Origin of the sequence: Pseudomonas sp. NFACC25 (genome assembly GCF_900100935.1) — a bacterium.
Taxonomy (GTDB): Bacteria; Pseudomonadota; Gammaproteobacteria; order Pseudomonadales; family Pseudomonadaceae; genus Aquipseudomonas; species Aquipseudomonas marginalis.
This window is the reverse complement of sequence record NZ_FMUC01000003.1, coordinates 169,292-284,634: the sequence shown is the minus strand read 5'-3', so window position 1 is coordinate 284,634 and position 115,343 is coordinate 169,292. Positions and strand designations below refer to the sequence as shown.

General features: G+C 62.6%; 98 protein-coding genes and 1 pseudogene (2 of these 99 running past the window's edge). 44 read left to right on the top strand and 55 right to left on the bottom strand.

What is annotated here, in order from left to right; genetic code table 11:
* The 3 genes in view from BLQ09_RS08940 to BLQ09_RS08930 are tightly spaced (at most 32 nt apart) and all read right to left on the bottom strand, a layout consistent with a single transcriptional unit that may run on beyond the window.
* Window positions 1-159 carry the start of a GNAT family N-acetyltransferase gene (locus BLQ09_RS08940; protein WP_027604618.1) on the bottom strand. 348 nt of this gene lie to the left of the window's left edge, so 159 of the gene's 507 nt are visible here — the first part of the coding sequence; it begins with the start codon at window positions 157-159; its stop codon lies off the left edge, out of view.
* 5 nt (window positions 160-164) lie between these two features.
* On the bottom strand, window positions 165-578 hold the full coding sequence (locus BLQ09_RS08935; protein ID WP_027604619.1) for an NUDIX hydrolase: 414 nt from the start codon (window positions 576-578) through the stop codon (window positions 165-167).
* 32 nt (window positions 579-610) lie between these two features.
* Window positions 611-1,927, bottom strand: a complete 1,317-nt coding sequence (locus BLQ09_RS08930) for a response regulator c-di-GMP phosphodiesterase, NosR family (protein ID WP_092356312.1) — start codon at window positions 1,925-1,927, stop codon at window positions 611-613.
* Window positions 1,928-2,146: 219 nt separating this feature from the next.
* Here BLQ09_RS08930 and BLQ09_RS08925 point away from each other — a divergent pair, with 219 nt between their 5' ends.
* The 10 genes from BLQ09_RS08925 (at window position 2,147) to BLQ09_RS08880 (ending at window position 22,149) form a co-directional block, all read left to right on the top strand.
* Window positions 2,147-4,021 carry a putative bifunctional diguanylate cyclase/phosphodiesterase gene (locus BLQ09_RS08925; protein ID WP_027604621.1) on the top strand — a complete coding sequence of 625 codons (1,875 nt, stop codon included), beginning with the start codon at window positions 2,147-2,149 and terminating at the stop codon, window positions 4,019-4,021.
* A 25-nt stretch (window positions 4,022-4,046) separates the two neighbouring features.
* Window positions 4,047-5,015: a cytochrome-c peroxidase gene (locus BLQ09_RS08920; protein WP_092356309.1), complete on the top strand. Its 969-nt coding sequence runs from the start codon at window positions 4,047-4,049 to the stop codon at window positions 5,013-5,015.
* Window positions 5,016-5,025: 10 nt separating this feature from the next.
* Window positions 5,026-6,840 (top strand): DAHL domain-containing protein, encoded by a 1,815-nt coding sequence (locus BLQ09_RS08915; protein ID WP_027604623.1) that lies wholly within the window; start codon window positions 5,026-5,028, stop codon window positions 6,838-6,840.
* The gene (locus BLQ09_RS08910; RefSeq protein WP_027604624.1) at window positions 6,837-8,216 is read left to right on the top strand and encodes an ATP-binding protein; all 1,380 of its coding nucleotides are present in this window, start codon (window positions 6,837-6,839) and stop codon (window positions 8,214-8,216) included. The genes BLQ09_RS08915 and BLQ09_RS08910 overlap by 4 nt, the downstream gene beginning before the upstream one ends.
* Before the next feature lie 208 nt (window positions 8,217-8,424).
* Entirely contained in the window at window positions 8,425-10,005 is a 1,581-nt protein-coding gene (locus tag BLQ09_RS08905; protein ID WP_256568690.1) for an OpgD/OpgG family glucan biosynthesis protein, read from the top strand.
* The gene (locus BLQ09_RS08900; RefSeq protein ID WP_092356303.1) at window positions 10,002-12,266 is read left to right on the top strand and encodes a glycoside hydrolase family 3 N-terminal domain-containing protein; all 2,265 of its coding nucleotides are present in this window, start codon (window positions 10,002-10,004) and stop codon (window positions 12,264-12,266) included. The genes BLQ09_RS08905 and BLQ09_RS08900 overlap by 4 nt, the downstream gene beginning before the upstream one ends.
* 81 nt (window positions 12,267-12,347) lie before the next feature.
* The gene (locus BLQ09_RS08895) at window positions 12,348-13,967 is read left to right on the top strand and encodes an FMN-binding glutamate synthase family protein (RefSeq protein WP_092356300.1); all 1,620 of its coding nucleotides are present in this window, start codon (window positions 12,348-12,350) and stop codon (window positions 13,965-13,967) included.
* 64 nt (window positions 13,968-14,031) lie between these two features.
* Entirely contained in the window at window positions 14,032-14,328 is a 297-nt protein-coding gene (locus BLQ09_RS08890) for a cupin domain-containing protein (RefSeq protein WP_027604626.1), read from the top strand.
* 132 nt (window positions 14,329-14,460) lie between these two features.
* On the top strand, window positions 14,461-15,594 hold the full coding sequence (locus tag BLQ09_RS08885; protein ID WP_092356297.1) for an OpgC family protein: 1,134 nt from the start codon (window positions 14,461-14,463) through the stop codon (window positions 15,592-15,594).
* 66 nt (window positions 15,595-15,660) lie between these two features.
* Complete coding sequence (locus BLQ09_RS08880; RefSeq protein WP_092356294.1) at window positions 15,661-22,149, top strand: NEL-type E3 ubiquitin ligase domain-containing protein; 6,489 nt, start codon at window positions 15,661-15,663, stop codon at window positions 22,147-22,149.
* A gap of 50 nt (window positions 22,150-22,199) precedes the next feature.
* Here BLQ09_RS08880 and BLQ09_RS08875 read toward each other — a convergent pair whose 3' ends face one another.
* Complete coding sequence (locus BLQ09_RS08875) at window positions 22,200-23,618, bottom strand: amino acid permease (protein WP_092356291.1); 1,419 nt, start codon at window positions 23,616-23,618, stop codon at window positions 22,200-22,202.
* 457 nt (window positions 23,619-24,075) lie between these two features.
* On the opposite strand from BLQ09_RS08875, the gene BLQ09_RS08870 reads away from it, so the two are divergent.
* A complete protein-coding gene (locus tag BLQ09_RS08870) occupies window positions 24,076-27,186 on the top strand; it encodes a transglycosylase domain-containing protein (RefSeq protein WP_092356288.1) in 3,111 nt (1,036 codons plus the stop codon).
* On the opposite strand, the gene BLQ09_RS08865 is transcribed toward BLQ09_RS08870, so the two are convergent.
* From BLQ09_RS08865 to BLQ09_RS08835, 7 genes are all read right to left on the bottom strand, one after another.
* Window positions 27,183-27,923 (bottom strand): pilus assembly protein, encoded by a 741-nt coding sequence (locus BLQ09_RS08865; RefSeq protein ID WP_092356285.1) that lies wholly within the window; start codon window positions 27,921-27,923, stop codon window positions 27,183-27,185. The two genes, BLQ09_RS08870 and BLQ09_RS08865, sit on opposite strands and share 4 nt — an antisense overlap.
* 20 nt (window positions 27,924-27,943) lie before the next feature.
* Window positions 27,944-28,474 carry a CS1 type fimbrial major subunit gene (locus BLQ09_RS08860; protein ID WP_223841661.1) on the bottom strand — a complete coding sequence of 177 codons (531 nt, stop codon included), beginning with the start codon at window positions 28,472-28,474 and terminating at the stop codon, window positions 27,944-27,946.
* Window positions 28,474-29,214: a pilus assembly protein gene (locus BLQ09_RS08855; RefSeq protein ID WP_092356282.1), complete on the bottom strand. Its 741-nt coding sequence runs from the start codon at window positions 29,212-29,214 to the stop codon at window positions 28,474-28,476. Before BLQ09_RS08855 ends, BLQ09_RS08860 begins: the two co-directional genes overlap by 1 nt.
* 15 nt (window positions 29,215-29,229) lie before the next feature.
* Window positions 29,230-30,192, bottom strand: a complete 963-nt coding sequence (locus BLQ09_RS08850) for a hypothetical protein (RefSeq protein ID WP_223841662.1) — start codon at window positions 30,190-30,192, stop codon at window positions 29,230-29,232.
* Between the two features lie 325 nt (window positions 30,193-30,517).
* Complete coding sequence (locus BLQ09_RS08845; RefSeq protein WP_092356276.1) at window positions 30,518-31,756, bottom strand: hypothetical protein; 1,239 nt, start codon at window positions 31,754-31,756, stop codon at window positions 30,518-30,520.
* A gap of 26 nt (window positions 31,757-31,782) precedes the next feature.
* Complete coding sequence (locus BLQ09_RS08840; RefSeq protein ID WP_092356273.1) at window positions 31,783-34,308, bottom strand: CS1-pili formation C-terminal domain-containing protein; 2,526 nt, start codon at window positions 34,306-34,308, stop codon at window positions 31,783-31,785.
* A gap of 122 nt (window positions 34,309-34,430) precedes the next feature.
* On the bottom strand, window positions 34,431-34,922 hold the full coding sequence (locus BLQ09_RS08835) for a CS1 type fimbrial major subunit (protein ID WP_027604636.1): 492 nt from the start codon (window positions 34,920-34,922) through the stop codon (window positions 34,431-34,433).
* Between the two features lie 520 nt (window positions 34,923-35,442).
* Between BLQ09_RS08835 and BLQ09_RS08830 the strand changes: the two genes are divergently transcribed.
* Window positions 35,443-35,991, top strand: a complete 549-nt coding sequence (locus BLQ09_RS08830) for a PadR family transcriptional regulator (protein WP_027604637.1) — start codon at window positions 35,443-35,445, stop codon at window positions 35,989-35,991.
* On the top strand, window positions 35,988-36,755 hold the full coding sequence (locus BLQ09_RS08825) for a siderophore-interacting protein (protein ID WP_092356270.1): 768 nt from the start codon (window positions 35,988-35,990) through the stop codon (window positions 36,753-36,755). Before BLQ09_RS08830 ends, BLQ09_RS08825 begins: the two co-directional genes overlap by 4 nt.
* Before the next feature lie 40 nt (window positions 36,756-36,795).
* On the opposite strand, the pseudogene BLQ09_RS31485 reads toward BLQ09_RS08825, so the two are convergent.
* From BLQ09_RS31485 to BLQ09_RS08815, 3 genes and pseudogenes are all read right to left on the bottom strand, one after another.
* Window positions 36,796-36,977: pseudogene (locus tag BLQ09_RS31485) on the bottom strand (fimbrial protein); the annotation flags it as partial.
* The gene (locus BLQ09_RS08820; protein WP_027604639.1) at window positions 36,977-37,603 is read right to left on the bottom strand and encodes a Pr6Pr family membrane protein; all 627 of its coding nucleotides are present in this window, start codon (window positions 37,601-37,603) and stop codon (window positions 36,977-36,979) included. The gene BLQ09_RS08820 and the pseudogene BLQ09_RS31485, both read right to left, overlap by 1 nt.
* 4 nt (window positions 37,604-37,607) lie before the next feature.
* Window positions 37,608-37,841 carry a VF530 family protein gene (locus BLQ09_RS08815; protein WP_027604640.1) on the bottom strand — a complete coding sequence of 78 codons (234 nt, stop codon included), beginning with the start codon at window positions 37,839-37,841 and terminating at the stop codon, window positions 37,608-37,610.
* Between the two features lie 149 nt (window positions 37,842-37,990).
* Between BLQ09_RS08815 and BLQ09_RS08810 the strand changes: the two genes are divergently transcribed.
* Together BLQ09_RS08810 and BLQ09_RS08805 are read left to right on the top strand one after the other, a co-directional pair.
* On the top strand, window positions 37,991-40,009 hold the full coding sequence (locus BLQ09_RS08810) for a TonB-dependent receptor (RefSeq protein ID WP_092356267.1): 2,019 nt from the start codon (window positions 37,991-37,993) through the stop codon (window positions 40,007-40,009).
* 380 nt (window positions 40,010-40,389) lie between these two features.
* A complete protein-coding gene (locus BLQ09_RS08805) occupies window positions 40,390-42,807 on the top strand; it encodes a glucose/quinate/shikimate family membrane-bound PQQ-dependent dehydrogenase (protein WP_092356264.1) in 2,418 nt (805 codons plus the stop codon).
* Window positions 42,808-42,912: 105 nt separating this feature from the next.
* On the opposite strand, the gene BLQ09_RS08800 is transcribed toward BLQ09_RS08805, so the two are convergent.
* The 9 genes from BLQ09_RS08800 to BLQ09_RS08760 all read right to left on the bottom strand — a co-directional run bounded on the left by BLQ09_RS08800 (window position 42,913) and on the right by BLQ09_RS08760 (window position 53,115).
* Complete coding sequence (locus BLQ09_RS08800; protein WP_092356261.1) at window positions 42,913-45,249, bottom strand: putative bifunctional diguanylate cyclase/phosphodiesterase; 2,337 nt, start codon at window positions 45,247-45,249, stop codon at window positions 42,913-42,915.
* A 213-nt stretch (window positions 45,250-45,462) separates the two neighbouring features.
* Window positions 45,463-46,635 (bottom strand): ABC transporter substrate-binding protein, encoded by a 1,173-nt coding sequence (locus BLQ09_RS08795; protein WP_065926582.1) that lies wholly within the window; start codon window positions 46,633-46,635, stop codon window positions 45,463-45,465.
* Entirely contained in the window at window positions 46,632-47,606 is a 975-nt protein-coding gene (locus tag BLQ09_RS08790; RefSeq protein WP_092356258.1) for a CobW family GTP-binding protein, read from the bottom strand. The genes BLQ09_RS08795 and BLQ09_RS08790 overlap by 4 nt, the downstream gene beginning before the upstream one ends.
* Window positions 47,603-47,902, bottom strand: coding sequence for a hypothetical protein (locus tag BLQ09_RS08785; protein WP_092356256.1), 300 nt, complete (start codon window positions 47,900-47,902; stop codon window positions 47,603-47,605). Before BLQ09_RS08785 ends, BLQ09_RS08790 begins: the two co-directional genes overlap by 4 nt.
* 13 nt (window positions 47,903-47,915) lie before the next feature.
* Complete coding sequence (locus tag BLQ09_RS08780; protein ID WP_027604647.1) at window positions 47,916-48,665, bottom strand: SDR family NAD(P)-dependent oxidoreductase; 750 nt, start codon at window positions 48,663-48,665, stop codon at window positions 47,916-47,918.
* Between the two features lie 77 nt (window positions 48,666-48,742).
* Window positions 48,743-49,504 (bottom strand): SDR family NAD(P)-dependent oxidoreductase, encoded by a 762-nt coding sequence (locus BLQ09_RS08775; RefSeq protein ID WP_027604648.1) that lies wholly within the window; start codon window positions 49,502-49,504, stop codon window positions 48,743-48,745.
* Between the two features lie 10 nt (window positions 49,505-49,514).
* Complete coding sequence (locus BLQ09_RS08770) at window positions 49,515-50,855, bottom strand: MFS transporter (protein WP_027604649.1); 1,341 nt, start codon at window positions 50,853-50,855, stop codon at window positions 49,515-49,517.
* Between the two features lie 38 nt (window positions 50,856-50,893).
* Window positions 50,894-51,772: a polysaccharide deacetylase family protein gene (locus BLQ09_RS08765; protein WP_010212857.1), complete on the bottom strand. Its 879-nt coding sequence runs from the start codon at window positions 51,770-51,772 to the stop codon at window positions 50,894-50,896.
* An 11-nt stretch (window positions 51,773-51,783) separates the two neighbouring features.
* Entirely contained in the window at window positions 51,784-53,115 is a 1,332-nt protein-coding gene (locus BLQ09_RS08760) for an amidase (RefSeq protein ID WP_092356253.1), read from the bottom strand.
* A gap of 337 nt (window positions 53,116-53,452) precedes the next feature.
* Between BLQ09_RS08760 and BLQ09_RS08755 the strand changes: the two genes are divergently transcribed.
* The 6 genes from BLQ09_RS08755 to cmoB all read left to right on the top strand — a co-directional run bounded on the left by BLQ09_RS08755 (window position 53,453) and on the right by cmoB (window position 59,947).
* Window positions 53,453-54,442 carry a GntR family transcriptional regulator gene (locus BLQ09_RS08755; protein WP_027604651.1) on the top strand — a complete coding sequence of 330 codons (990 nt, stop codon included), beginning with the start codon at window positions 53,453-53,455 and terminating at the stop codon, window positions 54,440-54,442.
* A gap of 119 nt (window positions 54,443-54,561) precedes the next feature.
* Entirely contained in the window at window positions 54,562-56,982 is a 2,421-nt protein-coding gene (gene lon, locus BLQ09_RS08750; RefSeq protein ID WP_027604652.1) for an endopeptidase La, read from the top strand.
* Between the two features lie 185 nt (window positions 56,983-57,167).
* Window positions 57,168-57,557, top strand: a complete 390-nt coding sequence (locus tag BLQ09_RS08745) for a protease inhibitor I42 family protein (RefSeq protein WP_092356250.1) — start codon at window positions 57,168-57,170, stop codon at window positions 57,555-57,557.
* Between the two features lies 1 nt (window position 57,558).
* A complete protein-coding gene (locus BLQ09_RS08740) occupies window positions 57,559-58,215 on the top strand; it encodes a lysoplasmalogenase (protein ID WP_092356247.1) in 657 nt (218 codons plus the stop codon).
* Between the two features lie 35 nt (window positions 58,216-58,250).
* Window positions 58,251-58,994, top strand: a complete 744-nt coding sequence (cmoA, locus tag BLQ09_RS08735) for a carboxy-S-adenosyl-L-methionine synthase CmoA (RefSeq protein ID WP_027604655.1) — start codon at window positions 58,251-58,253, stop codon at window positions 58,992-58,994.
* Window positions 58,991-59,947 carry a tRNA 5-methoxyuridine(34)/uridine 5-oxyacetic acid(34) synthase CmoB gene (cmoB, locus tag BLQ09_RS08730; RefSeq protein WP_027604656.1) on the top strand — a complete coding sequence of 319 codons (957 nt, stop codon included), beginning with the start codon at window positions 58,991-58,993 and terminating at the stop codon, window positions 59,945-59,947. Before cmoA ends, cmoB begins: the two co-directional genes overlap by 4 nt.
* Window positions 59,948-59,980: 33 nt before the next feature.
* On the opposite strand, the gene tadA is transcribed toward cmoB, so the two are convergent.
* From tadA to lptF, 10 genes are all read right to left on the bottom strand, one after another.
* Window positions 59,981-60,478 (bottom strand): tRNA adenosine(34) deaminase TadA, encoded by a 498-nt coding sequence (gene tadA, locus BLQ09_RS08725; RefSeq protein WP_053133694.1) that lies wholly within the window; start codon window positions 60,476-60,478, stop codon window positions 59,981-59,983.
* On the bottom strand, window positions 60,478-61,860 hold the full coding sequence (locus BLQ09_RS08720) for a multicopper oxidase family protein (protein ID WP_027604658.1): 1,383 nt from the start codon (window positions 61,858-61,860) through the stop codon (window positions 60,478-60,480). Before BLQ09_RS08720 ends, tadA begins: the two co-directional genes overlap by 1 nt.
* 103 nt (window positions 61,861-61,963) lie before the next feature.
* On the bottom strand, window positions 61,964-62,707 hold the full coding sequence (pdxJ, locus tag BLQ09_RS08715; RefSeq protein WP_027604659.1) for a pyridoxine 5'-phosphate synthase: 744 nt from the start codon (window positions 62,705-62,707) through the stop codon (window positions 61,964-61,966).
* A 52-nt stretch (window positions 62,708-62,759) separates the two neighbouring features.
* A complete protein-coding gene (recO, locus tag BLQ09_RS08710; RefSeq protein ID WP_092356244.1) occupies window positions 62,760-63,449 on the bottom strand; it encodes a DNA repair protein RecO in 690 nt (229 codons plus the stop codon).
* 142 nt (window positions 63,450-63,591) lie between these two features.
* Window positions 63,592-64,494: a GTPase Era gene (era, locus tag BLQ09_RS08705; RefSeq protein ID WP_027604661.1), complete on the bottom strand. Its 903-nt coding sequence runs from the start codon at window positions 64,492-64,494 to the stop codon at window positions 63,592-63,594.
* On the bottom strand, window positions 64,487-65,176 hold the full coding sequence (gene rnc, locus BLQ09_RS08700; RefSeq protein WP_027604662.1) for a ribonuclease III: 690 nt from the start codon (window positions 65,174-65,176) through the stop codon (window positions 64,487-64,489). Before rnc ends, era begins: the two co-directional genes overlap by 8 nt.
* 147 nt (window positions 65,177-65,323) lie before the next feature.
* A complete protein-coding gene (lepB, locus tag BLQ09_RS08695) occupies window positions 65,324-66,178 on the bottom strand; it encodes a signal peptidase I (RefSeq protein ID WP_027604663.1) in 855 nt (284 codons plus the stop codon).
* Window positions 66,179-66,183: 5 nt separating this feature from the next.
* Window positions 66,184-67,983 (bottom strand): translation elongation factor 4, encoded by a 1,800-nt coding sequence (gene lepA, locus BLQ09_RS08690; protein WP_027604664.1) that lies wholly within the window; start codon window positions 67,981-67,983, stop codon window positions 66,184-66,186.
* 151 nt (window positions 67,984-68,134) lie between these two features.
* Window positions 68,135-69,214, bottom strand: coding sequence for an LPS export ABC transporter permease LptG (lptG, locus tag BLQ09_RS08685; RefSeq protein WP_065924180.1), 1,080 nt, complete (start codon window positions 69,212-69,214; stop codon window positions 68,135-68,137).
* Window positions 69,207-70,325 carry an LPS export ABC transporter permease LptF gene (gene lptF / locus BLQ09_RS08680; RefSeq protein WP_027604666.1) on the bottom strand — a complete coding sequence of 373 codons (1,119 nt, stop codon included), beginning with the start codon at window positions 70,323-70,325 and terminating at the stop codon, window positions 69,207-69,209. Before lptF ends, lptG begins: the two co-directional genes overlap by 8 nt.
* A 274-nt stretch (window positions 70,326-70,599) precedes the next feature.
* Here lptF and BLQ09_RS08675 point away from each other — a divergent pair, with 274 nt between their 5' ends.
* The 5 genes from BLQ09_RS08675 (at window position 70,600) to rlmF (ending at window position 77,221) form a co-directional block, all read left to right on the top strand.
* Entirely contained in the window at window positions 70,600-72,090 is a 1,491-nt protein-coding gene (locus tag BLQ09_RS08675; protein ID WP_027604667.1) for a leucyl aminopeptidase, read from the top strand.
* 51 nt (window positions 72,091-72,141) lie between these two features.
* The gene (locus BLQ09_RS08670) at window positions 72,142-72,570 is read left to right on the top strand and encodes a DNA polymerase III subunit chi (protein WP_092356241.1); all 429 of its coding nucleotides are present in this window, start codon (window positions 72,142-72,144) and stop codon (window positions 72,568-72,570) included.
* Window positions 72,571-72,577: 7 nt separating this feature from the next.
* On the top strand, window positions 72,578-72,970 hold the full coding sequence (locus BLQ09_RS08665) for a DNA polymerase III subunit chi (RefSeq protein ID WP_065924183.1): 393 nt from the start codon (window positions 72,578-72,580) through the stop codon (window positions 72,968-72,970).
* Between the two features lie 149 nt (window positions 72,971-73,119).
* Entirely contained in the window at window positions 73,120-75,966 is a 2,847-nt protein-coding gene (locus BLQ09_RS08660) for a valine--tRNA ligase (RefSeq protein ID WP_027604670.1), read from the top strand.
* Window positions 75,967-76,204: 238 nt separating this feature from the next.
* A complete protein-coding gene (rlmF, locus tag BLQ09_RS08655; RefSeq protein ID WP_027604671.1) occupies window positions 76,205-77,221 on the top strand; it encodes a 23S rRNA (adenine(1618)-N(6))-methyltransferase RlmF in 1,017 nt (338 codons plus the stop codon).
* Window positions 77,222-77,289: 68 nt separating this feature from the next.
* Here rlmF and BLQ09_RS08650 read toward each other — a convergent pair whose 3' ends face one another.
* On the bottom strand, window positions 77,290-77,571 hold the full coding sequence (locus tag BLQ09_RS08650) for an HU family DNA-binding protein (RefSeq protein WP_003188840.1): 282 nt from the start codon (window positions 77,569-77,571) through the stop codon (window positions 77,290-77,292).
* 396 nt (window positions 77,572-77,967) lie between these two features.
* Between BLQ09_RS08650 and yejK the strand changes: the two genes are divergently transcribed.
* The gene (gene yejK / locus BLQ09_RS08645; protein ID WP_012722392.1) at window positions 77,968-78,972 is read left to right on the top strand and encodes a nucleoid-associated protein YejK; all 1,005 of its coding nucleotides are present in this window, start codon (window positions 77,968-77,970) and stop codon (window positions 78,970-78,972) included.
* Window positions 78,972-79,322: a glutaredoxin family protein gene (locus tag BLQ09_RS08640; protein WP_027604672.1), complete on the top strand. Its 351-nt coding sequence runs from the start codon at window positions 78,972-78,974 to the stop codon at window positions 79,320-79,322. Before yejK ends, BLQ09_RS08640 begins: the two co-directional genes overlap by 1 nt.
* On the opposite strand, the gene BLQ09_RS08635 is transcribed toward BLQ09_RS08640, so the two are convergent.
* Genes BLQ09_RS08635 through BLQ09_RS08615 form a run of 5 tightly spaced genes read right to left on the bottom strand, consistent with a single transcriptional unit; the run spans window position 79,323 to window position 83,085 of the window.
* Window positions 79,323-80,300 carry a FecR family protein gene (locus tag BLQ09_RS08635; RefSeq protein ID WP_092356238.1) on the bottom strand — a complete coding sequence of 326 codons (978 nt, stop codon included), beginning with the start codon at window positions 80,298-80,300 and terminating at the stop codon, window positions 79,323-79,325.
* Window positions 80,297-80,875 carry an RNA polymerase sigma factor gene (locus BLQ09_RS08630; RefSeq protein WP_027604674.1) on the bottom strand — a complete coding sequence of 193 codons (579 nt, stop codon included), beginning with the start codon at window positions 80,873-80,875 and terminating at the stop codon, window positions 80,297-80,299. The genes BLQ09_RS08635 and BLQ09_RS08630 overlap by 4 nt, the downstream gene beginning before the upstream one ends.
* A 9-nt stretch (window positions 80,876-80,884) precedes the next feature.
* Window positions 80,885-81,211 carry a DUF3325 domain-containing protein gene (locus BLQ09_RS08625; RefSeq protein ID WP_027604675.1) on the bottom strand — a complete coding sequence of 109 codons (327 nt, stop codon included), beginning with the start codon at window positions 81,209-81,211 and terminating at the stop codon, window positions 80,885-80,887.
* Complete coding sequence (locus BLQ09_RS08620) at window positions 81,212-82,786, bottom strand: PepSY-associated TM helix domain-containing protein (RefSeq protein ID WP_027604676.1); 1,575 nt, start codon at window positions 82,784-82,786, stop codon at window positions 81,212-81,214.
* Window positions 82,783-83,085, bottom strand: a complete 303-nt coding sequence (locus BLQ09_RS08615; RefSeq protein WP_027604677.1) for a DUF3649 domain-containing protein — start codon at window positions 83,083-83,085, stop codon at window positions 82,783-82,785. The genes BLQ09_RS08620 and BLQ09_RS08615 overlap by 4 nt, the downstream gene beginning before the upstream one ends.
* Window positions 83,086-83,269: 184 nt before the next feature.
* On the opposite strand from BLQ09_RS08615, the gene BLQ09_RS08610 reads away from it, so the two are divergent.
* From BLQ09_RS08610 to fecA, 3 genes are all read left to right on the top strand, one after another.
* Window positions 83,270-83,758, top strand: coding sequence for a sigma-70 family RNA polymerase sigma factor (locus BLQ09_RS08610; protein WP_027604678.1), 489 nt, complete (start codon window positions 83,270-83,272; stop codon window positions 83,756-83,758).
* Window positions 83,755-84,696 (top strand): FecR domain-containing protein, encoded by a 942-nt coding sequence (locus tag BLQ09_RS08605; protein ID WP_092356235.1) that lies wholly within the window; start codon window positions 83,755-83,757, stop codon window positions 84,694-84,696. The genes BLQ09_RS08610 and BLQ09_RS08605 overlap by 4 nt, the downstream gene beginning before the upstream one ends.
* 90 nt (window positions 84,697-84,786) lie before the next feature.
* The gene (gene fecA, locus BLQ09_RS08600) at window positions 84,787-87,132 is read left to right on the top strand and encodes a TonB-dependent Fe(3+) dicitrate receptor FecA (RefSeq protein WP_027604680.1); all 2,346 of its coding nucleotides are present in this window, start codon (window positions 84,787-84,789) and stop codon (window positions 87,130-87,132) included.
* Here fecA and BLQ09_RS08595 read toward each other — a convergent pair.
* Window positions 87,129-88,001 carry a LysR family transcriptional regulator gene (locus BLQ09_RS08595; protein WP_027604681.1) on the bottom strand — a complete coding sequence of 291 codons (873 nt, stop codon included), beginning with the start codon at window positions 87,999-88,001 and terminating at the stop codon, window positions 87,129-87,131. The genes fecA and BLQ09_RS08595 overlap by 4 nt on opposite strands.
* Window positions 88,002-88,106: 105 nt before the next feature.
* Between BLQ09_RS08595 and BLQ09_RS08590 the strand changes: the two genes are divergently transcribed.
* Window positions 88,107-89,618 carry an MFS transporter gene (locus BLQ09_RS08590; RefSeq protein ID WP_092356232.1) on the top strand — a complete coding sequence of 504 codons (1,512 nt, stop codon included), beginning with the start codon at window positions 88,107-88,109 and terminating at the stop codon, window positions 89,616-89,618.
* 51 nt (window positions 89,619-89,669) lie between these two features.
* Here BLQ09_RS08590 and BLQ09_RS08585 read toward each other — a convergent pair whose 3' ends face one another.
* Window positions 89,670-90,080 (bottom strand): HPF/RaiA family ribosome-associated protein, encoded by a 411-nt coding sequence (locus tag BLQ09_RS08585; RefSeq protein WP_027604683.1) that lies wholly within the window; start codon window positions 90,078-90,080, stop codon window positions 89,670-89,672.
* Between the two features lie 213 nt (window positions 90,081-90,293).
* Window positions 90,294-91,241, bottom strand: a complete 948-nt coding sequence (locus tag BLQ09_RS08580; RefSeq protein ID WP_027604684.1) for a LysR substrate-binding domain-containing protein — start codon at window positions 91,239-91,241, stop codon at window positions 90,294-90,296.
* Between the two features lie 137 nt (window positions 91,242-91,378).
* Here BLQ09_RS08580 and BLQ09_RS08575 point away from each other — a divergent pair, with 137 nt between their 5' ends.
* The 3 genes from BLQ09_RS08575 (at window position 91,379) to BLQ09_RS08565 (ending at window position 94,720) form a co-directional block, all read left to right on the top strand.
* Window positions 91,379-92,755 carry an L-serine ammonia-lyase gene (locus BLQ09_RS08575; RefSeq protein ID WP_092356229.1) on the top strand — a complete coding sequence of 459 codons (1,377 nt, stop codon included), beginning with the start codon at window positions 91,379-91,381 and terminating at the stop codon, window positions 92,753-92,755.
* A 61-nt stretch (window positions 92,756-92,816) separates the two neighbouring features.
* Window positions 92,817-94,103, top strand: coding sequence for a serine/threonine transporter (locus BLQ09_RS08570; protein WP_092356226.1), 1,287 nt, complete (start codon window positions 92,817-92,819; stop codon window positions 94,101-94,103).
* A gap of 299 nt (window positions 94,104-94,402) precedes the next feature.
* The gene (locus tag BLQ09_RS08565; protein WP_027604687.1) at window positions 94,403-94,720 is read left to right on the top strand and encodes a DUF3509 domain-containing protein; all 318 of its coding nucleotides are present in this window, start codon (window positions 94,403-94,405) and stop codon (window positions 94,718-94,720) included.
* On the opposite strand, the gene BLQ09_RS08560 is transcribed toward BLQ09_RS08565, so the two are convergent.
* Window positions 94,717-95,205, bottom strand: a complete 489-nt coding sequence (locus BLQ09_RS08560; RefSeq protein WP_027604688.1) for a phosphate-starvation-inducible protein PsiE — start codon at window positions 95,203-95,205, stop codon at window positions 94,717-94,719. The genes BLQ09_RS08565 and BLQ09_RS08560 overlap by 4 nt on opposite strands.
* Before the next feature lie 248 nt (window positions 95,206-95,453).
* Here BLQ09_RS08560 and BLQ09_RS08555 point away from each other — a divergent pair, with 248 nt between their 5' ends.
* A complete protein-coding gene (locus tag BLQ09_RS08555) occupies window positions 95,454-95,714 on the top strand; it encodes a YebG family protein (protein ID WP_012722374.1) in 261 nt (86 codons plus the stop codon).
* A 49-nt stretch (window positions 95,715-95,763) separates the two neighbouring features.
* Here BLQ09_RS08555 and BLQ09_RS08550 read toward each other — a convergent pair whose 3' ends face one another.
* The gene (locus BLQ09_RS08550) at window positions 95,764-96,783 is read right to left on the bottom strand and encodes a Leu/Phe/Val dehydrogenase (RefSeq protein ID WP_027604689.1); all 1,020 of its coding nucleotides are present in this window, start codon (window positions 96,781-96,783) and stop codon (window positions 95,764-95,766) included.
* A 185-nt stretch (window positions 96,784-96,968) separates the two neighbouring features.
* Between BLQ09_RS08550 and BLQ09_RS08545 the strand changes: the two genes are divergently transcribed.
* Entirely contained in the window at window positions 96,969-97,772 is an 804-nt protein-coding gene (locus tag BLQ09_RS08545; protein ID WP_027604690.1) for a SirB1 family protein, read from the top strand.
* Between the two features lie 79 nt (window positions 97,773-97,851).
* Here the strand turns inward: BLQ09_RS08545 and BLQ09_RS08540 are convergent, their stop codons facing one another.
* The 4 genes from BLQ09_RS08540 to hmgA are packed head-to-tail and all read right to left on the bottom strand — an operon-like array spanning window position 97,852 to window position 102,496.
* Complete coding sequence (locus BLQ09_RS08540) at window positions 97,852-99,222, bottom strand: MFS transporter (protein ID WP_027604691.1); 1,371 nt, start codon at window positions 99,220-99,222, stop codon at window positions 97,852-97,854.
* A 49-nt stretch (window positions 99,223-99,271) separates the two neighbouring features.
* On the bottom strand, window positions 99,272-99,910 hold the full coding sequence (gene maiA / locus BLQ09_RS08535) for a maleylacetoacetate isomerase (protein ID WP_027604692.1): 639 nt from the start codon (window positions 99,908-99,910) through the stop codon (window positions 99,272-99,274).
* Window positions 99,911-99,922: 12 nt separating this feature from the next.
* Window positions 99,923-101,209, bottom strand: a complete 1,287-nt coding sequence (gene fahA / locus BLQ09_RS08530; protein WP_027604693.1) for a fumarylacetoacetase — start codon at window positions 101,207-101,209, stop codon at window positions 99,923-99,925.
* Window positions 101,210-101,212: 3 nt separating this feature from the next.
* Window positions 101,213-102,496, bottom strand: coding sequence for a homogentisate 1,2-dioxygenase (hmgA, locus tag BLQ09_RS08525; protein ID WP_027604694.1), 1,284 nt, complete (start codon window positions 102,494-102,496; stop codon window positions 101,213-101,215).
* Between the two features lie 120 nt (window positions 102,497-102,616).
* Here hmgA and BLQ09_RS08520 point away from each other — a divergent pair, with 120 nt between their 5' ends.
* Window positions 102,617-103,396: an IclR family transcriptional regulator gene (locus BLQ09_RS08520; RefSeq protein ID WP_027604695.1), complete on the top strand. Its 780-nt coding sequence runs from the start codon at window positions 102,617-102,619 to the stop codon at window positions 103,394-103,396.
* Between the two features lies 1 nt (window position 103,397).
* Here BLQ09_RS08520 and dacB read toward each other — a convergent pair whose 3' ends face one another.
* From dacB to BLQ09_RS08485, 7 genes are all read right to left on the bottom strand, one after another.
* Window positions 103,398-104,843: a D-alanyl-D-alanine carboxypeptidase/D-alanyl-D-alanine endopeptidase gene (gene dacB / locus BLQ09_RS08515; protein ID WP_027604696.1), complete on the bottom strand. Its 1,446-nt coding sequence runs from the start codon at window positions 104,841-104,843 to the stop codon at window positions 103,398-103,400.
* Between the two features lie 332 nt (window positions 104,844-105,175).
* Window positions 105,176-107,593, bottom strand: coding sequence for a TonB-dependent siderophore receptor (locus BLQ09_RS08510; protein ID WP_027604697.1), 2,418 nt, complete (start codon window positions 107,591-107,593; stop codon window positions 105,176-105,178).
* 109 nt (window positions 107,594-107,702) lie between these two features.
* On the bottom strand, window positions 107,703-108,638 hold the full coding sequence (locus BLQ09_RS08505) for a glutathione S-transferase family protein (RefSeq protein WP_092356223.1): 936 nt from the start codon (window positions 108,636-108,638) through the stop codon (window positions 107,703-107,705).
* A gap of 75 nt (window positions 108,639-108,713) precedes the next feature.
* On the bottom strand, window positions 108,714-108,989 hold the full coding sequence (locus tag BLQ09_RS08500; protein WP_027604699.1) for a GIY-YIG nuclease family protein: 276 nt from the start codon (window positions 108,987-108,989) through the stop codon (window positions 108,714-108,716).
* A 36-nt stretch (window positions 108,990-109,025) separates the two neighbouring features.
* Entirely contained in the window at window positions 109,026-109,496 is a 471-nt protein-coding gene (locus BLQ09_RS08495) for a nuclear transport factor 2 family protein (RefSeq protein ID WP_027604700.1), read from the bottom strand.
* 96 nt (window positions 109,497-109,592) lie between these two features.
* Complete coding sequence (locus BLQ09_RS08490; protein WP_027604701.1) at window positions 109,593-110,228, bottom strand: response regulator; 636 nt, start codon at window positions 110,226-110,228, stop codon at window positions 109,593-109,595.
* Window positions 110,229-110,436: 208 nt separating this feature from the next.
* On the bottom strand, window positions 110,437-110,862 hold the full coding sequence (locus BLQ09_RS08485) for a hypothetical protein (protein ID WP_133822123.1): 426 nt from the start codon (window positions 110,860-110,862) through the stop codon (window positions 110,437-110,439).
* Between the two features lie 454 nt (window positions 110,863-111,316).
* On the opposite strand from BLQ09_RS08485, the gene BLQ09_RS08480 reads away from it, so the two are divergent.
* The 6 genes from BLQ09_RS08480 to BLQ09_RS08455 form a co-directional block, all read left to right on the top strand.
* Window positions 111,317-111,940 (top strand): DUF1120 domain-containing protein, encoded by a 624-nt coding sequence (locus BLQ09_RS08480; protein WP_027604702.1) that lies wholly within the window; start codon window positions 111,317-111,319, stop codon window positions 111,938-111,940.
* A 46-nt stretch (window positions 111,941-111,986) separates the two neighbouring features.
* Window positions 111,987-112,601 carry a DUF1120 domain-containing protein gene (locus BLQ09_RS08475; protein ID WP_027604703.1) on the top strand — a complete coding sequence of 205 codons (615 nt, stop codon included), beginning with the start codon at window positions 111,987-111,989 and terminating at the stop codon, window positions 112,599-112,601.
* A gap of 29 nt (window positions 112,602-112,630) precedes the next feature.
* Complete coding sequence (locus BLQ09_RS08470) at window positions 112,631-113,251, top strand: DUF1120 domain-containing protein (protein WP_027604704.1); 621 nt, start codon at window positions 112,631-112,633, stop codon at window positions 113,249-113,251.
* Between the two features lie 80 nt (window positions 113,252-113,331).
* Window positions 113,332-113,955: a DUF1120 domain-containing protein gene (locus BLQ09_RS08465; protein WP_027604705.1), complete on the top strand. Its 624-nt coding sequence runs from the start codon at window positions 113,332-113,334 to the stop codon at window positions 113,953-113,955.
* Between the two features lie 29 nt (window positions 113,956-113,984).
* Window positions 113,985-114,680 carry a fimbria/pilus chaperone family protein gene (locus BLQ09_RS08460; RefSeq protein WP_092356220.1) on the top strand — a complete coding sequence of 232 codons (696 nt, stop codon included), beginning with the start codon at window positions 113,985-113,987 and terminating at the stop codon, window positions 114,678-114,680.
* An 80-nt stretch (window positions 114,681-114,760) separates the two neighbouring features.
* On the top strand, window positions 114,761-115,343 hold the 5' portion of the coding sequence (locus tag BLQ09_RS08455; RefSeq protein ID WP_092356217.1) for a fimbria/pilus outer membrane usher protein. The gene runs 1,850 nt beyond the window's last position; only the first 583 of its 2,433 coding nucleotides appear in the window; the start codon lies at window positions 114,761-114,763; its stop codon lies beyond the right edge, outside the window.

The following is a 115,343-nucleotide window of genomic DNA, read 5'->3' as shown; positions in this document are numbered from 1 at the left end:
ATCCAGCGGACTCTCCAGGCGTTTTTCCCACCAGCTCAACGGCATCGCCCCACGCTCGGCCACACTGGAAGTGAACGCCTGGGGATAGGCGCCGTAAGCTTCCAGCATCAACGCCCGATAAGCCTCGGCATCGCTGGCCCCCAGCGCACGCACGCTCATTCGCGTCAGGCCGGCGTGGTCAGTGACGCGCGGTAAAACGGCAGGATCAGGTCACGGGTCAAGGGCGCCAGCACCAGGCCGCCATCACCGGCCGGGTCGATCCAGCGCACCTCTTCGATTTCAGCGGCCGGGCTGACCGGAACATCGATCTGCACCTGGAACAATTCAGCGTCCACGGTAAACCCCGGTTCGTTGGCCGCGGGGGCCGAGAAGTGACCCAGGTAGACCGCGTCGCCGGGCTCGATGCGCAGGTTCAGCTCTTCGTACAGCTCGCGGGCCAGCGCCTCGACGGGCTGCTCACCGGCGTCGATCTTGCCACCGGGTTGCATAAAGGCCTGGGTGCCGCGCTTGCGCACCAGCAAGGTGTGGCCGTCGCTGCCGATCAGCAGGGCAGCGGCGATACGGATAGTGCTAGGCATGAACTGAAAACCTTGAACTCAAACAATGAAAATTAATGGAGCACCCCTTCGCTCTCGTCCGGCTCCTTGATGAACACGCTGTACTTGGCGCCTTCCATCGCCTCGAACGCAATCAGCTTGTCCACCAGCGGCAGGTTCAGCACCTTGCCGGCATTGAGCAGCAACATGCCGTTATCGGCGTTGAGGTTACGCGCCAGGACCATGCCGTCTTCCAGCTCACGGGTGGTGAGCACCTTGACGGTCGGATCGCCCAGGGTCACGTCACTGAGAAACGCAGCGCACGCCAGGATGAAGTCCTCGACCAGGTCCGGATCGTAGAGGCGCCCGGCATACTTGCGGATATACAACAGCGCTTCATCGCTGTTCAGGTGCCGCTCAAGGATCAGGCCTTTCTGCAACTCGATGAAGTCCACCGCCAGTTTCAACAGGCGTGAACCGAACGGAATCGCATCGCCCTTGAGGTGGTCGGGAAAACCACTGCCGTCCCAGCGTTCCTGGTGATGACGGATGATCCGCGCCGCATCCTTCATCGGCTCCAGGGTCATCAGCAGTGATTCGCTCTGGGCCGGATAGCCACGGTAGCGCTCGCGATCGGTACTGTGCAGCTTGTCGGCGGGCTCGATCAACATGCTGTCGCTCCAGCTCAGCTTGCCGATGTTGTACAGCGCGGCGGCCATGGCCATGTCGCGGGCGCTGGCTTCGTCTATGGACTGGGCGGTGCAGTACACCCGCACCAGTTCGATCAGTGCACGGTTGGTCTGTTTGTTCTTGGGCAGGCGCAGGTTGGCCAGCAACGAAAACACTTCGGTGCCGGTCACGTAGCTGCGCTTGAGCTCGTCGTAGGCCAGGTCGAGCATGTCGGCGGTCTGTTGCAACTCACTGGTGCGTGCTGCCACGCGCTTTTCCAGGGTCGCGTTCAACAGCTTGAGCTGGTCGTTCTGCTGATGGGCCAGGCGTTCCAGCCGCTGAAATTCCAGGGCCTGCTGCAGGATTAGCTTCAGTTCGTCGTCGTTCCAGGGTTTGCCGATATAGCGGTGGATCGCCCCTTCGTTGATCGCCTTGATGATCGTCGGCAGGTCGGCGTAGCCGGTGAGCAGGATGCGACTGGTGGCGGGATAAAGGCGATGAACCTCGGCCAGCAGCTGCGCGCCGTCCATGCCGGGCATGCGCGCATCGCTCATCACCAGGTCGATGGGCTGGGCGGCCATGATCTCCAGGGCCTGGGCGCCGCTGCCCGCGAGCACGACATCAAAGGGTTGGCCGCGCAACAGGCGACGCAAGCTGTTGAGAATCGACTCTTCATCGTCGACCAGCAAAATAGTGGGTTTCGTCGCAAGTTGTTCATCCATGCCTGCTGCGCCTTCACATTGAACTGAATTGAGCTGATTTGAAACCGTGTGCCAAGCCATCTTCCCTCGCTTAAGGCGCGGAGTTGATTTGACGCCAACTGGCCGCCGAATTCAAGGGACCTCGACTACACTGTCACGGCAGGTCTGCGCCCCGCTCAGCCATGGAACCAAGGAAGGAATGGTTATGCCGTCGAACCGTTTGCAGATAAGGCGCGCACTATGAACCCGAACGCAGGGCGGGCCAACCGTCGCATCCTGATCGTCGATGATGTCACGTCCATCCACCTGGACTTTCGCAAGATCCTCTGCGCCGACGCCGACGCCGAGCCCTCCCTGGATACCCTTGAGCAAACCCTGTTCGGCACCCCCACCGTCCCTCGCCAGGCGTTTATCCTGGATTCCGCCTATCAGGGCCAGGAAGCCCTGGAGCTGGTGAATCGGGCCCTGGCAACCAACGCCCCCTACGCCATGGCGTTCATCGACATGCGCATGCCGCCCGGCTGGGACGGCCTGCAAACCATCGAGCAGTTGTGGAACGTCGATCCCAACCTGCAGATCGCCCTGTGCACCGCCTATTCCGACTATTCCTTTGAAGCGATCGAGGCGCGATTGAAGTACAACGACCAGTTGCTGATCCTGAAGAAGCCCTTCGACCACCTGGAAATCCGCCAGATGGCCAGCGCCCTTACGTGGAAATGGCAGCTCGCCCAGGATGCCGCCCTCAAGGTGATCGGGCTCGAACGCACGATTGAGGAACGCGTGCAGGAGTTGCTGAAAGTCTCGCACCTGCTGCAATACGACGCGCTCACGGAGCTGCCCAACAGCACGCTGCTGGGCGACCGCCTGACCCAGGCCATTGCCCTGGGCCGGCGCCATGACACGCAACTGGCGGTGATGTTTATCGGCCTCGACCGCTTCAAGCGCATCAACAACGCCCTGGGTTATCCGGTGGGGGATGAGGTGCTTCAGCAGGTCAGCCAAAGCCTGGTGGCGGCCGTGCGTGAGTCGGACTCGGTGTTTCGCTATGGTTCGGACGAGTTTGTGATCCTGCTCAATGATGTCCAGCATCCCCAGCAAACCCAGCACATCGCCCAGAAGGTGCTCCAGGCCATCAGCGTTACCCGGCATGTCGCGGGGCACGACCTGAGCGTTACCGCCAGCCTCGGAATCAGCATCTACCCGAACGACAGCAGCACTGCGGTGGAACTGATCAAGCACGCCGAAACCGCCATGCACACCACCAAGGAGCGTGGCCCCGACGACCTGAGTTTCTACACCGAAGACATGAACCTGCGCGCCCGGCACCAGCAGAACCTGGAAAGCGCGATCCGCCAGGCCCTGGAGCACGATGAGTTTGCGCTGCACTACCAGCCCAAGCTGGACCTGGAAACCGGGCGGATCCTCGGCGCAGAGGCGCTGATCCGCTGGTTTCAACCGCGCTCGGGCTGGGTCCACCCGGCCGACTTCATTCCGGTGGCCGAAGACAGCGGGCTGATCGTGCCCTTGACCCAGTGGGTGCTGCGCCACGCCTGCGAACAGGCACAGGCCTGGCGCACCATGGGCCTGGCGCCGCTGCGCATCTCGGTGAACATCTCGGCCATCGACTTCCGCCAGCGGGAGTTTGTCGACAACCTGGCCGCCATCCTCAAGCAGACCGGCCTGCCGCCCAACCAGCTGGAGCTGGAAATCACCGAAAGCGTGCTGATGCAGAATGTCGACGAGACGGTCGATATCCTGAACCGGATCAAGGCCATGGGCGTGCGCCTGGCCCTGGATGATTTCGGCACCGGCTACTCCAGCCTCAGCTACCTGCGACGCTTTCCCATCGATGTGCTGAAGATCGACCAATCATTCGTGCGCGGGCTGCACGAAAATAGCCAGGACGCGCAGCTGATCAGCGCTATCATCGGCATGGGCAAGAGCCTGGAGCTGAACATCATCGCCGAAGGGGTGGAGACCCTCGAACAGCTGAACTTCCTGAGAGCCCAGCACTGTGAAGAAGGCCAGGGCTTTCTGTTCAGCAAGGCCGTGCCTGCGAAGGATTTCGCCCAGTTGCTGCAGGTGGGCAGCCCCACACTGATGCCCGACCAATAGCCCTATGCCTGCAAGGAGTGCTCGCTTGAGCGACGTTTCAACCTACCGTTTCGGCTCCATCCTCGCGTTGGGGCTGTGCCTGGGGACGACCGTGACGGCCGCGCCGCTGGACGAAGCGCTCAAGCCCCTGCCGCCGGTGCCGCACCTCGATGCGGCCAAGGTCGAACTGGGCCGCCAGCTGTTCAATGAGCCGCGCCTGTCAGTGAACAACACGCTGTCGTGCGCCAGTTGCCATCACCTCGAATCCGGGGGCGCCGACACCAGGCCCTTCTCCCTGGGTTTCGACGGCAAACCCGTGGAGATCAATACACCGTCGGTCTTCAACGCCAGCCTGAACTTCAAACAGTTCTGGAATGGCCGGGTGGACACCCTGGAAGCGCAGGTCGAGCAAGTGGTCATCAGCCCGGTGGAAATGGGCAGCGACTGGAACACGGTGGTGCAGAACCTGACCGCCCTGCCCGCCTACCAGGCGGCGTTCAAGCAGGCCTACCCCGATGGCGTCACCGCCGCCAATGTGCAAAACGCCCTGGCCACCTATGAACGCACGCTGCTGACGCCCAACTCACGGTTTGACCAGTACCTGCTGGGCAACACGGAAATCCTCACGATCCAGGAAAAGTACGGCTACCAGCGCTTCAAGGATTACGGTTGCATCGCCTGTCACCAGGGCATCAACATCGGCGGCAACATGTTCCAGAAATTCGGCGTGATGGGCGACTACTTCAAGGCCCGCGGCAACCCCGTCGAGTCGGACCTGGGGCGCTACCTGCTGACCAAGGATGAGGAAGACCGGCACGTGTTCAAGGTCCCCAGCCTGCGTAACGTCGCGGTCACGGCCCCGTATTTTCACGATGCCTCGGCCAAGACCCTGGAAGAAGCCGTCGACGTGATGTTCAAGTTCCAACTGGGGCGCAATCCTTCACAGGAGGATAAAGACCTGATCATCCAGTTTCTCAAGACCCTGACCGGCGAATGGAAAGGCAAGCCTTTATGAGCAGACCGTCATGACCCTTTCTCGCCGCCGCACCAGCCAGTTGGCCTTGGGGTTGATCACCCTGTTGCTGGCCTCGACCCTGATTTTTCTGTACATCAAGTCGTCCAGCGACCAGGCGTCTTCCTACACCCACTCCCGGGACCTGATCCGGCAGTTGCAGCAACTCAATGCCCAGTGGGACAGCGAAGTCCTCAAGGCCAGGATAGCCATCACCCACAACTACGACCCCCTGGTGACGCCCCTGACGGAAATGACCCGGTTGTGGGCCGAACTGGAAGCACGCGACTCGTACCACAGCCCGCAAGACCTGCCCGCCTGGCAAGCCAGCCAACAGGCTTATCAGGCGGCCATCCAGGAAAAGGCCCGGCGCGTCGACCAGTTCAAGTCCCATAACGCGGTATTGCGCAATTCCCTGGCCTTCCTGCCGACTGCCGAAGACGATATCCAGGCGCAGTTCAACCAGGTGAACGACGATACAAAACCGCAACTGCAAAGCGTGGCCACCGACACCTACGACTTGCTGCTCAGCAGCCTTGAATTCGCCCAGGTCACCAGCGACGAGCGCGCCGCCGACATTCTCGTCGGCCTGGGCAAGCTGGCCGTCAACCAGGAACTGCTGCCCAGCGAATTCCGCGGCCCGGTGGAGATCCTGAGCAATCACATCGAACTGATCCTGCGCGAGCAGCCGGTGGTGAACACGTTGCTCGAACAGATCGCCGCCATTCCGGTAGCCGAACGCCTGGATGACCTGACCACCCACCTCAACCAGGACCAACAGGCCCTCGACCTGGTCGAGCAGCAATACCACCGTTACCTGCTGGTGTTCTCGACCCTGCTGGTGGCCCTGCTGCTGTTCCTGACGGTTCGCCTGCTGCGTAGTTTCGCCGAGATCAACCGCGTCAACCGCGCCTTGCAGGCGGTGAACGAAACCCTGGAACAGCGTGTGGAACGACGTACCCGACAGCTCAAGGATGCCCAGAGCGAGCTGATGGACAGCGCGCGCCAGGCCGGCATGGCGGAGATCGCCACCAACGTGCTGCACAACGTCGGCAATGTGCTTAACAGCGTGAACATCTCCGCCGACCTGGTCACCCGCAAACTGCGCAGCAGCAAGGCAATGGGCCTGGGCAAGGCCATGCAGTTGATCAACGAACGCCAGGGCGACCTGGGCACTTTTATCACCGAAGATGAGAAGGGCAAGTTGCTGCCCGGCTACTTGAACCAGTTGGTGGACGCCATTGCCGTCGAGCAACAAGGCCTGATCGAGGAACTGGGGCAATTGAGCAAAAGCGTGGACCATATCAAGGACATTGTCTCCACCCAACAATCCTATGCGGGCGCGCCCTCGCTCAAGGAGCCGGTGCAGATCAGCACCTTGATGGAAGACGCCCTGCGCATGAACGCGGGGGCCCTGAGCCGGCACAATGTCACAGTGGTCAAGCACTACGGGCAGGTGCCGGAAGTCCTCGGGGACAAACACCGCTTGCTGCTGATCATGGTCAACCTGATCAGCAACGCCAAGTACGCCATGTCCAACCTCACCGACCGGCCACGGCAGATGACCCTTACGGTCCAGTCGCTGGAGGACAACAGGTTGCAGATCAGCGTGAAGGACGAAGGCGAAGGCATACCGGCCGAGAACATGACCCGGATATTTACCCATGGTTTTACCACCCGCAAGGAAGGCCACGGTTTCGGGCTGCACAGCTGCGCCCTGGCCGCTGTCGAAATGGACGGCCACCTCAGCGCCCACAGCGACGGGCCGGGCCTGGGCGCGCTATTCACCCTGACGATCCCCCTCATTCCTGCCGGAAGCCTCGTATGAACCAGCCTCCCAACCGGCGCATCCTGTTGATTGATGACACACCGTCGATTCATGAGGATTTCCGCAAGATCCTGATGCCGCCCACTGAATCCAACCAGGAGCTGGATGACATGGAGTCGGCACTGTTCGGCGAAACCAGCAAACCCACGGCCCCCCCTTTCGACCTGCACTCGGCCTACGGCGGCGAAGAAGGCCTGCAGTTGCTCATCACCGCCATGGCGCACCAGCAGCCCTATGCCCTGGCGTTTGTCGACATGCGCATGCCCCAGGGCTGGGACGGCGCGAGGACCATAGAAGAGCTCTGGAAAGTCGCCCCCGACCTGCAAGTGGTGGTGTGCACCGCCTACTCGGACTATTCCTGGGAGGACCTGCTCGACCGCCTGCAAGGCCATGATCGCTTGCTGATCCTGAAAAAACCGTTCGATAACATCGAAGTCCAACAGATGGCCAACACCCTGGCCAATAAATGGGACATGGCCCGTCGCGCCACCCTGCAAACCACTCATCTGGAACGGCTGGTGGAACAACGCACCCACGCGCTGCAGCTGGAAATCGAAGAGCGCAAGCACCTGGAAAGCCAGCTGGTGCAGTCGGAAAAACTCGCCTCCCTGGGGCAACTCGCTGCGGGCGTGGCCCATGAGATCAATAACCCGGTAGGCTTTATCTCGTCCAACCTCAGCACCCTCGACGGCTACTTCACCCAGTTGCAACAGATGCTGGAGGCTTACCGGCAGGCCGAAGAAAGCCTCGCCACGGGTGAACAGCACGAGCAGCTCAAGGCCTTGCGCACCCGCCTGGAACTGGAGTTTCTACAGGAAGACATTCCGGTGTTGATCCACGAGTCCAAGGAGGGCATCGGCCGCGTGGTGCAGATCGTCAAGGACCTGAAAAACTTCTCGCGGGTGGACAACGACCAGACCTGGCAATTCGCAAACCTGCAACAGGGCATCGATTCGACGCTGAACATCGTTGCCAGCGAACTCAAGTACAAGGCCGATGTGGTCAAGCACTACGCACCGCTGCCAGAGATCGAATGCCTGGCCTCCCAGCTCAACCAGGTGGTGATGAACCTGGTGATCAATGCGGCGCAGGCCATGGGGCCGGAGCGCGGCATCATCACCATCAGCAACGGTGTGGAAGGCGAGAACGTGTGGCTGGAAGTGGCGGACAACGGCTGTGGGATTGCCCCCGAGGCGGTGCAGAAAATCTTCGACCCGTTTTTCACCACCAAGCCGGTGGGCGAAGGCACTGGCTTAGGGCTGTCACTCTCCTACGGCATCATCAAGAAACACCATGGCGATATCTCTGTCAGCAGCGAACTGGGCAAGGGCACGAAGTTTCGCGTGGTATTACCGATTCGGCAGACGGCGGCGTAGGACACGCCGCCGAATCATCCGCCCCTGCGCAACCTGTTATTTCTGACAGTAGACAGACCCTTTTCCCGACTCGAGACTCCACACAAGCAACACGATTGCATGCCGGTGGCGTGCTGAACGTGAGGCCTGGGCTCTCATCGTCGAAGGAAAGGACACCATGTCTACGCGCCGCGAGTTCCTCACATACGCGTCACTGGGCGCCTTGCTCATGCCACTGGGCAGGGGCGCCCTGGCGGCCGATACAGCCGACCCGGCCAGTACTTTTTCCTTCGAAGGCTTGATCGAACAGGCACAGGCCGATGCCTTGAAACCCTACACCTACCCCAGCACCGCATCGGCCGCGCTGCTGGCGCGACTCGACTACGCCGCCCATGGCCAGATCCGCTTCAAACCCGAGCACGCCCTGTTCGCCAAAGGCCCCGGCAAGTTCCCTGTGACATTCTTTCACCTGGGGTCGTTTTTTCGCACGCCCGTCAGGCTGTATGTGCTGGACAACGGCATCGCCCGCGAGATCGTCTACGACCCGGCGCACTTTGATATGCCGGGCGACAGCCCGGCCCATGCCCTGCCCCGTAACAGCGGGTTCGCCGGCTTTCGTATCCAGGAAAGCCGCCTGGGCGACCAGGCCAGGCTGGCGTGGCAACAAAACGACTGGGTGGCCTTTCTTGGCGCGTCGTACTTCCGGGCCATCGGCGAGTTGTACCAGTACGGCCTGTCGGCACGGGCGATTGCTCTGGATGTGGCACAAGCCGGCAAGGCCGAAGAATTCCCCGACTTCACCCATATCTGGCTCGAGCCGCCAAAGAACCAGCACACAAACGCCATGACCCTCTACGCGCGGCTCGACGGCCCCAGTATCTGCGGCGTCTACCGTTTCGTGATCCACCGCACACAGGGCGTGGTCATGGACATCGACTGCACGTTTTTCCTGCGCAAGAACGTCGGCCGGCTGGGCATTGCGCCGCTGACCTCGATGTTCTGGTTCAGTGAAACCGCCAAGCGCACCGCCGCCGACTGGCGCCCCGAGGTCCACGACAGTGACGGCCTGGCGCTGTGGACCGGCAACGGAGAACGCATTTGGCGGCCCTTGAACAACCCGCCACGCACCCTGGTTTCGGCGTTCAGCGACCGGCAACCGAAGGGCTTCGGCCTGTTACAGCGCGACCGTGATTTCGACCACTACCTCGATGGCGTGAATTACCAGCGGCGCCCCAGCCTGTGGGTCGAGCCATTGGGCGATTGGGGCGAAGGCAGCGTGCAACTGATGGAAAACGGCACCGACGACGAGATCCACGACAACATCGTCGCAATGTGGGTGCCCTCGGCCCCGGCGGAAGCGGGCAACCGTTATGCGCTGCGGTATCGCCTGCACTGGCTGGCCCGGGAGCCCTACGTTTCGCCACTGGCGGTGTGCGTGGCCACTCGCCTGGGCAAAGGCGGCTCACCGGGCGAGCCGCGCCCGCTGGGGGTACGTAAATTCGTGGTGGAATTCCAGGGCGCCCCCTTGAAAAAACTCGCACCGGGGGTCAAGCCCGAGGCCGTGATCAGTGGCTCCAGGGGCGCGCTCAGCCGGGTCTTTACCGAAGCGGTGCCGGACGGCGTCGCCGGCCATTGGCGGGCACAGTTCGACCTGAGCGTCGACGGCAAGGACCCGGTGGAATTGCGCCTGTTCCTACGCCTGGACGGCCAGCCGCTGTCAGAGACCTGGCTGTATCAGTACCACCCCTTCCATTCGGAATCGACGGCAATCGGTACCCCTTCAACGGCTGACACCGGCAATAGTCCATGAGGCTCGGCGGTCAATGGGCGCTGCTCTGCCTGGCCCTCAATGCCAGCGGCAACGCTCTCCAGGCCGGCGAGCAGGCCCCGGTAGAGGCCTTGTTGCAGCAGATGACGCTGGAAGAAAAAGTCGATCAACTCAGCCAGCTCGGCGTCCAGGACACACCTACCGGCCCGGTCATTGACCCAGGCGAGCTGGCGCAACGGCCCATGAGCACCGTGGGCTCGGTCCTTGGCGCCTACGGCGTCGAACAGACCCGCCGGTTACAGGAACACGCCGTCACCCGTTCGCGCCTGCCTATACCGTTGTTGTTTGCCTTTGATGTGATCCACGGGTTTCGCACCGTATTTCCCGTGCCGTTGGCAGAAGCTGCGGCCTGGGACGTTGACCTGGCACAACGGACCGCTCGCGCGGCGGCCGTTGAAGCGACGGCCAGCGGCATACACTGGACCTTCGCGCCCATGGTCGACATTGCCCGCGACCCGCGCTGGGGCCGTGTGGTGGAAAGCACCGGCGAAGATCCATTCCTGGGCGCAGCGCTGGCCAGCGCCAAGGTGCGGGGGTTCCACGGTGCCGGGCCTGCCGACCCGTCATTTATGCTGGCGACCGCGAAACACTTCGTGACCTACGGCGCGGCAGAAGGCGGGCGCGACTACAACGTCGCCGACGTGTCGGAACGCACCTTGCGGGAGGTGTACTTGCCACCTTTCCAGGCGGCCGTGGCGGCTGGCGTCGATGGGATCATGCCCTCGTTCAACGAACTGGCCGGGACGCCCCTGCACAGCAACACCGCGCTGTTGACCGGTGTGCTGCGCAATCAGTGGCGGTTCCGTGGCCTCATTGTCAGTGACTTCAACGCCCTCTGGGAGCTGAGCCAGCACGGCATCGCCGGCGGTCCGACCGACCGGGCACGGCTGGCGTTCAACGCCGGCGTGGACATCGACATGGTCAGCCAGACGTACCGCCAATACCTGCCCACCCTGGTGCGCACTGGCCAGGTTTCCCTGACCGCCGTGGATAATGCGGTGCGCCGTGTACTCCAGGCCAAGCAGCGCCTGGGACTGCTTGACGATCCCTACCGCTACAGCGACGAGGCGCGGCAGCGGGCCAATGTCCTGACCCCGCAGCACCGGGCACTGGCACGCGAGGCCGCGCAGAAGTCCATCGTATTGTTGAAAAACACCGACGCCCTGCTGCCGCTGCCCAAGCACCTGCGCAACATGCTGGTGGTCGGCAGCCTGGCCACGGACGCCGAGGCCACGCTCGGCCCCTGGGCCTTGGCGGCTCATCCCCAAGATTCGATCACGGTCTTGCAGGGCATACGCCGTGCCGTCGCGCCTGGCACCGAGGTGGTTTACCTGCCCGGCGCTTCGCCCATCAGCACCGAGACGCAGAACCTCAACGAGGTCCGGCAGGCCGCCCGCCGCGCCGAGGTAGTGGTCGCCGTGCTCGGCGAGCGCGCCGATCAGAGCGGCGAAGCCCGCAGTCGCGCGGACCTGGGCCTGCCGGGTGCCCAGGAGGCGCTGTTGCGTGCCCTGCTGGACAGCGGCAAACCCGTGGTCATCCTGTTGATGAATGGCCGCCCGCTGGTGCTCTCGCAGAACGTGCGCCAGGCGCCGGCGCTGCTGGAAACCTGGTTCCTGGGCAGTGAGATGGGCCATGCCGTGGCCGATATCCTGTTCGGTGACGTCAACCCCAGCGGCAAACTGCCGATCACGTTCCCCCGCAACGTGGGGCAGATCCCCCTCTACTACGCGCACAAAAGCACCGGGCGTCCGCCCAGCGGCGATGAAAGGTATACCTCCGGCTATATCGATGAACACTGGACGCCGCTGTATCCCTTCGGCTTCGGCCTGAGCTATACCTCGTTCAGTTACTCCGCACCGCGGCTCAGCACACAGCGGCTGGCGTCCACCCAAGTGCTAGCTGTAAAGGTCACCGTCACCAATACCGGAGCGCGCCCAGGCGAAGACATCGTGCAGTTGTACCTGCGCGATGACGTCGCCAGCGTGACCCGCCCGGTTCGCCAATTACGCGGTTTCCGCAAAGTGCAACTGGCGCCCGGCGAGGCTCGGGACTTGACCTTCACCCTTGACCAGGCGGACTTTGCCCTGCTGGACAGCAACTTTTCGCCGGTGATTGAGGCCGGCACGTTCACCGTCTTCGTCGGGGCAGATTCGACCACCGAAAACCAGGCCCGGTTTGAACTGACCGATGGCCGCGCCTTGTCTATTTCGGGCCAGTCCGTCCCATCACCGGGATCAAACTGAGTCCACCTGCAGGTTGTCTGGCGTTTCGTTACTGGCGCAGAATGCCGGATCGACCTGAGAGTCCGAACCCAAGGAAACCGTATGAGCCTGTCCTTGCTAAGCCGCTACGCCTTCTTTGCCGTGTGCGTCATTTTCACCCTCGCCAGCCTGCCCTTTATCCAACACGAATGGCTGTGGCCCATCACCCTGGTCACCGGCGTGTTGAGCCTGATCGGTATTTTCGACCTGTTGCAAAGCCCCCACGCCGTACGCCGCAACTACCCGATCCTGGGCAATATCCGTTACCTGGTGGAAGCCATCCGCCCGGAAATCCGCCAGTACCTGCTGGAGTCCGACAGCGACGCCCTGCCCTTCTCGCGCTCGCAACGATCCCTGGTGTACTCGCGAGCCAAGAACGAAACCGCCGACAAACCCTTCGGCACCCTGATCGATGTGTACCAGCTGGGTTTCGAATTTATCGGCCACTCCATGCGCCCCGCGCCCCTGAGCGACCCCAGCGCCTTTCGCGTGATGGTCGGCGGCCCGCAATGCACCCAGCCGTATTCGGCGTCGGTGTTCAATATCTCGGCGATGAGCTTTGGCTCGTTGAGCGCCAATGCGATCCGCGCGCTCAACCAGGGCGCCAAGCTCGGCAATTTTGCCCATGACACCGGCGAAGGCAGCATCAGCCCCTATCACCGCGAAAACGGCGGCGACCTGACCTGGGAACTGGGCAGCGGCTACTTCGGCTGCCGCACCAGCGACGGCCGCTTCGACCCGGAGCGCTTTGCCGCGCAGGCGCAGAACCCGCAGGTGCGCATGATCGAAATCAAGATGAGCCAGGGCGCCAAACCCGGCCACGGCGGCATCCTGCCCAAGCACAAGGTGACTCAAGAGATTGCCGAAACCCGCGGGATCCTGATGGGCGAAGACTGCATCTCGCCGTCGCGTCACAGCGCGTTCTCCACGCCCATTGAGCTGATGCAATTCATCGCCCAATTGCGCGAACTGTCCGGCGGCAAGCCGGTGGGCTTCAAGTTCTGCCTGGGTCACCCCTGGGAATTCATGGGCATTGCCAAGGCCATGCTCGAAACCGGCATCCTCCCGGACTTTATCGTCGTCGACGGCAAGGAAGGCGGCACCGGCGCCGCGCCCGTGGAGTTCACCGACCATATCGGCGTGCCGCTGCGCGAAGGCCTGCTGTTCGTGCACAACACCCTGGTGGGCCTGAACCTGCGCGACAAGATCAAGCTCGGTGCCAGCGGCAAGATCGTCAGCGCCTTCGACATCGCCAGCGTGCTCGCCATCGGCGCCGACTGGGCCAACTCGGCGCGCGGCTTCATGTTCGCCATCGGTTGCATCCAGTCCCAAAGCTGCCACACCAACAAATGCCCGACCGGCGTCGCCACCCAGGACCCGTTGCGCCAACGTGCCCTGGTGGTACCGGACAAGGCCCAGCGCGTGTTCAACTTCCACCGCAACACCCTCAAGGCCCTGGCCGAAATGCTCGCGGCGGCAGGCCTGGACCACCCGTCGCAGCTGTCGGCCAAGCATCTGGTACGACGTATGTCGGCCACCGAGATCAAGCTGTTCTCGCAGTTGCATGTGTTCCTCAAGCCTGGCGAGCTGCTCAGCGGCGAAGTGAATGGCGAGTTCTATTCGCGCATGTGGCAGATGGCGCGGGCGGACAGTTTTGAACCCCATGAGGTGGTGGCTGCATAACCTGTAAACACCCTTTCCTGCTGAACCGGACCACCGACGGCATCGTAGAAACAAGGAGATTCACATGCCGTTACTGGACTTCGCTGCACTCGCCGGGCAACTGCCTGACAGCTGGAAATCGATACGCCTGGGCCAGGTCGGCCCGGCGCGGATCAAGATGCTGCGCATGGATGAGCAGGCTTACGAAGCAGAAGTGCACGACTACAACGAAGGGCTACTGGTGATCAGCGGCCATTTGCGCCTGAGCATCGCTGATGAAGAGATCCACGTAGAGACCGGCCAGATGTACCTCGTGGAAGCGGGCACCGCTCATGCCGTACTTCCAGGTAGCCAGGGCACCCTGGTGATCATTGACGTCTAGAGACATTCAGTAATACCCAACCTTTGCAATTGCTTACAAATACCGCCAACCTGCGCCCGCCCGACGTGCGGCGTACGACAACCTGCGCGCTCGCCGGTCATTACTAAACCTTTTGTTCAAGAGCCCGCTGCCATGCTGAACGGACGCGACCCACGCATCGATTTTTTTCGGGGCCTGGCGTTGATCTTCATTTTCTGGGATCACGTCCCCCACAATCCTCTCGGCCAGATCACCCTGCGCAATTTTGGTTTCAGCGATGCGGCCGAGGTCTTCGTATTCCTCGCCGGTTACGCCGCGGTGCTGGCCTACGGCAAGATCCTGCAACGCGACGGCTACTGGATTGCCTCGCTGAAAATCCTGCGTCGCGCCTGGGTGTTGTACGTGGTGCATATCTTTTTGCTGGCGATGCTGATGGGCATCGTGTTCTTCGCCAACAGCCATGTGGAAACCCGCGACCTGGTCGAAGAGATGGGCCTGACGCACTTCGTCACCCACCCGCAACAGGCCCTCACCGACGAGCTGCTGCTACGCTTCAAACCCAACCTGATGGACCCGCTGCCGCTGTATATCGTGCTGCTGGCGGGGTTGCCGCTGGTGTTGCCGCTGCTGCTGCGCAGCACCTGGCTGGTGGTGGCCGCGTCGGCGGCGGTGTATCTGCTGGCGCCGTGGATGGGCTGGAACCTGCGGGCGATTGCCGACGGCGTGTGGTACTTCAACCCGGTGACCTGGCAGTTCCTGTTTATCCTCGGTGGCGCGGCGGCACTGCAGGCCAGTCAAGGGCGACCGCCGGAACAACGCCCACTCAAGCGCCAGCCGTTGTTCATGGCGGCGGCGGTGTACACCGTGGTGGCGTGTGTGCTGACCCTGTCATGGCGCTGGCCCGAGGTGCATGACGCGTTGATGCCGTCGTGGCTCAGCGACCTGATCTACCCCATCAGCAAGACCGACCTGTCGCCGCTACGCCTGCTGCACTTCCTGGCCCTGGCCTATGTCACCGCCAAGCTGTTGCCGGGTCGTGGCTGGACGCAAACCTGGTGGGCGCAACAAAGCTGTCGCATGGGCCGCTACTCCCTGGAGGTGTTCTGCCTCGGCGTGCTGCTGGCACCGCTGGCGGACATGCTCAACGCCCAGGTCGAGGATGCCTGGCCGATGCAGGTTTTCAGTGCATTGCTGGGGCTGGCGCTGATGGCCGGGCTGGCGGCGTGGCTGGAGTTCAACAAGCGCCTGGACCTGGCCCTGCGCGGCGAGGCGCCGGCCTTTAAATAGATAGCCCCAGCGCCGGTATGCGTGATGCTTCCATCTGCCTTCCACTTATCGTGAAAGGTAGAGCGCATGCCGACTCATCAATTACTCAACGGCCTGTCCGGCAATCTGCAATCGAGCACCACCTGGGCCCAGCAACAGGCGCTGGAGCTGATCCAGCGCAATATCCTGCAAGCCCTGGAAGGGCTGGACGCCGAGGAAAAAACCCGCTTCCTGCGCCTGCAACGCAACGCCCTGGCGGCCATGGCGGCGGTTGAAGCCGAAAAGGAACGGGTGGTCCGCAGCTTCAAGGCAGATGGCCTGGCGCAGTTGCGCGACCGGATCGGAGGGCGCGATCCGGAGCAGTATCGCTTCGAAACCACCTACCTGGAAAAGATCGAGCAACCGCTGCCCTGGGACCGGCAGCCGGGCAGTCACGTGCGGGTACCGCGGCGCTCCGACAAGGATCTGCGCTTTATCGAACACATCAAAAGCCTCTCGCTGTGGGAGGCCGCCTGCCTGAATTTCGGCTTCACCGCCTCGGTCCGCCAGGACTCCGGCTACAGCCTGGTGGACGCCAGCCGTGTGGTCGGGCCCGGTGACGATCGCAGCCTCACGGCGCAGGCGTTCATCGCCATTGCCCGCGAGCTGGACCTGGGCCACCAGTTACAGGTGAAGATCAAGGCCAGCCTCGATGAAAACGGCACGCTGCGCCGCTTGATGGGCGAGGCGGCGCTGGCACTGCTGCAGTTCGATGTGCTTGACGCCTGGCGCAATCGCGCCCGCAACGGCCTCACCCGCGAGATGTATGACAGCCTCACCGCATCGATCGACGGCAGCGGGTCGCAACTGCCGGTCGACCGCCTGAGTCTGACCTCGGGCGTCACCCCTGTCATCGCCGTGCCCTTCGTCACCTGGGAGAGTGCCATTCCCGTACCGCTGCTGCTGATCAGGGTCGCCAGCCTCGGGGTGCTGTCCTATTTTCCGTTCCGCCCCGGCGGCGCGCTGCGTTACCACAGCGATGCGCGCGCGGCAGAGGTGGATTTTCGCCAGCAGCTGCTGGACAGCCACCAACAAGGCGACCTGGGCTGGTTTTCCCGGCAACTGCCCCTGGTGGGGTTGTCGGTGTTCCAGTCGTTGCTGACCCGGCAACCCCGCCCCGAGGGCATGAGCTGGCTGGCCGAGCGGCTTTACGATGGCTTTCACGCGGCCTTCCCGGAGCGCACCCTCAACGACATTCGCTTCTCCACCGACCCGCACGCCGGCCCCGCCGTAACCCTGGTGCAAGCCTTGACTTACCGGCAGATCCAACGCTGCCAGGCCGACCTCGACACCCTGGCCAACAGCCGTTCCGAAGCCGACTGGCAGGCGGTCCAGGACGCCACCGCCGCCGTTGCCGCCGAAGTCTTGCAAGTGCTGCTCACGCCCTTGCCCGGCGGGGTCACGGGGATGAACCGGGTGATGCAGCTGGCCGTGCTGGGCAGCATGACCTACAGCGTCAGCGTGGGCCTGAATGAAGCGGTCAAGGGCGAGGCCAGCAGCTTCGCCTCGACCCTCAGCGATGTCGCCGACCTGGCCATCAGCGGCCGCTTGATCAGCGTCGCCGGCAGCGCCCATCGCCAGCGCATGCTCGGGCACCTGCAACGGCTGGGCAACCCGCGCAAAGTCACGCGTCCCGACGGGGTGGAAGAGCTGTGGAAACCCGACGCACGTCCCTACGCCCATCGCCAGCAGTACCTGCTCGAGGGTCAACGCGCCGACGCCCTGTGCGTGTTCACCGTGCAAGGCCAGCAATACGTCAAGCTGCACCATGACAGCCAGACCCTGGTGGCCGAGGTCGCCCACGACCAGGCCACCCAGCGCTACGTCCTCAAGAACGGCAGCAGCCCCTATAAGCCACCGATTGTCTTCAACCCGGCGCTGCAAGCCTGGACCTTCGACCTGCACAACACCCAGGCCCTGTCGGATGCCCAGTTGCTGCAACAGATGCTGCCCGATGGCTCATCGCTGATCGCGCGAGCCGACCTGGAGCGGATGCTGCGCAGTACAGCCACCTCCCGCGCCACCCTGGAGGACGTGTGGCGCGGCGAACCGGCCCCGTTGAACCTGATCGAAGGCGTGCGCCGCCTGCAAGCCGACCAGGTGATCGAGCACATCATCAACCGCTTTCATGAAGCCGGCTATCTGCCCCCCTATGGCGACAGCGTGGTGTTATGCCTGCTGACCCAACTGCCCGATTGGCCCGCCGCCACCTTGCTGAGCATCAACGACCTGCAACGCAGCGTGATCGAAACCTTCGGCAAGACCGAGCCGACGGTGCCGCGCCCGACAACGATCACCCTCGTGCGCGGCGCCGACCACCGCTACCAGGCCGAAGGCGACGGCGGCCTGCCGCCTTACCGGGCCGACCCCTTGCTGGGCCTGGTCATCAGCCTGCAACCGAGCACCTCGCTGCTGGGGCTCACGGATCAACTCGACGCCACGCTCGAACAGCGGATCCTGGCAGTACGGCGCGACGTCGCCGCCCTGGCGCGGCGCGAACGCCTGGCCCTGTTCGCGGCCCTGGTGAACTACGCCGGCTATGAAAAACATGAGCTATTGCCGCCCGCCAATGTGCGGCGTTTCCTGCCGGTCAAGGCGTCGATGCCCTTGGTGGCGGTTACGCCACTGCTGAAAAAACTGCGCGACCTCAACAGCCCGCTGTCACCGGCCTTGCTGGAGCGCCTGCTGGCGCAGCATCCCCTCACCCCTCGCCAGCAGCAGGCCTATCTGCGTGAAGGCGGGCTGCCCACGGCCTTTGCCGAACTGTTGGACAACCACCGCACCGCCCTGCGCATCGACGCTGCAATCGATGCGCTGTACCACCCGCGCCAGTTCAACAACGATGCCGATCAATGGGCGCGGGAGTTCGCCTCGGCGTTGATACGCCGAAGCCTCAAGCGCGATTTCCTCATCACCGAAGTGGTCGCGGGACGCATCGCCAAACCCTATCGCTCCAGCGGCCCCGAGGACCTCACCGTGGAGCTGCGTCACTACGGCGAGGGCGTCTATGAAGCCTATGACATGCGCAATGCCGGCACGATTGCGGTGACGCCGGCGGTGGACAGTTTCTACCTGGCCATCGGTTCGGTACTGCAACCCCATGAGCGGCAACAATTGGGCATGCGCAGTGCCACCGACGCCAGGGGCCTGCGCATCACCCTGGGCGACTACATGAGCAACCAGCGCGGCCCGGAAGGCTTCGTCAGGCTGGCCGACGGTTCGCTGGCCCAGTACGAGCACACCCTGGCGCTGCCGACCAGCCTGCGGCCGGATGCCGAGGGTATTTTCCCTCTCGCCGGCGACCACTATCTGCCGCTGTTCGGTTCCTGGTACCGGATCGTCTATGACAAACGGCTGTTCAAGTGGCGGCTCAAACACCCGCAGAAGATCGGTGTCGACACCCCGACCCTGGAGCACAACGGCGAGGGCGCGTGGCGCCTGTCCAGCGAGAACCCCATGGGCTGGGACGACCACAGCCTGCTCTATCGCCTCGGGGGCGACCATTACACATTCCCCCAGGACACCGCCCGCAGCATTCTCGCCCTGACCGACACCCCGCCCCACGTGCTGCGCCAGATACACCGCAGCGGTCGGGCGTCGCCACCGTTGTTGGCCGATACCTGCAAGCGCTTGCGCATCGATCAGGAAATCAACCACTTCATCGAAGCGATGTATGAGCTCCCCAATAATTCCGCCACCGCTCCAGACCCGAACCTGCAACTGCTGGTGGTCTCCAGCCTGCCCGGCTGGCCCGACAGCCACGTGCTGGAGATTGTCGACCGGGATGCCCCGCTCAGATACCCCGCCCGTCATCGGACCGATGCCAAGGTGGTGAGCGCCACCGATAAAGACCTCGAGTCGGCCGGGCTGCTGGAAAAATTCATCGCTGACGATGACCTGACCCGGGCGCTGCTTGGCACGCTGCCGCAGACCGAGGAACAGCGCCTGTTCCAGCTGATCACCCGGATCGTTGGATACACCGACCGCGAGCGTTCGCAAATCCTCGACTCCTTGTACATGCGCAGCGAGACTGCGGGCAGCGAGCCGGAGCGCCGCTTCAAGACCAAGCACCCGGACCTGTCCACCAGCACGGTCAAGGCGATTCTCGGCCAGGCCTCCAAGCGCGAGCTCAAACAGCTGCATGAACATGACCGCCTGAGCCTGCGCCTGGCCGAACAGGCGCGCCTGAGCGGCCACGAATTACGCTTGAACCGGGCGTTCGAAGGCCTGTATGTGGATGCCTGCGCCAACGCCGACAGTGACCGGATCACCCTGTACCTGCTGCACAACCTGCCCGCCTGGCCGAAGACCCTGCGCATCGATGTGCGTGAACGGGACAATCAGGGGCGCCTGCTGGAAACCGCCGGCCATCGGCAGGGCTCCTCGCGCCGGACCGTGGCCAGGACCAATCGCGGTTACCAGGCCTACACCCCGCAGGGCGAGCCGCTGGGCCAGCCCTCGAACCGATTGCTGCGGGTGATTCTCAGCAGCTTGTCCGCCGACGAGCAGGCCTTGCTCGAGGTGGACAGCGAAAGCGGTATCGCCCAACTGCGCACCCAACTGGCCGAACTGGCCTTCGCACGCCGCGTGGAAATCAAGGGCCTGCTGGATATCCCCCATCTGCAACCCTGGATGCAACCGGCCATGGGGGTGGATCGTTCGTTCCTGGTGTATCCGTTCTGGCAGCGTATCTGGCCGTTTCGCGGCCCACGGCCGCCGGATCTGGTGGCCAAGGTCCAGGAGCTTTACCCGCACTTCAACAATGACGATGCACGGCGGATGCTCCAGTCCCTGAACATGACCGACCCGGAAAAACTCATCGAGCTGGAGCGCCGCCAGGCCGAGTACCAGGCCATGGATGTGGAACTGTCACGCTGGAGCGAAACCCTGCTGCCGGCCGACAACGAACTCAATGACCCGCTGGGCATGAACCGTGGCCGACGTCGCCATATCGCCTACCAACTGCGGGGCGCATGGCGGCGCGAAAACGCGACGTTCTATATCGCCGGCCTGTTCAACGTACCGTCACTGGAGTTGCAGCTGGACGACGAAGGCCTGCCGCCCGGCTCGTTCCTGACCGGCACCAGCGGCTTCAGCCACATCGAGTACCTGCGGATTTCCGGGAACGCCTTCCCCGCCACGGGGGCAGAGTTCCTGGGCAAATTCACCCAGCTCAAGGCCCTACGTATCGACTGTCGCCTCACCGACTTGCCCAGCGCGATCACCGACATGACCTGGCTCACCCACCTTGACTTGAACGACAACGACCTGCGCTTGACCGAAGAGTCGGTACAGCGCCTGGCCACTATGGTCAACCTGCAGAAACTCGACCTGAACGACAACCCGGACCTGAACCTCACCCCGGATGTCAGCCGGATGCTGCAGCTCAATACCCTGCGCCTGGCCAACACCGGGATCACCCAATGGCCCATCGGCGCCAGCGCGCTGCCGGTGCTGACCGAGCTGCACTTGCAGTCCAACGGGATCAGCACCATTCCCGACGAAGTCTTCAGCAACCCCTGGTTGCAAATGGCCAATCGCAATACCCTGCTGCACGAAAACCCGCTGTCCGCCGAGACCCTGGCAAGCATCGACGCCTACCGTATCGCCACGGGTATCCGCCTGGGCGGTCAACTGCGCACACCGGCCCATGCCCCCGTGGCGCCGAATGACTTCGATACCTGGCTGACCGGCGTCGCGGCGCAGGACGTGGCGGCCCGCCGACAACTGTGGGAGCAACTGAAGACGAATGAAACAGCAAGTGCCGATGATGTGTTCCGGGTCCTGCGCGACCTGAAGAGGACCCACGCCTACCGCAGCAACACCTCAAGAACGCGGCTGACCGAGCGGGTCTGGAGCCTGCTGATGGCGATGGGCGAGTCGACGCAACTGCGCAACACGATCTGCCTCAATACCTACGGCTCAGGCAATTGCGGCGACAGCGTGCTGCTGGCCTTTACCAACATGGAACTGCATCACCGTATCCACCAGGCCAAGCTGCAACCCAGGAGCTACCTGGCCGACCGGGCCTTGCTGGAACTGGCCAAGAGTTGTTTCTACCTCAATCAGCTCGACCACTTTGCCGACCAGTTCGTGCTGGCGCGCGAACGGGCCGACCTGGACGCCGACCCCGCCGAGGTGACCATCTACCTGCGCAGTAAACTGGCGCGGGAATTCAACTTGCCGTTTTATCCACTGGAGCTGCTGTACAGCGTGGATGACTATGTGACACCGGCAGTCATCGACGAGGCGCGCCGGACCCTGCGCAGGCTCGGCCAGTCACCGGCGTTGCAGGAGGCGATCCTGGCCACCGAGTTCTGGGTCGAGTACCTCGCCAGCAGCGAGCCGGAGGCGTTTTTCACCGTCAAGGACACCATCACCTACAAAGTCAGCGTGCTCGATCAGGAATTATCGGACAGGCGTTCGGATGAATACCTGGAGCGTCGCCAACAACTGGTCGACGAGGAAGCCAACGAACACAACCGCCTGGTGCGGCAGTTGACCGAGGGCACGCAACGCACGTTGCAGCGGGTCTGAGACCGTGCGGGCCGACCTGTCGTAACACAGGCCGGCCCGCGCTCAAGGGATCACGCCGATGGCTGTGAACCCTGGACGACCGGGGTCGGCTGCAGCTTGAACACGTAGAACAACACGGTCAGCAGCACCAGGAACGCCGGCCCCACATACAGTGCCACGCGGGTATCCGGGAAGTACGCCATCAGGCCCACCACCAGCACCAGGAACGCCAGGGCCAGGTACGAACTGACCGGGTACAGCCACATGCGGTACTTGAGGGCTTTCTGTTCGGCCGGGCTCAGGCTCCTGCGGAACTTGAGCTGGGCCAGCAGGATCATGACCCACGTCCAGATCGCACCGAAGGTGGCGATGGACGTGACCCAGACGAAGACTTTCTCCGGCACCAGGTAGTTGAGCAACACGCCCAGCAGCAAGGCGAAGATCGACAACAGCAGCGCCTTGCGCGGTACGCCGTTGCTCGAGGTGGTACCGAACGCGGCCGGTGCCTGGCCGTTCTGCGCCAGGCTGTAGAGCATGCGCCCGGTGCTGAAGATGCCGCCGTTGCACGACGACAGTGCCGCAGTGATCACCACGAAGTTGATGATGCCGGCGGCGGTCTTGATGCCCAGGCGCTCGAAGGTCATCACGAACGGGCTGCCCTGGGTGCCGATTTCATTCCACGGGTAGATCGACAGGATCACGAACAACGCGCCCACGTAGAACAGCAAAATGCGCCAGAACACCGAGCCGATGGCGCGGGGAATGGTCTTCTGCGGGTTCTTCGCTTCACCGGCGGTGAGGCCGATCATCTCCACGCCCAGGTAGGCGAACATCACCATTTGCAGGGACATCAACACGCCCTGGACGCCATTGGGCATGAAGCCGCCGTGGCTCCACAGGTTGGAAATGCCCAGGGCCACGCCGTCGTTGCCGAAGCCGAAGGCAATGATGCCGACGCCGCCGATCACCATGGCAATGATGGTGACGATCTTGATCAGCGCGAACCAGAATTCGAACTCACCGAAGGCCTTCACCGCGATCAGGTTGATGGTGCCCATGCTGATCAGGGCTGCCAGGGCCCAGATCCAGCGCGGCGTATCGGGGAACCACACGCCCATGTACACCGCCACCGCAGTGATCTCCGCCACGCAGGTCACCAGCCACAGGAACCAATAGTTCCAGCCGGTCAGGAAGCCCGCCAACGGGCCGAGGTAGTCCTGGGCATAGCGGCTGAACGAGCCGGCGACCGGGTTGTGCACGGCCATTTCGCCGAGGGCGCGCATGATCACCAGGATGGCCAGGCCACCGATGATGTAGGACAGCATGATGGCCGGGCCGGCCATTTCGATAGCCTTGGCCGAGCCGAGGAACAGGCCGACACCGATACAGGCGCCGAGCGCCATCAGGCGGATATGCCGTTCGCCCAGTTCGCGTTTGAGCGGGCCGCCCGAAGCGGTCTCGCCATGGGGCAGGTGGTTGCCGACAGGCATAGGGATACAACCTCGTCTTGTTATTGGATATGAGCCTCCGAGTCCGGCACGCCACGGCGGGTCAGCCATGGCATGCCGTCTCCGGTGAACCTTATGGGTCAACCGGTCTGGCCGGGCCAGATCAGGGGGGTGCAGTATAAAAAGCTCAACCCAGTGATTTTCACTCTATAAACGGCAATATTCAGCGGGAACTCCCGGAGAACTCCGATTGCGCGGTGGGAGTATCGCACGGCAATGGTGCGCGGCTTAAGCCCATTGCCCTGCGTACTGACCCTGGCGGCGCCCACATCGGCACGTCGAAGAACCACGTGCGGGCCATGGGCAGGCTGATTTCGCCGCGATGAATCGCCAGGGGTTGCACGGGGTCGCCCGCACGCCGACAAATTTCTCGGCGGTGCCCATCAGCGTCTACGCTTGAATCAAGTCCGATCAATCTGCCGGGATGGATCAATCGACTATGGGCGCTTTATGGCAAACCGATTCAACCAAGGCTGCGGCCCCCACCGACAGCATGGACGAACAGCCATTGCCACGACGCTCCCGCAAACGGCTGTACCGGTGGCGAATGGCGTGGCTGTTGCTGGTGATCGGCCTGATCGCCGCAGGGTTCGCCGCCCAGCGCGAAATGCGCACGTCCCATTGGCAGGCCCGGGAACTGAGCCGCCTGGCCGCCACCCTGAACTACAGGCTCGAACCCGGCCCCAGCGATGCCGTGGTCTATCCCGGTGACGGGCCTTTCGACAAACGCCTGGGCTACAGCGACCTGGATGAATTCCTGCCGCGCCTGCTCAAGCGCAACTATCTGGTCCAGAGCCAGGTGCGCTTCTCCCCGCCCCTGATGACCTATGCCGAGCGCGGCCTGTTCGTGCCTTATGGGGAGAAAATCCAGGCCGGCCTGTCGATCAGCGATTGCCGCGCCGAGCCGTTGTACCGGTTCACCTACCCACAGCAGTCCTACCAGCGTTTCGACGCGATCCCGCCGGTGGTGGTCAACAGCCTGCTGTTCATCGAGAACCGCGACTTGCTCGACCCGGCCCAGCCCCAGGCCAACCCGGCGGTGGACTGGCCGCGCTTCGCCAGGGCGGCGTGGTCGCAAGTGGCCAAGCTGTTGCACTTGCCCGGGCAGACCGCCGGCGGCAGTACCCTGGCCACCCAGCTGGAAAAATACCGCCACTCCCCTGACGGGCTGACGCTGTCCGGCGGCGAGAAACTGCGCCAGATGTTTTCCGCCAGCGTGCGCGCCTATCGGGATGGCCCGCAGACCTTGCAGGCGCGCCAGGACATCGTGCGCGACTACCTCAACAGCGTGCCGTTGTCCGCCGTGCCCGGTCACGGCGAAGTGCATGGCATGGCCGAAGGGTTGCGTGTGTGGTACGGCGCCGACTTCGACCGCACCAACGCGTTGCTCGCCGACGCCAGCCCGCAGGACCTCGCGCAAAAGGGCCTGGCCCTGCGCGAAGTGTTGTCGTTGATGATTGCCCAGCGCCGGCCTTCCCATTACCTGTCCAAAGGCCACGCGGAACTTTCGAACCTGACCGACAGCCACCTCCGCCTGCTGGAGCAGGACGGGATCATCGACCCTGCCCTGGCAAGGGCCGCCCTGGCCAGCAAAGTAAGTTACCGCGACTGGCAGCAACAGCCGACGCTCCAAGCGATTGACACCAACAAAGGCATCAGCATGGCCCGCAGCCGCCTGGCCGCCCTGCTCAACCGCCCGCTGTATGACCTGGATCGCCTCGACCTGTCCGCCACCAGCACCTTGCACAATGAGCTGCAAACCCAGGCCACGGCCTACCTCAAGCACCTGGCCGATCCGGCCTTCGCCGGGCAACTCGGCCTGCTCGGCCCGCGCCTGCTGACGCCCGCCAGCACCGCCCAGGTGCGCTACAGCTTCACGCTGTACGAGATGACCGGCGACGGCGCGCGGGTCCGGGTGCAGACCGACAACACCGACCAGCCGTTCGATATCAACGAGAGCAGCAAGCTGGAACTGGGCTCCACCGCCAAGCTGCGGGTGCTCACCACCTACCTGCAAATCATCAGCGAACTGCACCAGCGCTACGCCGACCAGACACCGGCTGCACTGAAAAAAGTCGATATCGATGAGCAGGATCGCCTGTCGCGCTGGGCCGTGGACTACCTGGCGCAAAACAGCGACAAGAGCCTGTCGAAGATGCTCGAGGCCGCCCTCGACCGGTCGTATTCCGCCAGCCCCGGCGAGAGCTTCTTTACCGGCGGCGGCCTGCATCGCTTCCATAACTTTCGCAATGAAGACAACGGCCGCAACCCGACGTTGCGCGACGCCCTGCGTGAGTCGATCAACCTGCCATTTATTCGCCTGATGCGTGACCTGGTGCGCTACAGCACCTATCACGCAGACAACAACAGTGCCGAGTTGCTCAAGGACGACAGCAACCCACGGCGCCAGGAATACCTGGCCCAGTTCGCCGACCGCGAAGGCACGACCTTCCTGCTGCGCTTCTGGAAAAAGTACCGCAACAAGGACACCCAGGCGCGGCTCGCCACCTTTCTCGACAGCCTGCACCCCACCGCCATCCGCCTGGCCGCCGTGCACCGCTACCTGTTGCCCCAGGCCAGCCAGGCGAGCTTCAACAGCTTCGTGCGCTCCCACCTGACCGGCAGCAAGGCCGCAGAAAAACTGACCGACGAACGCCTGGCCAGGCTCTACAACGACTACGGCCCCGGTGCCTACGACCTGCCGGACCAAGGCTATATCGCCAAGGTCCACCCCCTGGACCTGTGGCTGCTCGGCTACCTGTTGAACCACCCCGACGCCACCTTCACCCAGGCCGTCGCCGCCAGCGAGCATGAGCGCCAGGAAGTCTATGGCTGGCTGTTCAAGAGCCGCCACAAGAGCGCCCGCGACAGTCGTATCCGCACCATGCTGGAGGTCGAGGCGTTCCTGGATATTCACCAGCGCTGGCAGGCGGTGGGCTACCCGTTCGACCACCTGGTGCCGTCCCTGGCCACGGCCATCGGCAGCTCGGGGGACCGCCCGGCGGCGCTGGCGGAACTGGTGGGCACGATCCTCAACGACGGCGTACGCGAGCCGACGCTGCGCATCGACAGCCTGCACTTTGCCGTCGACACCCCCTATGAAACCCGCCTGGTGAACAACCCCGACAAAGGCAAGCGGGTGATGCCCAGCGAAGTCGCCACCGCCTTGCGCGGCGCGTTGTCCCAGGTGGTGGATGCGGGCACGGCCAAACGCGTGTCGGGCAGCTTCAAGCTGCCCGACGGCACACCGCTGGCCATGGGCGGCAAGACCGGCACCGGGGACAATCGCATCGAAGCCATCGGCGCCGGTGGGCGCATCCTCAGCTCCAAGGCGATCAACCGTACCGCGACCTTTGTGTTCTATATCGGCGACCGGCATTTCGGCACGCTGACGGCCTTCGTGCCCGGCAGCGGCGCGCAGAATTTCACCTTTACCTCGGCGCTGCCGGTGCAGGTGCTCAAGGGCATGGCACCGGTGCTGATGCCGTACCTGCAACCGGGCGGCCATACCCTGTGCAACCCGCCTCGTGCCGTGACCTCAACAGACTAACCGTTGATTTCGATGATGCGTTCGGAGGTGCCCTCCACCAGATAGAACCGATACGTCCGCCCGGGCTGTTTTTCAAAGCTGAACACCCGGCCAGGGAAGATATGGTTCTTGGTGGTCGGGGCGCAGGATGTACGGTCCTTTGCCGCGCAATCCTTGAACTCATCCACCACCACCACGGTGTTGCCGGCATTGCGCAAGGTGTAACGCTGCCCGCCGTTTTCGACCCGGGTGTCGAAGCGGCTGTCCTTGGGCCGCACGAAGAACACCGTGCCGTAGCCGGCCATCACCTGCACGCCTCCCACCAAGGTCTCTTCGTAGGCTTTGCGCTCTTCGTCGCTGAGACCAAAGCCGTCTTCGGTCTCGGGCGCGACCGGCAGGTAGCGTACCCGGAAGTAGCGCTCGCGGTCGCGATCGCCGATAAACACAAAACGCGTGCTCTGCATGCCGTCCGCCGGCACGATCAGGCGCGCCGGGCTGGCCACCAGGCCGTTGCGCACGCTGCCATCGGCTTCGAGCTTGAGCGGCACCTCGTCGTAGCTGCCGTCGGGCTTGTAGAGCATCTCGGTGACATTGACCTTGACGAAGGCCGTCTTGGTGCCGCCGTTGAATACCCGCTTGAGGTAGGTGCTTTTATCGCCGCGCAAATAATCGTAGAAGTCACCGACGTTGATGTTCGGCCCGGCCTGGGCATTGAGTGAACACAGCATCAAACCCAGCATTGCATATAAAGCCTTCATAACCACTCCTCTGCCCATCATCACGGCCGTACCGCATCGAACAGCAGCTCGACGCTGCCGTAGTACTCACCAGGGGTAAAACCATCCGCCGGCTCGACCGCCGAGATATCCAGCAGCACGCGCTTGCCCTGGCGCGCCTCGTCGTGCGGCACCACCAGGGTGTCATCGAGGCCCAGCACCTGGCCGTTGAAGGTGACGTTCAAGTCGATATAGGTGCGCCCGCCATTGAACAGCGTGGGCAACGCGCCCAGACGGGCGTTGATGCCGCCGGCGGAACTCTTCACGTCAAAGTGCTCGCGCAGCGGGCGCAGGCGCCCGGGTACCAGGTCCCAGACCATTTTTTGCTCGCGCTCCAGGAACCCGGGGTTGATCGGCAGGACGTAAAAGTCTGCGGTCGGGATGGTCACGGACACATCGAACACCTGTTCTTCACGGATCGCCAAGGCCTGGGTACTCAGCAATGCGCCCACCATCAGCAGCAGCGCCGCCAACACGAGCTTGCAATGTCTGCACGACTGGCGCGCGCCCCCTGGGGCTATTTCACTGACCATCAGCCTTTGACCTCATATGGTTTTTTTTCGCTGCCCTCGATCAGGGTGAAGCGGTAGGTACGCCCGGCCTGCCTGGCAAAGCTGAAGGCACGCCCCGGCAGGATGTGATGCTTGGTGACGGGCAGGCAGTCCTGGCTATCGCCACTGGCGCAGTCCTTGAACTCATCGACCACCACCACGCTGTTGCCGTCGTTATGCAGCCCGTACTCAACGGGTTGCTCATCGATGCGGGTGGCGAAGCGGGTGTCCTTGGGCCGCACGAAAAACACCGTGCCGAACCCCGCCAACACCGTGACCCCGGCTGACAGTTGATTCTTGTAGGCCTCGCGCTCTTCGCTGGAGACCACGAAATCGTCCTCGGGCTCGGGCATCACGGGCACGAAACGCAGGCGGAAATAGCGCTCGTTTTGCCGCTCGCCCAGGTACAACAGGCGTGTGCCCTGCATGCCATCGGGCGGCACGATCAGGCGGGCCGGCGTGGCCATCAGGCCATCGCGCGCGGCATTCCCGGGGGTGTTCTTGAGCTCGACCTCCTCGGCGCTGCCATCGGCGTTGTAGAGGATCTCCATCACCGAGACCTTGATGAACGCCGTACTGTCGCCACCGTTGAATATCCGTTTCAGGTAGGTACTTTTGTCACCGTCGAGGTAGTCATAGAACACCCCGACGTTGATGTTGGGAGCCGCTGGCGCCGACAACGGCAACCAGCACAGCGCACACAGCGCCAACAGATGTTTCATCGCCATAAATCCCCGTTAGAGTTCCGAATCCCAGACCACCGTGACCTGGCCTGAATAGGTGGTGCCGCCACGGCTGAGCATCTGGTCGGCGTAATCTTTCTTGACTTCGAAATGCAAGGTACCGGGCCGGCGATTGACGTAGAAACCAGGCTTGAACAGCTCGGTGCCGGCACCGCTGAGCAGCAGCGGCTGGCGGTTCACGGCGGCGCCGTCCTCACGGGTCAGGCCGTAGGGCAGGCTGACGCTGACATCCACCGGCACTTGGTGGCCGTCGCTGGTGTTTTTCAACGCGCAGGTGTCACCGATGACCCACTCGCAGGCCATCTGCATCTTGAAACGCGACGATGCGGACATGTTGAAGGTCTGGTCACGGAACAGGCGCGCCGGTTTGCGGCCCTGGTTCAGCCAGGCTTGCCAGCCGCCTTTAGGGACCAGTTCAATACGGTTTGCACCGGGAGGAACTTCGACCTTGAGTTCATGCAGCACAGACAGGGTGAAGTTCAGGGTCAGCGTAGGACTGCTGGGCATCATCATGTTGCCCAGGTCAAAGTCCTGTCCGGGCCCCACGGTATATTGATGACTGCCGGTGTACTCCCCTGAAGACATGCCTAAAGGGTTAGGCGTGCTGAGTTCGTAGGCAAATTCCAGATGGCTGAAACGCATCGTGGGGATATCGAACCTGGCCTGCTTGGCACATAGCGAACCAACGGGGGCTCCCCAGAAAAATGCAAACGACACGCCCCAATAGGCGCTCACCCCGGTACCTCGGCAAGGACTCGGCGCGTACACCCAATTAGAACCGGTCCACAAGCGTTCATGCGCCTGCAAAGGAGTAACGCCGCCCCCCACCAGGTTGACCAGATTCGGTACCGAATACGTCGAACCGATCCCCAGGATCCGGACCCTGACCGTTTCCACTTCCTGGGTCTGTCGATGGATAACCGTCAGGTCCTGCCACTCCGTCGGGAGTTTAAACATTGCTCCTTGCCGGGGATCCGTATGAAACGCAGGAATCGTCCCAATGGATTCAGACGAAATACCAGCCCTGAGGCTGAATAGATTCAGGGCGGCACATTGAGCGGGATAAACCACGCAGTAACCCGTGTTCGGGGTTTTATTCTCGAACTTGTTCAAATGCGGATTTGCAGGGTCCGGCCGAAACTCAGCCTGGATGTTCATGTGTACCGCCATTGCGGGCATTGCCAGCAACGCCAATAGCGTACAGGCCGCAACGCTGGAGCAACGTCCTATCCGTTTCCACACCTTCATGTCTTTACTCCAACACTACGTAACTGACGGCGCTTCATACTTGCGAATCCCAGACCACCGTGACCTGGCCCGAGTAGGTGCTGCCTCCCCGTTCGAGCATCTGTTCGGCGTAGTCTTTCTTGACCTCGAAGTGCAAGGTGCCGGGCCGTCGGTTGACATAGAACCCCGGTTGAAACAACTCGGTACCGGCACCGCTCAGCAGCAACGGCTGGCGATTCACCGGCGCACCGTCCCCGTGGCTCAAGCCATGGGGCAGGCTGACGCTGACATCCACCGGCACTGCGTGGCCGTCGGTGGCGTTTCTCAAGGCGCAGGTATCGCCCATCGTTCGCTCGCACCCCAACTGCATCTTGAAGCGCGACGAGGCGGAGATATTGAAGGTCTGGTCACGGAACAGCCGCGCGGGTTTGCGGCCCTGGTTCAGCCAGGGCTGCCAGCCGCCCTGGGGCACCAGTTCAATGCGATTGCCCCCCGGCGGTACCTCGACCTTGAGGTCGTGCTCCACGCTCAAGGTGAAGTTGAACGTGAGGGCGTTCTTGGAGGGCATCATGACGTCGCCGAAATCGTAATCGCCGCCAGGGCCCATGGTGTAGGTGATGCTGCCGGTGTATAGCCCGCTGGACATGCCCAAGGGGTTGGGCGTGCGCAGTTCGTAGGCATACTCCATGGTGTTGACGTTCATCCTGAGCAGGTCCTGTGACGGTTTCCGGCTGCAAGGGCCGGCCCCTTCAGGCGTCAGCCAGAAGTACGAAGCGGACGCGGTACCCGCTGCAAGATGGCTGGTGCTTTGGCAAGGGGAAGGAGCGTACCGCCACTGTGTTGACCAGGCGATCCCTGGCTGCCCCCATGCCGACACGCCTGGAGGCCGGGGGACAGACCAATACCCGCCGATGCCAGCGATCCGGACTTGAACGATCTCTGTTTCCTGGGTGGTGGCATGGGTCACGACCAAGTCACGCCAAGCGGACGGCACCTTGACCATGAAGCCCTGACGCTCCTCCTCATGATTGGCAATGATCGGTGCGATGCTGGCAATCCTGAGGGTAGTGTCCCGCAGGCTGAAAATACCCAACGCCTTGCAGCGCGCCGGAATATGCGCGGCGCAGATCGAGCTGATCGGCGTGGTGTTTTCGAATTTGTTCACCATGGGGTTGGACGGATCGGGGCGGAACCGTGCGGTGATGTTCTCGTCGGCCGTTGCGCCAGCGGAACACAGCAGGACGGCCATGCCCAGGGCGAAACGGCGAGGCGCGCGGGCCCTGGGTTTTTTCATAACGTTGTTTAGTCTCGTCATCATGCTCAACCGGCAATCTGTTCGGCGGTGGTGGAGTCGGCCAACGTATCCGGCGTGCAACGCAAGTCACCGATCATCAGCACGCTGTTTTCGCTGCGGGCCTTGGAGGGGTCGAGCCGGAACTGGCAGAGCAACTGGTTGTTACGGCGCACTTCGAGGGTGGGTGAACTGGCGTTCATTTCCAGCGAGAAGAAGCCGTCGACCTCGCTCACCCCACGGGTGGCGTGATTGATCACGTGCAAGCCCTTGAGCGGTTTGCCCTGGGGATCCACCAGGCGACCGAGAACGGTCACGGTTTGCATCACACTGATCTTGCGATACTCCACGCCCCCCTTGTTCAAGTGGTAGCGCGTGCGCGGCGGCTGGATCGTGGCCGAGGGTGCATGGTTGCCTTCGAAGTCGAAGCTCACCGAGCTGCCCTTGTAGGCGGTGATCGGGATGAAGTTGCGGCCGGGGCGCAGGGCCGTGCTGCCGCCGCTCAGGTCGTCGGCGCGCAGGGCGATGTCATCGACGTCGGTCTCCACGTCCACGATCAGGCCGGAACCGGTGCCGTGGTATTGGCTGGTGAGCACCATCTTCTGCTGGCCCAGGGCGAAGGTGCTGTCCAGGTTGAGGCCGCCGGACAACTCGTTGTTGAACGACGAGCGCTGGGCATAGCCGTCACCACTGACAAACTCGTTTTCGAAACTGGCCATGCCGGACAAACCGACGCCGTAGGTGTCGGTGGTTGCCGTGGCGGACACGCTTTGCAGCATGTGGTCCTGCAGGTCCTTGCGGTAGGTCAGCGAGGCATTGTTGTCGCGGGTCCCGTCGCGGGAAGTCCGCGTGCCGATACTGGCGGACCATTGCTCGCCCGGCGCGCCGAGGGCCAGGCTGACGCTCAGGTCGACCCCGCGGTTGCGCCGGTCGCCCGTGCTGGCGCTGGCGGGCCGGTCGAACACTGACAGCCGCCAATTGGCGTCGTTGCCGAACAGGTGGGTGCGTTCGGTCCAGCCCAGGTCCAGGCCGACGCCTTCGTTATTGCCCTCGCTGTAGAACAGCCGGCCATTGATCGAACGCAGGTTGCTCAGGCGATGGTTGACCGAAATCGACGAACTGCTGGTCTGGCCGACAAAGATGTCGCGCTGGCGAATACGCGTGCCATCGGGCAGGTTTTCGTAGGTGTTGCGGGTGTCGAGCCAGCTGCGGGTGTGGTTGAACACCACGCTGCCCATGCCGTAGTTGTATAAGCCGTTGAGGTCGAGGCCGGTGCCGTACTTTTCCGACCAGTACACGTTGGCGTACAGGCTGGCCTGGTCGGCCAGGGTCCAGTCGATCGAGGAGCCGTACTGCATGTTGTCCTTGACCTGGCGCCCGGATACACCCAGCACCACACGGGGATGCGCCAGGTAATTGAGGGAAACGCCGGCAGTCGGACTGCCGCTGCTTTGTTCGTCGAAATTACTCAGCAGTTTGCTTTCCTGGCCGGCGAACAGGTTGTAGCGCCAACGCTCGTCGTGGTTGCGCCAGTTGTTGGGCTTGTACACCAGCTCCTGGGTGGTGCTGGTGATCTGGCCGTCTTCCACCAGGCGCACTTCCACTTCATAGATGCCACCGGGCAGTGGTCGGGTGTCCAGGCTGTGCAGGCCGCTGCCGACCGGCTGGGTGTTGATCAGCAGGCCGTTGCGGTAAATCTCCACCGATGCCTGGCGGCTGGCGGTGACATAGATCGGGTAGACCGCCGGTTTGGAGTTGTTGATCACCAGGCTGTCGGAACTGCCGTACATCACGCCGACCGCGGTGTCCGGGCTGGCACCGAAGGTGCGCAACTGGCGGGTCAGGCCTTCGGCGTTGGGGGTGAAGTAACCCAGGCGCAGGAAGTTGCCCTGCAACTCGCGCTGGGTATAGAGCGCATACACCGCGTGGTTGAGGTCGTCGTCATCGGGACCGCCGAGGCGCGAGAACTGCATGTTCAGGGTCTGGCTCCACAGGCCCAGGCTGCTGCTGGCGTCGATGCCGAAGCGCCCGCCCAGGTCCTGGCCTTCGCCGCCGCTGAGGTTCAATTGGTTGCGTACGATCAGGCCGGTGCTGCCACCGGTGGGCAGGAAATAGTAGCGCTGCGCCTGCTCATCACGCTCGGCGTTTTCGGTCAGCAGCGACACCGTGGAGTTTTCCAGGTTGTAGTGCACGGCCATGAGCCCATCCGGGCAGTTGCTGGCGCAGGCACCCAGGGCCACACCCTGTTTCAGGTAATCGGCCCACTGGTCGCGCTCTTCGTCCTTGATCACGCTGCCGTCGTGGTCGGTAAAGTCGAGCAGGGTCATGCGGTCATCACGGGTCAGGACTATCATCGCCTCGGAGACAAACTCCTGATCCAACTCAACCCTGACCGCCAGCGGCACGTCGAAAAAGTGCTCTTCAAAGTCCGCCGGCAGTCCCTTGGCCTGGGACAGCAAACTACGAGGGGTTGTACCGTCGGCGGTACCTGCCGCCAACGCGCCCGCACAAAACAACAGGGCGAGCGCTGCCGCGATGGGAGTCATCGGGAACATGAACGGAATACTCTGAATTCGGACGTCAAAACAGGGAGACCGATCGACCGACAAACGCTGCCTGCCGACCGGTACCGCTACCCAACAATAAGCCGCGGCTTATTGAGTCAACGGGCTTGGCGTTACGGAGTAACGCGTGGCTCGTGGTCGAACACGATGGTGTAGTTGGTGGTGAAGAGGCCGGAAATGCCATCCGCCGGCTTGGCTGCGGCCACGACCAGATCCGCCTGGGTACCTGGGGTGGAACTGGCGTCGTCGACCACTTCCAGCGGCGAACCGGTCAGCACCACACCGTTGAAGGTGTTCGTCAGTGCGATCGACGAAGTGCCGTTGGTCAACGAAGCAGGACCGCCTTCGATGTAGGCCTTGATCGAGCCATCCGTGTTCTTCACATCGTAGGTAGCGCGCAGCGAACTCAGTTCACCGCTGACGGTGTTGTAGGCCATGGTTTCATCACGACCGAAGTTGGGATCACGCGGCTGGACATGAAACTGCTTGGTAGGAATGGTGGCCTTGATGTTGATGACGCTGGTAGCTTCGCCGGCAGCGAACACGCTGGAAGAGCCAATAGCCAGAGCGATCAGTGGCAGCACGAAAGCGGTCTTTTTAAGCATTTTAAGTACCTGTAGTGACATCAGTCTTTAGTTGAGAAACGGTTTCTCGCGCCGCAAGCAATCGCGTAATGCGTGTCTTGCGACGCCGGTAAATACTCCCTCGAAAACCCATTCAACGATGCCAGCACATTCGTTTAACCGCGTAATTAATCACGACTGGGCAATACAGAAAAAAACAATATTATTCAATACGTTGAATATTAACTGTCATCTATGTATTACCTTTTAAAGCACTCGATACTACTTAGTTTATTCATTTATCTGTAGGACATTAACTACACGCACCGCAGACTCTAACTATTCAAGCGTTTCGCCTAAAGACGTACTTAATAAGTTTATTCCCCATTCATGAAATCGCCATTTAACGGTCAAATAAAGGATGGTAGCGCCGGAACGGATTGTGGGTCGTGACGCTCCTTCAGAAGCAGCTCTCGCCTGCCGGCACCGCTCGTCAGAAGATTTTGCATCTCTCATAAGATATATCTTAAGTTGTATCGAAATCAGACAAGAGAACATCATCATGAGAGACCCTCATCACCACCGAGACCACGGTGAGCGCCACGATGGCTTTGAAAAGCGCGCCGGCCGCGAACGCGGTGGGCGTGGCCCGCGTGTCTTCGCACCGGGTGACCTGAAACTGCTGCTGCCGGCGCTGATTGCCGAGCAGCCGTGCCACGGCTATGACTTGATCCGCCGCATCGAAACCCTGTTCGACGGCGCCTACAGCCCCAGCCCCGGGGTGATCTACCCCACGCTGACCTTCCTGGAAGAAAGCGAATTGATCGCCGGCGACGCCGAAGGTGGAAAAAAACGCTACACAATCACCGAGGCCGGTCGTCTCTTCCTAAGCGAACAGGCAGTGGCTCTCGACGGCATTCGCCTGCGCATGGACGTGAGCAAACGCTCGCTGCGCGGCCATGACCGCCCAGCGGAAATCCACGAGGCCGTGCATAACCTGCGCCATGCCTTGCATTCGCACCACGGGCGCTGGAGCCCGGAAGAAATCGTTCGTGTCGCGGCGCTGCTCAACGGCGCCGCCCAAGCCATTGCCGACGGGACAGCTCAATGAATACGCAAGCCATCCACCGCGTGACCCACGAAATCAAACGCCGCCGCCTCGAAGTCGTGCGGGTAGTCGACCTCACCCCGCGCATGCGCCGCATCACCCTGGGCGGCCCGGAACTGGCGGGCTTTATCAGCCTGGGCAGTGACGATCACATCAAGCTGCTGTTCCCGCAGAACGCTGCCGAACAAGCGGCGCTGGAAAGCCCGACCTTCAACATCAAGGGCGACGGCCCGCAACCGGCGATGCGCGACTACACGCCACGGCGCTTCGACCTGGACATCGGCGAGCTGGACATCGACTTCGTGCTGCACGGCGACGGCCCCGCCTCCACCTGGGCAGAACAGGCCACGGTCGGCCAGCACCTGTACATCGGCGGGCCACGGGGCTCGATGATCGTGCCGGATATGTTCGACAGCTATTTGCTGATCGGCGATGAGACGGCGATCCCGGCCATTGCTCGGCGCCTGGAAGAATTGCCGGCCGGGCGCAAGGTGCTGGCGGTGATCGAAATCGCCAATGCGGCGGAACGGCAGGCACTGGCAAGTGCTGCCGATGTGGAGGTGAAATGGGTCGTGCGCGGCCAGGACGACCTGCTCGACACCGTGCAGAAACTGACGCTGCCGAGCGGTTCGTTGTACAGCTTTGTCGCCACCGAAACCAGGCTGTCGCGCCAGGTACGCCGGGTGCTGCTGGACACCCACAAGGTCAATGAGGCGTTCCTCAAGGCGGTGGGTTACTGGCGTGCGGAAGGCAGCGAAGAGGAGTAAGCCTCAACAAGGACACCGCTGCCGCTGACAACCCCAGCGGCAGGCGCGTATCGAACGACGAGGCAGTACCTTTGCAGGTGATGGTGATCCCACCGTCCGGGCATGAATAGGTGAGCCGGCGGTTGCTGCGGTGGATCGTGTCGGCGGATCGGTACCTATTGCTCTTTGGTGCACATTGCCGAATGTTGATATCGATCGGGTTGTTATGTTGATCGTGCAGGTTAAATTCGGGGTGATTTCAAGGTCCTGTCCAGGCCGACCGCCGCCAGGGCAACCAGCACGAACCCCAGCAGGATCCCCCCGGCATTCACAAACACATGTGGATAACCCAGGGTGCCGACATCGATGAACGGGTACTGGTACTGCCCGAGCAAATCCCCACGCAGCAGCACATAGCCGAAGTACACCAACGGGTAGATGACCCACAGGCCAATGTGCTTGAGGCGCAACTGGCCCTTGGGCACGCAGCGCCACCAGTACAGCACGAACAGCAGCGGCATCACGTCGTGCAGCAGCTCATCGGCGATCCATTGAAAACCTTCGGGCTGCCACAGATGCCGCAGCAACAGGCTGTAGGCCAGGCCCACCACCACGATGCTGACGGCGATGCCGCTGCTGACACCGGGGGTGAGGAAAAACCGCCTGGCTGCAGAATCGCGCTTCACCCACGCATAGCTCAGCACCACCGCTGCCAGGGTATTGGTCAGCACCGTGAAGAAACTGAAGAAGTTGATCAACCCACCGAGCAGGCTGGCGCCGGACTCCCAGCGCGAATAGAAAATCAGGTATTGCTGAATCGCCAGGCCCACCCAACCGGTCAGCGCCGCTGCCGCCACATACCGCTTCATGAGGTCAATCCAGCGGGCGTTTGGTGCGCATCAGCTTGACGTACAAGCCTTCGACCTTCTCCCGCGCCCATGGGGTCTTGCGCAGGAAGGTCAGGCTCGACTTGATGCTCGGGTCGCTCTTGAAGCAACGGATATCAATGCGTTCGGCCAGGCCTGCCCATTCGTAGTGTTCCACCAGGGTGGTGAGGACGTGTTGCAGGGTCACGCCGTGGAGGGGGTCGTTGTTTGTCGCGGTCATGCCGGGCCTATGAAAAAGTGTTCACGAAGGCGCACACCTTATCACTCCGCCCTGGCAGGTAAAAAAAGTTCCCGCCCTCGGCAAAAAAGAGATGTTATATTGTAACTATACGTCTCAAGTCTTTTCGTCGTTTTGCCAAGGAATGTCCGATGTCCCTCTCCTCCCTGTGGCGCTTGTCGCCGCTCGCCGCCGCCCTGCTGATCAGCTCGGAAGCCCACGCCCTGGAACTGCAACCCCAAGTCATCACCGGCAACCCGCTGGGCAGCGAGCAACTCGCCTCGCCGACCACCGTGCTGGAGGGTGATGAGCTGACCCTGCAACAAAAAGGCAGCCTCGGCGAAACCCTGAACAAGCAGCCGGGCGTGTCGTCTTCGTACTTTGGCCCGGGCGCCAGCCGGCCGATCATCCGTGGCCAGGACGGCGACCGCATTCGTATCCTGCGCAATGGCGTGGGGGCGTTGGATGCCTCGTCACTGTCCTACGACCATGCGGTACCGCTGGACCCGGTGAATGTCGAACGCATTGAAATCGTACGCGGCCCGGCAGCGCTGTTGTATGGCGGCAGCGCCATCGGTGGCGTGGTCAACACCTTCGACAACCGCATCCCCACCGAAGCCATCGAGGGCATCCACGGCGCCGGTGAACTGCGTTACGGCGGCGCCGACACCACGCGCAGCAGTGCGGGCAAGCTGGAAGCCGGCAATGGCACCTTCGCCTTGCACCTGGATGCCAACGCGCGGGAATTCAACGACCTGAAAATCCCCGGCCAGGCCCGCAGCCGCCACGCCCCGGACAGCGATGACGCACCCGGCAGGAACGGCCGCCTGGGCAACAGCGACGGGCGCCAGGACGGCGGCGCGGTAGGCGGCTCCTACACCTGGGACGACGGTTACGCCGGGCTGTCCTACAGCAACTACGACAGCAACTACGGCTCCCCGGCCGAGCAGGATGTGCGCATCCGCATGCAGCAGGATCACTACGGGTTCGCGTCCGAAATCCGCAACCTGCAAGGCCCGTTTACCTCGGTCAAGGTCGACGCCGGCTACACCGACTACGAGCACCGCGAAATCGAAGGCGGCGAAACCGGTACGGTCTTCAAGAACAAGGGCTACGAAGCCCGCGTCGAAGCCCGTCACCAGCCGCTCGGCCCATTCGACGGCGTGGTCGGTGCGCAGGTGACGCGCAACGAGTTCTCGGCCTTGGGCGAAGAAGCCTTCGTGCCGCAGACCGATACCAACGCCGGCGCGCTGTTTATCCTCGAAGAAATGCAAGCCACCGACCGCCTGAAACTCAGCCTCGGCGGGCGCCTGGAACACACCCGCGTCGACCCCGACGCCAAGGGCAACGAACGCTTCGCCGGCGCCGACAGGAGCAACCACTTCACCGCCGGCAGCCTGTCGTCGGGCGCGGTGTATACCCTCACGCCGATCTGGTCCGTGGCCGCGACCCTGGGCTACACCGAGCGCGCACCGACCTTCTACGAGCTGTACGCCAACGGTGCCCACGTCGCCACCGGCACCTATGAGTTGGGCGACGCCAACCTGAAGAAAGAGAAAGCCGTGTCCAGCGACCTGGCCCTGCGCTTTGACACCGGCACCCACAAGGGCAGCTTCGGCGTGTTCTACAGCCACTTCTCCAATTACATCGGTTTGCTGGGCACCGGTCGTACGCTGAACGACGAAGGCGAAGAAGACGCTGGCGGAATCCCCGAGTACGAATACTCCGGTGTGCGCGCACGTTTCGCCGGCTTCGAGGCCCAGGATCACTGGAAGCTCGGCGAAGGCGCCTACGGCAAGTTCGCGCTGGAGCTGTCAGGCGACTACACCCGCGCCACCAACCTGGACACCGGCGAAGCCTTGCCACGCATCGCGCCGCTGCGCTTGAACAGCGGCCTGCTGTGGGAACTGGACCGCTGGCAGGCGCGCATCGACGTCGAGCACGCGGCCGGGCAAGGGCGTGTGCCGGATAACGAGAGCGGTACCGATGGCTACACCACCCTGGGCGCGAGCGCGGGCTATCGCTTCAATCTCGGCGGCAGCCAATGGCTGGCGTTTGTGAACGGTGAAAACCTGACCAACCAGACCGTGCGCTACGCCAGCTCGATCCTGCGTGATATCGCGCCGGCACCGGGGCGCAGCGTGCAATTGGGCATCCGCACCACCTTCTAAACACACTGAAATGCCCCTGTGGGAGGAGGCTTACCCCCTCCCACCGTTATTGGGCAGCGACGATCTGTCACTGTTACCAAATCTGAAATGATGCATCTTGCGATTCGTGCTTTCTCTTGGTGCGCCAGCGCTTTATCCTTGTCGGCAATAACCTGAAACGTTTCACTCCCCCGGCCGACCCCACTTTGCTGATTATTCCTACCCGCCAAGACAGCGCTGTCTTACGCCGACCTGCGCACGGGAATAAATCTCCCACCTGTGGATAAGTCCGTTATCCACAGAAAAACGTAATTAACGCTGAACCAAGCCCGTGTCGAATCGTCATCTACAGTGAAGAAACACGGGGATACATAATTCCAACGTAACGGAGAAACACAACTATGAGCACTGACGGTGCTTCACGTCCAAGCCGCCTGCTGCCGAGGCTGCTAGGCGTCTTGCTGCTGATCATGGGCCTGGCCTTGCTGGCCGGCGGCGTCAAGCTGAGCCTGCTCGGCGGGTCGCTGTACTACCTGCTGGCCGGTATCGGCATCACCCTGACCGGCCTGCTGCTGCTGGCCACCCGCCGCGCCGCGCTGGGCCTGTACGCGCTGGTGCTGTTCGCCAGCACCGTATGGGCCCTGTGGGAAGTCGGCCTGGATTGGTGGCAGCTGGTGCCGCGCCTGGCGCTGCTGTTCGCCCTGGGCATCGTCATGCTGCTCCCGTGGTTTCGCCGTCCGTTGCTGCGCGGCCAACCTGCCCCGCTGGGCACTGGCGCGCTGAGCGTGGCCGTGGTGCTGGCCGGTGCAACCGCCCTGGCCAGCCAATTCACCAACCCCGGTGAAATGGTCAAGACCGGCCAACTGGACCGCGACGCGGTACCGGGCATGGCCAGCGCTGCACCGTCCCAGGCCGATGGCGACTGGAACTCCTACGGCCGCTCGGCCTACGGTGATCGTTACTCGCCGTTGGCGCAGATCACTCCGGAAAACGCGCACAAGCTGGTACCGGCGTGGACCTATCGCACCGGCGACATCCCCGGCCCGAACGATCCAGGCGAAACCACCGCGGAAAACACCCCGCTGAAAGTCAACGGCATGCTCTACGTGTGCACGCCCCACAGCCAGGTGATTGCGCTGGACCCGGACACCGGCAAGGAAATCTGGCGCTTCGATCCGAAGATCAGCAGCCAGGGTGCCGAGAACTTCAAGGGTTGGGCGCACATGACCTGCCGTGGCGTGTCGTATCACGATGACGCCGCCTACGCTTCCGAGCAGAGCCCGACCGGCAGCGCCAGCCCGGCCGCCGCGCCGAATGCCTGCCCGAAACGCATCTTCGTGCCGACCGCCGACACCCGCCTGATCGCCCTGAACGCCGACACCGGCAAGATGTGCGAAGACTTCGGTGACAAAGGCCAGGTCGACCTGCGTGCCAACATCGGCAGCTTCGCCCCAGGCGGTTACTACTCCACTTCGCCACCGGCCGTGACCAAAAACCTGGTGGTGATCGGTGGCCACGTCACCGATAACGTCTCCACCGACGAGCCCAGCGGCGTGATCCGCGCGTTCGACGTGCACACCGGCAAGCTGGTGTGGAACTGGGACAGCGGCAACCCGGACGACACCACCCCGTTGGCCGAAGGCAAGACCTACACCCGCAACTCGCCGAACATGTGGTCCATGTTCGCCGTGGATGAAAAACTCGGCATGCTCTACCTGCCGATGGGCAACCAGATGCCCGACCAGTACGGCGGCGACCGTACCGACGATTCCGAGAAATACGCTGCGGGCCTGACTGCCCTGGACATCGACAGCGGCCACGTGAAGTGGACCTTCCAGTTCACTCACCATGACCTGTGGGACATGGACGTCGGCGGCCAGCCGTCGCTGATCGACATCAAGACCGAAGCCGGCGTGAAGCAAGCGGTGATGGCGTCGACCAAGCAAGGCAGCATCTACGTGCTGGACCGCGCCACCGGCCAGCCGGTGGTGCCGATCCACGAAGTGGCCGTGCCCCAGGGCGCTGTCGCGGGCGACCGTACTTCCCCGACCCAGCCGAAGTCCGAGCTGAACTTCATGCCACCGCCCCTCAAGGAGCGTGACATGTGGGGCGTGACGCCGTTCGACCAGATGCTGTGCCGCATCGATTTCAAATCCATGCGCTACGACGGTCCGTTCACCCCGCCATCGCTGCAAGGTTCGATCGTTTACCCAGGTAACTTCGGCGTGTTCGACTGGGGTGGCATTTCCGTCGACCCGGTACGCCAGATCGCCTTCGTGAACCCGAGCTACATGGCGTTCAAATCCAAGCTGATCCCGGCGGCCGACATCGCCAAGCAAGGCCCGCGCGTCAGCGAAACCCAGGGCGTGCAGCCGAACAAAGGCGCGCCGTACGGCGTGATCCTCGAAGCACTGCTGTCGCCCCTGGGCCTGCCGTGCCAGGCACCGGCGTGGGGTTACGTGGCCGCGGTCGACCTGACCACCCACCAGACTATCTGGATGCACAAGAACGGTACCGTGCGTGACAGCTCGCCGGTGCCGGTTCCCCTGACCATGGGCGTACCGAGCCTGGGCGGCACCTTCACCACCGCCGGTGGCGTGTCGTTCCTCAGCGGTACCCTCGACCAGTACCTGCGGGCCTATGACGTGAAAAACGGCAAGCAGTTGTGGGAAGGCCGCCTGCCCGCCGGCGCGCAAACCACCCCGATGACCTACACCGGCAAGGACGGCAAGCAGTACGTGCTGGTCATGGCGGGTGGTCATGGTTCCCTGGGGACCAAGCAGGGTGACTACGTGATGGCGTTCAAACTGCCGGATTAAGCTTTATCGGCGGCAAAACCAAGGCGGCTACCCTCACAGGTAGCCGCCTTTTTTGTGCCTTCCATAGCAGCTGCGGATTTGCGCGGTGTTGGATTATGCGGTGCTTCAGAGCGGCTTGCGTTCTCGCCGCATCCACATCTCGAACGCCATGGCATTGAGCGGCCGGCTGATCAGGTAGCCCTGGGCCGTATCGCAGTTCCACTGCTTGAGCAGCTTGAGGCTGGGCTCGAATTCCACGCCTTCGGCCACAACCTTGAGCCCCAGGTTGTGGCTCATTTCGATGGTCGAACGCACGATCACGCCGTCGCCGCTGGTGCTGTCGAGGTTGCGCACGAAGGATTGGTCGATCTTCAACTCCTGCACCGGCAGGCGCTGCAGTTGCGCCAGGGAGGAATAGCCGGTGCCGAAGTCATCCACCGACAGGCTGATGCCGCAGCCGCGCAGTTGCTCCAGCACGCTCAAGGCTTGCTGCGGGTTGTGCATGATCGCGCTTTCGGTGATTTCGAAAATCAGTTGCCGGGCCGCCACGCCGTACTGCATCAGCAAGGTGCTGACGCGGATCGCCAGGTCGTCATCGGCCAGGTCATCCACCGAGATGTTCACCGACAACTGAATGTGCATGCCGCGCTGCGACCACTCGCCGATCTGGCGGATGGCTTCTTCGATCACCCACAGGGTCAGGCCGCCCATGCTGCCGGTGCGCTCGGCCAGGGGGATGAACTCGGCGGGCGACACCAGCCCCAGGGTGGGATGCTGCCAGCGCAGCAGGGCTTCGGCCTGGCACACCTCGCCATGCTTGAGGTCGAGCTTGGGCTGGTAGCACAGGTACAATTCGCCTTCGACGACGGCCCGGCGCAGGTCGCGGATCAGGGTGATCTGGCGCTGGTGGGCGAGGTCGCGGTCCTGCTGGTAGATCTGCAGATAGCCCGGCAGCGTCGCCGCATCGTGGCGTGCGATGGCGGCGCGACTGATCAACTCTTCCACCTGCTGGCCATCGGCGGGGTAGGCGGCGATGCCGATGCTGACCTCGTGGCGCACTTCATCATTGCCGATGCGCTGGGGCTCGGTAAGCAGCGCGTAGAGGCGGTCGGCACGGGCCACGGCGCGGTCGATCTCGGTGTTTTCCAGCAACAGCAAGAACTCGCTGCCGGTGATGCGCGCCGCCGTGTCGCTGGCCAGCAGGCTCATGGACAGGCAGCGGCTGGCTTCGCGCAGCATTTCATCCACGCCCTCGGGACCGAAGCCCTCGTTGATCACCCGGTAGTTCTCGATGCCCAGGTACAGCAGCACTACCGGCCGCCGGGCACTGATCGCACTGCCCAGGCGTTCCATGGCCAGGGCTCGGTTAGGCAGGCCAGTGAGCGGATCATGCAGGGCGTTATGGGCCAGTTGCCGTTCGCGCACGGCGATGCCGCTTTGCATGGCGTTGAAGGCGCGGGCCAGCAAACCGAACTCATCGTGGCTGCGCACCCGCACCGGCGTGCGGTAATCACCGGCGCCGATGCGCCCCGCCGCCTCCACGAGGGCGTTGAGCGGGCGCGACACCCGCCGCGCCAGGAACAACGCGCCGGCCAACGACACCAGCAGCACCGCCAGGGCAATCCCGAGAAACTGCCGGTCCAGCGGCGCAAAGGATTCCAGCGCATGGTCCAGCGGGCTTTGCAGCAATACGCGCACGTCATCGCCGTCGCCGGTATTGGCCAATGGAAGCACGCGGCTGAGCACGCGCTGACCGTGGAACCCATGGATCTGTGCCTCAGGGTTGAGCGGAGCGTCGTGCAGCAGGCTGAGGGCGGTGGCCCGGTACGCGTCGGGCTGGGTGCTGAACAGCGGGCCGGGCGTGCCGTCCTGCACACAGAGAAACGACACTTCCAGGTTGCTCATGGAGCGCAGTTCATAGGCGAACAGTTGGTCCATGGCAAAGCCCATCACGATGCGCGCGATGGGCAACGGGTCGCGCACTTCATCCTGCACCAGCAGGTAAGGCCGCCCGTCCAGGGCCACGATCACCATGTGCAGGCCATTGCGCCGCGCATGGCGCAAGGCGGCGTCATAGGGGAACGGCTGGCCGCGGGTGAGGATAGGAAGTGTGCTGACCATGACCTTGCCATCCAGGCCCAGCACAAACACTTCGCTGGAACGGATGCCGGTGCCGTGGCGCCGCAGTGCCGCCAGGATCGGCGCAGGCTTGCCCTCGGCCACGGCCAGCTTGAACGGACCATCGCCGGCGAGCCAGTCGAGCCCGTATTGCAGGCGCCGCCCGCGCAGGTCCAGCAGACGCTCGAATACCTGGGTTCCGGTTTTCAGTTGGACTTGTGCCTGGTTCTCCACGGCACGGCGGGTGGCGCTCTTGACGGCGAAATAGGTCGCGGCGACCACCACCAGCAGCAACAGCGCCAACACCCCGGCAATGCGGGTTTGAAAGGTATGGCGCCATGTCATGGCAGTGCCCTCCGGCAGCGTTCGCCGCTCGCTGCCGCTGCGTCCCTTAGTCATGTGCATTCCTTGCGCTCTGACCCGCCGTCAAAAAAACATCCATTCAGACTGGAAATTTGGTTTTAGCAGATTAGCTGGGACAGAGCAGAAGCGCACCGAATAAAACCGGGGATTTTACTGTCATTTTATTGGCGACAACCGCTTGACCATACCTCCCTGTCAGCTGCGCGCGCGCATGAAGTCCCCCCAACGCCGCACCAGATAGTTGTGCTCATCCATGACCGAGTTCCACACCGCAATATGCCCCATGCGCTGCTCATAGGAGCCGCCATCGCGCACCTCGCCGATATCGATCAACGGCAACCCATCACTGCCGAGCAGCTCCTCCCGTGCAGGCTTGCCGGCGTACCAGTAATCCCACTCGGCACTGCTCAGGTGATCACGGCTGCGCGCCGGGTTGCCGATGTAGTAACCCTGGCGCGCCATCACCGCGCCCGGCCAGCCGGACAACCACCAATTGAGGTACGCGTAGGCCGCGTCCAGCACCGGCCCCTGGGCATGGCGCGACAATGACAAGCCGCCGAACCAGGCGCGATAGCCTTCGCGGGGGACCGCCAGGCGGTATTTCACCCCGGCGCGGTGCAGGCGCATCAGGGTTGGCGACCACAGGCTCTGAATATCGATGCTCGGGCTGAGCATCAGTTGCGCGGCCTCTTCATCGTCGGACCAGAACGCGGCGAAATGCCCTTCCTTCTGCTTGCGCACCAGAATATCGGCGAGCACGTCGATCTCTTCGATGCTCATATTGCCGATGTCGTTGAAGCGCGCCAGCCCCGCGCCCTGCACCGCCAGCGCAGCATCCAGCGCGCCGATGGCAGCATCGCTCTGCAGCGCCGTGCGGGCGCGCCAGGCCGGGTCCAGCAGCCAGCCCCAGCTTTCGTTACCGTGGCAAAAACCCTCGGGCAGGCGCTCGGGGCGGTAGGCGAAGCTGTCGGCATTGTGGGTCAGGGGCAGCATGCTGATGCGCTCGGTGACGGTGCTGCCGAGGCTGCCGTCGTGCTGCACGAACAGGCGCTCGCTGGGCACGCTGCCGCTGCCCAGGCGGTCGTTGGGCGACAGCCGACCACGCTTGGGCAGGTCGTTGATCTCGTGCCACAGCGCGATGCGCCGCGTGTCGATGGGCTGGATCGCCCGGGCCGGCCACACGAAGTCGACGTTGTGAAACCATTGGTCGTACAGGTCATAGCTGTCGGGCTGCATCACTGCGATGCGCTGGGCCTGCTCCACATCGTGCACCTGGTACACCAGGCGAATCCCCAGTTCCTGTTCGGCGCGCACCCGCAGGCATTCGAGCAAAGTGACCGAGGTGCCGAGCACCCGTAAGGTGATCATCCGGCGAACCGCCGTGAGAACACCTCAAAGGAACGCCGCAGCAACGTTGGGTCGAGACCGCGCAGGATAAACACCAGGCGCGATTGCCGCTCGGTGCCTGGCCACGCAGGCAGATGGACCGGGGCATGCAGGCAATGCTGCACGCCATGAATGACGATGGGGGCGTTACTGGCGTTCACGTTGAGCAGTCCTTTGACGCGAAGGATTCGTTCGCCGTGGCATCTTAACAGCATCGACAACCACACCCCGAAGCCGACCCAGTCCAGCGGCCGGTCGAAGGTCATACTGCACACCTGGGCCGTACCGTGGGTGGCGCTGGTGGTCTGGTGCAATTGCCAGCGGCTGACTTCCAGGGCGGGTTCGGCACTGCGCAGGCCTTCGCCGAGCAACAGTTGGTCGCCACTGTGGATGGCGTGGGTATCGAGGACCGGCGTACCGGCGTTGAGCGCTTGCAGGTGCGCACGCAGCGGTTCGCAGTCATCCACAAGATCAGTCTTGCTCAGCAGCAAACGGTCTGCCGCCGCGACCTGGGCCAGCCATTCCGGGTGCAGGCGTTCCTGCAACGCGGCGTGGCTGGCGTCGACCAGCGTCACCACCAGGCCGATATGAAAACGCCCGCGCAGTTGCACGTCGTTGTTCAAGGTGGCGAGGATCGGGGCCGGGTCGGCCAGGCCGGTGGTCTCGAGGATCACCCGTTTGAACGCAGGAATTTCGCCACGCTCGCGGCGTTGCAAGAGGCCGAGCAACGCGTCCTTGAGCTCGCCACGGATGGAGCAGCAAATGCAGCCGCTGGGCAGCAGCACAGTGTCCGGCGCGACCTCTTCCACCAGCAGATGGTCGATGCCGATATCGCCGAACTCGTTGATCAGCAACGCGGTATCGCCCAGGCTTTCGCCTTGCAGCAGGCGCTGGAGCAAGGTGGTCTTGCCGCTGCCGAGGAAGCCGGTGATGACATTCAGGGGCATGCTCATGGCGCTGACTCCAAGTGATCGAGCAGACGCGGATCAAGGGGGTCCAGCGGCCGGCCGAGCATGGTTTCAGCTGCCTGCCACAGTTGATCCAAGCCGCTCGCCAGTGCCTGTTTACCGGTGGCGCCCACCAGCAGATAAGACGCACCCTGGAAGTCTTCGACCTTGAGCCGGAACACCGCCAGCACCTGGTTGATCGCGGCGATACGGCGCAGGCGTTCGCGGCGCCGGGGCAGTTCATCACCCAAGGGGTCGCTCCAGTGCAGGTCTTCGCCGAGCAATCCGCAGAGTCCGCACATGGCTACACCCCGCTCATGGCATGACATCGCCGGAGTTCGGGCCCAGCGTCTGGCCGACGAACAGGTTGCCGCCCGGTTCACTGGCCAGCAGCACGGCGGTGGGCGCCACCTCGTCCGCCAGGCCGAAGCGTCCCAAGGGCAATTCAGCGGCCTTGGCGCGCTTCCAATCGTCGCTGATACCGCCCACTAACGGCGTCTCGATCGGCCCGGGGGCGATGGCGTTGACCAGCACATTGTCCTTGGCCACTTCCAGGGCCAGGGACTTGGTAAAACCGATGACCCCGGCCTTGGCGGCCGCGTAGTGGGTGAGTTCGGCGCCGCCCTTGATGCCCAGTTGCGACGCCACGTTGATGATCCGCCCCCAACGCTGCGCCAACATATGCGGCAAGGCGCGCTGGCTGGCGACGAACACACTGGTGAGGTCGACGCGCAGCATGTCGTTCCACATCTCGATGGACAGGTCGACGCAACGCGCCTGGGTGAGCATCCCGGCATTGTTGACCAGGATATCGATGCCGCCGAAATGTTCGACGCAACGGTCGACACTGGCCTGGGCGCCTTCGACCGTGCCCACATCGGCCACGCACTCGACCACTTCGGCGCCCAGGTGGCGGCAGGCGGTCGCAGTTTCGGCGAGGCTGGCGGCGTGGCGGTCGGCCAATAGCAGACGCGCGCCTTCAACGGCATAGGCGCGGGCGATGGCGGCACCGATGCCGCTGCCGGCGCCGGTGATCACGGCCCGGCGGTTGGTCAGTTGGTTCATGCAAAAACTCCTGAAAAATTTTACTTCCAATGTGGGAGGGGGCTTGCCCCCTCCCACATTTGGATTGAGTACATCAGTCAGTCAGGCCAGCGCACGGTGAGGCCGCCGTCGATGACGATGCTCTGCCCGGTCAAATAACTCGACGCTTCACTGGTCAAGAACTGCACCAGCGACGCCACTTCATCCGCGCGCCCTACCCGCCCCAACGGAATCGCTCGCGCCGCTTTTGCCAGACCTTCCGGCCCCAGCGAGTTCTTCGCATCCAGCGACTGCGGCGTCTCGATCAACCCCGGGATTACCGCATTGCAGCGGATGCCCAGGGGCGCCAGTTCCACCGCCAGCGAACGGCACAACCCCGGCACACCGGCCTTGGCCGCCGCGTAATGGCTGTGGTCCTGCCAGCCATACACGCCGCCGGCAATCGAGGAGATCGCCACCAGCGCGCCGCCTTCGTTCATATGCCGCGTCGCCGCGCGGAAGGTGCGCATCACCCCGGTCAGGTCGACATTGAGCATCTCGTTCCATAGCTCGTCGGTCATTTCCAGCAGCGGCGCACGGCGCAGCAAACCGGCGTTGGCCACCGCGTAATCCAGCCGGCCGAAATGCTGTACCGCCTGCTCGGCGAGGGCGTCCACCGAGTCGGTATCGCCCACGTCCAGCGGCAACATCAGGCACTCGCCCCCCGCCTCTTCCACCCACGACACGGTGGTGCCCGGGTCGTGGGGATCGGCCGGGTAATACCCGCCCACCACCGCCACGCCGCTGCGGGCATAGGCCACGGCGAGGGCTTGGCCGATGCCACTGGCGGCACCGGTAATCAGGGCAACTTTACGGCTCATCACATTCTCCTTACTGAACGGTTTCCGGACGCACATGGCGGGCGGCAAACATCAGGGCGCCGGACAAGAAGCATGGCAGCGCGCCGAACCACAGCGCGGCGGTCTGCCAGTCACTGCCGGCGGACAACACCTGGGTCGCACCAAAGCCCGCGACCACGGCACCAATCGGGCCCATGGCATGGATGATCGCGCCGCCGGTGGCGCGGATGCTGGTGGGAAAGCTTTCACTGATAAAGAACAGTGCCGCCGAGTACGGCCCGATCAGGAAGAACAGGCCCAGGCTGTACAGCCCGACCACCATCGGCATATTGCTCGGGCCAAACAGCATGCCGGCAAACGCCAGGCCGCCAAGCATCCAACCCAGGCCGATCACATTGCGGCGGCCGATCTTGTCGCCCATCCAGCCGTGGCTGAGGTAGCCGCAGTAACCCACCAGGTTGGACAGCACGAGGATGATCAGCGAGTTCTCGAACGAGATGTGGTGCACGCTGACGATCACCGAGGTGCCGAGCACACTGAACACCTGGATCGCTGCCCAGTTGAGCAGCAGCGCAGCGCCGATCACCAGGGTGGCGCGACGGGCCGGGCCACGGAAGGCCGCCTTGAGGCCGGCCTTGCTGTGTTCGTCGTAGTCCACGCCGTAGGTCACGGCAACGTTTTGTGCTTCTTTCACCGCGCCGCTTTTACGCAGTTGGCTGATGCGCTGGTGGATCTGGAACTGCGGGCTCTCCTTGAGCTTGCGCGCCATGATCGCGATGACGATGGCCGGGATCGCGGCGAAGATAAAGCAACCCTGCCAGCCGATGATCGGCAGCAACAGCGCGGTCAAGCCGGCGGCGATCAACGCACCGACCGGCCAGCCGCCCTGCACCAGGCTGTAGATGAAGCCGCGGCGCTTGGTCAGGCGCGGGTCTTCCGAGGCGCCATACAGCTCGGTCAAATAGGTGGCGTTGACGGTTTCTTCGGCATACCCCAGGCCGCCCAGCGAACGGATCAGGATCAGCGGCGACTTGCCCCACGCGCCGCCAATGGCGGTCAGCGCCGAGCACAGGGCGGAACCGGCCACGGTGAAAATAATCCCTTTGCGCCGCCCCAGCTTGTCGACGATCGGCCCGATGGCCAAGGCGACCACGGCGGTACCCACCGCCACCCAGGTCGCGATTTCAGCCTGCTCCACTTCACCCCAGCCGAAGTGTCGGCCGATCTCCGGCAGCAAGGTGCCGAACAGGATGAAGTCGTACACCGCAAACACCCAGGCGAAAAACGCGATCCAGGTGGCGAAGCGCACTTCCTGGGACGTCAGTTGCCGGGGTTTCCAGCCAGTCAGGTCAAGCTTGTTGTAGATGGACATAATCGCGCCTCGGGAGGTGGGGGCTGCTTGGGTTGGGATCAGGTACGCGGTTGGCGGCGGATAAAGTCGTCGGCGATTTCGTCGAAGGTGACAAAACGCACGCCGGCATGGCTCTGGATGTGTTCGATCAAGCGCTCGAGCATCAGCAGCACTTGCGGGCGGCCGGACACGTCGGGGTGGATGGTCATGGTGAACACCGCGTGTTCGTGCTCGCGGTAGACCCAGTCGAACTGGTCGCGCCACATCTCCTCGAGGTGGCGCGGGTTGACGAAGCCGTGGCTGTTGGGGGCTTTCTTGATGAACATCATCGGCGGCAGGTCGTCGAGGTACCAGTTGGCCGGGATCTCCACCAGATCGGTTTCTTCGCCGCGCACCAGGGGTTTCATCCAGGTGTCGGGGTGCTGGCTGTAGTCGATCTTGGTCCAGCTGTCGCCCTTGCGTACGTAGTAGGGGTGGAAGTCGTTGTGCATCAGGCTGTGGTCGTACTTGATGCCTTTTTTCAGCAACAGCTCGTTGGTGACCTTGCTGAATTCCCACCACGGCGCGACGTAGCCGGTGGGGCGTTTGCCGGTGACTTGGGTGATCAACTCGATGGATTTATCGAGAACGATTTCTTCCTGCTCGGCGGTCATCGCAATCGGGTTTTCGTGGCTGTAGCCATGCACGCCGATTTCGTGGCCGGCGTCGGCCACGGCCTTCATCTGCTCGGGGAAGGTTTCCATCGAGTGGCCGGGGATAAACCAGGTGGTGCGCAGGCCGTAGCGTTCGAACAGTTTGAGCAGGCGCGGCGCGCCGACTTCACCGGCGAACAGGCCGCGGGAGATGTCGTCGGGCGAGTCTTCGCCGCCGTAGGAACCGAGCCAGCCGGCGACGGCGTCGACGTCGACGCCAAATGCACAGAGGATGTCTTTAGCCATGGTGTTTCTCCTTAAAGGTTGAGGACGGATTCGACGGACAAGGCCGCGCGCAACAGCCGCGCATCTTCTCCGCTCGGGGCGCTGAGCAGCAGCCCGGTGGGCAGGCCCTGGGCATCGCGGCCGCTGGGTAAGCTGATGCCCGGCATGTCGAGAAAACTGCCGGGCATGGTCAGGCGCAGGGTGGCGAGGTTGGTTTTGACGAACAGTTCGTCGTCGGCTTCAAGCGGTGCCAATGCCGGGGCGACATGGGCGACGGTGGGGGTGATCAGGATCGCGCCGTCGAGGTCATCGAGCAGTTGCTGTTGCAGGCGGCGGCGTGCGTCGGTCAGGTGGATCAACTGGCTGGCCGGCAATGTGCGCGCGGCTTCAAGGCGGCGGCGCACGCGGGGGTCGAGGTGCTCGGCGTCAGCACTGTCGAGCAGGGCCTGGTGCAGGGCGAAGGCTTCGAACGCGCCGAGCCAGCCTTGGTGCTTGATCAGCTCCAGGGTGGCCTGGAACGGGGTGCTGTCACGCTCTTCAATCAGCGCACCTTCGGCCTTCAGTCGCTCAACGGCACGCAGCAGGTTGTTGCGCACCGCAGGCTCCACGTCGGCCAGCACCCCCTGTTCCAACACAAAACGCTGCCCTTTCAGACGGCGGGCACTGTGCTGCCGGGCACGGCCATGGAGCAGGTCGTCGATGGCCAAGGCATCGCGCACGCTGCGGGTCAACGGGCCAAGGCTGTCGAGGGAACGGGCCAGGGGAAACACACCGTCGCGGCTGTAGCGTCGGCTGCTGCTGCGGTACCCCACCAGGCCGTTGAGCGCTGCCGGAATGCGGATGGAGCCTGCAGTGTCGGTGCCCATGGCGATCGGCACGATACCGGCCGCGACCGCCACCGCCGAACCGGACGACGAGCCGCCGGGAATACGCGCCTGGTCGGTGCCATGGGGATTGTGCGGCGTGCCGAAATGCGGGTTCAGGCCCAAACCGGAATAGGCGAGTTCGCTGAGGTTGGTCTTGCCGACACTGACCATCCCGGCACGGCACAACAGGCCCACGCTGGGGGCGTCCAGCAACGCGGCGGGCGCAGTGCGGCGGTAGGCGGCACCAGCGGTGGTGATGCTGCCGGCCACATCGAACAGGTCTTTCCAGGCCAGGGGCACGCCATCGAACAGGCTCAAGGGCTGGCCGGCACGCCACCGGGCGGCGGACGCTTCGGCTTCACGGCGGGCGCGTTCGGCGGTCAGGGCAATAAATACGCTGGTCGAGCGGCTCGCTTGATCGAGTGCCTGCTCAAGGGCTTGCACCGGGTCGCTGCGACCGCTGGCGAAATCCTCGGCCAGTGAAGTGGCGTCTGACATCAGGGGAAACCTCATAAAACGTACATATTAATAAAATGTACATTTTATAAAGGCAGCTTTCGTGCCAGTCTCTGCGTAGCGCTCTTGGCGCGATTACGCATTCTTACCCATAGCTACGGGATAGATGGTGTTGATCGATGGAAAAAAATCGTGCGCCACGCTTGCGAAGCGCCTTCAATGAAATAATGTATCTTTTATTAATAAGTACATTTTGGTGCAGAAAAGTAACATTCCTACGTTCAAGGCCCCAAAAAAGTGCCACCGACGTGGCGCAGAGTGACAGGCGCAACTTATGAGAGAATCCCCGGCCATCGTCCTACATGCCTTTGAGAAATCGATGAAAGCAGTGTCCGCCTCGGCCTCCCGTTACGCGATGATTCACCAGGTGTTGCGCGACGCGATCGTCAATGGCACCGCGCGCCATGGCCTGGTATTGCTCGAAGCGCCCCTGGCCGAGCTGTTCGGCACCAGCCGCGTGCCGGTGCGCAAGGCGCTGGACCTGCTGCACGCTGAGGGCTTGATCTGCCGCTTCAACGGCCGGGGTTACCTGATCAACCCAGAAGGCCTGGCCATGGAGCCGCTGCGCCTGCCCCTGAGCCATGCGCACCTGGGCCTCAATGGCGAGGCCGAACTGGTGGACACCCGGCCGTTGGGCGAGCGCATCGTCGAGGAAATCGGCGCGGCGCTGTCCACCTGTATCGCCTTCGGCCATTACCGCCTGGATGAGCAGGCCGCCGCCGACCACTACGGCGTCAGCCGCGCGGTGGTGCGTGAAGCGCTGATGCGCCTGCGCGACCGTGGCCTGGTGGAAAAAGAGCCCTATTCCCAATGGCTGGCGGGGCCCCTTACCGCGCGGGAAGTCACCGAAGATTACGAACTGCGCGCCTGCCTGGAACCCGAAGCCCTGCGCCAGAGTGCCCCGAACCTCGACCGCGACATGCTGGAAGCCATGCTGCAGCGCGTGCTGGATGCCCAGGACAGCCCCCAGTGCAGCCTGGAAGCCATCGAGCAGATCGAAGAGGATTTGCACCAGCGCTGCCTGGCCGGCCTGCAGAACCGCAAGATTGCCGCGCTGATTCGCCAGGGCCAGAGCCCGATGATCATCAGCCGGATTTTTTACCGATTGCTGGGGATCGGCGCTGATCCGGCGATGCTTGCCGAACATCGCTTGATTCTGGAGCTGCTGCTGCATGGCGCATTCGATGCGGCGGCGTTGAACCTGCGCGAGCACTTGCAACGGGCGCGGCAGCGGATGTTGCAGCGCTTGAAAGTCCTGTCGGTGCTGCCAGAGCAGCCACTCCCCGCCTACCTTCACAAAATCAGCTGATCCCATGCGGGAGGGTCGCCGCAGTAATTTCCTGCAATATGTTGCTATCTCACCCCCACCATTGAAACCACTGCTGCCCCGCCCCATCTAAGCTGCATACTTCCTTATGCAGGTGCCCCATGAGCGACCAGCAAGAATTCCCTGATTACGACCTCAACGATTACGCCGACCCCGAAAACGCTGAAACCCCTTCGTCCAATACCGGCCTGGCCCTGCCTGGGCAAAACCTGCCGGACAAGGTCTACATCATCCCGATCCACAATCGGCCGTTCTTCCCGGCGCAAGTGCTGCCGGTGATCGTCAACGAAGAGCCGTGGGCCGAGACCCTGGAGCTGGTGAGCAAATCCGACCATCACTCCCTGGCCTTGTTCTTCATGGACACGCCGCCCGAAGACCCGCGCCATTTCGACACCTCGAGCCTGCCGCTGTACGGCACCCTGGTGAAGGTGCACCACGCCAGCCGCGAGAACGGCAAGCTGCAATTCGTCGCCCAGGGCCTGACCCGCGTGCGCATCAAGACCTGGCTCAAGCACCACCGCCCACCGTACCTGGTCGAAGTGGAATACCCGCACCAGCCGAGCGAGCCGACCGACGAGGTCAAGGCCTACGGCATGGCGCTGATCAATGCGATCAAGGAACTGCTGCCGCTCAACCCGCTGTACAGCGAAGAGCTGAAGAACTACCTCAACCGCTTCAGCCCCAACGACCCGTCGCCCCTCACCGACTTCGCCGCCGCGCTGACCTCGGCCACCGGGAACGAGCTGCAGGAAGTGCTGGACTGCGTGCCGATGCTCAAGCGCATGGAAAAAGTCCTGCCGATGCTGCGCAAGGAGGTGGAAGTCGCGCGCCTGCAAAAAGAACTCTCCGCCGAGGTGAACCGCAAGATCGGCGAGCACCAGCGCGAGTTCTTCCTCAAGGAACAGCTCAAGGTCATCCAGCAGGAACTGGGCCTGACCAAGGACGACCGCAGCGCCGACGTCGAGCAGTTCGAGCAACGCCTGGAAGGCAAGGTGCTGCCGGCCCAGGCGAAAAAACGTATCGATGAAGAACTGAACAAACTGTCGATCCTCGAAACCGGCTCGCCGGAATACGCCGTCACGCGCAATTACCTGGACTGGGCCACCTCGGTGCCCTGGGGCGTGTATGGCGAGGACAAACTCGACCTCAAACACGCACGCAAGGTGCTGGACAAGCACCATGCCGGCCTGGATGACATCAAGAGCCGCATCCTCGAGTTCCTCGCGGTGGGCGCCTATAAAGGCGAGGTCGCCGGCTCCATCGTGCTGCTGGTGGGCCCGCCGGGCGTGGGCAAGACCAGCGTGGGCAAGTCCATCGCCGAGTCCCTCGGGCGGCCGTTCTATCGCTTCAGCGTCGGCGGCATGCGCGACGAGGCCGAGATCAAGGGCCATCGCCGCACCTACATCGGCGCCCTGCCGGGCAAGCTGGTGCAGGCGCTCAAGGATGTGGAAGTGATGAACCCGGTGATCATGCTCGACGAGATCGACAAGATGGGCCAGAGCTTCCAGGGCGACCCGGCTTCGGCACTCCTGGAAACCCTCGACCCGGAGCAGAACGTCGAATTCCTCGACCACTACCTCGACCTGCGCCTGGACCTGTCCAAGGTGCTGTTCGTGTGCACCGCCAACACCCTGGACTCGATCCCCGGCCCGCTGCTGGACCGTATGGAAGTGATTCGCCTGTCGGGCTATATCACCGAAGAAAAAGTCGCCATCGCCAAACGCCACCTGTGGCCAAAGCAGCTGGAAAAAGCCGGCGTGTCGAAAAACAGCCTGAGCATCAGTGACGGCGCCCTGCGTGCACTGATCGACGGGTACGCCCGTGAAGCCGGGGTGCGCCAGCTGGAGAAACAGCTGGGCAAACTGGTGCGCAAGGCGGTGGTCAAGCTGCTGGATGAGCCGAACTCGGTGATCAAGATCGGCAACAAGGACCTGGAAAGCTCCCTCGGCATGCCGGTATTCCGCAACGAGCAGGTACTGTCGGGTACCGGCGTGATCACCGGCCTGGCCTGGACCAGCATGGGTGGCGCGACCCTGCCGATCGAGGCGACCCGTATCCACACCCTCAATCGCGGCTTCAAGCTCACCGGGCAGTTGGGTGAGGTGATGAAAGAGTCCGCCGAAATCGCCTACAGCTACATCAGCTCCAACCTGAAGTCGTTTGGTGGCGATCCGAAGTTCTTCGACGAAGCCTTCGTGCACTTGCACGTACCGGAAGGCGCCACGCCGAAGGACGGCCCGAGCGCCGGGGTGACCATGGCCAGCGCGCTGCTGTCCCTGGCGCGCAACCAGGCGCCGAAAAAAGGCGTGGCCATGACCGGCGAACTGACGTTGACCGGGCATGTGCTGCCAATTGGCGGCGTGCGCGAGAAGGTGATTGCGGCGCGGCGCCAGAAGATCCACGAGCTGATTCTGCCGGAGCCGAACCGTGGCAGTTTTGAAGAGTTGCCGGAGTACCTGAAGGAAGGCATGACGGTGCACTTTGCCAAGCGCTTTGCGGATGTGGCGAAGGTGTTGTTCTGATAGCACGCTAGCGCCTGAACTGGCCTCATCGCCCCCCCCTCCCACACTTGAATGTGTTCACACATCAACATGTGGGAGGGGGCTTGCCCCCGATGGCGTGAGTGGCCGCAACCTGTATCCTGCTTGTAACACCCTGTCTTATCTTCGGTTATGCTCGGTCTTCGTCGCCAAACAACGGAGCCCCCATGACCGCTGCCCGCCTGCTTCTCCCCCTGAGCCTTTGCCTGCTCGCCGCCTGTGCCAGTGCGCCGAAGCAAAACGTCACCGTGGACAACCAGAGCGCCTGCCCGCTGCAACTCAAGACCGGGCAAAACCTGATCCTCACCCTGCCGAGCAACCCCACCACCGGCTACCGCTGGGCCATCCAGGATTCCGCCGGCGGCGTATTGCGGGCCCTGGGCCCCGAGGTGTACAGCAGCTCGGAATCCGGTGTGATCGGCGGCGGTGGCCAGTCCACCTGGCGCTTCCAGGCATTCGCAGCCGGCCAGGGGCGGTTGCGCCTGACCTCCCAGCAACCCTGGGAACCGGAAGCCGAGCCCGCCGAGACCTTCGACTGCGCCATTACGGTGAACTGATATGCCATGGCTGATTCTTGCGTTGATGGGCGCCGGCACCTTTATCTACGGCCTGAGCACCCATGCCACGTTGCTGTGCCTGCTGGTCAAGCCGCTGCCGGTCCTGGCGCTGCTGGGCTGGCTGCATGACGCGCCGCCGACCGAGTATCGACGCTGGATCAGCCTCGGGCTGATTTTCTCCCTGGTCGGCGATGTATTGCTGGCCTGGCCGGGCGACCTGTTTATCTTCGGCCTTGGCGCCTTTCTGTTTGCCCACCTGGCCTACCTCAAAGCCTATTGCAGCGACTGCCGCCGTCTGGCGCTGCTGCCGTTGGTATTGGCGCTGGGCGTGGGCGCGATCCTGCTGGGCATCCTGATTTCCCACGGCCTTGGTGAATTGCTGATACCGGTGGTGGTTTACGCACTGGTGATCAGCGCCATGCTCTGGCGCGCGCTGGCACGCGTGGGCAGCGATGTGCCGAAACGCTCGGCGCTGCTGGCGGCGGCGGGCGCGGTGTCGTTTGTGTTTTCCGACACGCTGATCGGTATCAATCGGTTTGTGCTGTCGTTCGACGCCGCGCCGTATTTGTTGATCGTCACCTACTGGCTCGGACAGTGGGGCATCACCGCCTCGGCTTTCCATCAGACAACCCGCGCACACGAGGGCCAACTTGGCTAAAATGCCGGCCTTTCCCCCTCGTCGCCGGAACAACCGTGAGCAAAGAACCCGATCGCCTATTCGCCCAGCCCCTGCCCCAGGTGCCGGACTTCGCCTTTAACGAGGACGTGGTGCGGGTGTTCCCGGACATGATCAAGCGTTCGGTGCCCGGTTACCCGACGATTGTCGAAAACCTCGGTGTACTTGCGGCGCAGTTTGCCCAACCGCACAGCGTGCTCTACGACCTGGGCTCGTCCCTGGGTGCGGTGACCCAGGCCTTGCGCCGTCATGTGCGCACCGACGGTTGCCGCGTGATCGCGGTGGATAACTCGGCGGCCATGGTCGAGCGCTGCCGCGAATACCTCAATGGCCAGGACTCGATGTTCCAGGAGCTGCTGCCGGTGGAGGTGATCGAGGGCGACATCCTCGCGCTGCAGTTCCAGCCGGCCTCGGTGGTGGCGTTGAACTTCACCCTGCAATTCATCGCCCCGGATGAGCGCCTGGCGTTGCTCGGGCGTATCCGCCAGTCGTTATTGCCCGGCGGCGCACTGATCCTTTCGGAAAAGCTGCGCTTCAATGACCTGGAAGAGCATGCGCTGCTCACCGACCTGCATATCGCGTTCAAACGCGCCAACGGCTACAGCGAACTGGAAATCGCCCAGAAGCGCAGCGCCATCGAAAACGTCATGAAGCCCGACAGCCTCGAAGAACACCGCGAACGCCTGCTGGCGGCCGGGTTCTCGAAAGTCGTGCCGTGGTTCCAGTGTCTTAACTTTGCCTCGTTGATTGCCTTGCCATGATTGATCTGTCCCCCCTCGCCCGCCATCTGGTCGGCACCCCGCTGGCCGTATGGGCCCAAGGCCTGCAAGCGCAGCTCGATAGCAAGATGGAAAAGGGTCATGGCGACCTGGAGCGTTGGCAGAGTGCCCTGGACGCGCTGCCAAGGATCCAGCCCAGCGAAGTCGACTTGCTCAATGGCCTGGTGCTGGACACCGATTGCGACGACGCCACCCGCGCGCAGATGCACACCGCGCTGATGGGCTTGAGCCCGTGGCGCAAGGGCCCGTTCCACCTGTTCGGCGTGCATGTGGACACCGAATGGCGCTCGGACTGGAAATGGTCGCGTGTGGCCCCGCACCTGGACCTGAAGGGCAAGCGTATTCTCGATGTCGGTTGCGGCAACGGTTACTACATGTGGCGCATGCTCGGCGCCGGGGCCGACAGCGTGATTGGCGTCGACCCGAACTGGCTGTTCTTCTGCCAGTTCCAGGCCGTACAGCGTTACCTGTCCGAACCCAAGGCCTGGCACCTGCCGTTCCCGTTTGAAGACCTGCCGGCGAACCTGGAAGGCTTCGACACGGTGTTTTCCATGGGGGTGTTCTATCACCGCCGCTCGCCGATCGAGCATCTGCTGGCGCTGAAGGACACCCTGGTCAAGGGCGGCGAACTGGTCCTGGAAACCCTGGTGGTGGAAGGCGACCAGCAACAGGTGCTGGTGCCGGAAGACCGTTATGCGCAGATGCGCAACGTGTGGTTCCTGCCGTCGGTGCCGGCACTGATGCTGTGGCTGCGGCGTGCCGGGTTCAGTGATGTGAGGTGCGTGGATGTGAGCGTGACCACGGTGGAGGAACAGCGCGGAACGGAGTGGATGAAGTATCAATCCCTCAGCGACTTCCTCGATCCGCAGGATCACAGCAAGACGATTGAAGGGCTGCCGGCGCCGATGCGGGCGGTCATCATCGCTAAAAAGTAAGCCCCCAAGCTCCCTGAAAAAATGAAGCGTTCTTTAGAGCGGGGGCTTGGCTCGGCGGGCCTTGAAGAATTCGCTCAACACCGTGCCGCACTCCTCGGCCAGCACACCGCCTTCAAACAACACCCGATGGTTCAGAAAGCCCTGGGTAAAGAACTGCCCCTGGCTTTGCACAATCCCCGCCTTCGGCTCCAACGCGCCATACACCACCCGCGCGATGCGTGAATGCACGATCAGCCCGGCGCACATGCTGCACGGTTCCAGGGTCACGTACAGCGTACTGCCCGGCAGGCGGTAGTTGCTGACAGCCTGCGCGGCGGCGCGGATGGCGACCATTTCGGCGTGGGCACTGGGGTCATTGCCACTGATCGGGCAGTTGAAGCCGCGACCGATGATTTCACCGTCCTGCACCAGCACCGCGCCCACCGGCACTTCCCCCAGCGCCGCGCCTTGGGCGGCAAGGGCCAGGGCTTCGCGCATGAAATCCTGGTCGCGGCTGCGGTCGATGATCGCCGTGGGGCGAAACTGGCGCATCACGCCACCTCGATGGCGGCCATCAGGCCGGTTTCCATATGGTCGATCACGTGGCAGTGGAACATCCACACCCCGGGGTTATCCGCCACCAAGGCCACGCGGGCGCGTTCGTTCTTGCCCAGCAGGTAAGTGTCGGTGAAATACGGGATCACCTTGTGGCGGTTCGAGGCGATCACCTTGAAGCTCATGCCGTGCAGGTGGATCGGGTGCTGGTACTGGGTCATGTTCTTCAATTCGAAAATGTAGCTCTTGCCTTTTTCCAGCTTGGCAATCGGGCGATCGGCGCAGGTCTTGTCGGTGATGTCCCAGGCCTGGCCGTTGATCTGCCAGAGGCTCGGCGGCTTGCCATTATCGACATTCACCGACACTGAACCGACCCACTCGAAATTGAAGTTGAGTTTCTCCGCATTGGCCAGGTCCGGCTCGGCAATCGGGTTGGCGGGCAATGCCGGTGGCCATTCGGTCGGTGCATCGGTGTTGGCGACTGAGCGGAAAGTGCCCAGGCGCACCGGGCCGTTGCGGATCGACAGTTCTTCACCCGCCGGCGGCGCCTTGATCGCGAGGCAGATACGCATGCCCGGACCCAGCCAGTATTCCTTGCCCAGCGGGCGCGGTTCGACGGGGTTGCCGTCCAGGGCGTAGATCTGCGCTTCGACGTCGGGGATGTTGATGCGATAGGTCAGGGTGTTGTCGAGGTTGAGCAGGCGCACACGGGTGATCTGCCCGGCAGGCAGGTCGATCACCGCCTGGGAGACGCCATTGATGGTCGACAACCGCCCGGCCGTACCGCCGCGCGCGGCCTCACGGGGAATGCTGAAGGCGACAAAGGCGCCCTCTTCGTCCACATGCCAGCTCTTCAGGCTCAGGGTGCGCTCGTGCTTGAACCCGGTGGGTTCGCGTTCTTCGATGATCAGCGGGCCGACCAGGCCGCGGCCGAGTTCTTCGCTGCTGTTCACATGGGGGTGATACCAGTAGCTGCCGGCGTCGGGCACGCGGAATGTGTAGTCGAAGTATTCGCCGGGCAGCACCGGCAATTGCGAGACGTAGGGCACGCCGTCCATTTCCAGCGGCAGGCGAATGCCGTGCCAGTGGATCGTGGTAGCGACCGGCAGGTGGTTGATAAAGCGCACCCGCAGCCACTCACCCTGGCGCACGCGCAACTCGGTGCCCGGTGCCGAAGGGCCGAAGGCCCAGGCCTGGGTCTTGTGCCCCGGCACCAGTTCTACGTCGAGCGGCGCGGCGATCAGTTCGTAATCATGCCCCGCTTCGGCTTCGGCGACTTTCCCCAGCCAGTAGCGGTAGGCGCCACCGGCGCCGACGCCCACTACGGCCAGGCCTGCAAGACCACCCAGGATTTGTCGACGGGAAAAGGATCGGGACACAACAACCTCACGTATCTGCCGCAGGCACAGGGCCTGCAAAGGGCAGATACGATACACCTGCATTGGCTAAACAGTAAGGCTTCGCATTGCCGCGGATCTGCGATCAGCGCTTGGCGGCCGCCAGGATCAGGGCTTTCATCTCGGCCACCGCGCCTTTGAAACCGACGAACAGCGCGTGGGCCACCAGCGCGTGGCCGATGTTCAGCTCGTTGATGCCCTTGATCGCGGCCACGGCTTCGACGTTGTGGTAGTGCAGGCCGTGGCCGGCATTGACGATCAGGCCTTCATTAAGGCCGCAGTTCACACCGTCAATGATGCGCTGCAGTTCATCCGCCACTTCGGTCGGTGTGGTGGCGTCGGCGTACCGGCCGGTGTGCAGTTCGATGGCCGGCGCGCCGACACGGCGGGACGCTTCGATCTGGCGCTCGTCGGCGTCGATGAACAGCGAGACTTCGCTGCCGATCTTCGACAGGCGCTCCACGGCGGCCTTGATCCGCGCTTCCTGGCCGGCCACGTCGAGGCCGCCTTCGGTGGTCAGTTCCTGGCGGGTTTCCGGGACCAGGCAGATGTGCGCCGGACGGATGCGCTCGGCGAAGGCCATCATTTCTTCGGTGACGCCCATCTCGAAGTTCATGCGGGTTTGCAGCACGTCCTTGAGCAGCAGCACATCGCGCTCCTGGATGTGGCGGCGGTCTTCGCGCAGGTGCACGGTGATGCCGTCGGCGCCCGCTTCTTCGGCGTCCAGCGCGGCCTTGACCGGGTCAGGGTAACGGGTGCCCCGGGCCTGGCGCAGGGTAGCGACGTGGTCGATGTTGACGCCAAGAAGAATGCGATTGCTGGTGGTCACGGAAGCGCTCCTGAAAAGGGGAAAGAAACGCTGCACAGCATACACGGGGATGTCAGGGCTTTCGAAACAACTCGCGACTGACCAGCGGCCGTCCACCCAAGTGCACGGCCAGCGCCTGGCGCATCAAGCGCTTGGCGGCGGACAAGGCGCCCGGTGCAGTCCAGTCGGCTTCACTCATGGCCAGCAGCTCGGTGCCCTGGAACAGCCCCGGTTGCAGCAGGTACACACGCTCCAGACCCGCATCCACCTGCAGGCGATACATGCCGTCGGCGGCGATGGGGTCGCCGTGCAGGTCGTTGTGCAGTTCGAAGCCGTAGCCCAGGTCGTCAAGCAGGCGCCATTCGAAGGCGCGCAACAGCGGCTCCAGGGGGCGGCCCTCGGCCAGGGCCAGCAAGGTGGCGGCATAGTGATCGAAGACCGCCGGGTGCGGGTCTTCGGCGGGCAACAGGCGGATCAGCAGTTCATTGAGGTAGAGGCCGCTGAACAGTGCATCGCCATTGAGCCAGGCGGACGTGCCGACGCTTTCCAGGCGGCCGACGTTTTTCAGCTCGCCCTTGCCGCGAAACTCCACGTCCAACGCCACGAAAGGTCGCGCCAATGTCCCCGCCTTGCCCCGCGCGCTACGCAATACCGCGCGCAGACGGCCTTGGGGCGTGAGGAAATCCACCAGCGCGCTGGTCTCGCGGTAGGCGCGGCTGTGCAGCACGTAGGCGAGTTGGCTGGTGGGTGGGGATTGGGACATGGGTTCTCTATCTTGAAAACAACAAAAACCTAATGTGGGAGGGGGCTTGCCCCCGATGGCGGTGGCTCAGTCACTTATTTATTAACTGATCCACCGCTATCGGGGGCAAGCCCCCTCCCACATTTTTTGCCCTGCGGTGTCCTTACAGGTCGCCGTAGCCGAGGGAGCGCAGTGCGCGCTCATCATCGGACCAGCCGCCTTTAACCTTCACCCACAGGTTAAGCATGATCTTGGAATCGAACAGCAATTCCATGTCCTTGCGCGCTTCGGTGCCGATGCGCTTGATGCGCTCGCCCTTGTCGCCGATGATGATTTTCTTCTGGCCGTCACGTTCGACGAGGATCAGCGCATGGATATGCAGGGTCTTGCCCTGCTGCTTGAACTCTTCGATTTCGACGGTGATCTGGTACGGCAGCTCGGCGCCCATCTGGCGCATGATTTTCTCACGCACCAGTTCGGCGGCGAGGAAACGGCTGCTGCGGTCGGTGATCTGGTCTTCCGGGAAGAAGTGCTCGTTCTCCGGCAGGTAACCGGCGATCACGCGCTCCAGGGCTTCGAGGTTGTGCCCGTGCTGGGCCGAGATCGGCATGATCTGGGCGTTCGGCAGTTGCTCCTGCAGCCAGCTCAGGTGCGGCATCAGCTCGGCTTTGTCTTCGATGCGGTCGGTCTTGTTCAACGCGACGATCAAAGGGCCAGTGACGTACTGCACGCGCTCGAGGACCATCTGGTCTTCGTCGGTCCACTTGGTGCGGTCGACCACGAAGATCACCACGTCCACGTCTTTCAACGCCGCCGAGGCCGTCTTGTTCATGTAGCGGTTAAGGGCTTTCTCGCCGCCCTTGTGCATGCCCGGGGTGTCGACGTAGACCGCTTGCACGCTGCCTTCGGTCTTGATGCCCAGCATGTTGTGGCGGGTGGTCTGCGGCTTGCGCGAGGTGATTGCAAGCTTCTGGCCGAGGATATGGTTCAGCAGCGTGGACTTGCCCACGTTCGGGCGGCCGACGATGGCAACATAGCCACAGCGTGTTGCGGTTGAATCAGTCATGGCCATTCTCCACGCCCAGGGCAATCAGTGCTGCAGCGGCCGCTACCTGTTCGGCAATACGACGGCTCACACCCTGACCTCGGCTTTTTTCATTCAGTAAGGTGATTTCACATTCCACGAAGAACACGCGGCAATGGGGTTCACCCTGGATATCCACCACTTCGTAGCGTGGCAGGTCGCAACCGCGCGATTGCAGGAACTCCTGCAAGCGGGTCTTTGGATCCTTGTTGGTGTCGACCAGCGTGAGGCTTTCGATCTCGGAGGTCAGCCACGCGGTGACGCGCTCCTTGGCCGCTTCCATGCCGGCATCGAGGTAGATCGCGCCGATCAACGCCTCAAGCGCATCGGCCAGGATCGACTCACGGCGGAACCCGCCGCTCTTCAACTCGCCGGAACCCAGGCGCAGGTACTCACCCAGGCCAAAACCACGGGCCAGTACGGCCAGGGTCTCGCCCTTTACCAGGCGTGCGCGTAAACGCGACAGCTGACCTTCACGGGCTTGGGGGAAGCGCTCGAACAGTGCTTCACCGGCGACGAAATTGAGGATGGCATCACCGAGGAATTCCAGGCGTTCGTTATTACGCCCTGCAAAGCTGCGGTGTGTGAGGGCAAGGACCATCAATTCCTGATCCTTGAAGGTGTAGCCGAGCTGGCGCTCGAGACGACTTAGAGAAACGGTCACGGTTTACCCATATCTGTGTGGTGGCACCGGCGGCCATCGACGATTGACGCAGTGTTCAAATTCAAATCCTGGTTGGTATTGCACGGGGACGGGAAATGTCCAAGCCCCAGAAAAGCATTCGGCGCTGTGTGCACAGCGCCGCTTGTATTACTTGATCAGCCCGACCCGCGAGAAGTTCGGCAGGTGGCTGAGCTTGGGTTCCGGCCAGCTCATCCAGACCGCAAAGGCCTTGCCGACGATATTCTGGTCGGGAACCATGCCCAGCAGGTCCTTGGGAATGCTGGGGTCATCCCAGTAACGGCTGTCATTGGAGTTGTCGCGGTTGTCGCCCATCATGAAGTAGTGCCCGGCCGGCACTTTCCACTCGCCGTCAGGCATGGCACGGTAGCGGCTCATTTCCTTGCGGATTTCATGCTCTACCGCACCGAGTTTTTCCTGGTACAGCTCGGCACTGCCCAGGCTGTTCGGTTCGGAACCGATCAGCTTCTCGGCCACCGACTCGCCGTTGATGAACAGGCGCTTGTCGCTGGTGTAGCGAATCACGTCGCCCGGCAGGCCTACCACACGCTTGATGTAGTTGACGTTCGGGTCGCTCGGGTAGCGGAACACCATCACATCGCCGCGCTGCGGATCACCGACTTCGATGACCTTCTTGTCGATCACCGGCAGGCGAATCCCGTAGGAGAACTTGTTCACCAGGATGAAATCGCCCACGTCCAGGGTAGGTTTCATCGACCCCGACGGGATCTGAAACGGTTCCACCAGGAACGAGCGCAGCACCAGCACGATGAACAACACCGGGAAGAACGACTTGCCGTATTCAACCAGCAAGGGCTCTTTGTTCAGCTTCTCGATCACCATGCCATCGGGCTGGCTGACGCTGCCCTGATAGGACGCGATAGCCGCCCGCCGACGCGGGGCGAAGAACACCAGATCGAGCAACGCCAGGAGACCGCAAACGGCAACGGCGATGACCAGCAACAGCGGGAAATTTAGCGACATAGGACCTAACTATCCAACCTGAGCACCGCAAGGAAGGCTTCTTGTGGAATTTCCACGTTGCCCACTTGCTTCATGCGTTTTTTACCGGCCTTTTGCTTCTCAAGCAGCTTGCGCTTACGGCTTACGTCACCGCCGTAGCATTTGGCCAGTACGTTCTTTCTGAGTGCCTTGACGGAGGTTCGCGCAATGATCTGCCCGCCAATGGCGGCCTGGATCGCGACGTCGAACATCTGGCGCGGAATCAGTTCTTTCATCTTCTCGGTCAACTGGCGACCTTTGTAGTGCGCATTGTCCTTGTGAACGATCAGTGCCAGGGCATCGACCTTGTCGCCGTTGATCAGCACATCCAGTTTCACCAGATTAGCCGATTGGTAACGGTCGAAATGGTAATCCAGCGAAGCATAGCCGCGACTGGTGGATTTGAGACGGTCAAAGAAGTCCAGGACCACTTCGTTCATCGGCAAATCGTAGGTCACTTGCACCTGGGTACCGAGGAACAGCATGTCGTGCTGCACGCCACGCTTTTCGATACACAGGGTAATGACGTTGCCCAGGTGTTCCTGCGGCACAAGGATATTGGCCCGCACGATCGGTTCGCGCATGTCTTCGATGGAAGACAGGTCTGGAAGCTTGGACGGGTTGTCGACGTAAATCGTTTCACCGTTTTTGAGCAGCAGCTCGAAAATAACCGTCGGCGCCGTGGTGATCAGGTCCAGGTCGTATTCGCGCTCAAGGCGCTCCTGGATGATTTCCATGTGCAGCATGCCGAGGAAGCCGCAGCGGAAGCCGAAGCCCAGGGCGTCGGAGCTTTCCGGGGTGTACTGCAACGACGAGTCGTTGAGGGTCAGCTTTTGCAGGGCTTCGCGGAAGTCTTCGAAGTCGTCGGAGCTGACCGGGAACAGGCCGGCGTAGACCTGCGGCTGGATGCGTTTGAAGCCCGGCAGCACGTCGACGTCAGGGGTGGAGCTCAAGGTCAGGGTGTCACCCACCGGCGCACCGTGGATGTCCTTGATACCGGCGATGATGAAGCCTACTTCACCGGCTTTCAGATCAGTGGTCGCGGTGTGCTTGGGGTTGAATACACCGACGCTGTCCACCAGGTGGATCTTGCCGGTGGACTTGACCAGGATCTTGTCGCCCTTCTTCACACGGCCGTGGCGCACGCGTACCAGGGAGACAACCCCCAGGTAGTTGTCGAACCAGGAGTCGATGATCAACGCTTGCAGCGGATCTTCGTAGTTGCCGGTGGGGGCTGGAATGGTCTTGACCAGGCGCTCGAGCACTTCATCGACGCCCAGGCCGGTCTTGGCGCTGCACTCGACGGCGTCGGTGGCGTCAATGCCGATGATTTTTTCGATTTCTTCTTTTACGCGGTCCGGATCGGCCTGCGGCAGGTCGATCTTGTTCAGCACCGGCATGACTTCCAGGCCTTGCTCGATGGCGGTGTAGCAGTTGGCCACGGACTGGGCTTCAACGCCCTGGCCCGCGTCCACCACCAGCAGCGCACCTTCGCAGGCCGCCAGGGAGCGGCTGACTTCATAGGTGAAGTCCACGTGGCCGGGGGTGTCAATGAAGTTCAACTGGTACTTGATACCGTCTTTGGCGGTGTAGTACAGGGTAACGCTGTGGGCCTTGATGGTGATCCCGCGCTCGCGTTCGAGGTCCATGGAGTCCAGCACCTGGGCTTCCATTTCACGCTCGGCAAGGCCGCCGCACATCTGGATGAATCGATCGGCCAGCGTCGACTTACCATGGTCAATGTGGGCGATGATGGAGAAATTGCGGATATGACTCAAATCACTCACGGATCAACACTCAAAAAGGCTGCAGGCAGATTGCCCGCTGAAAAATAGCCGGGAATTGTACCTGATGCTCAGGCCGGGCGTCATCTTTGCTGACCAGAACAAAAATGCCCCGCTCATCCGAGCGGGGCATTTTTTATCCAACGGCGCGGTATCAGCCGGCCCGGCGCAGCAGCCAGAACCCGGCCAGGGCGCAGATGGCCGTCGGCACCAGCACTGCAAACAGTGGCGAGAACCCGAACACCAGGCTCGACGGGCCGAGCAGGTCCTGGGCGATGCGGAAGGTGAAACCGACCAGCACGCCCGTGAATACCCGCTGACCGAGGGTCACGGAGCGCAACGGACCGAAGATGAACGAGATCGCCATCAACACCAGTGCGGCGGTCACCACCGGTTGCAACACCTTGACCCAAAATGCCAGCCAGTAACGACCGTTATTCAAGCCTTGATCCTTCAGGTAGTGGATATAGCCCCACAACCCGGAGATCGGCAGGCTTTCGGGGATCATCACCACCGTATTGAGCAGTTCCGGCTTGAGGGCGATATCCCACTCTTCACTCGGCACATTGATCACTTCGGTGCTGGCCTTGGTGCCTTGGCCGACATTGCGGAAGTAAGTCGTGGTGACGTCGGTCAATTGCCACTTTTCGTCGCCGTACTGCGCGCGTTTGGCGAAACTGGACGACAGCATGTGACGTTCCTTGTCGAACGTGTAGCGCGTCACACCGATCAACAACCCGCCCGGTTGCACGGCGTTGATGTGGATGAACTCATCACCCTGGCGGTGCCACAGGCCATGCTTGGCGCTTTGTGCATCGCCCGAGCCCTGGGCCAGGGCGCGATTGGCCTGGGCGGTGGTTTCGGCCGGCGGCGCTACGTATTCACCGATCAGCACGCTGCACAGCATCAGCAGCAACATTGGCTTCATGACCGCCCAGACGATACGCCCGATGGACACCCCGGCGGCGCGCATGATGGTCAGTTCGCTGTTGCTGGCCAGGCTGCCCAGGCCGATCAGGCAACCGATCAGCGCGGCCATCGGCATCATGTCGTAGAGACGACGCGGCGCGGTCAGTGCCACGTAGCCGAGCACGTCCCATACGGTATAGGTGTCGCTGACGTTGCCGACTTCATCGATGAAGGCGAACAACGAGGCCAGGCCCAGGATAATGCCCAGTACCGCCAGGATGGCGATCAGGACGCTGCTACCAATGTAGCGATCGAGCTTAGCCACGAGCCAACTCCTTCTGGCCACGACGGCTCATCATTTTCAAACGAATAGGCTCCCAATACAGCAGCCCCAGGCCGATCACCAGGAACATGCCGTGCACCCACCACAGGCCCAGGACCGGCGACAGCTTGCCTTTCTCCAGGGAGCCACGGGCGGAAATCAGGATGGTGAGGTAAGCCATGTACAGCAGGATCGCCGGCAACAGCTTGAGGAAACGGCCCTGGCGCGGGTTGACGCGCGACAGCGGCACGGCCATCAGGGTCACGATAAACACCAGCAGCGGCAGGGAAATCCGCCATTGCAGCTCGGCGATGGAACGCAGTTCCTTGCTGCCGAGCAGGTCCGCCGTGGGGATGGCGTCGCGGTCGGTGACTTCGTCGCTGATATCCGGGCGGGCCAGCATCACGCCATAGGTGTCGTACTTGATCGCGCGATAGTCGGCCATGCCTGGACTGCCATCGTAGCGATAGCCATTTTCCAGGATCAGGTAGCGGCTGCCGTCAGGACGCACTTCCTGGCGGCCCGAATCGGCCACCAGTACGGAAATGCCCCGGTCTTTCTTGTCCTGGCCAAACCGTTTCTCGGAGATGAACACACCGCCCAGGTTGGCGCGGTCGTCGGTCAAGGTTTCCGTGTAAGTCACCCGCGAGCCGTCATTGAGTGCCTGGAAACGGCCCGGCTCGAGGGTATCGAACTCGGTCATCGCATCCTGCTTGTTCAGCACCAGCTGGAACTGCATGGCGCCCTGGGGAGCCAGGCTCAGGCTCAGCCAGGCCACGATCAGCGCAACACCGGCCGCCGGAATCATGGTCATGCCCAGCAGGCGCTGCTGGCTCATGCCGGTGGCCGAGAGCACGGTCATTTCACTTTCAAGGTACAAGCGGCCGTAGGCCAGCAGGATGCCGAGGAACAGGCCCAGCGGCAGGATCAGTTGCAAGAATCCCGGCAGGCGAAAGCCCATGATCAGGAACAGCGAGCCTGGGTCCAGGGCGCCGGAGGCAGCCTGGGCCAGGTATTTGACGAAACGACCACTCATGATGATGACCAGCAGGACCGCACTCACGGCACTCAGGGTCAACAGGACTTCGCGGGACAGATAACGGAAGACGATCAAACCAGACACTCCAGGGTTGTCAGGCTAAGGCGGCCAAACAAGCAAGCATACCGAGTCAGCCCGTTTGCACCGGGCCGGCTAAAAAGATGGCGCATTATCCTGTGATTGACCGCGCCTGTCACTGCGCAACCTCATGCGCAGGCACAAAGGGTTGTCAGGCTCCGTCGGCGAGGTTCAAACTGCGGCCTTTGTCGCTGGTGGTTTACACAGCCGCCACGCTTTAAAGCCTGCGTACAGACGCCAGGCTCTCAGACCTTATATAAGGGACCCGAAAATGGAATTGGTTGTAAAAAGCGTTAGCCCCGAAACGTTGAAAACCGCCACCCTCGTGGTCGCCATCGGCGAAGGCCGCAAGCTCGGCGTAGCCGCCAGGCAGCTCGACGAACTCAGCGGCGGCGCGATCAGCGCGGTCCTCAAGCGCGGCGACCTGGCCGGCAAAGTCGGCCAGAGCCTGCTGCTGCAAAGCCTGCCCAACCTGAAAGCCGACCGCGTATTGCTGGTGGGCGTGGGCAAGGACGCTGAACTGGGCGACCGTCCGTTCCGCAAGATCATCAGCGGCATCCTCAACACCCTGAAGGGCCTGGGCGGCAGCGATGCCGCACTGGCACTCGATGAAATCGTGGTCAAGGGCCGTGACAGCTACGGCAAGACCCGCCTGCTGGCCGAAACCCTGGTGGACGGCGGCTACATTTTCGATCAGTTCAAGAGCCAGAAAGCCGAACCCCGCGCCCTGAAGAAAATCACCCTGCTGACCATCAAGGCCGCCCAGGCTGAAGTCGAGCGCGCCGTGACCCACGCCCAGGCCATCGCCAATGGCATGTCGTTCACCCGCGACCTGGGCAACCTGCCGCCGAACATCTGCCACCCGACCTACCTGGGCGAACAGGCCAAGGCGTTGGGTAAAGAGTTCAAGGGCCTGAAAGTCGAAGTCCTGGACGAGAAGAAGATCAAGGAACTGGGCATGGGCTCGTTCTATGCCGTGGGCCAGGGCAGCGACCAGCCGCCACGCCTGATCGTGATGCAATACAACGGCGGCAAGAAGTCCGAGAAGCCTTACGCCCTGGTCGGCAAAGGCATCACCTTCGACACCGGCGGCATCAGCCTCAAGCCGGGCCTGGGCATGGACGAGATGAAGTACGACATGGGCGGCGCCGCCAGCGTATTCGGCACCCTGCGCGCCGTGCTGGAACTGAAGCTGCCGATCAACCTGGTGTGCATCCTGGCCTGCGCCGAGAACATGCCCAGCGGCGGCGCGGCCCGTCCGGGCGACATCGTCACCACCCTCAGCGGCCAGACCGTGGAAATCCTCAACACCGACGCCGAAGGCCGCCTGGTGCTGTGCGATGCCCTGACCTACGCCGAGCGCTTCAAGCCACAGGCCGTGATCGACATCGCCACCCTGACTGGCGCCTGCATCGTGGCACTGGGCTCCCACACCTCGGGCCTGCTGGGCAATAACGACGAGCTGATCGAGCAACTGCTCAGCGCCGGCAAGGCCGCCGACGACCGCGCCTGGCAACTGCCGCTGTTCGATGAGTACCAGGAGCAGCTGGACAGCCCGTTCGCCGACATCGCCAACATCGGCGGCCCGAAAGCCGGCACCATCACGGCTGCGTGCTTCCTGTCGCGCTTCGCCAAGAACTTCAACTGGGCGCACCTGGACATCGCCGGCACGGCCTGGACCAGCGGCGGGAAGGACAAGGGCGCCACCGGCCGTCCGGTGCCATTGCTGACCCAATACCTGCTGGACCGCGCCAAAGCCTGACACTGAAGATGCCGGGGCGGTGATCTCGCCGCCCCGGCCTCAGGAACCGCAATGACCCAAGTCGACTTCTATATATTGCCCAGCGCCGATCCGCTCGCGCGCCTGGACTTCGCCTGCAAGCTCACCGAGAAAGCCTGGCGCATGGGCCACCGCATCTACCTGCATTGCAGCGATGCCGCCCAACGCGACGAGCTCGACGCCCGCCTGTGGCGCTTCAAGGGCGAAAGCTTCGTGCCCCATGGCCCCGCAGAATCAGAACCCGAAGGCCAGGTTGCCCTGGGTTTGGGAGACAGTTGCGGCAATCACCAGGACCTGCTGGTCAACCTGGACCTGAAAGTACCGCCTTTTGCCAAGGCCTTCGCCCGTGTGGCGGAAGTGGTGGTGGAAGATCCGGCTATTCGTCAGGCCGCGCGGGAGAGTTTCCGTTTCTACCGCGAACAGGGCTATCCTTTGCAAGATCACCGGCTACAACGACTTTGAGTACATGATGGACACTCCCAACCCGACAAAAAAAGATGACCACCTGCTGGACGACCTCGAGTCGATTCGTCAGTTGCTGGGTGATGATGACTTGCAACCGCCACTATTGACCGAACAGGCCGATGGCGAGGTTCAGATTCCGCTGTTGTTCGACATGGTCGGCGGCAAGCAGGTCGCTCCGGAACCGGTTGTCGAAGCCCCCGTTGTGGTGGACGCTGCCCCTGCTGCGGCTGAAAAGGGTCCCGACGCCCTGCTGCTGCACCTGGACAACGAACTGCGTGCCGCTGCGCAATTGATCATGCAAGATGTGATCGACGACTTTGCCCCCCATATCGAAACCGAGATCAAGCGCCGGATGGATGCACGGATGGAGCGGCTGCTCAGCCAGTACCAGTCTTGAACCGTCCATAGATCCCCTGTGGGAGGTGGCAAACTCCTCCCACATTTGATTGCCTGCACCTTAAGCCCGCCTTCGCCTCGCCCTGCGCCCTATCCCCCGTTATACTTGCCGGCTTTCCTGAATATATGCCAACTAGGGTCCCGCCGCGCATGGATAAGACCTACCAGCCGCACGCTATTGAAACTTCCTGGTACAACACCTGGGAGTCCGAGAACTATTTCGCTCCGCAAGGCGCGGGCGAGTCCTACACCATCATGATTCCGCCACCGAACGTCACTGGCAGCCTGCACATGGGCCATGGCTTCAACAATGCGATCATGGATGCGTTGATCCGTTTCCGCCGCATGCAGGGCCGCAACACCCTGTGGCAACCGGGTACCGACCACGCCGGTATCGCCACCCAGATGCTGGTGGAGCGCCAACTCGAAGCCACCGGCCAGAACCGTCACGACCTGGGCCGCGAGAAATTCCTGGAAAAAATCTGGGAATGGAAAGACCAGTCCGGCGGCAACATCAGCCGTCAGATCCGTCGCCTCGGTTCGTCCGTCGATTGGAGTCGCGAGCGCTTCACCATGGATGACGGCCTGTCGGAATCGGTGAAAGAAGCCTTCGTGCGCCTGCATGAAGACGGTCTGATCTACCGCGGCAAGCGCCTGGTCAACTGGGACACCAAGTTGCACACGGCAATTTCCGACCTTGAAGTGGAAAACCACGACGAGAAAGGTTTCCTGTGGAACCTCAAGTACCCGCTGGCCGACGGCGCCAGGACCGCTGAGGGCAACGACTACCTGATCGTCGCCACCACCCGTCCGGAAACCATGCTTGGCGACGCCGCGGTCGCGGTCAACCCGAACGACGAGCGCTACCAGGCACTGATCGGCAAGTTCGTCGAGTTGCCGCTGGTAGGCCGCCGCATCCCGATCATCGCCGACGATTACTGCGACCCTGAATTCGGCACCGGCTGTGTGAAAATCACCCCGGCCCACGATTTCAACGACTACGAAGTCGGCAAGCGCCACAACCTGCCGCTGTTGAATATCTTCGACAAGAATGCCGCCGTGCTGCCGGCCTGCCAGGTGTTCAACCTGGACGGTACGCTGAACGAGAGCATCGACGGCAAGATCCCGGCCGAATACGCCGGCCTTGACCGTTTCGAAGCGCGCAAGCAGATCGTTGCTGCCTTCGACGCTGCCGGCCTGCTGGTCAGCGTCGACGACCACGGCCTGAAAGTGCCGAAGGGCGACCGCTCCGGCACCGTGATCGAGCCGTGGCTGACCGACCAATGGTACGTGTCCACCAAGCCCCTGGCCGAGCCGGCGATTGCTGCCGTGGAAGACGGGCGTATCCAGTTCGTGCCCAAGCAGTACGAAAACATGTACTTCTCGTGGATGCGCGATATCCAGGATTGGTGCATCAGCCGCCAGCTGTGGTGGGGCCATCGCATTCCGGCCTGGTACGACGAGTCGGGCAAGGTCTACGTGGGCCGCGACGAAGCCGAAGTACGCGCCAAGCACAACCTCGGTCCGGATGTGGCACTGCAACAGGACAACGACGTACTGGACACATGGTTCAGCTCGGGCCTGTGGACCTTCTCCACCCTGGGCTGGCCGCAGCAGACCGAATTCCTGAAGAAATTCCACTCCACCGACGTGCTGGTCACCGGCTTCGACATCATTTTCTTCTGGGTTGCCCGGATGATCATGCTCACCATGCACTTGGTGAAGAACGAGGACGGCACCCCGCAGGTACCGTTCAAGACCGTGTACGTGCACGGCCTGGTGCGGGATGGCCAGGGCCAGAAGATGTCCAAGTCCAAGGGCAACGTCCTCGACCCGCTGGACATCATCGACGGCATCGACCTGGAAACCCTGGTACAGAAACGCACCTCGGGCCTGATGCAGCCGAAACTGGCGAAGAAGATCGAGAAGCAGACCCGCGACGAATTCGCCGACGGCATTGCCAGCTACGGCACCGATGCGCTGCGCTTCACCTTCTGCTCGCTGGCGTCCACCGGTCGCGACATCAAGTTCGACATGGGCCGCGTCGAAGGCTATCGCAACTTCTGCAACAAGATCTGGAACGCCGCGCGCTACGTGCTGGACAAGGGCGAAGACTGCGGCCAGAACGGCGAGGCCATCGAGCTGTCCCTGGCGGATCGCTGGATCATCTCGCAATTGCAGCGCACCGAAGCCGAAGTGACCCGTCAACTCGACCAGTTCCGTTTCGACCTGGCCGCACAGGCCTTGTACGAGTTCATCTGGAACCAGTATTGCGACTGGTACCTGGAACTGTCCAAGCCCGTATTGTGGGACGAAAACGCGCCGATCGAACGTCAGCGCGGCACCCGTCACACCCTGGTACGCGTGCTCGAAGTCGCCTTGCGCCTGGCGCATCCGTTCATGCCGTTCATCACCGAAGAAATCTGGCAGCGCCTGGCGCCGCTGGCCGGCAAAGACGGCAAGACCATCATGCTGCAACCTTGGCCGGTGGCCAACGAAGCACGTATCGATGAGGCGGCCGAAAGCGACATCGAATGGCTCAAGACCCTGATGCTCGGCACGCGCAACATCCGCGCCGAAATGAACATCGGCCCGGGCAAGCCCCTGGCGGTATTCGTGAAGAACGCCAGCGCCGAAGACCAGCGTCGTCTCACCGAGAACGATGCGCTGCTCAAGAAGCTGGCGAAGCTGGAATCGATCACCGTATTGGCGGATGGCGCCGAAGCGCCACTGTCAGCGACCGCGCTGGTCGGCGAGATGGAAGTGCTGGTGCCGATGGCCGGCCTGATCGACAAGGGCGCGGAACTGGCCCGTCTCGACAAGGAAATCCTGCGCCTGCAAGGCGAAGTGGCGCGGGTGGGCGGCAAGCTGTCCAACGCGGCATTCGTCGACAAGGCACCGGCTGAAGTGATCGATAAGGAACGCGCCAAGCTGGCCGAGGCCGAACAGGCTTTGGGCAAGCTGGCGGAGCAACATGCGCGGATTTCCAGCCTGTAAGGGGCAATCCGTGTGAAAAAAGAGACCTTCGGGTCTCTTTTTTTGCCTGGTGTTTCTCAATCCCTTGCTGGCAATACAGTCAATGTGGGAGGGGGCTTGCCCCCGATGGCGATCTGTCAGCCAGGCTAGTCTTGACTGATCCACCGCTATCGGGAGCAAGCCTCCTCCCACATTTGACCGAGTTATCCTCGGGAATGTGTGACAATGGCCGCCACTTTGAGCCAACACCAGAATCATCATGACCGCCCCCACTACGCCCAAACCTCCACGCAAGAAGCCTAAGACCGCAGCCACGGCCAAACCCGTCGCGCCGCGCAAAGAGGCTACCCTGCACCCACGCAACCGCCACACAGGCCGTTACGACTTCCAGGCGTTGATCAAGACCACGCCGGAACTGGCGCAATTCGTGATCATCAACCCCTATGGCAAAGAGAGCATCGACTTCGCCAGCCCGGACGCGGTGCGGGTGTTCAACCGGGCGTTGCTCAAGGCCTTCTATGGCATCCAGCATTGGGACATCCCGGCCGATTACCTGTGCCCGCCGGTACCGGGACGTGCCGACTACGTGCACTTTCTCGCCGACCTGCTGGCCAGTGTCAACGAAGGCAAGATCCCGCGCGGTTCAATCGTCAAGGTGCTGGACATCGGCATGGGCGCCAACTGCGTCTACCCACTGATTGGCTATATGGAGTACCGCTGGAACTTCCTCGGCTCGGAGGTCGACCCCATCGCCGTGGCCGCCGCCAAGGCCATCGTGCAGTCCAATGACCTGAGCAAGGTCATCCAGTTGCGCCAGCAGGAAAACCCCAAGCACATCCTGCTGGGCCTGCTGGAACCGGGTGAGCGTTTTGACCTGACCATGTGCAACCCACCGTTCCATGCGTCCATGGACGAAGCCACCAAGGGCAGCGAGCGCAAGTGGCGCGCCCTGGGCCGGGCCGATCCCAAGCGCAAATTGCCGGTGCTCAACTTCGGTGGCCAATCGGCCGAGTTGTGGTGTGAAGGCGGTGAAGCGCGCTTCGTGACGCAGTTGATCGCCGAGAGTGCGCACTTTGCCCACAAGGTGTTGTGGTTCAGCACCCTGGTGTCAAAAGCGTCAAACTTGCCCGCGATCGAGACCGCCCTGAAAAAAGCCGGCGTGCTGGAAAGCCAGGTGGTGGAAATGTCCCAGGGCCAGAAGCAGAGCCGTTTCGTGGCCTGGACCTTCCAGACCAAGAACGAACAGCAGATCTGGCGCCAGCGCTGGGTGCGATAGAGACAAATCCCAGGCAACAAAAAACCGTGCCCGGATCGCTCCGGAGCACGGTTTTTTTTTGCTGCGTCTTACTTGTTAACAGCGTCGGTCAGGCCTTTGGCCACAACCAGCTTGATAACTTTCTTGGCAGCGATTTCGATGGCAGCGCCAGTCGAAGGGTTACGGCCAGTACGGGCAGGACGCTCGGTCACTTTCAGTTTGCCAACGCCTGGCAGAGTGATTTCGCCGCCGTTTTCCAGCTGGTCAGCAACAACTTGGCTCAGTTGGTCCAGCAGAGCGCGCACGGTGGTTTTCGGTGCGTCTACTGCTTCAGCCAGGTCAGCGATCAGTTGGTCTTTAGTAATAGCCATTGTGGTGTTCCTTCCCTATCAAATTCATATGGATTGCAGAGTGCAGTGTCAGCCGTCGAGCCCGACCGTCATGGCCTGGCACCCCCGGCTATAACCACGGAGATCGGGGTTATAGATGCTTGAAACGGGGATTGGTTCGACCTGACAGATGCTGAATGCACGCTTATCGCCGAGACTTGGCGTAAGACGGGGCAAAACTAGCACAGAGACGGGGAAATATCCGCTTCTACCTACCCATTTGGTCAGCTTTATCGCTCTAAACCGTGAAAAAAAGGCATATGCCTCGTCCGAGAGCATCCAAAATGCCCTTAGACGCGTGTCTTGACCAATGGGTGCGGTACACTGGGCGACTTTTCGGGGAGGCCGACCGCTCCCCTTCAACCAGCCGAGAAGCCCATGCCGATCCGTCATTGCATCGTCCACCTGATCGACAAAAAACCCGACGGCACACCCGCAGTTCTCCACGCCCGCGACTCCGAGCTCGCCGAGTCGGCCGCCATCGAGAACATGCTTGCCGACCTCAACGAGAGCTACAACGCCAAACAAGGCAAGGCCTGGGGTTTCTTCCATGCCGAATCCGGCGCGCACCCGTTCAGCGGCTGGTTGAAGGAATATTTCGAGGGTGGCCAGGATTTCACCACGTTCAGCCGCACCGCCGTCGAACATCTGCAAAAACTGATGGAAGAGTCCAACCTCTCCACCGGCGGCCACGTGCTGTTTGCCCACTACCAGCAAGGCATGACCGACTACCTGGCCATCGCCCTGCTGCACCACAGCGAAGGCGTGGCGGTGACCGACGAGCTGGACGTGACCCCGTCGCGCCACCTGGACCTGGGCCAACTGCACCTGGCAGCGCGTATCAACGTGTCCGAGTGGCAGAACAACAAGCAGTCCAAGCAGTACATCTCGTTTATCAAAGGCAAGAACGGCAAGAAGGTCTCGGAATACTTCCGCGACTTCATCGGCTGCCAGGAAGGCGTCGACGGCCCGGGCGAGACGCGCACCCTGCTCAAGGCCTTCAGCGACTTCGTCGAAAGCGAAGACCTGCCGGACGAATCCGCCCGCGAAAAAACCAAGACCCTGGTCGATTACGCCAGCAGCCAGGCCAAGCTCGGCGAGCCCATGGGCCTTGAAGAGCTGTCGGGCTTGATCGATGAAGATCGGCCCAAGGCGTTCTACGACCATATCCGCAACAAGGACTACGGCCTGTCGCCGGAAATCCCGGCGGATAAACGCACCCTCAACCAGTTCCGCCGCTTCACCGGGCGCGCCGAGGGCTTGTCCATCAGTTTTGAAGCACACTTGCTGGGCGACAAGATCGAGTACGACGAAGCCGCCGGCACCCTGATCATCAAGGGCCTGCCGACCCAATTGACCGACCAGCTCAAGCGCCGTAACTGATGCTCGGCGGGGTCCTCAAGAAAGTCCTGCTGGTGTTGCTGGTGGTGGTGGTTATCCAGAACTGGGGCAAGGTCGAGCGGCTGCTCAACCCTTCCCAGGTGGTGCCGGAGCAGACGCGAGCCTCGGCGCGGGTGGTGCTGTATGCCACCGAGTGGTGCGGCTACTGCAAGCAGATCCGCCGCTTCCTCGACCAGAAGGGCATTCCGTACCAGGCCGTCGATATCGAGAAGGACGCCCAGGCGCGCAAGGCGTATGAAGCGCTGGGCGGTGGCGGGATTCCGTTTGTGGACGTCAACGGGACGCTGATTCGCGACTACAACCCTGACGCGATCATGGCCGCGCTGAAGTAATCAGCGGACCACGATCACCCGCCCCAACAGGCTGTGCTGCTCGAACCCCAGCACCGCTTGCAAGGCGTTGAGTACCGCCTGCGGGTCCTTGCTCGGGAAGCTGCCGCTGACGCGCCTGGCACCCATCTCTTCGCTGAGCAGCAGGATGCGGCCAGGGTAGTAACGCCCCAGGTCCTTGACCACATCGGCCAGCGGTGCCTTGTAGTAGTTGAGCCAGCCATCCCGCCAGGCCAGGCGGGATTCGCTGTCGACCGCGTGCAAGGGATCGGCGCTGCCATCGGCGTAGGCCACTTGCTGGCCCGCCGTCAGAATTTGCTGTGGGCCCTGTTTCGACGCGGTCACGCCGACCCGCCCCGACAACACCGTCACCTCGGCCCCTGCCGGTTGCAGGCGCACTTCGAACTGCGTCCCCAGCACCCGCGCTTCGCCGCCGCCCGCCTCGACCACAAAGGACTCGCCGGTGTGGGTGACGCTGAAAAAACCTGCACCGCGACGTAATTGGATATGCCGCTCACCGTGGCTGAAGTCCACGGCAATGGCGCTGTCCGCATCCAGCGTGACCTGGGATTGATCAGCCAGGGTGACGGTCTTCACTTCTCCCGGTGCGCTCACGTAATCGGCGCCGAAATCATCGATCCACCGCGAAGGCTGCCAACCGGCGCCCATGGACACCATCAACACCAGGCACGCCGCCATGGCCAGTGCGCCGGACCAGCGCACCACCCGCGAGCGCCCAGGGGTGTTCATCGCATTAAGGTAGCCCTGCAATGCCAGCGCATCCTCATCCGCCAGTTGGCGTGCCGGCACTTCGCTCAACTCCCAAAGCACCTGGGCCTGGGCATAGGCTTCGACGTGCGCAGGATCGGCCCGTAGCCAGCGGCTGAACGTGGCCTGGTCGCCACTGCTGGGCTGGTCGTGCAACAGGCTCAGCCAGGCCAGTGCGGCTTGTTCCTGGTCTGGCGTGGGGGTCGGATTCACGGTGCTTTCCCTGGCGTGCGCGATGGCGATGGTTCGCGAAGGCTGGCTTTGCAGGCTTCGAGGGCACGCATCATATGTTTTTCCACGGCGCTTTGGGACAGGCCCATGGCCTTGGCGATTTGTGCGTACTTGCGCCCGTGAATGCGGTTGAGCAGGAAGATCTGCCGGGTGCGCTCCGGCAGGCTGCGCAGGGCGGCTTCGACATGCCGCAGGTCGTTGCCCGCCTCGAGCGCCGCCTGGGGCTCTGAGCCCTGGTTATCCTGCTGCTCCGGCAGCCAGCCTTCACTGCTGCGCACCCGCGCGCCTTCGCTGCGCAGGTGGTCGATGGCGATATTGCCGGCGCAGCGCAACAGGTAGGTGCTGAGTTCTTCGACCTGCACCAATGGCCGACGCCAAAACCGCAGGAACAGGTCCTGCACCAGGTCGGCCGCCGTGGCGCGGCACCCGACACGTCGGCTCACCAACGCTTCCATCTGCGAACGCTGGGACAGGAACACCTGCAGGAAATGCGCACGCCCACCCGCCGCGTCAGCCTGCGGGCTGTCCTGGGAATCGGGTGGGGTGCTGATCATCATGGCGGCGGCTCAGAACGTTGCGAAGGCGGCAACAGGGCTGGCCAGCAGGCCGACGCCTGCCAGGAGCAAGGCCAGCCTTGGCCGATACGGCAACAACAGCACCAGCAACAGGGCGCTGAGCATCAACACCGCGCACCACTCCACCAGGCCCAGGCCCCAACCGGCGACAGCCACGGCGGGCCAGATCGACACGGTCAGCAGCAGCCAACCGATGACGCGCAAAGCAATACGCCGCCGAGGCGATGGCTTGCTGTGCAGCAGTTCGCCGTGGTGACGGTCGGTGGACAGGCACAAGGCGGTAAACCCGGCGTAACACATCAGCAGCGCGAGGAGCATTCAGTTCGCCTCCTGCTTGAGCTGCAGCGGCCGCGCCCGTTCGGTCTTGGGCTGCGGGGCCTTGCGGTGCTGCATCTTCCAGGCTGCCCAGGCGAGGAACACGCCGCTGGCCAGGCAGGTCAGGTCGAAGCCGGCCATGGCCCAGTCGCCCGTCGCCAGTGAAGCGCCCAAGTGCTGCGATGTGGTCAGGGCATTGAGCAACGGGATTGCAGCAAACAACAGTGCTGCGAAGCTCAATTGCTCAACCCAACCCTGGCGGCCCCGGCGCAGGATCCCGTGCAACAGGCTCAGGCCCCAGGCGATAAAGAAGGCCTGCACTTCCCAATCGGAGCGCTCGGCAAAGCCCACCGGCAATAAACGGTTGGCCCAGAAGAAGGCTGCAATGGCGATCAACAGCCCGGACATGCTGGCGATGTTCAGCACTTCCACCAGCCGCAGTTCAAACGGCATCACGCCGCTTTTTGCATGTTTGAGTTGCCGCTTGCCGAGCCAGATCACCAGCCCCGTGCCGATCATCGCCGTGCCCGCCAGGCCGCAGATAAAGTACAACCAGCGCAGCACCGGACCGGCGAAATGGCCCATGTGCAGGCCATAGAAGCTGCCGCCGATCGCCGCCGGCAGCGATTGTTCAGCGCTGACCCGCAACAACTCGCCGGTGTTGCCGTTGAACGACACGGTACTGCCGAAGTCATGCACCACGCGGTCGGAGCTGGCACGGAACAGGTTCACCGAAGCGTTTACATCACTCGGGTTGTTCACCGCCAACCGCCCGACATGCCCACCCGCCCACTGCGCCCTCGCCTGCTCGTACATCGGCAGCAATGACAGCAATTGGCCGGGCTGGCCCAGCGCCGGCGCGTTGTTGGTGGCGGGGAACACGTCATTGAAGAAGGCCCGGGTGTCGTTGCCATAGGAGGCCACGATCGGCGCCGGCATCACCATGCTCATGAAAATCACCAGGCTGCTGTAGGTGATCATCAGGTGGAACGGCAGCACCAGCACACCCACCGCGTTATGCCCGTCGAGCCAGGAACGCTGGCCTTTGCGGGGGCGGAAGGTGAAGAAGTCCTTGAAGATTTTCTTGTGGGTGATGATGCCCGTGATCAACGCCACGAACATCACCATCGCTGCAATGGTCGACAGCCAGCGGCCCCATGGGTAAGGCATTTGCAGCTGGAAGTGGAAGCGGTAGAAGAAATCCCCGCCCATGCTTTCCCGGGCCTCTACGGCTTGACCGCTCACGGGGTCGAGGGTTTTCTGAATGAAATTGCCGCGTTTGCCGGGGTCGACCTTGTCTTGCCACATCACTGACAGGCCAGGGTCGCGGCTATCCGGCAAGGTGATGAACCAGCGTGCGGCCGTGGGTGCGACCTTCTGCAGGTAGTCCTGGGCGACACTCAGGCTGCGCGCATCATCCAGGGGATGGGCCTGCACTTCGGGTTGCATCCAGTGAGTGATCTCATCCTTGAAATAGGCCAGGGTGCCCGTCAGGAAAATCGCAAACAGCAGCCAGCCAAAGATCAGCCCGGCCCAGGTGTGCAACCAGGCCATGGCCTGGCGAAAGCCCTCTTTCATGTGCGTGCCATCCACAAGCCCACGCCCGCCAGGGTGGCAAACGCCGCACTCGGCAGCATCACGCCGCACCACGCGCGCCATGCCGTACGGCAGGCGAAACACCACAGCACTGCCAACAGGTAGAACACGAACGAACTCATCATCCCGGTAATCACCGCATCGGCGCGGGACGTTGGCATCCACAGCGCCAGGCAGATGCTGGCCAGGGACGCCATCAGGTAACCGCCGACGACAGCAGCCAGCACGCGCGACGTAACGGCGAGACGATAGGAAGCAGGCAGTGAGGTTTTGCTTTTCATGCGGGAGGCGCCAGGTTCATCAGCGCGCAATATTAATGATAAATATTCTCATAAGCAAAACAGAACGGATGAAACACCTGCCTTCGCACATTGCCGAACGGTTGACGGCCCCCTACAATGCGAACAATTCTTGTTCTCTAAAGCATGCCGAGATTTTGCCGGCATGCACAAAAGGGAGATCGCGTTGCAGCCGTCCAACACTGTCGAAGTGCTCTATAACGACCATCACCACTGGCTCACCGGCTGGTTGCGACGCAAGCTCGGCTGCCCGGAAAGTGCGGCAGACCTGGCGCAGGACACCTTCATCCGGGTCCTGACCGCACGGGAGGCGCCGACGCTGGTCGAGCCCCGCGCGTTCCTCACCACGGTCGCCAAGCGCGTGTTGTTCAACTTCTACCGCCGCCAGGACCTGGAACGCGCCTACCTCGACGCCTTGGCGCAGATGCCTGAACAGGTAGCGCCATCCGAAGAAGAGCGCGCGATCATCCTGCAAACCCTGCTGGAGCTGGACCAGTTGCTCGACGGCTTACCCACGCTGGTCAAGCGCGCGTTCCTGCTGGCCCAACTCGACGGCCTGACGTATGCGCAGATCGGTGCCGAACTGGGCATCTCCATCGCCACCGTCAAACGCCACCTGAATAAAGCCGCCATGCGCTGCTATTTCGCCCTATGAATGTCTCGACCCAGGTTGCCGAACAGGCCGTGCACTGGCTGATGGAAATGCAGCAAGGCGCGCTCAACCCACGCCAGCAGGCGGCCTGGCAACACTGGCTGAATGCCCATAGCGAACATCAGCGCGCCTGGGACCATATCCAGCGCGTCAACCAGCGCCTGCGCGGCATGCCCTCGCCCCTGGCCCATGCGGCCTTGAACGCACCTAAGTCCAGCAGCCGGCGCCAGGCGCTGAAGTTGTTGCTGATCCTCGGCGCCGGTTCGGCCGCGGCCTGGAGCCTGCGCCAGCAGCATATCCTGCCGCCGCTGAGCGCCGACTACCGCAGCCCCGTCGGCCAACGGCGCAAGGTGCAACTGGCCGACGGCAGCCAGTTGCAACTCAATACCGGCAGCGCCGTGGATGTGCACTTCGACGGTCGGCAACGGCTGATCCGCCTGCTCGAAGGCGAGATCCTGCTCACCGCCAATGCCGGCAGCACGCCGCTGCAGGTGTTGACCGGCCAGGGCCTGCTCAGCAGCCAGGCGGCGCGCCTGAATGTGCGCCAGTTCAACGACCACACCCAACTGGCGGTGTTCGACGGCCGCGTCGAGGTGATGCCCAATACCTACAGCGGCCTGCCCCTGACGGTCGACGCGGCACGCCAGGTCAATTTCACCCGCAAGGGCTGGGACACCCCGCGAGCTACCGATGCCAACAGCGGCGCCTGGGCCGACGGCATGCTGGTGGCCGCGCATATGCGCCTGGAGGACTTTCTCGCCGAACTGGGCCGCTACCGCCATGGCCAGCTCCATTGCGATGCGCAGGTCGCCAACCTGCTGCTGTCCGGCAGCTACCCGCTGGACGACAGCGAACGCATCCTCGACCTGCTGGAGGTCAGCCTGCCGGTCAAGGTGCGGCGTTTTACCCGCTATTGGGTGAGCGTCCAGGCCCGTGCGTAAATTATTTTCAGCCACCGTGAGCCGTTTTCCGCACCTCGCGTGACAGAGAAGGAAAGCCACCTTGATCCTTCCTTCTCAGGACCGCCCTTCATGCCCCAGCACCCCACCCTTCTCGCCCGCACCTTGCGCCAACTGCTGCTGGGCGCCAGCCTCAGCCTGACCGTACTGCCTTGCGTGATGGCGGCCGATGCCAAGCCGTATCACATCGCGCCCAGCTCGCTGGAAGCAGCCCTGAACCAGTTTGGCCGTGAAGCCGGCGTGTTGATTTCCTTCGGTTCCGAAGTCACGGCGGGCATGCAAAGCCGTGGTTTGTCCGGCAGCTACAGCGCCGCCGAAGGCCTGCAGAAGCTGCTGGAAGGTACTGGCCTGCAAGCCCGTGCCGAAGGCGACAACGCCTACAGCCTGCAACCGGCAACGGCGCCGGCGCCGGCGGCTGTCGAGTTGGCGACCTCCAGCGTGGTCGGCGACTGGCTCGGCGATGCGGCGCAAACCAATGTCTTCGAACACCCCGGCGCCCGTGACGTGATCCGCCGCGAAGCGTTCGAACGCCAGGGCGCCACCCAGGCCAAGGACGTGCTCAACCGCATCCCCGGCGTCAACGCCCCGGACAATAACGGCACCGGCAGCCACGATATGGCGCTGAACTTCGGCATTCGCGGTCTCAACCCGCGCCTGGCCTCGCGCTCAACAGTCCTGATGGACGGTATCCCGGTGCCGTTCGCGCCGTACGGCCAGCCGCAGCTGTCGTTCGCACCGATCAGCATGGGCAACATGGACGCCGTGGACGTGGTGCGTGGCGGCGGCGCAGTGCGCTACGGCCCGCAGAACGTCGGCGGCGTGGTCAACTTCGTGACCCGCGCGATCCCGGATGCACCCACCGTCAAAGGTGGCTTGCAGACCGAGACCAGCCCGTCTTCCAGCCATGACGGCTTCAAGACCACCGGCAACCTGCTGGCCGGCGGCACTGCCGAGAATGGCCTGGGCGGCGCGATTTTGTATTCCGGCACCCGTGGCGGCGACTGGCGCGAAAACAGCAACACGCGCATCGACGACCTGATCCTCAAAGGCAAATACCAGCTCGACGACGCCAACAGCTTCAACGCCATGGCGCAGTACTACGAAGGCCAGGCCGATATGCCTGGGGGCTTGAACGTCGCGGACTACAAGGCCGATCCGTATCAGTCCACCCGCCCCTACGACAAATTCTGGGGCCGCCGTACGATGTTCAACGTCGGCTATCGATACGAGCAGGACCGCCGCGAATTCACCGTCAACAGCTTCTTCACCAAGACCCTGCGCAGCGGCTACCTGGACCAGGGCACGTTCCTGTCGCTGTCCCCGCGTGAGTATTGGGTGCGCGGCGTGGAAACCCGTTTCGCCCAGGGCTTTGACCTCGGCCCGACCAGCCATGAAGTGGGCGTCGGCTACCGCTACATCAACGAAGCCGGCCACGAGTTGCGCTACCGCACGCCGATTTCCGCCAACAACCAGCAAATCCCCAGCACCGACAGCCGCAACGACCGCGACACCCGTGGCGGCACCGAAGCCAATGCGTTCTTCGTCGATGACCGGATTGATATCGGCAAATGGACCATCACCCCGGGCATCCGCTACGAGATGATCGAGTCCCAGCAGAGCAACAACCTGACCAACGTCAAATACAAAGGCGACTACAACACCGCGCTGCCGGCGTTGAACGTGCTCTATCACCTGACCGACGACTGGAACCTGTACGCCAACACCGAAGGTTCATTCGGCAGCGTGCAGTACAGCCAGATGCCCAACCGTGTGACCAGCGGTGAAGTGAAACCGGAAAAAGCCCGCACCTGGGAACTGGGTACCCGCTATGACGACGGCACCTTACGCGCAGAGATCGGCGCGTTCCTGATCAACTTCGACAACCAGTATGAAAGCAACCAGACCAACGACTCGGTGATCGCCCGCGGCGAAACGCGCCACCAGGGTATTGAAACCAGCGTCAACTACGCCCTCGATGGCTTGAGCCCGGCGCTGGCCGGTTTCGATGTGTACGCTACCTACGCCTACGTCGACGCCACCATCCGCGAAGACGGCCCGAACAAAGGCAACCGCGTGCCCTTCTCGTCCAAGCACAAGGGCACCCTCGGCGTGGGTTACACCGAAGGGCGCTGGAAACTCAATGTGGACAGCAGCTATCAGAGCAGCCAGTTCGCCGACAACGCCAACACCCAGGCAGAAAGTGCTGACGGCGCCAACGGTCGAATCCCCGGCTACATGCTGTTCAGCAGCCGCGCAGCCTATGACTTCGGCCCGCAACTGTCGGATCTGAATGTGGCGGTCGGCGTGAAGAACATCTTCAACACGCAGTACTTCACCCGCTCGTTCGACGACAACAACAAGGGCAAATACGTGGGTGAGCCGCGTACGCTGTACGTGCAGACCTCCATCGCGTTCTAACTGCCCGCCAGGCAACTGGGGGTGGCGGCGACCAGTGCGTCGATTGCACAACGGGTCTTGGCCGGCATATGCACGGCTGTCGGCCAGATCACATGGATCGGCGCGGGTTGCTCGCGATAGCCGGGCAACACCGCGACCAGTTGCCCACGCAGCACATAGTGCGCAATCAACCAACTCGGCAACCAGGCCAGGCCGACGCCCGCGATGGCGGCATCGGCCACGGCCTGGAGGTCGTCCATCATCAACGGCGAGGCCACGGGATTGCGCTGCGAGGTCGTGCTGCGATAGGCGATGCCGCGATGGCCGGCAAGGTCTTCGATGCATTCAATCGGCCCGACGCGCTGCAAGTACGCCGGTGACGCCGCCAGCCCAACGGCCTGTTCGCCCAGGCGACGTGCACTGAGGCGGTCGGTGTCGGGCAGCGGGCCGATCCGCACGGCGACGTCGAAGCCTTCCTGTGCCAGGTCCACCAGACGATCGGCGAAGCTGATCTCGATCTCCAGTTCCGGATAGCGCGCCATCAACCCCCACAATGCCGGGGCCGCGTAGTGATGCCCGAAGGCCAGTGGCAAGCTGGCCCGCAAACGGCCGCGTGGCTGTTGCCGGCCGCTTTCCAGCACCGATTCGGCCGCCTCGAGTTCCGCCAACGCGCGCAGGCAATGCTCGTAGTACGCCTGGCCGTCCTCGGTCAGCCGCTGGCGGCGGGTGGAGCGCTGCAACAGGCACGTGCCCAGGCGTGCTTCCAATCGCGCCAGGCCCTTGCCGACCGCGGAGCGGGTAAGGTTCAACCGTTCGGCGGCCTCGGTCAGGTTGCCGCTTTCGACGATGTGCAGAAACAGCTCAACGCCATCAAAACGCGGTGTCGTCATGGCTCGATTGTCGCCCTTGATTCCCCTATCAGTGGAAAAGTTATCACGAATAACGAAACAGATTCCCCTGAAAATAACGCGACACTTTATCCACAGGAGAATCCCATGCCACCCGCCGCCACGCTAACCACCGCCAGCCCCCCGCGTACCGCCAGGAATGGGCTGGCCCTCACGGGCGTGTGCCTCGTCGCCCTGATGTTCGGCCTGGAGATTTCCAGCGTGCCGGTGATCCTGCCGACACTCGAGCGAGAGTTGGGCACGGGCTTCCAGGACGCCCAGTGGATCATGAACGCCTACACCCTGGCCTGCACGAGCGTGCTGATGGCGGCGGGCACGTTGGCGGATCGCTTTGGCCGTCGCCGCATGCTGGTGCTGTGCCTCTGGGTGTTTGGCCTGGCTTCACTGGCCTGCGGGCTGGCCGAGGATTCTTCGCTGCTGATCACGGCGCGGTTTATCCAGGGCATCGGTGCCGGGGCGATGATGATTTGCCAATTCGCCATCCTCTCGCACCTGTTCCGCGAACCGGCAGCACGGGCACGGGCGTTTGCGATATGGGGCGTGATTGCCGGCGTGGGCCTGGGCTTCGGGCCGATGATCGGCGCATTGATCCTGGCGGTGGCGGATTGGCGTTGGGTGTTCCTCGTACATGTGCCGCTCACCCTGTTCACCCTGGTGCTGCTGCGCATCAGCGTGCAGGAGTCCCGCGACCCGGCCGCCCATCGCCTGGACATCGCCGGCATGCTCACCCTGACCCTGTCGGTGTTTGCCCTGGTGTACTTCATCACCCAAGGCAGCGAGCACGGTTTCGGCACACCGGCCATGCTCGGTTGGGCGGCGTTGTCGGGGCTCGGCCTGCTGCTGTTCATCACGGTCGAGCTCCGCAGTGCGCACCCGATGTTCGACTTCTCGGTGTTCCGCATCCCGCGTTTCAACGGTGCGTTGATGGGTTCGATCGGCATGAACTTCAGCTTCTGGCCGTTCATGATCTACCTGCCGTTGTACTTTCAGGCGGGCCTGGGTTACGACACCTTGACCACCGGCGCCGCGCTGCTCGCCTATACCCTGCCGACCTTGCTGGTACCGCCGCTGGCCGAGCGCCTGGCCCTGCGCTATGGCGCCGAACGCATCATCCCCCTCGGCCTGGGCCTGATGGGCGCGGGCTTTCTCGCCATGGCCGCCGTCAACGGCGCCGAGCACCCACGTATCGGGCTGGTGCTGCTCAGCTGCGTGATCGCCGGCGCAGGCCTGGCGCTGACCAACTCGCCCACCACCAATACCACCACCGGCTCGGTATCGGCCGACCGCGCGGGCATGGCCTCCGGCATCGACCTCAGTGCGCGGCTGATCACCCTGGCGCTCAACATTGCCCTGATGGGGCTGGTGCTGTTGCTGGGGATCAGCCATCAGCTGGCCGAGATGCTGCCCGCCACCACGTCAATGGAGTGGCCGGCCATCAGCCAGAACATTGCCGCAGGAAAGTTGGAGTCGATGGGGCTGGCAGCCAACGATGCTAAGGCGGCACTGCGCCACGGCGCCGGTTGGGCGATGCTGTTTGCCGGGTTGGGCGCTGGGGGGCTGGCGCTGTTGAGCCGGTATTTTTTCCGACGCGGCGCCTGAACGAAAACGGGCCTGCAGATGCAGGCCCGTTTGCAGGGGGTGAAAAGAACGTCAGCCGTTGATGACCGCGTTTTCGTTTTCCAGGAATTCCTGTTCCAGCGCGTCTTCATTCACTTTGTTAATGGGCTGGTTTTTCGCGGCAGCGCGGGGCTTGCCTTGCAGTCGACCAAACAGATGTTCCAATGCGTGATCCAGCTTGGTGGCCGCGCTGTCAATCGCTTGTTCCAGGGTATCGCCCTTGGCGGACACCGACAGCGGTTGATGGCCTTTTGGCCGCGCTTCCAGTCGGCAACTTAAATCGTGGGGACCGGGCTTGTCGCCGTTCTCATCCCGCAGGTAGACCTCCACTCGGGTCAGGTCTTCTTCATAACGTTCGAGCGTGCTCTCAATGGTAGTACGTACCCACTCCTCCAGTCGGATGCTGCTTTCAATATGGTTATCGCTATTGACTTGGATTTGCATAGTTCTTCCCTTATTTCAGCTAGCTCGCGAGAGGTCACAAACTGCAACACCGGGGTGGTGAAACCATGACCTCTTGATTACACAATTGAGCAGTCAGAGAAACATTTCAACCCCTTTGCAAAGATAAATCCCACATTACAAATTAACCCTGACGACAAGCAGAAACACTGTTAGGGTGGGGAGTTAGTTACATCTTCTTACGCTCCGCGCCCCTCACAATTGCCCTTCCCCCAGCGGGTGCAAGGCGCGAAAAATGCCTGCTTCCTCCACCAGCCAGTCATGCACCGCGCGCACGCCCGGATGGTTCAGGGCGCCCGGCGCATACAGCAGCACATAACGTTTGTGGTTGGGCACCGCGAGGCCGAACGGCACGATCAAGGTGCCACGTTCCAGCTCATCATTGAGCAAGGTGCGTCGCGCAATCGCCACGCCCATGCCGGCGATGGCGGCTTCGATGGTCAGGTGGTTGCGATTGAAGGTGTGGCCACGGCGTACATCGGCGACGTGATAGCCGATGGCATTCAGGTAGAACTCCCACTCCGCATACTCATAACTCCCACGCCAGGCGGTAATGTCGTGCAGCAGCGGGAAATGCGCGAGATCGGCCGGACCGTGCAAGGGCGGTCGACCCCGCAACAGGCTGGGGGCGCAGACCGGGAAAATCTGCTCATCCAGCAGGGCTGTGGATAACAGGCCAGGGTAGCTGCCGTCATTGAGGTCGATGGCCAGGTCAAAGTCGCCTTCGTGCAGGGCGATGCTGCTGTCCTCGGCGACCATGCGCAGTTGGATATCCGGGAAGCGCTGCTGCAAGCGCGGTAGGCGTGGGGTCAGCCACTTGCCGAGAAATGATGGAATCGAGCGCAGGCGAAGCGTGCCGCTGATCATTCCCGCATCCAACCGCTGCAACTCGGCGTCGATGCTGCCGTAGGCTTCCCCCACCGTTGCCGCCAGGCGCTGGCCCTCGGCACTCAGCTCCACCCCCCGTGCCCGTCGATGAAACAGCCGAAACCCGAGGCGCTCCTCCAACTGGCGGATTTGCTGGCTCACCGCCCCCGGCGTGATGTGCAGTTCTTCGGCGCAGCGGGTGAACGACAGATGCCGGGCAGCGCAGGAAAACACGTGCAACCAGACGTAAGTCTGGCCATGGAGAGGGCGAGCCATAGGGTTTAGTCCTACTAAAGGGTGTCTTAGGATAATTCGTTGGTCAGTGCCGATCCAGAGGCTCAGTATCGCGCCAATTGCGCTCGTCCTACAAAACATGGCAGCGATTCCTACTCCATTGCTTGTAAGGCTTTAGCATGGCTATCAGCGTTTTCGACCTATTCAAAGTGGGCATCGGCCCGTCCAGCTCCCATACCGTCGGCCCCATGCGCGCGGCGGCGACCTTCGCCCAGGCCTTGAACGACCAGCACTTGCTGAGTGAAACGCGCCGGGTCGAAGTGCGCCTGTATGGCTCGCTGTCCGCCACTGGTGTCGGCCACGCCACCGACCGCGCCTGCGTCATGGGCTTGATGGGCGAATGGCCGGATCAGGTCGATCCCACTTCGATCAACACGCGAATCCAACAGCTGCGCGAGTCCGGACAGTTGTTGCTGGCCGGTCAACAGGAAATTGCCTTCAACTGGCAAAGAGACCTCCTGCTGCTGGACGAAAGCCTGCCCTACCACCCCAACGCCATGTCCCTGCACGCCTACGGCGACAACGGCCTGCTCAGCGAGCAGACCTATTATTCGGTGGGTGGCGGTTTCATCATCGAAGCCGCTGAAGCGGCTTCGGGCATCGCGCCGGCCAACGATGTGCAATTGCCCTACGACTTCTCCAGCGCCGTCGAGCTGCTGGCCCTGTGCAACCAGCACGGCCTGCGGGTTTCGGAATTGATGATGGCCAACGAACGCGCCTGGCGCAGCGAAGAACAGATCCGCAGCGGCCTGCTGCATATCTGGTCGGTGATGCGCGAATGTGTGGAACAAGGCTTGCGCGATGAAGGCATCCTGCCCGGTGGCCTGGACGTGCCACGGCGTGCGGCGAAATTGCACCGCAGCCTGTTGGAAATCGGCAAACCCAATGTGATCACCTCGACCTTGTCGGCCATGGAATGGGTCAACCTGTTCGCCCTCGCCGTCAACGAAGAAAATGCCGCAGGCGGGCGCATGGTCACGGCGCCGACCAATGGCGCAGCGGGGATCATCCCGGCGGTACTGCATTACTACATGAAGTTCAATGCCGACGCGTCTGACGACGATGTGATCAATTTCTTCCTGGCCGCCGCAGCCGTCGGCATTCTGTGTAAGAAAAACGCCTCGATCTCCGGTGCCGAAGTCGGCTGCCAGGGCGAAGTCGGTTCAGCCTGCGCCATGGCCGCCGCCGGCTTGGCCGACATCCTCGGCGCCACCCCCGAGCAACTGGAAAACGCCGCCGAAATCGGCCTGGAACACAACCTCGGCCTGACCTGCGACCCGGTCGGCGGCCTGGTGCAGGTGCCGTGCATCGAGCGCAATGCCATCGCCGCGGTCAAGGCCATCAACGCCACGCAAATGGCCCTGCGCGGTGACGGCAAGCACTTCATTTCCCTCGACCGGGTGATCCGCACCATGCGCGATACCGGCGCCGACATGCACGACAAATACAAAGAAACTTCACGGGGCGGCCTGGCGGTCAGCTGGGTGGAGTGCTGATCGGAGCACTTCGTCCCGCCCCAACGTGAGCCCGCGCAAAAATAATAACGAGGCAATAACGATGACCGATGTACGTACACCTGCGGCTGAAAATCCTGCTTTAGACACTACCGTTACCACTGGCTGGACCCAACACGACACCACGTGGATGCTCGGCCTCTACGGCACCGCCATCGGCGCCGGCACCTTGTTCCTGCCGATCAATGCCGGCGTCGGCGGCTTCTGGCCGTTGATCGTGCTGGCGCTGCTGGCCTTCCCGATGACCTTCTTTGCCCACCGTGGTCTGACGCGCTTTGTGCTGTCAGGCAAATCCGGCGACATCACCGAAGTCGTCGAAGAACACTTCGGCGTCGGTGCGGGCAAGCTGATCACCCTGCTGTATTTTTTTGCGATCTTCCCGATCCTGCTGGTGTACAGCGTGGCACTGACCAACACCCTGGGCAGCTTTATGGAGCACCAACTGCACCTGGCGCCGCCGCCCCGGGCGATCCTGTCGCTGGTACTGATCCTCGGCCTGATGGCCATTGTGCGCTGCAGCCAGGGTGTGATCGTCAAGGCCATGAGCGTGCTGGTCTATCCGTTCGTCGCCGCCTTGCTGTTGCTGGCGCTCAGCCTGATCCCCAACTGGAACGGCGCCTTCTTCGCCTCCGCCAGCGAGGGCATGCCCCTGCCAGTGTTTTTCAACACGCTATGGCTGGCGATCCCGGTGATGGTGTTCTCATTCAACCACTCGCCGATCATCTCCGCCTTCGCCGTCGACCAGAAGCGCATGTACGGCCCGCTGGCCGAACGCAAAAGCAGCGGCATCCTCGCCACGGCCCACGGCATGATGGTGCTGACGGTGATGTTCTTCTGCTTCAGCTGCGTGCTGGCCCTGTCGCCGGCTGACCTGGCAGCGGCCAAGGCGCAGAACATTTCGATCCTGTCGTACCTGGCCAACCACTTCCAGACGCCGGTGATCGCTTACGCCGCGCCGTTGATCGCGCTGGTGGCGATTACCAAGTCCTTCCTCGGCCACTACATCGGCGCCAGCGAAGGCTTCCAGGGGCTGATCGTCAAATCCCTGCGCGGGCGTGACCGTTCGATGTCATCCAAATGGCTGGAACGCTGCACCGCGCTGTTCATGGTGCTGACCTGCTGGGCCGTGGCCACCTTCAACCCGAGTATCCTGGGCATGATCGAAACCCTGGGCGGGCCGATCATCGCCTGCCTGCTGTTCCTGATGCCGATGTACGCCATCCATCGCGTGCCAGCTTTACGCCAGTATTCGGGCCAGGTGTCGAATGTGTTTGTGGTGCTGATCGGGCTGATTGCGCTGTCTGCGATCGTTTTTTCCGTGTTGCCCTGAAACGGATCACCAACCTCAATAACAACATAGAACCCATGTGGGAGGGGGCTTGCTCCCGATAGCGGTGCATCAGCCAAGTATTCATTGACTGATGCACCGCTATCGGGAGCAAGCCCCCTCCCCCATAAGGAGCTCATTGTTTGACAGATCGCTGTACGGCACGCCCTTTGCTGTACAGCCCATGAGGTAAACGGAATTTGTACCACCTCAGCGACGGAGTGGCCGGTGGTCAGGCAACGCGAACTAATCACGACACCGGTCGTCAATGACTGCATGTTCTTATCAGGCGGTAACGCACCATGGACAATCCTTTTCAGATCATCACCGACACCTTCACCCCAAAATACCGCGTCAACCTGAGCATTCAACGGCTCGACGGCAGCATCATGCTCACCCTCTCGGACGAGACGGGCGTAGTGGCCAAACGCATGATCAGCGCCGAACAACGCAACGACCCGCAACGGCTCAAACGCCTGGTGCAAAGCATTCAATTCGGCATCGCCATCGAGCAGGGCCACAGCGCCATGGAGATCCTGGCGGTGATGACGGACGGCGACAGCCACAAACTGCTGCAGCGGCCACCGGCCCGCGCCCTGCCCTTCAGCGTCGGGCTTTAAAGCTCACCCTTCTCGGTCTCCAGGCTCGCCTCGCCCTTGCGACGCGGGCCCTCGACCTTCACCGACGGGAACGCCGACGACGCGTAGCGCACCACCAGAATCGCAAACGCCAGCAGCAGAATCCCGCCGCACAGGTAGATGATGCCGAGGTCGGGCGGATTGTGGTGGGACACGTTGGAGATCAACAGGCGCGTCAGCGCGGTGATCGCCACGTAGATCAGGAAGCGCACCGGCATGTGGTTGGTCTTGAAGTAAATCCCGACCATCGCGCCCAATTCCAGGTAGATGAACAGCAGCAGGATGTCGTCGATCTTGATGTGCCCGTTCTCCAGCATCCCCAGGAATTCCATCACCGCAGCCCAGGCGGTCACCGCACCGATGGCGAACAACGCCAGGTAATGGAACGACTCGACAAACAGGTTACCCAGGGACTCGGCCAGCCCATGGACTTGATGGCGCAGCTTTTCGGCCCAATTAAATTTCACGATGGTGCTTCCTTAGGTCGGTTCGACCGGATAATGCGGGTTGGACGTGACGGTTGTTCTGCATGCAGAAAAAAGGCCAGAGGCGGGTATAAGATGATGGCGGGGTGACATGAGGCACGCCTGGCCTGTATTTACGGGCTACATTAAAAAACTGCTACCCAAACCCCACGGTTTGGCTTACCCTTTTCGCTGTATATAAATACAGTAGTCGCAAAAGACAACTATCGTGAAGGCATGTGAGGTGGTGAATGGCCGTCGAAGTGGTATACCGCAGCAGCCGAGATCTGGAGCGTTTGTTCATGGATAAAGCCGAAGCTGACCGTCATGACAAGATGCTTGAACTCGCTGAGTTGCTCGCAGAAGTGTTGCAAAAAGCCGTGCCGTCCCTGAGCGAGCAGCAGGTGGAGGAAGCCGGGATCTACATGGCGAAGAATCGCGATGTGTTTGCCAAGGCGTTCAAGAGCCAACCGGATGCATTGTCCGAGTTGCTGAACGCACCGGCGGAATAAGCCCGAATTGAACAGGCCCTGAGTCGATGATTCAGGGCCTTTTTAATGCCTATTTGTAGAGCAGGCGCTCGGCCAGCTCGTCCGCGACCCGTGCGGGTGAGCGTTTTTCGGCCTGGGCGTGGGCGAAGATTTCAGTCAGGCGCGTGCCGATGTTGGACAGGTGCGCGGTGATGGTCGGCAGTTCGGCACCGCTGTGCTTGAGGGCGACGTAGATCAGGCCGCCGGAGTTGATCACGTAGTCCGGGGCGTAGAGGATGCCGCGGCCTTCGAGTTGGTCGGCCACTTGCAGGTTGGTCAGTTGCGCACTGGCGGAACCGGCGACGGCGGCGCAGCGGAGCTGGCCGACGCTCTGGCGGTTGAACACTGCGCCCAGGCCGCAGGGCGCGAGGATGTCGCACGGGGTGCTGAGCAAGGCGTCGTTGGCGATAGGGTGCGCGCCGAGCTGTTCCATGGCCAGCTGCACCTTGCCGTGGTCGATGTCGCTGACCAACAGTTCGGCGCCGGCGGCGTGCAGTTGTTCGGCCAGGGCGAAGCCCACGTTGCCCAGGCCCTGGATAGCTACGCGCAAGCCTTCGAGGTTGTCGCTGCCCAGGCGGGCCATGGCGGTGGTGCGGATACCCGCGAACACGCCCATGGCGGCATGGGGCGAGGGGTCGCCGGCGGCGGTGGTGCTGGTAACGAAGCGAGTGTGCTGGGCGATGCAGTCCATGTCGGCGACCGAGGTACCGCTGTCGGTGGCGGTGATGTAGCGACCGTCGAGTTGCTCGATGCAACGACCAAAGGCTTCAAACAGCGCCGCACGGTTTTCCACATGGGCGGGGCGCAGGATCACCGCCGTCCCGCCCCCCACCGGCAACCCGGCCAGGGCGGCCTTGTAGCTCATGCCTTGGGCCAGGCGCGCGGCGTCCGCCACGGCGCTTTCATCGTCGGGGTAGGCAAGGTAGCGACAACCACCCAGGGCAGGGCCCAGGCGGCTGTTATGGATGGCTATGACCGCCTTCAACCCCGTCACCGGGTCGATGCTCAGGTGCAGCGATTCAAGGCGGGTGCTGTGCATGAGAGCAAACATCGTCGAGCTCCCGAATCACTTCTTGTGTCGCCAAGTATAGGCTTGCGGCAGAAAACTGCCGAAGTGCGCTGGAATAAGCCGTCCGGTTTTGTAGGTCTTGTGACATAAGCGGATAGGATATTTCTTAAGCCACTGGACGAAAATTCCCAGCAAGGCTAAAACGGGGGCATTCGCCGGAGAATGCAATGAATCCCCGTCACGCTTTTTTCGCCTGCCTGGAACGTTCGCCCCCCGCGCTGTTTGAAGCCGCGCTGTGGATCGCCGCCGAGCATGACCCGGCGGTGCAACCGGCGTTGATCATGCAGGACCTGAAATTGCTCGAGCAACAGGTCAGCCTGGGCATGCCCCTGCTGCCAGCGGATGAACTGGGCCAACCCTTGCTGCGAGGTATGAATGACCTCGGCTTCGCCCAGGATGATTTCACCCCGCTGCGCCCCGCCGCCGCCCTGCTGGACAAGGTGTTGCAACGCAAACGCGGGCAACCCCTGGCCATGGGGTTGATTGCCATGGAGCTGGCGCGACGCCTGGGCATTCCCATGGTCGGCGTCAACTTCCCCGGCCACTTCCTGCTGCGGGTGCCCGGTGCCGATCACTTGCTGGACCCTTGCGGCGGGCGACGCCTGTACCCCAACGACTGCCGCGAGCTGCTGCAACGCCAGTATGGTCCCAACCTCAAGTTGCAGGCCGATCACCTGCACACCGCCGAACCCCGTTCGATCCTGCAACGGTTGTCCCGCAACCTGCGCCAGTTGCACCTGGCCAATGACAACCCCCTGGCCGCGCTGATCGACGCCGAACGCGTGCTGGAACTGGGCAATGCCAGCGCTGCCGATTACCTCGCGCGGGCCAGCCTGTATCAACGCCTGGACTGCCCCAACGCCGAGCGCTTCGACCTGGAACACGCGTTGATGCTCAGCGAAGACCCGATCCAACGCCTGCGCCTGACTGAACGCCTGGGGCACCTGCCACCCAACTCCGTGGTGCATTGAACCCACTGCTCTCAAGCGCCTATTTCCCTGTGGCAAGCGGGCTTATGTGGTGATCCTGCTCGATGTAGATGCAACATCTTCAGTGATTGGCCGGCACCTTGAGGATATCGCCATGCAAAGGGCTCTTCGGCGCGTCAGTCGCGGGCGAGCGCACTTGAATGATCAACAACGCCGCGATCACCGCCGGAATCGCGCAGAAGAAGAAAATCTGCTGCACCGGAATATGCATCGCCAGCAGCATGCTGCCCAGCAACGGGCCCAGGATTGAGCCGAAGCGCCCTACACCCAATGCCCAACCCGTACCGGTGGCGCGTACATGCGCCGGATAAAAATTGCTGGCGAAAGCATTAAGGGTCAGTTGCCCGCCGATGATGCAAAACCCGGCGGCAAACACACAGGCCACCAGATAGCGCGGATTGTCGTGGTTCAGCCCCAGCAGCACGGTACACACCGCCGCTGCCGCCAGCACGCCGGACAACAGCCGCACCTTGTGCTTCAATCGATCGGCAAACCAGGCCATGCCGATGGCCCCCAAGGTGCCGGCGAACAGGAACATTGAGGTCACCAGGTTGGCTTCACTCAACGCCAGGCCACTTTCCAGCAGCAGCGACGGCAACCAGCTGATCATGAAATACAGCAGGATCAGGCTGACAAAGAAGGTCGCCCAGATCAGCACGGTCGGGCGTGCATAGCCATGGCGAAACAGCTCCACCACCGTCAACGGGCTGCCCTGCTCGCGGCGGTTTTCGTCCTCGCCCGCCAGCGGCGCACGCCACCCGGGCAACATGCGCGCGGTGACCTTATGCAAGCGTGCATACGGCGGCGCATCGCGCAGCAGGCGCGGCAGGGATTCCGGCAGCAGCCACACCAGGAAAGGGAACAGCAGCAACGGCGTCACGCCGCCGGCAAGAAACACCGCCTGCCAGCCAAAGCCGTCGATAAATCCTGCGGCCACAAACCCACCGGCTGCGCCGCCGAACGAAAAGCCGCACGCCGCCAACGTCACCATCAAGGTGCGCAAGCGTGGCGGGGAATAGTCCGACATCAACGCCATGGCACTGGGCATCGCGCCGCCCATGCCGATACCGCAGATAAAGCGCGCCGCCATCAGCGTGGTCAGCGAGCTGGCGAAGACCATCAACACCGTGAGGCTGGCGTAGATCAGCACGCAGCCCAGCAGGATGCGGCGAACGCCAAAGCGGTCGGCCAGGGGTGTCACCAGCAACGAGCCCAAGGTCAGCCCCAGCAGGTTGGCACTGAACACCGGTCCGAACGCGGCCTTTTCCAGCCCCCAATCCGACGCCAGCGCCGGTACCACATAACCCAGCACCTGGGCATCGTAGCCATCGGTTACCAGCAACAAGGCCAGCAACAGGAGAATCAACCACTGGTAGCGCGACACCGGACGGGCATCGAGTGCCGCGCGAAAGCTGGCAATCTGATTGTGCATCGCAAGGTACCTGTTTTTATTATTGTGCTCACGCTCTGCGCGGGCACGATCACTCAGGAGTGTCGGGTTGATTGGCAGGATGGGCCTGGATAAATGCCGGATGCTGCGCCGCCAACGCCGCCACCCGGCCGATGCGTGGATACGCCCCCAACGGCACCTTGAAGCGCTCCGCCGCATACAATTGGGGAATCAGGAAGGCATCGGCCATCCCCGGCTGCTCGCCGAAGCAATAGCCCTTATCGCCAATCAACTGTTCCACCGCCCCCAGCCCCTGGCTGATCCAATGCCCGATCCACTCCAGCACCTGCGCCTCGTCATGTCCCCACTGACGCAACAGGTTCTGGGTGCTGGAGTTGTGCAATGGGTGAATATCGCAGCCGATGATCGACGCCACTGCGCGCTCATGGGCACGGGTGGCCATGTCCTTGGAAAGCAGCGGCACCTGTGGATAACGTTCGTCCAGGTATTCAATGATCGCCGCGGACTGAATCAGCAGCTCGCCGTCATCGGTGCGCAAGGCCGGCACACGACCTTGGGGGTTGATGGCCAGGTATTCGGGCTGGCGATTGGCGCCACCCGCCGGCACCAGCAGGTTGACGGGCACCGCAGTGAAATCCAGGCCCTTGAGCGCAAGGGCGATGCGCACCCGGTAGGACGCCGTAGAGCGGTAGTAGGTATAGAGTTCCATCGCCCTGCCCTCCTAGCGCGCCGCGACCACGGTGCCACGGCATTCGCCGAAGCCGATGGAGGCGAAGCCTTCACGGTTGCAACGGGCGCGCAGGATGACCTCGTCACCGTCCTCAAGGAACCTGCGCACTTCGCCGGAAGGCAGTTCGATGACCTTCTTGCCGCCTTCGGTCATCTCCAGCAGGCTGCCGAACTGCCCGGCTTCAGGGCCGGACAAGGTGCCCGAACCAAACAGGTCACCGGCCTGCAGTTGGCAGCCGTTGACGCTGTGGTGCGCCACCAATTGCGCGACGGTCCAGTACATATGCAGGCTGTTGCTCAGGGCCACGCGATGGGCCGGCAGGTTCTGTTCGCGCATGGCGGCGGTGGTCAACAGCACCTCAAGCTCGATATCCAAGGCGCCAGCGGCCTGGTCACGCTTATCCAGCAGGTACGGCAGTGGCTGCGGATCGCCTTCGGGCCGCGCCGGCTGGGCTTTGCGGAACGGTTCCAGGGCTTCGGCCGTGACCACCCACGGTGAAATGCTGGTGATAAAGCTCTTCGACAGGAACGGCCCCAGCGGCTGGTATTCCCAGGCCTGGATGTCCCGCGCCGACCAATCATTGAGCAGGCAGAAACCGGCGATATGCTCGGCCGCATCGCCAATGGCAATCGAGTCGCCCATGGCATTGCCCTGGCCGATCCAGATGCCCAGTTCCAGCTCATAGTCCAGGCGTGCGCAGGGGCCGAAGGTTGGTTCGGTCTGGCCAGCCGGCAAGGTCTGGCCTTTGGGGCGACGGACGTCGGCACCCGAGGGGCGAATGGTCGAGGCGCGGCCGTGATAACCGATCGGCACGTACTTGTAGTTCGGCAGCAGCGGGTTATCCGGGCGGAACAGTTTGCCGACGTTTTGCGCGTGCTCGATGCCGACGTAGAAGTCGGTGTAGTCGTTGATCTTCGCCGGCAGGTGCATCTGGCAATCGGCGGCGCGGTGCAGCACCTGCGCTTCACGGGCCTGCAGCCTGCTGCCCTCGGCAAGCAGTTCCAGCAGGCGCTCGCGCAAGGCCACGCGCGGGCCACGGCCCAGCTCGAAAAAGGCGTTCAGCTGGCCGCCCGCAGTCGCGTCAACGGCGCGGCGGGCTTCGCCCTCAAACTCATCCAGGGCGGCGTGCAGGTCGAGGATCGCGTCGCCAATCGCCACGCCACTGCGCGGGGCCGAGCCGTTGATGCTGAACACGCCCAGCGGCAGGTTTTGCAGGGGGAAATCGCGGTGACCATTGGCGGAGGCTACCCAACTGCGGGTAAGGGTTGGCTGCGTCATGGGTTATCTCCGGTTCGGGTTGAAGGTGACGGGCAACGAGGCCCAGCACGCGTCATAGGAAGGTTGCAGTTGCGGGCACTCCAGGGCGAACTGAGTAGGACGCAGCACTTGGCTGGTCTCGAACATGAAGGCCATGGTGTTATCGATCTTGTGCGGTGCCAGGTCGACGTTGATGGCCTTGGTGCAGGTCTCGCCGTCCGGGCCGTGGGCGCTCATGCAACTGTGCAGCGACGCGCCGCCGGGCAGGAAGCCTTCGGCCTTGGCATCGTAGGCGCCCTGGATCAGGCCCATGTATTCGTTCATCAGGTTGCGGTGGAACCACGGCGGACGGAAAGTGTTCTCGGCCACCATCCAGCGCGGCGGGAAGATCACGAAGTCGAGGTTGGCCAGGCCGTGCACGCTGGTGGGCGAGGTCAATACGGTGAAGATCGACGGATCGGGGTGATCGAAGCTCACGGTGCCAAGGGTGTTGAAGCGGCGCAGGTCGTATTTGTACGGCACGTTATTGCCGTGCCAGGCCACCACGTTCAGCGGTGAATGGTCCAGCTCACAGGCCCACAGTTCACCGAGGAATTTCTGCACCAGCGTGGTCGGTTGCCTGAGGTCTTCGTAGTGGGCCACCGGGGTGAGGAAGTCACGCGGATTGGCCAGGCCGTTGCTGCCGATAGGCCCCAGGTCCGGCAGGCGCAGGGGCGCGCCGTGGTTTTCGGCGACGTAACCGCGCGCCTGTGCATCCAGCAGCTCGACACGAAATTTGAGGCCACGGGGCAACACCACAATGTCCAGCGGCTCGACGTCCAGCACCCCCAGTTCGGTGGCGATGCGCAGGCGGCCCTGCTCGGGGACGATCAACAGCTCGCCGTCGGCATTGAAGAACACGCGGTCCATGGAGCGATTAGCGCAGTAGTTATAGATGCTGATGCCCGAGGGTTTTTCCGACCCGGCGTTGGCTACCATGCCGACCAGGCCGTCGATAAAGTCTGTCGGCTCACTCGGAATATCCAACGGGTTCCAACGCAAGCGATTGGGCGTCACCGCGCCCAACGGACCGCCGGCCAGCTGCCGCTCCAGCTTGATAAACGCGGGGTGATTGGCCGATGGCTGGATGCGGTACAGCCAGGTGCGGCGGGCTTCGCTGCGTACCATGGTGAAGGCGGTGCCGGAAAACAGCTCGGTATACAGCCCGTAGGGGGCTTTTTGCGGGGAGTTCTGGCCGACCGGCAAGGCGCCGGGCAGGGCTTCGCTGGCGAATTCATTGCCGAAGCCCGACAGGTATTCGAGGTTCATGGATCATCCTCAGGGCGGAAGTTGTTTTTATCGTAATCCAGTTACGCATAACGTAATTTGATCACTATCGACCGTCAAGCTATAAAGACGCCCATTCATCTCTCGGATTCTCGCCCCTCCATGGAAAAGCCCCGCGACACCGGTAAACAGAAAGTCCGCTCGGCCGAAGTGGGCACCGATATCCTCAAGGCCCTGGCCGAACTGTCGCCCTCCACGTCGTTGTCGCGGCTGGCCGACCACGTGCAGATGCCGGCGAGCAAGGTGCACCGTTATTTACAGGCGCTGATCGCCTCGGGTTTTGCCGAACAGAACGCCGCCACCAACCATTACGGCCTGGGACGCGAGGCGTTGCGCGTGGGCCTGGCCGCGCTGGGCAGCATGGACGTGCTGAAAGTCGGCGCGATGCCCCTGGCAGAGCTGCGCGACGAGTTGAATGAAACCTGCTTCCTGGCGGTATGGGGCAACCAGGGCGCGACGGTGGTGCAGATCGAACCGGCCGTGCGCGCCGTGACAGTGGTGACGCAATTGGGTTCGGTGTTGCCCCTGCTCAGTTCATCCACCGGGTTGGTGTTCAGTGCCTTCCTGCCGTCGCGGGAAACCGTCGAGTTGCGTGAGCGTGAAATCCAGGCCGGCACCGCCCATGCCCTCGCCGACGACCAGGCTTACGCCACCACCTGCGAACAAATCCGCAACCGTGGCCTGCACTTTGTGCATGGCCTGCTGATGCCGGGGGTGGATGCGCTGTCGGCACCGGTATTCAACGCGGTCGGGCACGTGGCGGCGGTGATGACCGTGGTCGGCCCCACCTCGCTGTTCCACGCCGACGAAGATGGCCCGGCGGCGCAACGCTTGCTGGCGGCGACCCGAGCCGTGAGTTGGCGGATGGGTTACCAGCCCTGAACTAGTCGTGCCACTGGGCCAGGGCAAGCGCCAGGCGGTTCTCGAGGGCGCGGACAGGGGCTGCGTCACTGAGGTAGTTATTGCTGATTATCGAAAACACCAGGCGTCGCCCCTCGGCATCGGTGATATAGCCGCTCAACGATGATACGCCGGCCATGGAGCCGGTCTTAGCGTGCAGGTTGTTTTCGGCAGCCGTCCCGCGCAGGCGATAACGCAGGCCGCCGCCGGTCATACGGTCGGCATTGCCGGCAATCGGCAAGGCGTTGTACCAGGCGTCGAACCAGGGTTGCCTGGCGGTGACCAGCAGCAGGTCCGTCAGGTTCTGCGCCGACACCAGGTTGCGTCGCGACAAGCCTGAGCCATCTACCTGGCTGAGCGTCGCCGGGGCCAGGCCCTGGCGCTGCATGAACGCCGCCACCGCCGCCACGCCCGCTGTCGCAGTGCCCGCGTTGGCGGTTTTGCGGCCCATGGCCTTGAGCAGGGCTTCGGACATGTTGTTGTTCGAGAGCTTGAGCAGCGGTGTGATCAAGTCCTGCAACGGCGCCGATTGATGCTCGACCAACACCGTCGCCGTCCCAGGGCTGGCCCCCCCGATCACGCGCCGCCCGAGCACCTGGATACCTTGCTGCGCCAGCGCCTGCTCAAACAGATTGGCCACCAGTTGCGTCGGTTCCCACACACTCACCCACTGCCGACTTTGCTTGCCCGGGGCGAGCGCGCCGCTGAGTTGCAGCAGGTTAGTGCCGTGCTGGCGGGTGATGGCGTAGCTGTTGCCGGGGCCGCTGACGGCACGGTTGCTCAGTTGCACGTAGTCGGTGGACGGGCTCACCACCACGTTCACTGGCTGGCCGAGGGCGACGGGAGCCTTTGCCGTGACGAGTAAGGTGCCTGCGTCAAAATCCGCATTCGGCGACACCGTCAACGCCGAAATCTGCGCGCCGTAGTAGGTGCTCTCATCGTCTTGCGCCCAATCCACGCCCAGGCGCTCGGCATCGAACCAGGTGTCGTCGAACACCAGGTCGCCTTGCACCTGGCGCACGCCCCGGCTCGCTAGCTGGGCCGCCAATGCCTGGTAATCGGCGAATTGCGTGGTCGGGTCGCCCAAGCCACGCAGGTACAGGTTACCGGCCAGGCGCTCGCCTTGCTGGGTGCCGTTGCTCAACAGCTGGGTGGAAAAACGGTAGTGCGGCCCCAGCACATCCATCGCCGCAGCGGTGGTGAGCAACTTGAGGTTGGAAGCCGGAATCAGACGGGTGCGCGGGTTGTGCTGATAGAGGGTACTGCCGCTGCGGGCGTCGCGCACCATGACGGAGACCATGGCGCCGTTGAGGACAGGATCGGCCAGCAGCTGATCCAGGGTTGAAGGCGTGGATGGCTGCGAAACACTCGCGCAGCCGCCCAGTAAAACGCTCAGGCACAGCAGGTGCAGCCATCTTCCAAAATGCATCAGTAACGTGTTCCGCAAAGCCATGGGTGGCCGCAACGCTAACAGCTCCGTACCTTTGTGGCGAGCGGGCTTATCCCGCGTTGGGTGGCGAAGCCGCCCTTACTGATGCCGTCGTGTTTTTTCAGGAGCACCGCAGAGTCTGTTTTGGGGCTGCTTCGCAGCCCAACGCGGGGCAAGCCCGCTCACCACAGGAAGCCCACTTACCAGAGGAAGCCCGCTCACCACAGGAAGCCCACTCACCAGAGGAAGCCCGCTCACCACAGGAGGCCCGCTTACCAGAGGAAGCCTGCCCACCACAAGGAGCACACTTGCCATAGGGAGCCCGCCAGGTTTTAGAACTCCAGGGTGCTGGACACCGATACCTGCCGCGCATCGCCCATGGACACAAACAGGCGACTGGCCGCCGAGGTGTAGTAGACGCGGTCGAACAGGTTCTTCACGTTGACCTGGAACTTGACCTTCTGCCCGTCGATCCTGGTGTCGTACGTGGCGAAGGCGTCCGCCACGGTGTAGCCCGGCAGGTTGAAGTCGTTGGCGGCGTCGCCTGCGCGCTCGCCGACATAGCGCGCACCGGTGCCCACGCGTAACTGATCGCCGCCGAAAATGTTGCCGAAGTCGTAGGCCACCGACAGTGAGCCGGTGTGCTTGGCCACGTTTTGCAGACGGTTGCCTTCCAGCGTCGGGTCGTTGTCCTTGATGTCTTCGGCGTCGGTGAAAGCGTAGCTGCCGATCAGGCTCCACTTGTCGGTCAACTGGCCGCTGGCGTCCAGTTCCAGGCCACGGGAACGCACCTGCCCTGCGATGCTGTAGATGGTGTTGGCGCCGGAGCCCACCGACACCAGCACATTGCGTTTGTCGATAGTGAACAACGCCGCGCTGGCGGTGATGCGCCCGGGGATGTCGAGCTTGGCGCCCAGCTCCCACGACTTGGACTCCTCCGGCGTGAGGTCGCCGGTCAACGTGCTGCCATTAAGCAGTGGGGCGATGGTGGAGTTGGGCTTGAACGACTCGGTGTAGCTGCCGTAGAACGACAACTCATCGGTGTAGCGGTACACCAGGCCGGCACGCGGCACCCAGGCCTGGCCGTTGCCGTCGGTGTTGGCCTTGAACGGCACGCCCTTGCCGGCGTACTGGTCATACATCTGATAGCGCGCACCGGCCACGAAGATCCACTGGTCAGTCAGGTGAATCGCGTCCTGGAAGAACAGCGAATCGCTGCGCAGCAGGTCGGTCTGGGCGCTGTCGGCGGCGCTGACGGTGGTGCCCGCAACTTCGTTGCCGTACACCGGGTTGTTGTAGTTGAAGGTACCGCGCGAGCTCTGGCGAATCAGGTCGGCGCGGTAGATCTTGCGGTACTCGTCGTCCAGGCCGAACACCAGGTCATGCTGCATGCCCAGCACATTGACCTTGCCTTCCAGGCTGGCCGTGGCGAAACGGTCGGTGGTGATCGCACCTTTGGTGCCGTCCATCTTGCGGGTCAGGGTGCCGTTGGTGTTCACCGCACTGACGCGCACCTGGCTGGCGTCGTAGGTTTCACGGTTCCAGCTGTAGCCGAAGTGGGCTTTCCAGTCGTCGTTCAAATCGTGGTCGGCTTCAAAGCGGTACAGGTCGGAACGGCCTTCCATGTTATTGAACGGCTCGTCCAGACGGCGAGTGGCGGGGATGTCCAGCGGGTGGTTGGACTTGTCGATGGCCGTGCCGCGGTCGAACGGCGAGAGAAATTCGCGGTGTTCGTAGGCGAACAACAACTTGGTGGTATCGCCGTACCAGGCCAGGGACGGCGCCACCAGCGACTCGCGGTGGGTGCCGAAATTGCGCCAGTAGTCTTCGTCTTCATGGTCGACGATCAGGCGATAGGCCAGGCCCGAATCGCCGATGGGGCCGGTGGTGTCGAGGTTGCCGCCGCTGCCGTTCTTGCCATCCCCGAAAGTCGAGCCGCGCACGGTCAGGGACGTGGCCTGGGTCAGTTGCGGTTTTTTGCTGACGATATTGACCACGCCGCCCGGGTCCTGGATGCCATACAGCAGCGACGACGGGCCCTTGAGCACTTCGACCCGTTCTGCGGTTGAATTCAACGCCCGGCCCTGCACCACCGGCATGCCATCGCGCATGATCGAGCCGTTACGGTTATCGCCGAAGCCGCGCAGCATCACCGCGTCCTGGGTGCTGGCCAGGGTGTTGGCCTGGGTAATGCCGCTGATATTGGCCAGGGCGTCATCCAGGTTGCGCGGGGTCTGGTCGCGCAACACTTGGGCGGGGACCACGTTGACGGTCTGCGGGGTTTCCAGCAGCAACGCGCGGGAACGCATCACCGAGCTGGTGGGCGGGGGCTGGTAGCTGGTGCTGTCCTCGGTTTGGCCGACACCGCTGATGGTGGTCGCGCCGAGGTTGAGCGCGCCCTCGGTGGGCACGGGTTCCAGAGCCAGGGTGCGGGCATCGATCTGGCGGAAAGTGAAACCGGAGTTGCCCAGCAGACGTTGCAGGGCCTGGGTCGCGCTCATTTGCCCGCTGACCGCCGGCGCACTGAGGCCGTAAGGCGCTTCATCGGTGTAGATCACGCTGATCCCGGTGACCCGGCTGAAATCGCTCAAGGCCTGGGGCAACGGTTTGGCAGCCAGGGCAAAGGTGAACCGGGCGCTTTGCTGCTCCTGCGCCTGCGCCACGCCGAGGGGCAGCAATGCCAGCCCCGACACCGCCAATACCGAGGCTCCCAGCCACTGTTTAACCAAACCGCCCGCCGTCGACTTCATGCTGTGAGAACCCGTGTAGAAAACGCTGTTAATGCGAATAGATCGCAGTTTCAAGCACTACACGGATGGACTGACGGTTTACCTCACCTTTATTTGCAAATATTTTTATTTATTGCGCCTGAATGCAAAAACCCAAGCGTGGGAAATGCACATGCACGGTGCCGGCGCGTTCATCGGTGCGACGCAGGATCAGCTCTTCGCGCCCGGCAAACAGCAGTTCACCGGCCACGGGGTCGGTGCCGTAGTCAGTGGCCGAGATGGTCACCTGCTGGCCGGGTTTGAAGCCGTTCAAGTCCTCGAAAACCTCATCGGACAGCGCAGTGGGCGTAGCGTTACGCGCCACTTCCAGCGCTTGCTCGGCGCTGATCTCACTGGCAGTGCCATGGCCAAAGCTCAGTACGCGGTCCAGCCACGCCGCCACAGCGGGATACGCATCCACCAACGGCGCAGTCACCGATGAGCCCTTGAGGAACCACAGCGGATGGGCCAGGGCAAAGTCGGCAATCGACGGTTCACCAAACAGGAAGTCCCCCGTCGGGTGCTGCAATTGCTGATCGATACGATGGATGATCGCCGGCCATTGATGCTTGGCCTGGTCCAGTTGCAAGCGGGCGGCGGTGCCACCGCTGAACAATTTGCTGCGGTCAGTCACCAGCACCTGGAGCATTTGCGGCGGTACCTTGGCAAATTTGACGGCCAGGGATTCAGGCTGGAACACCAGCGCCACGGCATGGGAAAACACTACCGAGTCGGCCCAGGCGGCGAAGCCTTGGGTAACCAGTTCCAGGCCTTGGGGAAACAGCGTCGGGGCGGATTTTTCCTGCTCCAGGCGTCGGGCGATCAAGGCGGTGTCGCAGTAGATGTCGGCACCGACTTGCAGCACCGGCGTCTTGCGATAGCCGCCGGTCAAGGCGGTGAGGCCGGGCTTGGGCATCACCGGCGAGATGCGCACGGAATGCCAGGACAAGCCCTTGAAGCCCAGCATCAGGCGGGCTTTTTCAGCAAAAGGGGACTGCGGGTAATGGTGGAGAATCAACTCAGACATGCCAGGCTCCGCTCGATAGGTGAGCGGCTAGCTTAGCCTGCAAAACCCCGGGCGGGGACGATGGGAACCCATCAGTCAAATCAATGAGCCACTTGCGGCCAGGCACTCCTTGGCGCTTTTCTTCAACTTCTTGATCAAGCGCTCCTGGCGCAACGCCTCGCCCTTGCTCGCGCATTGCTCCGTGTACACCAGCGCGACCGCCGGGCTGGACAGGAAAAACCGTGCGCCCTTGCCGCTCTGATGCGCGGCAAAACGGCGCACCGGGTCATTGCTGATGCCGCAATACAACGCGCCATTGGCGGCGCGTACCAGGTACACAAACCAGGGTTTGGGTTCAGAAGGATCAGTCACGGGTCGATTCGGTAAACCAGAAGAGCGCCAAGCTTATCAACGACCGGCCTGGAATGCCCTGAGGCCTTTGAGCGCCTGGGCACGCACGGCGTTTTTCAGGGCCGGCGACCAGCCCAGCAACAGGCCCTTGAGGCCCAGGGCCTGGCGCGACCAGCGCCACAGATCGAAGTGGTCGTGGTGTTCGCAGATCTTGCCATCACGAAACACAAACCGCGCGCCGATATCGTTGACCACCGTGTTACCGGTGGCGCTGAACAGGTAGGTCGCGACCCAATGCGCGCTGCCGGTGGTTTCATCGCTGCGCACATGGTCGAACGTCAGGGAGAAATCCTTGGCCCGGGTGGTGAGCATGCGCCACATATCGCCGGCGTTACGCCCGCGCAACTCACCGAAGGCCGGGTCGCTGAACAGCACATCCTCGGTGTAGCAGGCCGCCATGGCCTCGGCATCCAGCCGCTGGAAAGCGCTGTAGAACTCGGTGATCAGGGCGTTGTGTGCGTCGCTCATGGGCAGGTTCCAGACCAGGGGTTGTAAGCCGTCCAAGATAGTCCGGGCGCCGATAAAACTCTATCGCCATTTACACCGGGAATGCCCCACCCGGCGCTACGGCACCATGCCGCAGCTGCGGGCGTAGGCAAACAGGTCCACATCGGTGGAGATGCACAGCCGGCTCATGGCCGTGCTTTTCTGCTTGCTGATCGTGGAAATACTGCGATTGACCCGGGCCGCAATCTGGCTGACGGTCATGCCGCTGGCCAGCATCCTGACCACTTCGCGCTCCTTGCTGGACAGCTGCGGCTGTTGCAACTGATCGCCGGTGCCCGCCTCCACCAACTGCGCGCGCAGGCATTCACTGACAAACGTCTCGCCCCTGGTCACTGTAGCGATAGCGGTGGGCAGCTCCCGGGCCGAGGCGCTCTTGGCGACAATCGCCCGTGCCCCGTGGGCAAAGGACGCACGCAGCGTCGCCACATTGGCGAACATGGTGACCAGAATCACCGGCAAAGTCGGGTACTGGCGCCGCAACAGCCCCAGCAGTCCGTAGCCGTCGGCCTGCTGGCCGCCGGGCATGGCGAAGTCAGTCACCAGCACGTCACACGCCACGCTGCCCAGCAACTTGAGCAATTCATCGGGACCGTCGGCCTCACCGACCACTGTGCATCTACCGCCCGCCTCAATCACCACCCGTTGCCCGATGCGCACAATGGGATGATCGTCGGCAATAATTACACGCAACATAAATACCCACGAATGATGGCAACTTGGAATTGGCGCAAAAATACCTGTGTCCTCTTGTCTCAACAACCACTCGATGCAGCCGGTTCCGGACCGCGCCCAGCGTTTGATAGATGGCAACTTTACGCCTACAAAATAAAAAGAAATTACCTACACCCAAAACTTCCAACCCACAGTAATAACCTCCTACAAACCTTTGAGTCCCGAAGACTCATAACCGGCTCAGATAAGCCATGTACCCCCGCAAGTTGCGCTGGAAGGCTTGCAACTGCGGCGTATTCGCCACCACACCATCGGCCTGGACCCGCGCAATCAACTGCTCGCCGCAACGCTCCAGGTCGACTCCGCCGACGAAGGCCAGGCTGCCCACCAAACGGTGCAATCGCTCCACCAGCAAGGGCCCATCGGCGCGGGCCTGCGCCAGGTCCAGCCAGGCATCGTCTTCCCGTGCTTCCTCAATCAGGCTGGCCACCGCCCGATTCACCATCTCATCACTGCCGAAAATCTCGATCAGGCTGGCTCGCGTCGGCCATGCAATCGCGCCTGGACGACGAACCGGCTCCTCCACCAACGGTGGCAAGGGTGAGGGTGCCAACTTCAGGACAGGTACTCGCTTGGAAAATACCCTTGTCACCATGGTCACCTCACTGTGCTTACATTGATTGCTCAGCCCATGAGTTCATCAACATCCACTTGAACAGGAGCGGGAAGCTGCAACAGCCAAATCAACGAACAGCGTGCAACATCCCCATGGCACTCATGTGACTGTCATAAGCAACAATGAATAGCCTTGCGGACAGGGAAAAGACGATACAACAACTACGAAAAACCCAACTTTCCTACAATCCAAAACATTAATTCCCACGAACTTGCACTCAAATACTGACTACTCCGATTGTCGTAATAGTTGTATTTCCCCCGCCACTCCCCCCGGCTAAATTGCCGCCACCCCCAAAGAGGGGATGGATCGGCCCGTTTCGTCGATCCCAGCAAGACACCACCCGCCGCCCTGCTCGCCGCCTTCCACAAAAAGCTCGGACGATGCCGTGCGCAAGCCTTTATCAGCCAGCCCCTTAGTGGAACCTATAGAAATGAGCAAGTCCCTCACCCTGTTCAGCGCCGCCCTGTTGCTCACCAGTGCCTTGCCTGTCTTGGCTGCCAGCACGGTGGATCTGACGGTCAAAGGTTTGATCACGCCCAGTGCGTGTACGCCCAACCTGCCGGGCGCAGTGGATTTCGGAAAAATTTCCGCGAAAGACCTGAACCTCGACAGCCAGACCCCGCTGCCCACACAAACCGTACAACTGTCCGTCAGTTGCGAGGCATCGACGCTGTTTGCCATCAAGCCTTTCGACAACCGTGCCGGCTCCTCTACCCGCCCCGCCTCGTTCGGACTGGGCCTGATCAACGAGACGGAGAAACTGGGCAGGTACTTCCTGACCATGCGCAATCCCGTCGCCGACAAGCCGTCGACCTTGCTGGTGTCGTACACCGAAGGCCGTTGGACGTGGCTCGCAGAAGACGACACCGTTGAGCCCAACTACCTGATTGCACTGGGAGGCCTGGACGAAACGATTGGCTGGCAGCCTCACCCGCTGCAGGACATGAGCGTGGAGATTGTGCTCAACACCGCGATCGCGCCGGCCAACACACTGACGCTGACCAACGAGGTGGCACTGGATGGTTCTGCGACCTTTGAAGTGAAGTACCTGTAGTGCTTACCCCGCGTCCATCGACCCTGCTCAAATGGTGATTGCCCCTATGAACCTATTTGTCACTCGCGCAGCACTGTTGCTGTTGTTTACGCCAGCGGTGTTTGCCGCCAGCAATACCGACCTCACCGTCAAGGGCAGCATCACGCCCAGCGCCTGCGCGCCGCTGATTTCCGGGGGCGGCGTGGTCGACTTCGGGAAAATGTCGGCCAAGTCGCTCAATGCCGAGCAACACACCGTGTTGCCCAACCAGAACATGCAATTGAGCGTCCGTTGCGAAGGGCCGACATTTTTCACCCTCAACACCATTGATAACCGCGCCGGTTCTTCGGCCAACCATGATCACTGGCATGGCCTGGGCATGACCCCGAACGATGAAAAGATCGGCGGCTCGACCTTCCACCTCTACACCCCCGTGGCCGACGGCGCGGCTGCACGCATCATTACCTCAAGCGATGGCGGGGTGAGCTGGGCCCCCACCAACCAGTTGAACCATATCTGGCTGACCGCCGTTGCAAGCAGCAATGGCCTGGTGCCCATCGCCGTCCGCGACTTTGACGCGCAGATCCGCCTGTACACCCACGTCGCCCCCGCCGACCGCCTGACCCTGCTGGACGAAGTCCCCATCGACGGGCACGCCACCGTTCAACTCAAGTACCTGTAATTCCGCCTATCGAAAGGAGTTCGCTCACCATGAAAACCCTGTTCAGTGCCGCTGCCACCAGCTTGATGCTGCTCACCTGCGCCACCGCCCATGCCGCCTCCACCGTGGACCTGACCGTCAAGGGCCTGATCGTGCCCAGCGCCTGTACCCCCAACCTGTCCGGCGGCGGCGTCATCGACCACGGGAAGATTTCCGCCAAGGACCTGCGCCCGGACAACCCTACCCACATCGGTAAGAACGTCATGACGATTGCGGTGGTCTGTGATGGTGCGACCTCGTTTGCCCTGAATGCGATCGATAACCGCGCGGACTCCGCAATAATGGCGAGTCTCTTCGGACTGGGCTTTATCAACGGTACGCAAAAACTGGGCTGGTTCGACCTGATGTTGCAAAACGCCGTCGCCGACGGCGTACAGGTGGAAACCATCGCTTCCGGCGACGGGGGCAATACCTGGTACAAGGAAAAGTTCTGGGACCCGGGCCTGTACATGTCGGTCGCCACGACGGATGACACCACCCAGCCGGTGCCCGTGAAGGAATTGGTCATGGAGATGGAGGTCAGCACCTCGATTGCCCGCACGGACAGCCTGGACCTGAGCAACGAGGTCACCCTCGACGGGTCGGCCACCCTGGAAGTGAAGTACCTGTGATGCCGGGGATGCCATGCCAGGCCAGTCCTGCCATGGCCTCCCTTACAGATCGGCCACCGTCTCCCAGCCAGTGATGCCCTATGAACACGCCCGCCACGCTTTTCGCTGCCCTGCTGACACTGACCTTCGCCGCCCCGGCGTGGGCCGCCTCTATCGTCGATATCACCGTGACCGGCCGGTTGACCCCGGACGCCTGTCACGTCGAGCTGTCGGAAGACGGTATGGTTGACCATGGCAAGATTCCCTCCCATACGCTGAGCAGTGATGAATTCACCCTGATGCCGAGCCGACTCCTGGAGCTGTCCGTACAGTGCGCCCGGCCCATGCTGTTTGCGCTGGTGGGCCTGGACAACCGTGCGGAGTCGGCGCTGGCCCCAGGGGTCTTCGGCTTGGGCAGGAACATCCATGCCCCCGAAGAACGCCTCGGCGGCGTGGCACTGTCCTATCGCAACCCACTGGGCGACGCGCAACCCATGCAGGTGCTGATGTCCCTCGACAACGGTGAAACCTGGACGCCTCGCCCCAACGCCGCGCCCAAGGCCTACACCGGTTTTGCCCTGCCGGGGGATCGCCAGCCGGATTTCATCAGGCATCTGAGCGCCCAACTGCACATCGAAACCTCGATCAACTTTTCCAACTACCTGACCCTGGATCAAGAGGTGCCGCTGGATGGCTCCATCGTCCTGGATCTGCGCTACCTCTGACTCCTCTCCTGCCCAACGGAACTCTCGTCATGACGACGCTACTTTTGAATATTGCCGCCCTGGCATTGCTGTTCAGCATGAATGCCCGGGCTGATGGCATGGTCCCCGACACCTCCGTGGTGATCGTCTACGAAAGCGACGGCGAAGCCAGCGTTTCGGTGACCAACACCGACAGTCAGCTGGCCCTGCTGCACGTGACCCTGGAAGATATCCCGGAAGACAACGAGCCCTTGCTGGTGGTCACCCCGCCGTTGTCGCGGGTGGAGCCGACGAAATCGCAACTGGTGCGTTTCATCCTGCAAGATCATTTGCCGCTCAAGAGCCAGCGCCTCAAACGCGTGATTTTCGAAGGCATGCCCAAGGGCCGCCCCGCAGCCGAGGCCGGACATGCACGGGTGGGTGTCACCGTGCGCCAGAACCTGCCGGTGATCATTCATCCCAAGGGCCTGGCGCCCAATCGCACGCCCTGGACCGGCTTGACCTGGTCCCTGGAAAACAACCAATTGCTGGTCAGCAATGACACGCCGTATGTGGTGCGGCTGGCCCAGGAGCTGCGCCTGCTGCCCGGCGACGGCAAGGCGATGCTGCCGCGCACCTACGTGTTGCCGGGTGAGCGCCTGCGTGTGCCGGCAACCGCCGCCGGCGCCCGCATGGTAAGACTGCAACCGGCCACCCTGTATGGTTTCGCCGTCGCCGCCTACGACGCGCCGCTCACCCTCCCCTGACGCAAGACGACGTGACGGCCTGACAAGCGCCGCTAAGACGCGCAGCCGCCCAATATTCGAATGCCTTGGTGAAAACAGTCGTGAATGATCGTGACGGCAACGCCGTGCCCGCCGCCCCACCCCGCCTTGCCTTACCCGTGCTGCTGTTGACCTTTGCCTTGTTCCCCGAAGAGGTGCGGGCCGACGAGTACGCAGGCTTTGATACCAAGACCCTGGACCAGCGCGGCATCGACCCGCACCTGGCGAGCCTGCTACTGGATGCCCCGCGCTTCACGGCAGGCACACACGCCGTGACCTTGCGGGTCAACGGGCAACGCCGCGGCCGCCTGCAGGCACGTTTCGATGAGCACGGCGCCCTGTGCTTTGACCGCGCGCTGCTGGACACCGCCAATCTGCGGGTCCCGGCGGACAGCGGCCCGTGCCATGACGTGCTCGCCCGCTTCCCGCAGAGTCTGGTCGAGCCGGACCCGGCCAGCCTTACCGTATCGCTGGTGGTGCCAAGCGAAGCCTTGCGCCCCCTGCAGCAGGACATCTCGGAGTACCAGGCCGGCGGCGTCGCGGGCCTGCTCAACTACGACCTCAGCGGGTTCTACAACCGCTTCGGCGACGACGCCAGCCGTTTCGGCTCGGCCAATACCGAGGTCGGCTTCAATGCGGGCGACT

Bases quoted from the DNA above. Each gene is read 5' to 3' on its own strand.
- BLQ09_RS08925 (WP_027604621.1), top strand. From the start codon at position 2,147: ATGAACCCGAACGCAGGGCGGGCCAACCGTCGCATCCTGATCGTCGAT.
- rlmF (WP_027604671.1), top strand. From the start codon at position 76,205: ATGACCGCCCCCACTACGCCCAAACCTCCACGCAAGAAGCCTAAGACC.
- BLQ09_RS08755 (WP_027604651.1), top strand. From the start codon at position 53,453: ATGAAAGCAGTGTCCGCCTCGGCCTCCCGTTACGCGATGATTCACCAG.
- fecA (WP_027604680.1), top strand. From the start codon at position 84,787: ATGCCCCAGCACCCCACCCTTCTCGCCCGCACCTTGCGCCAACTGCTG.
- cmoB (WP_027604656.1), top strand. From the start codon at position 58,991: ATGATTGATCTGTCCCCCCTCGCCCGCCATCTGGTCGGCACCCCGCTG.
- BLQ09_RS08900 (WP_092356303.1), top strand. From the start codon at position 10,002: ATGAGGCTCGGCGGTCAATGGGCGCTGCTCTGCCTGGCCCTCAATGCC.
- BLQ09_RS08815 (WP_027604640.1), bottom strand. From the start codon at position 37,841: ATGACCGCGACAAACAACGACCCCCTCCACGGCGTGACCCTGCAACAC.
- BLQ09_RS08590 (WP_092356232.1), top strand. From the start codon at position 88,107: ATGCCACCCGCCGCCACGCTAACCACCGCCAGCCCCCCGCGTACCGCC.
- BLQ09_RS08890 (WP_027604626.1), top strand. From the start codon at position 14,032: ATGCCGTTACTGGACTTCGCTGCACTCGCCGGGCAACTGCCTGACAGC.
- BLQ09_RS08845 (WP_092356276.1), bottom strand. From the start codon at position 31,756: ATGAAAAAACCCAGGGCCCGCGCGCCTCGCCGTTTCGCCCTGGGCATG.
- era (WP_027604661.1), bottom strand. From the start codon at position 64,494: ATGACTGATTCAACCGCAACACGCTGTGGCTATGTTGCCATCGTCGGC.
- lon (WP_027604652.1), top strand. From the start codon at position 54,562: ATGAGCGACCAGCAAGAATTCCCTGATTACGACCTCAACGATTACGCC.
- BLQ09_RS08565 (WP_027604687.1), top strand. From the start codon at position 94,403: ATGGACAATCCTTTTCAGATCATCACCGACACCTTCACCCCAAAATAC.
- BLQ09_RS08550 (WP_027604689.1), bottom strand. From the start codon at position 96,783: ATGTTTGCTCTCATGCACAGCACCCGCCTTGAATCGCTGCACCTGAGC.
- BLQ09_RS08465 (WP_027604705.1), top strand. From the start codon at position 113,332: ATGAACACGCCCGCCACGCTTTTCGCTGCCCTGCTGACACTGACCTTC.
- recO (WP_092356244.1), bottom strand. From the start codon at position 63,449: ATGTCCCAATCCCCACCCACCAGCCAACTCGCCTACGTGCTGCACAGC.
- BLQ09_RS08650 (WP_003188840.1), bottom strand. From the start codon at position 77,571: ATGGCTATTACTAAAGACCAACTGATCGCTGACCTGGCTGAAGCAGTA.
- BLQ09_RS08850 (WP_223841662.1), bottom strand. From the start codon at position 30,192: ATGTTTAAACTCCCGACGGAGTGGCAGGACCTGACGGTTATCCATCGA.
- fahA (WP_027604693.1), bottom strand. From the start codon at position 101,209: ATGACGCAGCCAACCCTTACCCGCAGTTGGGTAGCCTCCGCCAATGGT.
- BLQ09_RS08495 (WP_027604700.1), bottom strand. From the start codon at position 109,496: ATGAGCGACGCACACAACGCCCTGATCACCGAGTTCTACAGCGCTTTC.
- lepB (WP_027604663.1), bottom strand. From the start codon at position 66,178: ATGTCGCTAAATTTCCCGCTGTTGCTGGTCATCGCCGTTGCCGTTTGC.
- BLQ09_RS08665 (WP_065924183.1), top strand. From the start codon at position 72,578: ATGGACACTCCCAACCCGACAAAAAAAGATGACCACCTGCTGGACGAC.
- BLQ09_RS08770 (WP_027604649.1), bottom strand. From the start codon at position 50,855: ATGTCCATCTACAACAAGCTTGACCTGACTGGCTGGAAACCCCGGCAA.
- BLQ09_RS08460 (WP_092356220.1), top strand. From the start codon at position 113,985: ATGACGACGCTACTTTTGAATATTGCCGCCCTGGCATTGCTGTTCAGC.
- BLQ09_RS08670 (WP_092356241.1), top strand. From the start codon at position 72,142: ATGACCCAAGTCGACTTCTATATATTGCCCAGCGCCGATCCGCTCGCG.
- BLQ09_RS08630 (WP_027604674.1), bottom strand. From the start codon at position 80,875: ATGATGATCAGCACCCCACCCGATTCCCAGGACAGCCCGCAGGCTGAC.
- BLQ09_RS08520 (WP_027604695.1), top strand. From the start codon at position 102,617: ATGGAAAAGCCCCGCGACACCGGTAAACAGAAAGTCCGCTCGGCCGAA.
- BLQ09_RS08470 (WP_027604704.1), top strand. From the start codon at position 112,631: ATGAAAACCCTGTTCAGTGCCGCTGCCACCAGCTTGATGCTGCTCACC.
- BLQ09_RS08485 (WP_133822123.1), bottom strand. From the start codon at position 110,862: ATGGTGACAAGGGTATTTTCCAAGCGAGTACCTGTCCTGAAGTTGGCA.
- BLQ09_RS08905 (WP_256568690.1), top strand. From the start codon at position 8,425: ATGCCACTGGGCAGGGGCGCCCTGGCGGCCGATACAGCCGACCCGGCC.
- BLQ09_RS08490 (WP_027604701.1), bottom strand. From the start codon at position 110,228: ATGTTGCGTGTAATTATTGCCGACGATCATCCCATTGTGCGCATCGGG.
- BLQ09_RS08790 (WP_092356258.1), bottom strand. From the start codon at position 47,606: ATGAGCATGCCCCTGAATGTCATCACCGGCTTCCTCGGCAGCGGCAAG.
- BLQ09_RS08660 (WP_027604670.1), top strand. From the start codon at position 73,120: ATGGATAAGACCTACCAGCCGCACGCTATTGAAACTTCCTGGTACAAC.
- BLQ09_RS08885 (WP_092356297.1), top strand. From the start codon at position 14,461: ATGCTGAACGGACGCGACCCACGCATCGATTTTTTTCGGGGCCTGGCG.
- BLQ09_RS08615 (WP_027604677.1), bottom strand. From the start codon at position 83,085: ATGAAAAGCAAAACCTCACTGCCTGCTTCCTATCGTCTCGCCGTTACG.
- BLQ09_RS08595 (WP_027604681.1), bottom strand. From the start codon at position 88,001: ATGACGACACCGCGTTTTGATGGCGTTGAGCTGTTTCTGCACATCGTC.
- BLQ09_RS08785 (WP_092356256.1), bottom strand. From the start codon at position 47,902: ATGTGCGGACTCTGCGGATTGCTCGGCGAAGACCTGCACTGGAGCGAC.
- BLQ09_RS08870 (WP_092356288.1), top strand. From the start codon at position 24,076: ATGGGCGCTTTATGGCAAACCGATTCAACCAAGGCTGCGGCCCCCACC.
- BLQ09_RS08625 (WP_027604675.1), bottom strand. From the start codon at position 81,211: ATGCTCCTCGCGCTGCTGATGTGTTACGCCGGGTTTACCGCCTTGTGC.
- BLQ09_RS08820 (WP_027604639.1), bottom strand. From the start codon at position 37,603: ATGAAGCGGTATGTGGCGGCAGCGGCGCTGACCGGTTGGGTGGGCCTG.
- BLQ09_RS08880 (WP_092356294.1), top strand. From the start codon at position 15,661: ATGCCGACTCATCAATTACTCAACGGCCTGTCCGGCAATCTGCAATCG.
- BLQ09_RS08620 (WP_027604676.1), bottom strand. From the start codon at position 82,786: ATGAAAGAGGGCTTTCGCCAGGCCATGGCCTGGTTGCACACCTGGGCC.
- BLQ09_RS08740 (WP_092356247.1), top strand. From the start codon at position 57,559: ATGCCATGGCTGATTCTTGCGTTGATGGGCGCCGGCACCTTTATCTAC.
- BLQ09_RS08545 (WP_027604690.1), top strand. From the start codon at position 96,969: ATGAATCCCCGTCACGCTTTTTTCGCCTGCCTGGAACGTTCGCCCCCC.
- BLQ09_RS08570 (WP_092356226.1), top strand. From the start codon at position 92,817: ATGACCGATGTACGTACACCTGCGGCTGAAAATCCTGCTTTAGACACT.
- BLQ09_RS08935 (WP_027604619.1), bottom strand. From the start codon at position 578: ATGCCTAGCACTATCCGTATCGCCGCTGCCCTGCTGATCGGCAGCGAC.
- BLQ09_RS08915 (WP_027604623.1), top strand. From the start codon at position 5,026: ATGACCCTTTCTCGCCGCCGCACCAGCCAGTTGGCCTTGGGGTTGATC.
- BLQ09_RS08860 (WP_223841661.1), bottom strand. From the start codon at position 28,474: ATGGTCAGTGAAATAGCCCCAGGGGGCGCGCGCCAGTCGTGCAGACAT.
- BLQ09_RS08855 (WP_092356282.1), bottom strand. From the start codon at position 29,214: ATGAAACATCTGTTGGCGCTGTGTGCGCTGTGCTGGTTGCCGTTGTCG.
- BLQ09_RS08910 (WP_027604624.1), top strand. From the start codon at position 6,837: ATGAACCAGCCTCCCAACCGGCGCATCCTGTTGATTGATGACACACCG.
- BLQ09_RS08580 (WP_027604684.1), bottom strand. From the start codon at position 91,241: ATGGCTCGCCCTCTCCATGGCCAGACTTACGTCTGGTTGCACGTGTTT.
- BLQ09_RS08795 (WP_065926582.1), bottom strand. From the start codon at position 46,635: ATGATCACCTTACGGGTGCTCGGCACCTCGGTCACTTTGCTCGAATGC.
- BLQ09_RS08585 (WP_027604683.1), bottom strand. From the start codon at position 90,080: ATGCAAATCCAAGTCAATAGCGATAACCATATTGAAAGCAGCATCCGA.
- yejK (WP_012722392.1), top strand. From the start codon at position 77,968: ATGCCGATCCGTCATTGCATCGTCCACCTGATCGACAAAAAACCCGAC.
- hmgA (WP_027604694.1), bottom strand. From the start codon at position 102,496: ATGAACCTCGAATACCTGTCGGGCTTCGGCAATGAATTCGCCAGCGAA.
- tadA (WP_053133694.1), bottom strand. From the start codon at position 60,478: ATGCGCCAGTTTCGCCCCACGGCGATCATCGACCGCAGCCGCGACCAG.
- BLQ09_RS08480 (WP_027604702.1), top strand. From the start codon at position 111,317: ATGAGCAAGTCCCTCACCCTGTTCAGCGCCGCCCTGTTGCTCACCAGT.
- BLQ09_RS08875 (WP_092356291.1), bottom strand. From the start codon at position 23,618: ATGCCTGTCGGCAACCACCTGCCCCATGGCGAGACCGCTTCGGGCGGC.
- BLQ09_RS08505 (WP_092356223.1), bottom strand. From the start codon at position 108,638: ATGTCTGAGTTGATTCTCCACCATTACCCGCAGTCCCCTTTTGCTGAA.
- BLQ09_RS08930 (WP_092356312.1), bottom strand. From the start codon at position 1,927: ATGGATGAACAACTTGCGACGAAACCCACTATTTTGCTGGTCGACGAT.
- BLQ09_RS08840 (WP_092356273.1), bottom strand. From the start codon at position 34,308: ATGTTCCCGATGACTCCCATCGCGGCAGCGCTCGCCCTGTTGTTTTGT.
- BLQ09_RS08575 (WP_092356229.1), top strand. From the start codon at position 91,379: ATGGCTATCAGCGTTTTCGACCTATTCAAAGTGGGCATCGGCCCGTCC.
- BLQ09_RS08865 (WP_092356285.1), bottom strand. From the start codon at position 27,923: ATGAAGGCTTTATATGCAATGCTGGGTTTGATGCTGTGTTCACTCAAT.
- BLQ09_RS08605 (WP_092356235.1), top strand. From the start codon at position 83,755: ATGAATGTCTCGACCCAGGTTGCCGAACAGGCCGTGCACTGGCTGATG.
- maiA (WP_027604692.1), bottom strand. From the start codon at position 99,910: ATGGAACTCTATACCTACTACCGCTCTACGGCGTCCTACCGGGTGCGC.
- BLQ09_RS08835 (WP_027604636.1), bottom strand. From the start codon at position 34,922: ATGCTTAAAAAGACCGCTTTCGTGCTGCCACTGATCGCTCTGGCTATT.
- BLQ09_RS08805 (WP_092356264.1), top strand. From the start codon at position 40,390: ATGAGCACTGACGGTGCTTCACGTCCAAGCCGCCTGCTGCCGAGGCTG.
- BLQ09_RS08810 (WP_092356267.1), top strand. From the start codon at position 37,991: ATGTCCCTCTCCTCCCTGTGGCGCTTGTCGCCGCTCGCCGCCGCCCTG.
- BLQ09_RS08830 (WP_027604637.1), top strand. From the start codon at position 35,443: ATGAGAGACCCTCATCACCACCGAGACCACGGTGAGCGCCACGATGGC.
- BLQ09_RS08800 (WP_092356261.1), bottom strand. From the start codon at position 45,249: ATGACATGGCGCCATACCTTTCAAACCCGCATTGCCGGGGTGTTGGCG.
- BLQ09_RS08825 (WP_092356270.1), top strand. From the start codon at position 35,988: ATGAATACGCAAGCCATCCACCGCGTGACCCACGAAATCAAACGCCGC.
- BLQ09_RS08675 (WP_027604667.1), top strand. From the start codon at position 70,600: ATGGAATTGGTTGTAAAAAGCGTTAGCCCCGAAACGTTGAAAACCGCC.
- BLQ09_RS08765 (WP_010212857.1), bottom strand. From the start codon at position 51,772: ATGGCTAAAGACATCCTCTGTGCATTTGGCGTCGACGTCGACGCCGTC.
- BLQ09_RS08895 (WP_092356300.1), top strand. From the start codon at position 12,348: ATGAGCCTGTCCTTGCTAAGCCGCTACGCCTTCTTTGCCGTGTGCGTC.
- dacB (WP_027604696.1), bottom strand. From the start codon at position 104,843: ATGCATTTTGGAAGATGGCTGCACCTGCTGTGCCTGAGCGTTTTACTG.
- BLQ09_RS08475 (WP_027604703.1), top strand. From the start codon at position 111,987: ATGAACCTATTTGTCACTCGCGCAGCACTGTTGCTGTTGTTTACGCCA.
- BLQ09_RS08760 (WP_092356253.1), bottom strand. From the start codon at position 53,115: ATGTCAGACGCCACTTCACTGGCCGAGGATTTCGCCAGCGGTCGCAGC.
- BLQ09_RS08510 (WP_027604697.1), bottom strand. From the start codon at position 107,593: ATGAAGTCGACGGCGGGCGGTTTGGTTAAACAGTGGCTGGGAGCCTCG.
- BLQ09_RS08540 (WP_027604691.1), bottom strand. From the start codon at position 99,222: ATGCACAATCAGATTGCCAGCTTTCGCGCGGCACTCGATGCCCGTCCG.
- BLQ09_RS08745 (WP_092356250.1), top strand. From the start codon at position 57,168: ATGACCGCTGCCCGCCTGCTTCTCCCCCTGAGCCTTTGCCTGCTCGCC.
- BLQ09_RS08780 (WP_027604647.1), bottom strand. From the start codon at position 48,665: ATGAACCAACTGACCAACCGCCGGGCCGTGATCACCGGCGCCGGCAGC.
- BLQ09_RS08555 (WP_012722374.1), top strand. From the start codon at position 95,454: ATGGCCGTCGAAGTGGTATACCGCAGCAGCCGAGATCTGGAGCGTTTG.
- BLQ09_RS08775 (WP_027604648.1), bottom strand. From the start codon at position 49,504: ATGAGCCGTAAAGTTGCCCTGATTACCGGTGCCGCCAGTGGCATCGGC.
- BLQ09_RS08640 (WP_027604672.1), top strand. From the start codon at position 78,972: ATGCTCGGCGGGGTCCTCAAGAAAGTCCTGCTGGTGTTGCTGGTGGTG.